This window comes from Mucilaginibacter sp. GW821-FHT07H05, from assembly GCF_059418485.1.
Genome location: NZ_JBWKPY010000006.1, coordinates 57,672 through 173,014 on the forward strand (window position 1 = coordinate 57,672; position 115,343 = coordinate 173,014).

Here is a 115,343-nt window from a genome sequence, read left to right on the forward strand (position 1 = left end):
GTTTGCTTGATTTTTTAATGGAAGAGCAGATTACGGTGATGTTTACCGCCCTTACATTAAATACCATTGTAAACGAGCAGACCGACGAGGGGGTGTCATCGCTGGTTGATGCCTGGCTGCTGGTGCGTGATATTGAGTTTAACGGCGAACGTAACCGGGGCATGTATGTCATGAAATCGCGCGGGATGAAGCACTCTAACCAGGTGCGGGAGTTTATTATCAGCGATACTGGCCTGAATCTTGTAGACGTGTACCTCGGTCCCGACGGGGTGCTAACCGGATCGGCCCGGGAAGCCGAACAATTACGCGAGCATACCGGTGAAGCGCTGCGCGATTTTGCTTTAAACCGAAAAGACCGCGAGATTATGCGCAAGCGGAAAGTGCTCGAATCAAAGATATCCAGCCTGCAAACCGAGTTTGAATCTGTTGAAGAGGAATTGAACAAGATTTACATGGAAGAAGAATTGAGAAAAGAAGTAATGGATAAAAACCGCCAGGAAATATTAAAACTGCGGCGCGAGGCGGAAGCGGGAAATGAAACAGAAACTGTAAAAAAACCAGGCAAAAAATGACCAAGCAAACAAAACCAAAAGCCTGGGAGCTACGATTGTATGTTGCAGGTAAAACAACCAAATCTGTAACCGCTTTAACAAACCTGCAACGGTATTGCGAGGAACATTTAAAGGGACAGTATATTATTGAAGTGATAGATCTGCTGGAAAAGCCGCAACTGGCCGAAGGCGATCAGATATTTGCCATACCAACGCTGGTACGTAAAGTGCCCGAGCCGATACGTAAGATCATCGGAGACCTGTCAAACGAAGAGAAAGTTTTAGTAGGGTTAAATATTCGTCCTGCAAATACGTAGCCGATGAAAGCAAAAAATTGGATAGCAGAGAACAGCAGCCGGGATACCGAAGTCCCGACGCATCAACTACGGTTGTTTATAACGGGGGCTTCGCCAAATTCCATCCGCGCGGTTGATAATATTAAGGCTTTTTGCGAAAAATATCTGAAAGATAACTATCAGCTTGAAATTATTGATGTATACCAGCAACCCGCGATTGCCGAAAAGGAACAAATTATTGCCCTGCCATTATTAATAAAAAGTGGCGGGGGGATAGACAGGCGCCTGATAGGCGACATGTCTGACACTAAAAAATTATTGGAGAGTTTCAAGATCACACAGTAACTGATATGGAGCATAAACCATCATATGATCAACTCCTTAACGAGAATACCGAGCTGCGCTGGCAGCTTCAGGAAGCCAATGATGCTATTGACGCTATCCGCAGCGGCCAGGTTGATGCCCTTATTGTAAAAAATGACGCGGGCCCGCAAATATTTACCCTAAACAGTGCCGACCAAAGCTACCGCGTATTTATTGAAAAAATGAACGAGGGCGCGGTATCGCTTAACCGTGATGGATTGATATTATACAGCAATTCGAAATTTGCCCGCCTGGTTGGCGAGCCGCTTGAAAAAGTAATAGGCCTGCATTTTAGCAGCTTTGTGCATGGGAACGATAAGCCCAAGTTTCTCCACATGATTAAAGGCGCCTGGGAAAAAGATTGCAAGGACGAGCTTTCCATTATCAGTAAAAACGGCGAGGTGACCCCCTGCCTGGTATCGTGCAATGTAATGGAGTTTGACGGCGGCCGGGCCCTAAGCCTGATCATTACCGACCTGACCATCCAGAAAGAGACCCAGCAGCAACTGGAATTGCAGTTTGACCAGCTGGAAGAGGCCCAGCAGCTCACCAAAAAACTGAACGACGAACTGGAACAAACCGTGAGGGACCGTACCCGCGACCTAACCATTAGCCGTGAATATTTAAAACTGCTGACGGATAACATCCCCCAAATGACCTGGACTAACTTGCCTAACGGCGAGGTGACTTTTTATAATCAGCGCTGGTATACTTATACGGGTTTGCCCGATGATGAAAACAAAGAATGGGGCTTCAGAGATATTTTGCATCCTGATGATGTGGGGCCTACCATGGAGCGTTTTAATGCCGCTTTAACAAGCGGTACCATATTTGAAATGGAGAACCGCTACAGGCGGGCCGATGGCGTTTATCGCTGGCACCTTAACCGGGGCATCCCGCTAAAGAACCAGGATGGCGAAGTGCTTTTTTGGGTAGGCACAGCTACCGATATTGAGCAGCAAAAGCAGGAAATGGATAAAAAGGACGAGTTTATCGGCATAGCCAGTCACGAGCTGAAAACACCTTTAACCAGTTTAAAAGGCTACCTGCAAATAATGGGCATGTATAAAAAGGAGGAAATCCCGCCGGCTATTAAGCAGTATATTACTAAAGCCAATAATGCCATTAACAAACTGCACCACCTGATTAATGATTTGCTTGATGTAAGCAAGATACAGGCCGGCCGCCTGGATTACCAGATGGCTGCCGTTAACCTGGCCGATATGATTAATGCCGGTGTTGAAAATGCCGCCCAGATCTATCCCGAATATACCATTGAGCATGAAATTGAACCCGTGCTGATGGTACACGGTAACCCCGAGCGGCTGGAGCAAATACTAATGAACCTGGTCAGCAACGCCGTAAAATACTCGAAAGATGACAACCGCATCATTGTTAAAGCGCAGGCGTTGGATGGGCATGTAAGGGTATCAGTAACCGATTTTGGCATCGGCCTCTCGCACGAGCAGCGGGATAAGATATTTGAACGCTTTTACCGTGTTGAAGATAAAACCTTCAGCACCAGCGGGCTGGGCATGGGCCTGTATATCTCTGCCGAGATCATTAAAAACCACCATGGCACCATTCATGTAGAAAGCCAGTTTGGAAAAGGCTCGACGTTTTATTTTGAGCTGCCGCTGATCTCATAATTTTTGTCATTGCGAGGAGCCGCGGAGGACAGTGGGCAATGGCGACGTGGCAATCTCGTCCTATTGCTCTGCTTGCTACGCTATCGCTCGCAATGACAAACCTTTTTAGGGAATCATATCAATCCTCAAATCCTTTAATCAAGGTCACTTTTCCCCCAGCAGATCATCCGTCAGTTTCTCAAACTCATTCACAAACTCAATATAATGCTCGCCGGTACCGGGGCCGCTGTAGCCAGTATGGATCTTGCGGACATCGCCTTTTTTATCAATAATAACCGTGGTAGGGAAAGCAAGGAAATTGGCCAACATCGGCAGGCTTTTAGCCGTCTCCTTTTTATCGTTGGTAAAGCCGGTGATAAGTAAAGGATAGGGGATGTTAAAGCGGTTTTTCAACTGCGTCAATGTTTTTTGCGAGCGGGAAAAATCGGGGCTGCGCTCATACGCCAGGCCTACTATCTCTACACCTTTGGGGTGATACTTTTTGTAGTAGTTAACCAGGTAGGCCGTTTCGTCCATGCAATTAGGGCACCACGATCCCATAAACTGAACAATAACCACCTTGTTTTTAAAGCGCTCGTCGGTAAGCGATACCTTGTTGCCATTGAGATCCTTAAAGGTAAAAGCCAGTTTTTTATAGCCCGGTTTTAACGCGGTGAGGGAATAAGCATCGGGCAGTTTGGCTTTATTGTTTTTTACAGCTTCCCAGGTATCGCTGCCAAATTTGCCATTGTTTAAGGTAACGTTATCCTTCACATCGGCCGTAAACAGGAAAGCATGCCCGCCATCAAAGCAGGATAGGTAAAATTTATCGCCGGTTACCTGTCCCTCCAGATAGCGGTAATCGCCGGTGGTGGTTAAAAAGGTGCCGGTTACTTTATTCCCGGTTTGTTTAAACTCGCCTACGGTTGTATCCCGCACGCCATCGCTGCTAAACACGGCCGACCATCGGCCGCTCACATCAGCAGCGGGTTTCTCAGGGGCTTCAAAAAAGCGGAAGGCCTGCCCGGGTGTTGCGGTAAACTCCAGTTCGTTATCCTTTTGGGCCAGGTGTTTTATCCACTTGCCCTCCAGCTTACCATCCTGTTGTTTCAGTTTAAATTCTGAATCGAACAAAGGCATTTTGATAAAAACCGAATCGCCATCCAACCGCACATCAGGTACCCTGAAATGCTCTGATCCATTAATAATGGCTATTTCCTGCTTTCCTGCAGTATCCTTTACCTCGAAGTTAAAAGGCAGCTCGGCGCCGGTTTTCATTTTTAATACGCCGCGCCAAATGCCGGGTTTTAATTTAGACGGGGCGCTGGTACAAGCGCTTGTGGCCGTTATGGCCAGCAGGAAAAAGATTCTTTTAAGCATACGATCAAAAATATACCCTACTAAATTAGTATTCTTTTTTTAGCAAGGTGTTTTTTGATTGTAACTATTTCAATATGTCGCGGGATATGACGATCTTCTGAATTTCGGATGTCCCTTCATAAATCTGTGTGATCTTGGCATCGCGCATCAGGCGCTCTACATGATATTCCTTTACAAAGCCGTAGCCGCCATGTATCTGCACGGCCTCCACAGTGGTTTTCATCGCCACTTCCGATGCAAATAGTTTGGCGGTAGCGCTGGCGCGGCCATAGGGCTGGCCATTATCCTTTAACCAGGCGGCCTTTAAACACAGCAGGCGCGCGGCTTCAATTTCGGTAGCCATATCGGCCAGTTTAAATTGAATGGATTGGTGTTCGGCAATAGGTTTGCCAAATGTTTTACGCTCTTTAGAGTAGGCCAAGGCCAGTTCATAAGCGCCCGAAGCAATGCCTAAAGCCTGCGCGGCAATACCAATGCGCCCGCCTTCCAGCGTGGCCATGGCAAATTTAAACCCGAAGCCGTCTTCGCCAATGCGGTTTTCCTTAGGCACTTTAACATCGGTAAACATCAGCGAGTGGGTGTCCGAGCCGCGGATGCCCAGCTTATTTTCTTTCGGGCCGATGGTAAAACCCGGCATGCCTTTTTCTACGATCAGGGCGTTAATGCCTTTGTGGCCTTTGGCAACATCGGTTTGGGCAATTACTAAGTAAGTAGAGGCGTTACCGCCATTGGTGATCCAGTTTTTGGTGCCGTTAAGCAGGTAATGGTCGCCCATATCAACAGCCGTAGTATGTTGTGATGTAGCATCGCTGCCGGCTTCGGGTTCCGAGAGGCAAAACGCGCCGATCACCTGCCCGCTGGCCAGTGGCACCAGGTACTTTTGTTTTTGTTCTTCGCTTCCGTATTTCTCTAAGCCGTAGCAAACCAATGAATTATTTACAGAGACCACAACCGATGCCGAGGCGTCAATTTTTGAAAGCTCTTCCATGGCCAGCACATAGCTAATGGCATCCATGCCGCTGCCGCCATATTCGGGCGATGTCATTAAGCCTAAAAAGCCCAGCTCGCCCAATTTCTTTATTTGTTCGGCCGGAAATTTTTGATGCTCATCGCGTTCTATCACACCCGGCTTTAATTCGGTTTGTGCAAAATCGCGCGCGGCCTGGCGTATCATTAACTGTTCTTCTGTAAATTCAAAATGCATGGGGTGTGGATTTATTTTACAAAAATAAGTATTATGCGTGCATAGTAAAATTTATTGCGAAATAAATATAACGAATGAGAATTTAACCACAAAGGGCGCAAAGAAAGGAATCACAAAGAACACCAAGCTAATTGATCAAAAATCCTGGTAGGAGTAGTAATAAAAACCTTTGTGCCCTTTGTGTTAGCCATTTTGATATTCTTTGTGAACTTTGTGGTTAAATCAAACGAAAAACAAGGCACAAAAAAAGAGAGCTCTTGCGAAGCTCCCTTTCCCCTAATTAATTTAAACTATTGATTAAACCCAAAACAAAGAACAAAAAAACCTCAGCTTGGGCGTCTGAGAATTCAAAATAAAGTTTTTCACTGGTAGATGTATTCCTTTATATCTTATTATCTTTTCACAGATATGGTAGAGCCGTGCAATTATAATAACAAATGTAAAGCCATAAATCTGCCGCTACAAATACTTATACGTCAGAATTTATAAAAAGGTTTTATTTTTATAGGCGAATAGTTAATAGATCTTTAAAATTTCTACATTTAACTTATTCAATACCCATTAAACACGCCCAAATATATGTTACTCACTGATTTTGAATATCTTAACAACTCGGAAGAGGCTTTTAAAAAGAAAGTATCCTTACAAATAAAGCGCCTGCGCAGGCAAAATCAGGTTACCCAGGAGAAGTTTTATAGCGAAACAAACATCAATATAGCCCGTTTAGAGTCGGGTAAAATAGATGTAAGATTAGACACTTTACGTAAGGTTTGCTATTATTTTGATGTTTCGCTCTCGGGTTTTTTCCAGGGTATCTATTAATTATTAATTAAACCCCTGTTTTTTGCTGTCTGAATATTGGGGCATATTTCTTTTATTGTATACAGCGGTGTACTGATATCCCGACAAAAATGTGCACAAATGGTGAATTAGGCCGCATCAGAATAATGTTACATGCCCGCAAAAAATAAATAAGCTGTTTTAATTAAGTTTGTTTAAACGATCAATCAACATGAATTTTAATAAAAAGTATGTGGCCGGTATTGCCGCGGTATCGGTATTTATTTTAACAGCCTATCAAAACAGCAGCCTGCCCGGTAAAACTACCGATCCGGTATTTGATAACCTTGACCAATCGGTTAAACCCGGCGATAATTTTTTCCTGTATGCCAACGGCGGCTGGATCAAACGTAACCCTATCCCGGCAGCTTACTCCAGTTGGGGCATTGGCAACATTGTTGGCGAGGATATCCGCGAGCGCCTGCGTAATATTAACGAAGCGGCCCTTAAAGCAAATGCTCCTAAAGGCACTGCCACTCAAAAAATTGGCGATTTTTATTATAGCGGACTGGATACTATCGGGATCGAACGGGAAGGCTTAAACACGATAAAAGCGCAATTGGAGATCATAGACCGTGCGCAGGATGTTAAAGGGATTTTAAACGCGACCGCTTACCTGGGCGCTTATGGCGTGCGCAGTATTATAGGCGCCGGCGTTGGGCAGGATGATAAAAACAGTGCGAAAATGATCGTTCAGTTCAGGCAGGCGGGTTTAGGCTTGCCCAACCGCGATTATTATTTTAAAACCGATGCCCGCACTACCCGGGTGCGTACCGACTATACCACCAACCACTTGCCCACCATGCTGAAACTTTCGGGCTGGGATGATGCTAAAGCGGCAAAAGGGGCCGAGAGTATATATAGAATAGAAAAGTTTTTAGCCGACAGCACCCGCAAGCTGGAGGAAATGCGCGACCCATACCGCAACTATAACAAAATGACTTTGGCTAAATTAAACAGCCTGACCCCCAATATTAACTGGGCCGAGCAGTTTAAAGCCATGGAGTATAAACCGGTTGATACGGTAATTGTGGGCCAGCCCGAGTATTACCGCGCAGTTAACAAGGCATTAACCACTTTTTCGGTTGATGACTGGAAGGCTTACCTACGCTTTAAAGTACTGTCAACTTATGCTTCCTTTTTACCAAAAGCTTTTGAAGAGGAAAGTTTCCGCTTTAGCGGGAAGATCATAGCCGGCCGTAAAGAGCAATTGCCCCGTATTAAACGTGTAACCGATACCGAAAACCAATTGATGGGCGAACTGTTGGGGCAGTTATTTGTGAAAGAGTATTTCCCGCAAACATCTAAATTGCGCTATAATCAAATGGTAGAGGCCATGCGCCAATCGTACCGCGAGCATATTGCCAAGCTGGATTGGATGAGCCCCGTTACCAAACAAAAAGCACTGGTAAAACTGAATGCTATCCATCCCAAAGTGGGATACCCCGATAAATGGAAAGATTTTTCGACTTTGGAGATCGATCGCGTATCCTACGCCGGCAACGTGATGCGCGCCAGGCATTGGGCATATCTGAATAATATTAACAAATTAGGCAAACCGGTTGACCATACCGAGTGGGGCATGACGCCACAGACTTATAATGCCAGCTACAGTCCGTCCAATAACGAGATTACCCTGCCGGCCGCGCAGTTTATGATACCGGGCGTTAAGGATGCCGATGTAGATGATGCCGTGGCTTATGGCTATGCAGCCGCATCAACCATCGGGCACGAAATTACCCATGGTTTTGATGATCAGGGCCGCCAGTACGATGCAAAAGGCAACCTGAAAAGCTGGTGGACCAAGCAGGATTCGGCCAGGTTTACCCAACGCGCCCAAATGCTGGTGAACCAGTTTAACGGTTATGTAGTGCTGGACAGTCTGCACATTAACGGCAAAGCCACCCTGGGCGAAAATATTGCCGACCTTGGCGGGATAGTTTTGGGTATCGACGCGTTTAAAAAGACCAAACAATATAAAGAAGGCAAGCGCATTAACGGTTTAACACCTATGCAAAGGTTCTTCCTCGGTTATTCGTTAGGTTGGCTGGGCCACACCCGCGACGAATCATTAGCCAACCAGATATTGACCGATGTACACTCGCCCGGGTTTTTAAGAGTGAACGGGCCGTTTACCGATGTGCCGGAGTTTTATACGGCCTTTGGGATTAAGAAGGGGGATAAGATGTGGTTAGACCCGGATAAACGCGTTAGAATCTGGTAATGCATATCATACAAGCGTTACAAGAATATTGGCATCAGTTGAGCTATCTGGAAATCGTAGCCGTAATCACGGGCTTACTATGCGTTTACCTGGCCGCCATCAATAACATCTGGAACTGGCCTATCGCTATCATTAGTACAGTGATTACCATTTATATCATGGCCGGCAAAGCCTTGTATGCCGATATGCTGCAATATACCTACCTCACCATCATTAATATTTATGGCTGGTATGTATGGAGCCGGAAAAAGACTGATGAAGAAAAACGGCCCGTAGTCCGCATCTCGCGCAAGCAAATTTTATGGACGGTGGCTGCCGTGATGGTCATCACCCCGGTTTTAGGGTTTACATTGATCACTTTTGCAGCACGGCTCAATTATCAACCACCTGCATTCCCATACCTGGATAGCTTTTGCACAGTAGTGAGCCTGGCCGCGCAGGTTTTGATGGCCCGCAAGGTTTTAGAGAACTGGCTGATATGGGTGTTTGTAGATATCATCTATGTAGTGATCTACACCGTGAAAGACCTGCAGGCCTTTGCCTTTATGTTTGTAGTGTATATTGTAATAGCCCTGGTGGGCTACTTTGACTGGCGTAAAGTATGGCGGGGGCAGGCCTCCACGTCATTGCGAGCGTAGCGTGGCAATCCCCGATATACAGAGCCGATCTGCAAGCCGGGGATAGCCACGTCGTTTCACTCCTCGCTATGACGCAATGGAGATCCTAACTCTTCTCCTCCCAAACCATACATAAATGCAAAATAGTGAGCACGGCCTTTTCCATATCCTGTACCGATACCCACTCCTGCCGGCCATGGAAAGCGTGTTCCCCGGCAAAGATGTTGGGGCAGGGCAAGCCCATAAACGATAAGCGCGAGCCATCTGTGCCGCCACGAATGCTTTGAAGGTGCGGTTCCATCCCGGCGCGCCGGATAGCCTCTATACCATAATCCACTATGTGCGGATGTTTATCCAGCACCTGTTTCATATTGCGGTACTGGGGTTTGGTAGTTAACTGGTACGATGAACCCGGGAACTGCTGCAGCACTTTTTCGGTAACAGCACAGATCGCATGGGCATGATCGGTCAGTTTAGCATCCTCAAAATCGCGGATGATGAAATCAATCTCGGCCTGCTCCACATGGCCTTTTATGCCAACGGGGTGCACAAAGCCCTGCATGCCTGATGTGCCTTCGGGCGATAGTTCAAAAGGCAGGGCGGCTACAATTTGCCCGGCAATTTTTATGGCGCTTTCCATATTCCCTTTAGCAAAACCGGGGTGGGCGCTTACGCCGTTAATCATCAGTTTGGCGCCATCGGCGCTAAAGGTTTCGTTTTCGATATGTCCGGCGCTTTCGCCATCCATGGTATAGCCGGCATAGGCACCCAGTTTGGCAATGTCAACTTTATCCACCCCGCGGCCAATCTCTTCGTCGGGGGTAAACAGTATCCTGATGGTACCGTGTTTTATTTCCGGGTGATTGATCAATTGCGCGCAGGCTTCCATAATTTCGGCTACGCCTGCTTTATTATCTGCACCCAAAAGCGTAGTGCCGCTGGCGGTAATGATATCGTTACCCAGCTGGTTTTTCAGATCGGGGTGTTCGGCCATGCGCAAAACCTGGGTGTTGTCGTCGGGTAAAACAATATCCTGGCCCTGGTAGTTGCGGTGCACAAGCGGCTTAACACCTGTGCCGCTGCAATCGGGCGCGGTATCCATATGCGAGCAGAAACAGATAACCGGCACCTCTTTATCCGTATTAGCGGGGATGGTGGCGTAAATATAGCCATGCTCGTCCAGGTGCGCGTCGGTAAGCCCTGTTTCCAGCAGTTCCTTAACCAGCAGGCGGCCCAGGTCTTTTTGCTTTTCGGTAGATGGGCAGGTGGGCGATTCGGGATCTGATTGGGTATCGATCACCACATAACGCAAAAACCGGGCTTCTACATCAAATGTTAAATCCAAATTCATCATAATATGTTACAACATTAACGATGTTATTTTATTTTTGAGCATATTTAAGCAATTCGGATTAATTATTAACCATTATCAACATTGAAAAAAATAACTCTCCTGATTAGCCTGTTAATTATCAGTGTTGCTGTAAAGGCGCAATACAATTATGCGGAATGGGGCGTGGGTGGCGGATTTGGTACAGTGAGACCATATTCGGACCTGAAGCAGAATGATACAAAAAACGGTATGTATTTTAACCTGGTTTATAATTACAGCCCTTACCTCCCCTTTGTTTTTGAGCTGCAGGCGGGTAAACTATCGGGCGGGAATAATGTTACAGATGCCTCCCACCGCTATTTTGTTAACGAATATTTTGCCTTTAACCTGCATGGCGACCTGCAATTAGGCGAAATAACAGAATATGAAGGCAATTTTTTATTACAACGGTTAAAGGGCCTCTATATCGGGACCGGCTTCGGGGCTATATTTAATAATATTACCGATATCAGGCGTTACGCGCTTGACGACCCTAATTATCTATTCCCCGGTCAGGCGCATAGCATCAATATATTGATACCCTTACGGTTTGGATATGAGTTTAAGATCTACAATTATAATGACGAGCCTTTTATGGGTATAAACCTTACCTATACCCATAATTTTACCTTTGCCGAAGGCCTTGATGGTTACGACGATTCCAGCAGCAAATTCAAGAATAATGCGCAGGATATGTTTAGCGCTATAACAGTTGGCGTAAAATTTAATTTTGGCACTACGGCGTCTTACATTAAATCTATAAAATAAAAAGCTGCAATGAACATTGAGGTACTCCGCGAATACTGTATCAGCAAACCCAGCGTTACCGAAGGTTTCCCTTTTGGCGAGGATATTTTGGTTTTTAAGGTGAGCGGTAAGGTATTTTTGCTGATAGGGCTTACCGAAGCTAACCGCTTTAATGTAAAATGCGATCCCGAACGGGCGGCCGAATTAAGGGAGCAATATCCCGAAGTACAACCAGGCTACCACATGAATAAAACCCATTGGAACACCGTTTACATGGATGGCAGCCTCACCGAAAAACAATTGCGCGAAATGATAGATCATTCGTACAGCCTGGTGTCGGCTAAGATCCCTAAAAACAAGGCAAAAAAATAGTGCGGCAGAATATGCGCACTTAAACACCGGTGAAATCCCTCCCCAAGACCGGTGAAATCACAAATAAAATCTGTGAAATCTTAAAAAACTAATTCAGTTTATACGATGCCAGCAAATAAAACTCGGGGATGGTAACATTAAACAGGGCGTTATCCATCAGGCGCAACATCTGGTATTCGCCTTTCATGCTGCCCATATCGGTTTTAAGGTTACAGCCCGATATATATTCGTGTGTTTGGCCAGGCTCAATAATAGGTTGTATGCCAACCACGCCTTCGCCTTCTACCTCGCGATGGGTACTGTTGCTATCAAAAATATGCCAGTGACGGCGTAAAAGCTGCACCGCGGTACTGCCCACGTTTTCGATACTGATACGGTAGGCAAACATAAAATGCTCATTAGCCGGGTTAGAATACTCAGGCTGATACTGGGTTTCTACCGTTATTTTTACACCCTCTGTTATAGCTGTTGTCATATTAAAACGAACCTCTTTTTTTCAAATATATAAATAGGTTGACAAATATCAAGCCATTTGCAAAATTGATGCATGTTAATGGTTGATTTATACTGTTTTAGTGGCAATTTAACCACAAAATGCGCAAAGAAATACCATTGCCGTTTCAAGCGTCCACGCTTGAAACCTATCCTGAAGCAAACGTCTACGCTTGCGAAACAAATTAAGCGTGGACGCTTAATCAGGAACTAAAGTCAAGCGAGGACGTTGACCGGGCTATTTTTTTAGAACCCTCTCCTTTGGAGAGGGCAGGGTGAGGTACATCAGGCCATTTCGGTACTGTAATGCTCGGCTACCTCATCCAGCAGTTCATTAACCTCTTCAAACGTTTGTACCGATACCAGCTTCATCCTGAACTCTTTAAAATGATCAACCCCTTTAAAGTAGTTACTATAGTGACGGCGCATTTCAAAGATCCCCGTTTTGGGGCCTTTCCACTGTACCGATTTTTCCAGGTGCGATCGGCATACTTCTACCCGTTCGGCAATGGTTGGCGGGGCCAGTATTTCGCCGGTTTTAAAATAGTGTTTGATCTCGCGGAAGATCCAGGGGTAACCAATAGCGGCGCGACCGATCATCATGCCGTCCACCTCGTATTCCATGCGCCATTCGGCCGCTTTTTGCGGGCTGTCGATATCGCCATTACCAAAAATAGGGATCTGGATGCGCGGATTTTTGCGGATCTCGCGGATCAGGCGCCAGTCGGCTTCACCTTTATACATCTGCGCACGGGTGCGGCCGTGTATGGTTAGGGCTTTAATGCCAACATCCTGCAGGCGTTCGGCCACTTCGTAAACGTTTTTGGTATTATCGTCCCAACCTAAGCGGGTTTTAACGGTAACGGGCAGGTGCGTAGCTTTCACTACGGCGCTGGTCATGGCCACCATTTTGTCAATATCCTGCAAAAGGCTGGCGCCGGCGCCACGGCAGGCTACCTGTTTAACGGGGCAGCCGTAGTTAATGTCCATCAGGTCGGGCTTGGCCAAAGTAGCAATCTCGGTAGCCTCGCGCATGTGGTCGATATCACTGCCGAAGATCTGGATGCCGATAGGGCGCTCGTACTCAAAAATATCCAGCTTGGCGCGGCTTTTTGCCGCATCGCGGATCAGGCCTTCGCTGCTGATAAATTCGGTATACATCATATCCGCCCCGTTCTGCTTGCACACATAACGGAAGGGCGGATCGCTCACATCTTCCATCGGTGCTAACAGTAGTGGAAAATCACCTAAATCAATATTTCCTATTTGTACAGACATCCTTATCTTTAACGCTGCAAAAATACTAATTTAATAGCAAAATATGACCGCACCCCATTACATGCGCACACCGCCCTGGCAGCATTTGCTGTTTTTGATATTAATTGCACTTGGGTGCATGATTGCAGGCGTAGTGCTATGTATGGCCCTGATTGCCATGATATACGACACCAATATGCTGGGCGAGATTATGGATACGGCAGGGGTGCACAGTAAGGACTATGTAAGCGCATTCAGGCTGTTTTTGGGCCTGGGCAATACCTTTTTAGGATACTTTGTACCGGCGCTCATCTTCGCTTTTTTTACGGTGAAAAAACCGGATGCCTACCTTAAATATCGCAGTCCTACGCCTGTAGTACTGCTATTGCTGGCCCTTGTTTTTATGGTGTTTTTTTTACCTGTAATAGACATTACATCGTTTTATAACCAGCGATTATCCCTGGATGGCCCGCTGAAAGGCCTTGAAAACTGGATGCGCGAATTAGAAAAACAGAACGAAGTGGTGATAAAACAGGTACTGGATATGAAAACCCGGACCGATCTGTATATCACCATCTTTATTGTCGGGTTTTTACCGGCTTTGTCAGAGGAGTTCCTTTTCCGCGGATGTATGCAAACCGTTTTTCTGCGGTGGACAAAAAACACCCATGCCGCCGTATGGATCACCGCCTTTATCTTCAGCTTTATCCATTTTGAATTTCTGGGCTTTGTGCCGCGCTTTTTATTAGGGGCCGGTTTGGGTTACCTTTGCGCCTGGAGCGGCAGTATATGGCCCTCGGTATTTGTGCATTTTTTAAATAACGCTTCGGCCGTATTGGGGATGTACCTTTACCAGCACCATGTGATAAAACTGAACCCCGATGGCACCGACCGTATGTTTAGTCAGCTATGGATCTACGTGCTGTGCTTGGCCGCATCGGTACTGGTACTGCTGCTTTACCACAAAATTACCATACAAAAACAGTTGGTTGCCGATGGAGAAGAACTGGATTAAGCTGTTTACATCAACCAATTTTTACCAGGCCGAAATGCTGAAACAGGCGCTGACTGAAAATGACATCAACGCCGTGCTGATGAACAGGCAGGATTCATCGCACAAAATATTTGGCCATATTGATGTTTATATTCACCAGGATAATTTTGGGCGGGCCATTGAAATTATGATTTTGAACGAGATAAATTTGTGAGTTATTTTAACCACAAAGATCACTAAGAGAGGATCCACAAAGGACACAAAGTGCTATTTGAAAATATAAACTGATAAAAAACAAAATATAGATAATACCCTTGGTGTCCTTAGTGAAAATCTCTGTGCATTCTGTGGTTAAATCATCCCCCAAATACCTATGAAAACACGCGCTATAACAGGTTTATTTTTTGTGATTGTGATGCTGGCCTCGCTGCTGACGGGGCATTATCCTTTCGGGGCATTTTACTTGCTGCTGGGCCTGTTTTGCCAGTTTGAGTTTTATGGATTGATCAAAAAAAGCGGGTTTCAGCCCAATTACTCAACCGGGTTAATTAACGGCGCGCTGATCTATATCAGCTTTGCCTACATCAGCTTTAACCATGCCGTGCAGCCGGTTTTGTTTGTTGTGCCGATTGCGTTAAGCGGTATTTTTATCCAGGAGCTGTTTAAAAAATCGGCCACGCCATTCCATAATATCGCCTTTACTTTTTTGGGGTTGCTGTTTACCATTATGCCTTTCACGTTTTTCCACGCCATGGCTTATGTAGGCGGCGATTTTAATTTCCACGTTCCCCTGGGCTTTTTTGTGATGCTTTGGGCTAACGATACCGGCGCCTATTTAACCGGCCGCGCTTTTGGCCGTACCAAACTGTTTGAGCGCCATTCGCCTAAAAAAACCTGGGAGGGTTTCTTCGGCGGTTTGGTAATTGCAGCAGTGGCAGGCTATGTGCTCGGTATTTACTATACCGAACTGGGGTGGAAACAATGGGTATCCATAGCGGTATTGATCTCCTGCTTCGGTACCCTGGGCGACCTGGTAGAATCGATGTTTAAACGCAGCATTAACGTGAAAGACTCGGGCGGGATACTGCCCGGGCACGGTGGTTTGCTGGACAGGTTTGACGGATTGCTGATTGCCGCGCCAATTGTTTACAGTTACTTGTACTTCGTTTCAAATTAGTAGCTTTGCATAAATTTAATTACCCCCAATATCTATGACTTTTCATAAAGAAGGCTATACATCAATGGCGCTGTGCATTCTGGTTATTTTTGTACTGAACGCGCTGGTGCAGTTTTATTTCCCCGAAGCAGCGGTGCTGAGGTGGTTCATTTATATCCTGTCGTTCCTGCTGTTTGTCATCATCCTGCAGTTTTTCCGCAGCCCTAAATTTGAACTCACCACCGACGAAAAAATGGTGGTATGCCCTGCCGATGGTAAAGTGGTGGTAATAGAAGAAGCGGACGAAACCGAATATTTGAAAGACCGCAGGATACAGCTATCGGTATTTATGTCGCCTGTAAATGTGCATGTAAACCGTAACCCAATAGCCGGCGTAGTTAAATATTTTAAATATCACCCCGGTAAATACCTGGTGGCCTGGCACCCAAAATCATCAACCGAGAACGAGCGTACAACTATAGTAACCGAGAACAGCGCGGGCGTACCCGTATTGTTCCGCCAGATAGCGGGTGCATTGGCCCGCCGTATTGTTTGGTATGTAAAAGAAGGCGATAGGGTTGCGCAGGGCGATCAGTTTGGCTTTATTAAGTTTGGTTCGCGGGTGGATCTTTTCCTGCCTTTGGGTTCAACTATTAAAGTAGAATTGGGGCAGGTAGTGAAAGGCGGCCGTACCATCCTGGCCGAGTTACCAACGCCAACTAATTCAAAATTGCAGGCGGCAGCCGAACATGTTACCGATGCTAAGCCTGAAAAAGAAGCGGAAGCACCAAAGGAAACACTGGTAATAGAACACCCCACCGCGCCAACGCCCGCGGCTAAAGCAGCCGCGAAAAAACGGGCGCCGGCCACCAAAGCAAAACCCAGGAAACCATGAGAAAAATAACGTTAATGATGATGGTAGCCTTATCGGTAGCCACAGTAAGCAGCAGTTTTGCAACCGACAAAACCAAGCCAAAAGCTAAAAAAGCCGAAAAATGCCACATGGGCGGCTCATGCTGTAAAAAAACCAGCAAAGCGGCTATGTTGAAAGCAATGCCTGTGAAGGCCGCGGTGAAGAAAGCTTAACAACCCACTACACCCAACTTGTCATTGCGAGGAGCGGCCGGGCACATGAGTGGTGGGGCGACGTGGCAATCTCGTAGTTTGCTCTGCATGCTACGAGATTGCCGCCCAGCAGGGTCCTCTTCGAGTTTAAGTTAACCCATAAAACCAAAACCTTTTATTTAGGCTAAAGGGGCATCGCCCCGGTTCATATTTAATCAACGGATTGAAATCCGTTGATTAATGGAATAGTTTATGGGAGAGAGCCGTAGGTTCGGGCCATATCTTTATCGTTTCTATATTCGACAGGATATTTGCCGTTCCGATGGAACTCATGTTGCTTTTATACATTAATCAACGGGTTAAAACCCGTTGCTACAAGATATTTCGTCCGCTATGCGGACTTGCTAACAGTATTTATAGCAAATTTTGTGGGGTAACTTAAATCTTCGAGAGACCCAGCGAAAACACAAGCTTGCTCTGCATGCTACGAGATTGCCACGTCGCCCCACTACCCAGTCTTCCCACTGCTCCTCGCAATGACAAGGGGTTACAACAACCCCACCAACCGTTCCAGCGCCATTCCGCGCGAACCTTTAATTAATATGGTTGAGTTTTTAATAGGATGATCGGTAATGCTCACCATTGCCTCCTCTGCCGTGCGGTAAAAGGTGGCTTTGTTATTCCCTTTTTGCTGATAAAAAACCTCGCCGATAAAGATCCGGTCGGCTACATCGGCTTGCATGGCCTTTTGTATCACGCCCAAATGCTCCGCCGGCGAATCATCCCCCAGTTCAAACATATCACCCAGTATCAATACTTTACGGGCGGCTGCCAGCTTGCTGATGTTATCTATAGCCACAGCCATGCTGCTGGGATTGGCGTTATAATAATCGCACACCAAAGTATTGGTGGCGGTTTGCATCAACTGCGAGCGGTTGTTTTTAGGCTGATAACCGGCAATACCGGCGTTGATCTCATCGACGCTAAGCTTAAAGTAGGTGCCGATACAGATAGCCGCTAACATATTGTCCAGATTATACTCACCTGTTAATTGCGATGTGACGTTGTGGCTTTCGCCCGATGTGTTATTGGTCCAGCTGAAAGATAAATAGGGCGCGTTAGCGATCAGCTTAGCGCTGATCAGGGCATTGTTCTCATCGCCATAAAACACCTTATTGCTTAAGGTGCGCGCCGCCTGCATTTCCATCAGCACCGGGTCATTGCTATTAATAAACGCTACACCCCCGGATTGCTGTAGGTAATCATACAATTCGCCCTTGCCTTTTTTAACACCTTCTACGCCGCCAAAACCCTCTAAATGGGCACGACCTACATTGGTGATGAGGCCATGACTCGGTTGCGCTATGCTGCACAATAGTTCAATTTCTTTTTGATGGTTGGCCCCCATTTCAATCACCGCCATTTGGTGGGTATTGTTAATACTTAAAATGGTTAAGGGAACGCCGATATGATTATTCAGGTTGCCCTGTGTGGCCAGTGTATTAAAGCGTTGCGATAGCACGGCATTGATCAATTCCTTAGTAGTGGTTTTACCATTGCTGCCCGTTAAGCCTATCACCGGGATGTTTAATTGTTGGCGATGGTGACGCGCCAAATCCTGCAAGGCAGTCAGCACATCATCCACCAAAATATATTGATCGCCTAACTGATAATCCGGGTTGTCAATGATCGCGAAAGCCGCACCCTGTTCAATGGCTTGCTGCGCAAAGGTATTGGCGTCAAACTTATCGCCCTTCAGGGCAAAAAATAAACTGCCCGGGGCTATCTTCCGCGTATCGGTACTGATAACCGGGTGCTGCAGATAGTGCTGGTATATTTGTTGGGTGGTAGACATGGTTTTGATTCCGTAAGTCGGTAAGACCGAAAGTCCGAAAGATTTTTTGAGTCCGCAAGTTAAAAATAACAATTACGATAATCCGGTATAACCACCTCGCGAGGTATTAAATCCCGGCGGGGCTTTGGGGGTATGGATGACGTTAAATCATGTTGTCATCGATAGAGCCGGGCTGGAATTGCGGGAGAGGGCGAAAGAGAACTATCTCTTGACCGGAGGGAAAAAATCTTATACGCGTAAACGGTCCTTTCGTATAAGATTTCTCCTCACCCCCTGCCTATACCCCCGCAAGTTCGTCGAAATGACAACACGGTTAAAGAACACGTCATGGGCAGCGCAAATATCAGATGCATTTGACTTGAAAAAAGCATCTTTTTAGGGTTAACACAGTAAAAGTATAATTGGCTAATAATCAAGCGTTTGTAAAAAATTATGCGTAAATTGTGTTAAGTTGTGTTAACCCTGTTTACGGGCGTGCAGATTACCTGTTTACCCCTCCCTGTTCATCCACGCAATCACCGCCTTTATCTCCACATAGCTGTAACCGTCACCCAAAACCTCCTTTAACGGCGATAGTTGTTGCTGCCCGTAACTCTCAACAACATCCTGTATGGCCGGCATCTTTTCGGGGGCCACAAATGTCGCTACATCCAGTTCACCGGTTTGCACAAAATGGCAAAGGTGACTTTGTATGGTGGTAGGGGATAGTTCGCGCAGGGCGGCAATCTCCTCAATTGTTTTACCTGATTGGTATAGGTTAAAGCTTTCCTGCTTCGTTCCCGCAGTTAAGGGCGACCGGGGTTTGCGCTCCTTACGCTCGCGTTTGGCGGGGCGGCTTTTTATTTTAGATGCCAGGCCCATTTCGCCGCAATAGTTGATGATCGCCCGTAAAAAAGCCTCGCCATACCGCGCCAGTTTCACCTCGCCAAAGCCAGAGATGTATTTTAACTCATCCATGCTTTGGGGCAGATAGGTAGCCAGTTCCAGCAGGGTAGCATCCGACAGGATGATATAGGCCGGTACGTTTTCGGCATTGGCAATCCCGGTACGGATCTCTTTCAGCTTACGCAACAGATCGGCCTCGTGCGGCGGTATTTCGTGCTGTACTTCCTCGGTAGTTTGCGATAGGGTTAACTCCACCATATGCTGGCCTTTTAAAACAGCCTCACTTTTACCGGTGAGCAGTAAAACCGGGTATTCGCCATTAGAAACCTGCAAATACCCCAGTGTAATCAGCTCGCGCAGGTAACGCTGCCAGTCGGCCTTGCTGATATCGGCACCGGCGCCGTAAGTTTTTAACTGTTTATGCTCCTCGCGCAGTTTGGCGTTGTTGGCGCCACGCAGCAGATCGATCACATAGCCGCTGCCAAAACGCTCCTTTAACCGCGCTACGGCAGATAGGGCTTTTTGCGCGATAAGTGTCCCATCAAACACCTGGCGTTCGGTCAGGCACACATCGCAGCTGCCGCAATGATCGGGGAAGGGTTCGTTAAAGTAATTGAGCAGGTATTTGCGGCGGCAGGTGGTCAGTTGGCAATACTTCACCATATCGTCCAGCTTTTTCAGCATAATGCGGCTTTGGTCTTCGTTGCCCTCAATGCGGGCAAAGTTTTGCAGCTTAAAGGCATCGCCCGGCGAATAGAATAGCAAGGCCTCCGACGGCAAACCATCACGCCCGGCACGACCGGTTTCCTGGTAATAACCCTCAATGTTTTTAGGCAGATCGATATGTACCACGTAGCGCACGTTTGATTTATTGATACCCATACCGAAGGCAATGGTAGCTACCATAATCCGCACTTCATCGCGCAGAAAAGCTTCCTGGTTGCGGGCTTTTACCTCGTGGTTCAGACCAGCGTGGTAGGCTTCGGCAAGGAAACCTTCTTTTTTTAACTGATTGGCCAAATCCTCGGTTGATTGCCGCGACAGGCAATAAATAATGCCCGAATCTTCTTGATGCTCATCCAAAAAAGCCAGCAATTGGTTCAGGCTGTTCTTTTTTGGGGATACGGTATAATTGATATTGGCCCGGTTAAAGGATGACACAAATTGCGCCGGGTTATGCAGCGCCAGCTTTTCTAAAATGTCCTTGCGGGTCAGCTGATCGGCGGTGGCGGTTAAGGCAATCACCGGGATCTCGGGGAAGGCATCCTTCAATCCCGCCAGCATCAGGTACTCCGGCCGGAAATCGTGGCCCCAGTGTGAGATACAGTGCGCCTCATCAATGGCAATCAACGATACCTTCAGCGATTGCAGGAACTCGGTTAAACGGTTCCCGGTTTTAAACAAGCGTTCGGGGGCCAGGTACAGCAGTTTAATACTGTTACTTTTTAGCCGGTTGATGATATCCTGCTGCTCGCCGCTGCTTTGGGTAGAGTTAAGGTAGGCCGCGGGGATGCCGGTAACGTTCAGCGCGTCTACCTGGTCTTTCATCAGGGCTATCAGTGGCGAGATAACGATGGTTAAACCCTCCAGCAATACCGCCGGTAACTGGTAACAAAGCGATTTACCGCCGCCGGTAGGCATCAGCACCATGGCATCGCCCTTGTTTAGGATATGCTGTATAATGGCCTCCTGCTGGTGGCGGAATTCACTGTAGCCGTAATATTTTTGGAGTGCCTGTGCGGGTGTCATGGGTTTAGATACGTGTATATGCAAAGGTGCTGAATTTGGAGGATTTTTAGGATTAAAATAGACAACGGCGTGCAAATTGTTTTTTTACGTTATTAACTGTAAATTTGAATATGGAAACATTTATTATACATCCGGAAAACGAAGCGCAGCAAAAAGCTTTACAAGTAATGTTGGATGGATTAAAAATTCCATACGATATAGAACCCGTTTCGGATACGACTGAAATGACGGATAATATAAAAGCTGGTTTAGATGAAGTGCGCTTGTTTAAACAAGGAAAACTCAAAACTACTTCGGCAAAAGATTTTTTGAATGAGTTATAATATTCAGCTTTCGGATAATTTTAAGAAGGAAGCGAAAAGACTGATCAAAAAATACCCATCACTTAAATCGGAATTAGCAGTTTTATTTGCCGCGCTTGAAGAGAACCCAAATCAGGGTACTCCACTCGGGAAAGGCATTTTTAAGATACGCCTGGCCATAGTTTCTAAAAACAAAGGGAAATCAGGGGGTGCAAGGGTATTGTCGTTTGTTAAAGTTGAAGAAACCTCTGTTCTTATCTTTTCCATTTATGATAAGAGCGAACGAAGCAGTATTTCCGAAAAAGAAATTAAAGCGCTGATTGAGGATTATTTATAAATAATTTTCCGCTCCTGGTTGCAATAATTTACACCCATATATACGTAATGATAAATTATAGTAAATTAGCCATTACTATATGATAAAAAAATTACTTCTACTGTTATTTTTTGTGGTTTGTTATGGTTGCGCTAACGCCCAATTGCAGTCCCCGTCTGATTATTTAGGCTATAAGCTGGGTACGCATTTTACAGTGCATTCGCGTATTGCCGAGTACTTCCGGTATGTGGCACAAAACTCAAAAAATGTAAAGCTGCTGCAATATGGCACCACTAACGAGGGCCGGCCGCTGATGACCATGTTCATAGGGTCGGAAGTCAATATTAACCGCCTGGAAGAGATCCGCAAATACAACATGTCGTTAGCCGGACTGGAAAAAAGCGCCGTTATTGCCAATCCACCGGTTATTGTGTGGTTAAGCTATAACGTGCATGGTAACGAACCTTCATCAAGCGAAGCGGCTATGCAAACTTTGTTCGACCTGGCCGACCCTACCAATACGCGTACACAAGCCTGGTTAAAAAATACCGTTATCGCTATAGATCCCTGCCTTAACCCGGATGGGCGCGACCGTTACGTAAACTACTACAACCAGGTAGGCGATATCAATCCCGATGCCAATGCCTCATCGCGCGAGCATACCGAACCATGGCCAGGCGGGCGTGTTAACCATTATTACTTTGATTTAAACCGCGATTGGGCCTGGCAGGTACAAAAGGAAACGCAGGCGCGCGTAGGCCTTTATAACCAATGGCTGCCGCAGATCCATGTTGATTTTCACGAGCAGGGATATAACAGCCCTTATTACTTTGCCCCGGCTGCAGAGCCTTTCCACAGGGTGATCACTAACTGGCAGCGCGAGTTTCAAACCACTATCGGGAAAAACAACGCCAAGTATTTCGACCAGAACAACTGGATGTATTTTACCCGCGAAGAATTTGATCTGCTATACCCATCGTACGGGGATACTTATCCTTTATACAACGGTTCTATCGGGATGACCTACGAGCAGGGCGGCATAGGCGGAGGCCTGGCGGTACTTACCAAAAGCGGCGATACGCTGACCCTGGCCGACAGGATAGCCCATCACCACTCCAACAGTTTAAGCACCGTTGAAATAGCATCTATGCATGCATCGCGCGTGTTAACCGAATTCAAAAAGTTTTTTGATGATAGCCGGATCAACCCATCGGGCGAGTACAAAACCTATGTGGTTAAAAACGAGAATAAAGATAAAGTAGCCGCCCTGGCCAAACTGCTGGACAGGAATAGTATACAATACGCTTTCGGCTTAAACAAAGCGGTGCTGAGCGGATATAATTATTTCACGGCTAAAAACGAAGCCTTTAACATTACGGGTGATGATATGGTGATCAATACCAGTCAGCCAAAATCGGTATTGCTGAATGTGCTGTTTGAGCCTAAAACTTTTGTGGCCGATTCAAACACCTATGATATTACGGCGTGGTCATTACCCTATGCTTATGGGTTAAAGGCCTATGGGTTAAAAGAATCGTTAAAAGGTACCGAAACCAGCTATACCCATACTACCGAGGCCCCCATGGATATTACTAAAGCCTATGCATATGTAGGCAGCTGGCAATCGGTAGATGACGTGAGGTTTTTAGCCGCGCTGCTGAAAAAGAACATCAGGGTGCGCTATGCCGAAAACGCGTTTGAAGCCGGCGGCAAAAAGTTCAGCGCCGGATCGCTCATCATTACCAAGGCGGGTAACGGGCGGCCCGACTTTGACCAGGTGGTGATCCAGACAGCCAATATGTTTGGCCGCAACCTGGTGCCGCTTAAATCGGGCTTTGTAGATAAGGGCGCGGATATCGGATCGAAGGAAGTGCATTTTGTAAGCAGGCCCCGGGTTATATTACTCAGTAACGAAGGCACCAATTCGGAAGCGATGGGGGAGATATGGCACTTTTTTGAACAACAGATAGGTTACCCGGTTGCATTGGTGCGCTACCAGGATATTAACCGCGTAAAGTTTTCGGATTTTGATGTGCTGATCGTCCCCGACGGTAACTACACCGATTTGCCTGCCGATAAACTGCAGGGCTGGGTGCGCGATGGCGGCAAAATGATTGTAATGGGCGATGCTATTAGTCAGCTGGTGGATAAAAAAGGGTTTGCTGTTAAACTAAAAGATAAAAAGGCCGATAAGGACGACGATAAAAACAAAAAAGTACAGGATGTAAAATTATACGGCGAACGCGAGCATGAAGCCCTCCGCTCAAGCGTGCCCGGCGCTATTTACCGGCTTAAGCTGGATAATACACATCCGCTGGGTTTTGGGCTGCCCAATTACTATTTTACCCTTAAGCTGGATGATAATATATACGAATACCTGGGCGATAACAGCTGGAACGTGGGCACCATTAAAAAGGATGGCTATGTAGCCGGTTTTGTAGGCCAGAAAAGCAAAGAAAAAATAGCCGACGGCATGCTGCTGGGTGTGCAGAACATTGGCCGCGGTTCTGTCATCTATATGGTTGACGATCCCCTGTTTCGCGAGTTTTGGGAGAACGGTAAGCTGCTGTTCAGCAACGCGGTGTTTATGGTGGGGAATTGAGTCCCCCGGCTTTCCTAAACAAGTATTGTCATTGCGAGCGATAGCGTGGCAATCTCGTTACACGCAGAGCAAACTACGAGATTGCCACGTCGCCCCCCCATGCACCGGCCCGGCCGCTCCTCGCAATAACAAGTTGGTAAAAGCAAAAAGGCATCATGATCATGATGCCTTTTTGCTTTTACTCCCCCTTCAGGGGGCTGGGGGGCTTAATTACTTTTCCCTGCCCTGCTGCTTTCATCGTCGGCGCCGGTTTGGTGCTGACGGGCTTTTATTTTGTTGTTACCAAAATTATAAGTAAACGTTAAACGCGTTACCCGGCTTTCGTTGCGCTGGTGTATATCGAGGTTAACCGATTGGTACATACTGATCACATTATTGCGGCGGGTATTAAACACATCGCTCATGGCCAATTTCAGATTAGCTTTTTTGTTGGCAAACGTATGGCTTATACCGGCATCAGCAGCATATTGCTCCTGGATCTTATAAATGCCCTGTGTTTGAGACGAGCGGTACACACTGGTAACCTCTATACGATAGCCTTTAATAAAGGTAAGGTTTTGAGTAGCCCTAACCTGGTAAGCTAATTGTCCGTCGTTTAAGTTGGCGCCTAATAAGTTGTTAGATTTAAACTTGTTGTAAAATATATTGAAGTTGCCGTTACCGGTCCACCATTTAGCAATGGTATAGGGCGAATTGATGTTTAAACTGTAAGAGTTTAGTACCTGCAAATTCATATTGGTTTGGTACGAAGCCTTTTTAACCGTATCGGTTAAAATAATCTGGTTCATTACATCGGTAGTGCGGCTATAGTTTAATGATGCGTTTATTGTTTTGTTCCAGGTATAATTAAATTCAAATGCATGTGTGTATTGCGGCCTTAAAAATGGGTTACCCTGGCTGTAAGTGTATTTATCCAGGTAAAATACAAATGGGTTCAGGTTGCCATAATCAGGGCGGTCAATACGCCGGCTGTACGATAAACCGATATCATTCTTTTTATCAAGGCTGTGGTTAATAAATATGCTCGGGAAAAAGTCAAGATAATGCCTTACAACGGCCGGGCTGTTCACCAGGTATCCGTTTGATGTGGTGTATTCGGCACGTAAGCCAAACTGCATTGATGTGTTTTTGTAGCTTTTACCTAAGTTAACGTACCCGGCATCAATTTTTTCCTGGTATATAAAATGGTTGGTGCGGGTAGGGTCGTTAACAAAGTTACCTGCCGAATTACGGATCTGCGCCAGCAGGTTATTATCAGTTTTTACACTGCTGAATTTAGCACCGGTTTCAAATTTCAAACTTTTTGAAATAGGGTAAGTATAATCGGCTTTAGCTGTGCGGATATTTATGGTTGATGGCGATTGGTTGCGCAGGATCTCGGCCTGTTTTAACGATCCATTGGCAAAGTATACGTTATTAACATACACACCGTCCGACTGGTTGTTAAACCGCGAGTAATCCAAATCAATGCTCAGCTCCTGGCCAAGGGTATCAATTTGCCAGCGATCGTTTAGGTTAGCGGCAAAATTGGTATAATGCTGCTTGTTGTTAGAGAAACTTTCTAAGGTCGAATCCTTAGCGGCAAATGTTTTACCTATGCGGGTATGGCTGCTGCTGCTGTCACTTTCGCCGTTTACATAACCGTTTACGATAAAGCCGATGGTGTTATTTTTAGACATATCATAATCGGCGCCAACCCTGTAATTATTATAATGGTTTGGCGATAATAATTTGGTGTCCTGGTCAAAATAGGTATTTGATGATGACGACTGTACCACCCTTTTTATGTTCAGGTTGTTTTCGCGCTTGTTATCATTATGGCTCAGGTTGCTGAAAATATTCAGCTTGCCTTGTTTGTGGTTTAATGACAAGCTCTCGTTATCCTTACCCCAGGCACCATAGCCGGCACCTAAGGTAACGGTACCGCTGGTACCTACCTGGCGGTTCTTTTTTAATTTGATATTGATAATGCCCGAATTGCCCGATGCGTCATATTTAGCCGATGGGTTAGTAATGATCTCTACCGACTGGATATTGTTGCCATCGGTTGACCGCAGCATGGTGGCCAACTGAGCGGCTGATAAATAAGTCAACTTATCGTTGATCATTACGGTAACGCCACCCTTGCCATTTAAACTGATGTTATCATCTTTATCAATGCTTACACCAGGGGCGCGTTCCAATATCTCTAAAGCAGTGTTACCGGCTGCCAGTACGCTGTTTTCTACGTTCATGACCAGGCGGTCGAGCTTGCGCTCAATTAACGGGCGCGATGATTGGATATTCACCGTCTTCAACGTTTTTGAAGATGACTGCATAACAATGGCGGGCACAGTAACATCAGTAGTTGTGGCGGTAATGGTTACCAGCTTACTTACACCCTTGTTGTATCCCACCATAGTGGTTTTAATAATGTAGTTACCTGCGGGCACACGGTCGAGTTTGTAAAGGCCAGCCTCGTTACCCAAGGCGCCTTTAACTACCGATGAATCTTTGGCGCGCAAAAGGCTTACGGTGGCAAATTCCACCGGTTTATTTTGCTCGTTAAGGATACTGCCCGATATTTTGGCAATGCCTTTTGGTGCCGGGGCGGTATTGGCAGGCCTGTTTTGCCCGTTTGCCGGGGCAGGCTTGGGCCCCTGCGCAAAGCTTGCTGCCGGGATAGCCAGCAGTAGTGCTATATATATAAGGTATAGTTTGTTAATGACAGATTTCATGATAATGGTATATATGTGTATAAAATTTTTGCAATAGTTATCCTGTTAAAGATTTTTTGTCTTTTTAAAAAATATTAATAAAAGCTAATTACCGGAGCTGATCAGGCCTTTGCCGGGCTGTTGTTAGTAAGATGCAAATAAGGGGGTATTGGTTACACTGTTATTTAAAAAAATTAATAACAGGTAGTATTTTTGCCGCTACATCATTGATAAATGAGAACGTAAATCCGTTGTTTACAGATGCATTAAGAGATACAGCGGGCAATGCAGTATATGCCATATTATTATAGCTGCAGAAAGGAATAATAACCCCGCTGACCAGCAGCAGGGTTATATATCTTAATACGGTTTTCATGGTTTAACTACAGCGGCAGTTGTGTCACGTTTAATAACCACGGTATCAACTTTACATTGCAGGCCATTATCCGTCATAATAAAGGTAGCAGGTATATTGTTGTCCAGTTTGTTAACTTGCTGGCAATCCCAAATGCTTACACCATTTAAATAACGGTCAAGGTCGCGTTCAATAACCAATTTGGTGTTCATAGGCACTTTAAGGGTAAGCCTTACCTCCTGGCCGCGCCATGATTTTTGGCCGGGGCGTTGTATATGGCGGTCAAATGTCAGTACCGAATCCTTTTGTGTAAATTGATAAACGGTGCTGCGGGCATTCATTAAAGCGGTAGGATAATCGCGGCCACGGGCATTAAATGTTTCAATCAATACAGGCTGGGTTACATCGCTGCGTTCAATGGTGATGTTAACATTGCGCACACCACTCTCGTGCATGTCGTTATAATCATCGTCGTCATCTAATATGATCTTGCCGGCAAAGTCATGCTCCAGGTTAAGTTTGGCGCTATCTTCTTTACTTAAATAACGCACATTGTTCAGCTTTAAATAATAAGTGTTGCTTGCATTAGGCTTAATATTAATAGTTTGGCTGATTGAACCACCCGAGCGGAACTCGGACGCCACCTGTATACTATAATAACCTACTATAAACAAGGATACTATCCAAACCACTAAAAAGGTATAACCAGTTGTACGGTTAATGGCATCACGCTTAAATACCAGGCGTGCAGCTACCAACATTATACCTAATAAAGGTATAGCCAGCACCAGGAACGAGCTCATGATAAATGGAAAGCTATACTCGTCGTTAATGATATTGAAGGGGAAAAAATGATGCAGGTTGTTTTGCCCGTAAGCAAAGTAGGTAAAAACAAATACAACCAGGGCTACGGTAAAGCCAAGGCAAGTAAGCATTACACCTATTCCAAGTAGTTTAACCAGTATACTGGCGGCTCCACCCAAAAAGCTGCGCAGGTGATCAAAAAAATCGCCGGCAAAATCGCGGGTTTTATATATTAATGGTTTGGCTTCCTTATGCAGGTTGCTCACGTGGCTTTGTACACCTTTTAGCTCATATTCAAAGTTGCGTTTAAAACCTTGCAGGTCCAGCTTCTCGCCTTTCATGGCCATACGGTCGGCGCGGCTTGCGGCTTTAGGGATTACTATCCATAATATAATATACAGAAACAAGCCGGTGCCGAAAAAGCAAAACGCGATGGCGAAGGCTAAACGCACCCAAACCGGTTGCATATCAAAGTAATTAGCAATGCCCGAGCATACGCCGGCTGCTAAATGGTCGTCCGGGTCGCGAAACAGCCTGCGGCTTTCTGTAGCATAAGCATAAGTGCTTTTGGCCGATGCTTTTTCATCCTCATCTGCCGAAGCAAAATCTTCAACTGTGCCCATTTGGCTAATTACAGTTTGCACATCCTGTTCAACAATTACCTGTTTGCTGTCGCGGGCAAGTATCTCGTTAAACATTTCGGCCAGGCGGTTTTCAATATCGGTGGTGATCTCCAGGCTGTCGGCCGAATCCATAAAATGCCGTTTCACATCGGTCATGTAGCTTTTAAGCACTTCGTAGGCATCCTCCTCGATATGGAAAACAATGCCGTTAATATTTATAATGATCGTTTTATTCATGATGTTGTAATGTTAAGCGTTAGGGTTATTTCGTTCGGCGATAGATGTTTGTACGGCAAAAGACAGCTCCTGCCAGGTGGTATCCAGCTGATGCAGCACGCTGCGGCCTTCGTCAGACAGGGTGTAATATTTGCGTGGCGGCCCCGAAACCGACTCTACCCAGTTATAGGTAAGCAGTCCGTTATTTTTTAAACGGGTAAGCAGAGGGTACAAAGTACCCTCAACTACAAGCAGTTGGGCTTTTTTTAGCTCAGCGATTATGTCTGATGCATATATTTCGCCCTTAGCTATGATGGAAAGGATGCAATACTCCAGTATCCCTTTCCGCATTTGGGTTTGTGTGTTTTCTACAATCATAATGCAAAGATATATGTAAAAGATTGTATTATGCAATACATAGTACTAAATATTTTTTATTTTTTTATTTATCCACATTTATTAGTCTGTTTTTTTAACATTTTTTAACAAATTATTTCAGATTCTAAAAAGTTAACACTACTTTTATGATTAATTAACTATTAACTGATCTTATTAATTAACGAAATGAAAAAACTTTTACTAGCAAGTTTGTGCTTCCTGATGCTATGTGCCAGCCAGGTTTTTGCGCAAAACAGAACAGTTACTGGTACGGTTACAGCAAAGGATGATGGGCTACCACTTCCGGGTGTAACTGTTAAGGTAACCGGAACTTCAACCGGTACGCAATCAAACGCAAGTGGTAAATTCACCTTAACGGTGCCATCCACTGCAAAATCGTTAACCTTCTCGTTTGTAGGTTTCGAATCACAATCCATTAACATACCATCGAGTGGCACTGTTAACGCGGTTTTAAGTTCGGATACCAAGCAGTTAACCGAGGTGGTTGTAACTGCGGGTGGTTTAAGTGTAACCAAGGGTGCGCAAGGTTATGCCACTACTTCTATCAAGCCGGAAGTGCTGACCGCGGGTAAAGCGGCCAATATTGGCTCGGCATTATCTGGTAAGGTTGCAGGTTTACAGATAAATACCATCAGTGCAGGTGTAAATCCAACTGTACGTGTGGTTTTACGTGGTAACCGTTCATTATTGGGTAACAACCAGGCTTTAATTGTGTTGGATAACGTTATTGTGCCAAACTCATTATTAGGTAACATCAACCCCGAAGATATCGACGATATTCAGGTGTTAAATGGTTCTGGTGGTGCTGCCCTTTACGGTTCAGACGCATCAAACGGCGCGATTATCGTTACAACTAAAAAAGGTAAAAAAGGAGCTGCTGTAGTTAGGGCGTCTCAAACAATCAGTGGTGAGCACGTAAGCTATTACCCTAAACTTCAAACTGGTTGGGGTTCGGGCACCGCGAGTGATGTTCAGGAGTATCTGGAAACAGAAAACCAGCAGTTTGGCCCGGCTTTTAACGGCCAACCGGTTATATTAGGTTTCCCGCTTGCCAATGGCGCCATACAAACAGTGCCTTACCAGTGGAACGACAGTAAAAATAAATTTTGGGAAACCGGTGTTAACAAACAATCAGATTTCTCTATTAGTGCAGGTGATGATAAATCTTCAAACTACATAGCAGGGCAGTACTATACTACAAAAGGTACTACCCCTGGCGATAAATACAACAGGGTATCTATCCGTGCCAACGGTACACGTGCACTGGTGAATAAAGTATCGATTACTTACACCGCTAACTATGTGCAAAACCACTATGATATTACAAGTGCTACCGGTACTTTATATGACCAGTTGCAGCAAACTCCGGGTCATGTTGTAGTGACTGATTATAAGGATTACAAAAACAACCCGTTTGCTGATATTAACGGTTATTATAACTTTTATTATGCTAACCCCTACTTTACAGCGGCTAACCAACGCCAGTTAACCAATAACAATTATTTTATTGGTAGCGCTGATGTGAAATGGGATCCGTTCAGCTTTTTAACCTTTACTTTCCGTAATGGTATTACCTCTACTAACCAAACAAACAGAAATACTGTTGGTAAATATACTTTAACCGCTTACACCAAATCGCTTGCAAGTTATGGCGAGGGTGCAGGTGGCGTTAAAACAAACGACCAGGTTGGTTCGGTTTCTGACGACGCTTCAAGTACTTCACGTATCACATCTGAGTTTTACGCAACATTTAAAAAACAGATCAGTGATTTTAATGTAAGCGCCACTGCTGGTGCAAGCTTAAGGCAAGATAAGGCAAATAGCGAAAATGTTAATACTACAGGTTTATTACAAGAAGGTTTGTATAACGTAGGTGCACGTACGCAGGCCAACCTTTTGGGTAGCCAAAGTTTGTCTATGACCCGTCAGCAAGCCGTGTATGGTGTTGTTAATATTGGTTACAAAGGCTATTTGAACTTACACGTTACCGGCCGTAACGACTGGTTGTCTATTCTGCCGGTTCAAAACAGGTCATTCTTCTACCCGGCTGCCGATATTTCCTTCATCCCAACAGAAGCTATCGACTTCCTGAAAAATAATAAAGTATTATCAAGCTTAAAATTACGTGCCGGCGTATCTAAAGTAGGTCAGGCTAACATTGGTGCTTATGATTTAGTACCTACTTTCGCCCCGGGTGCAGGTTATCCTTTCCCTACAGGCCCAGGTTACAACCAGGGAAACAGGCTGGTATCGCCTGACCTGAAACCGGAGATTACCAAAGGTTTTGAATTTGGTGCAGATGCCGATCTTTACAATGGCCGTATATCAGCCAGTATAACTTATTACAAAACAAGCACGAAAGATCAAACAGTACCTATTAACATTGCGGGTAGTAGCGGTTTTGGCACATATTTGCTAAACACCGGCCAGGTTGATAACCAAGGTATAGAGACTACGCTAAGTGTAGTGCCAATTAAAACAAGCACTGGCTGGCAGTTAAGTTTAGGAGCTAACTTTACCTGGACCGATAATAAGGTAATATCGTTAGCTGCAGGTTTACCTCAGTTAAGCATTGGTAATGGTATATATGCCGTTCCGGGGTTAGCTTATCCGGTGGTAGAAGGCTCTGATTATAACAGGGACCCACAAGGCCGTGTTATTGTTGACGCGCAAACTGGTTACCCTTCTTTATCTTCGGTAACTACTAACATTTTCGGCAATACTAACGCTACAAAACGTTTAGGCGCCAATTTTGAATTAAAATACAAAACATTACGTTTAAGCGCTGTTGCTGAATACCGTACCGGTTTTGTTGTATATAGCAACGTTGGTGGCAGCTACGATTTTTCGGGCTCGGGCGCACGTACCGGTTATTACAATCGCGAGCGTTTTGTGTTTCCTAATTCATCTTATAAAGACGCAAGCGGCAACTATGTGGCTAACACCAATATTGTTACAGCAGGTGGCGGTCCGGAGTTTTGGACATCTACTCAATATGAATACAATATAGCAAGTAACTATATTTATAATGGCGCTTCATGGAGATTAAGAGAAGCTTCTTTAAGCTGGGATGTGCCAAAATCGCTTATTGGCCGTCAAAAATATGTTAAAGGTGCAACCATTAGTGTACAGGGACGTAACCTATTATTATGGCTTCCAAAATCAAACGTTTATACCGATCCGGAATTTAACTCTACAGATAGCAATAATGGCAACGCAATTGGTGTAAACTCAATTTCGCAGACACCGCCTACACGTTACTATGGTGCCACATTATCGTTAACTTTTTAATAAGAAAGACATGAAAAAAATATTTAAAACATTCATAATTTTAGGTTTGGTAGCCTCATCTACTTCGTGTAAGAAGTATCTGGATGTAAATACCAACCCCAATGACGTTACGGCAGCGACACCAGACCTTATTATGCCACAAGCCCTTGCGGCAACAGGCGCGTTAAGCTATACTTTCAATGGCCCGGCTTACGGGATGGACCTTGGTGGTTATATTGCCAACGCGGGTGGTGTGGGTGGTTTCGGTAACTTTTGGACCTTTGTGTTCAACAGCGGCGATGCTACTGCTTTATGGGCTAACACGTTTGATAACCTGCAGGATTATCAGTACATATTAAACAATACATCAACAACCGGCGATTATAAAAATTATAATGCCGTGGCACGCCTGATGAAAGCCTTTGATTATTTAAGACTGGTAGACGCATATGGTGATGTGCCTTATACCCAGGCATTACAGGGGGCAGCCAACCTTACACCAGCTTACGATAAAGGCGCGGATGTTTATAAAGCCTGCATTACCGAAATAAATAATGCTATAACACAAATGAAAGTTGCCCCTACTGCAACAACAGTAAGCCTTGCTTCAAACCCTGCTGGTAAGGTAGACGTAACTGTTTACAGTACAAATACTACCAATCAAGTACTTAGTTATAACTCGACAGCGCTGTTAAACGGCAAGGATATGACTAACTGGATAAAATTTGCCAACACGGTTAAATTAAGGGCATTGATCCGTATTTCAGCAGCTTCAAACGCTCTATCAGCATTTTACAATACCGAAAAGGCGTCTATGGCGGCTCTGACCACTGCAGATTTCATTTCTTCAGATGTATTGATCAACCCGGGTTACGTACAGCAGAGTGGTAAGCAAAATCCATTATGGAATGGACTTGCATGGTCTTACACAGGTACCAACTCTACAGCAAGCTACCTGCCTTCAATATTCGCCGTTGCATTTTATGATGGTACAAAATTGTCAGATGATGGTCGTGGTAAAATTATTTACCGCCAACCAACTACCGGGGCCCTTGCTAACACTTATGCATACAAAAACCAGTTAGGTTTTCAATCAACCTCGCTTATTGCTAACCCAACAGGTGGCGCGTGGTATGTGGGTACCGGTGGTGGCGGCACGCCAGCAGGTCTTGCAGCAACCGGTTACGGTATTATGAAAGGCTTTGATATGGGCCAGCCGCTTATTACGGCAGCAGAAAGCTATTTTTTACAAGCTGAAGCAGCGATGATCGGTTTGATCTCAGGCACGCCTTCAACCTTGTTTGATAGTGGTGTATTAGCTTCTTTTACTTACCTGGATAAAGACCATCTGGATGTAGTTTCTGCATCGAGGAACCCTACAGCAGAAGTTGCTGCTTATAAAGCGGCTAATCCAACCTCTTACCTGGTGAATTTTAACCTGGCTACAACCAATGCTCAAAGGTTAGAGGCAATTATTACACAAAAATACATCGCACTTAACGCACTTAATAGCGATGAAGGTTGGAATGATTACAGAAGGACACAATACCCGTTATCTAACCCGGCTGGTACTGCTTCGCAAACTTTTGCGCCTAACTTTGCTACAAATACTTCACCTCGTGCAGATAAATTGGCTGGTCGCATACTTTACCCTGCGTCAGAGTATTCGTTAAATACCGCGAATGTGCCGGTGGTTAACGTTAATTCAACACTTGTGTTCTGGGATACAAGGCCAACTAATTAATATAAAAAATTAAAAGATATTAGATATGAAAAAATTAAATGTATTATTGTTTTTAGCGGCGATGACGATTTTGACATCCTGCTTGAAAGATGGTAAGGTTAACTTAGCGCCGGGCGCTTCGCCTATGACCGTTCAGTGGGGAACTGCGGCACTTGATGATGCGCCTACAAATTCGGCAGCAAATATTTACCGCACCTATGCGCGTGCCTATAGTATTGCAACTTCTGTTAAGATGGATATTATGGTAGATATTACCGGTAGTGACGCGGCTTCAGAAGATATGACCATTGGTGTAGGGATAAAACCACAAGCAATTACTGATTATAACACAAAATACGCGACAACATTCACCTTGTTGCCAGCTAACATGTATACAATGCCAACCTCGGTTACCATACCAAAAGGCGGCCGTTCGGCAATTGTTTCCATTGTGCTAAATACATCATTGTTTGATTTTACTAAAACCTATGTGCTGCCTGTAACAATTACTTCAACAACAGCAGGCGCTATTAGTGGTAACTACGGTACAGTACTTTATACAGTAGCTGCTAAAAATAAATATGATGGTATTTATACAGTAAATGGAACTATGACCGATTATGTAGCCGGATCTGGTATTACCGGTAAGTATCCCGTTAAGTATTATCTGGAAACCGTCGGGCCAAATTCTGTGGTAATGTTTGATTATGTTTTTGCCGGTACTTTCGCACATGAAATAACTAGTGGTACATCTACTTCAAGCTTCGGAACTTTTGCGCCAGTATTTACGTTTGATGCAAGTAATAACATTACTTCAGTTACTAATTACTACGGTCAACCGGCAGCGGCACCGAATTTGCGCTCAGCAGGTATAGACGCGACCGGGACAAACAAGTTTACTACCGGTACACCTGGTGCAGTGGGATCTGTTTTCCAGTGCAGCTACTTCCTGTTCCAGGGAGGCAACCTTGCTGCACCGGCAACTGGCCCGGGTGGGGCTCGTGATGCCTTTAATGAAACCTTTACTTACGCAGGGGCAAGGCCATAATGATTTGATTTAAATAAAGAAGCCTCGCGAATCTCGCGGGGCTTCTTTATTTAAATACGGTTGAAAGCATATATAGGGCGCATAGTTGCTTTGTCAATTTATACAGCCCCCGATTTATCGGGGGCTGTATTGTTTTATAGCCCCGGGGTAACCCCATAGGCCGTTAATTTGATGGATCCTATCAGCCGATGGGCTTCGACCTCGTCTTTGTTTTATCTAAAATATATGCGCCAAAATGCATTTTATAAATCAAAATATATGCATATAAGCCCAATGGTAGTCATTATTTAACATAATTTGTAAATACAATCATGATTGATGTGATAATAAAACTAACTTTTCAGGGTTTTTAAGCTTATTATATGTGATAAACATCATTTAAAAGTTCTTTATTGTAAAAAAGACTCAATAATTTGGTTATTTTGTGTAATAAATATATACAAATTGTATTTTAATTATCAAAATGACAATACTGTGCTTGTTTTTTGTTTCAATAATTTATAATTTAACAGAATTATTGATCAAACTATTAACGCATGAAAAAAAATTTACTACAATTTCTTTTTGTTTTGTTGTTATTAGGCTCAAAGGCTTATGCTCAATCAAAAACAGTTACCGGTACGGTTATCGGTAAGGACGACAATTCGCCCATACCGGGCGTAACCGTTACGGTGTTAGGTTCAAAAACCGGCACGGTAACCAATGCAGATGGTGTATACACCATTAAAGTACCAGAAGGGCAGCACTCCCTTGTTTTTTCTTCAATCGGTTATCTGAATAAAACAGTTCCGGTAACCGGGCTAAAGCTAAATGTAACGCTGGAGAGTAACCAGAAAGCGCTTAGCGAGGTATTGGTGGTAGGCTATGGTACCCAAACCCGGCGCGAGAGCGTGGGAAGTATTTCACAGGTAAAAGGCAGCGACCTGGCCGAGCAGCCCGTACAAAGCTTTGTGCAGGCGCTGGCGGGTAAAGCAGCCGGTGTGCAAATTACGGTGAACAACGGTGTTTTAAACTCGCCGCCTACTTTCCACATTCGTGGCACCAACTCCATTTCTCTGTCATCGCAACCATTAATTGTGGTGGATGGTGTAGTGAGTTACAGCGGCGATTTTAGCGGCGGCTCATCTGGCGGTAATGCCTTAGCCAACATCAATAACGAGGATATCGAAACCATCGACATTTTAAAGGATGCATCGGCAACAGCCATTTATGGTAGCCGTGGCGCAAACGGCGTGGTAGTTATTACCACTAAAAAAGGTAAAACGGGTACATCAACAGTTAGTATAGACAATTGGATGGGCGTTACCAACGTAATCAGGCTGCCTAAAGTATTGGATGCTTATCAATACGTAGCCTTAAAAAATGAGGCGCTGGTTAATGCAGGATCTTATAATACTACTATAACTACGCCGCAAACCATCCCATTGGCTTACACAGAAATTGCAAAAGACGCTTACGGAAATGATATCAATACCGACTGGACAAAGCAGGTATATCGCGAAGCGGTTTCTTATTATACCAATGTAAGTGTATCGGGCGGTACCGAAAAAACTAAGTATTACGCATCCGGCAACTATACCAAACAACAGGGTGTTATTAAAAAGAACGACTACATCAGTAAAAGTATGTTGTTTAACGTAGATCATAAGGCTAACAAGTATGTCTCTTATGGCGCTAAACTATCTTATGCCGATCAGTTTAACCTTGCTGCAACTTCATCGGGCTCACTAAATGGCGAGGCTTATGCCACTGCTGGTTTAGGGCGTATTGCCACATTGCTTCCGCCAAACTTACCGGTGTATTTAAATGATGGCAGCTATAACAGCTCAACATCGGGCATCGGTATCCTTAATAATAAAGGATACTCCATTAGCTATCCCAACCCGCAGGTTGCTTTAGATTTAGACCGGGCAAATAACGAGATTAATCACACTGCTGCAAATATGTACCTGATAGTTACCCCGCTGCCATGGATCACATTAAAAAGCCAATACGGTATAGATTATTTGTACACCAATAACGATAGCTTTAGTAACCCGGTTAATAATACATCGGCCAGTGTTGCAGATAATTACGCGCAAAACAAAAGATGGGATTGGGTAAATACCTTACAGTTAGATAAGAGTATTGAAAAACATTCGGCATCGTTATTATTAGGTAACGAGCAGCAACGCTCAACAAACTACGGCTTTGGGTTAAGCCGTTCGGTTTTGTCTGATCCGGCATTTAACCAGATACAAGCGGGTTTTATTAACAACGGTACAAGCGGCTTAAGCAACAGCGAAGATTACCTGGTATCCTTCTTCGCACGGTTAAACTATAATTTCGACAGGAAGTACTTTATTAGCGCAACCATACGCCGCGATGGATTCTCGGGCTTTGGTAAAGATCAAAAGTATGGTAACTTTCCGGGTGTAGGCCTTGGTTGGGAAGTTGCTAAAGAAAAGTTTTGGACAAACCTTAAGCTCGACGAGATCTTCAGCAGCTTTAAGTTAAAGGGCAGTTTCGGTAAAACGGGTAATAACAACGTCGGTGCCTTCCCGTCGCTTTCCTTCTATTCAAACAGTGTATATAATACTAATGCAACATTAGGGCCAAGCACAACAGGCAACACTAACCTGGGATGGGAAACCAGCCAGAAGTATGATGCTGGCTTTGATTTTGGTTTGTTTAACGATCGCATAACCGGCTCTATCGGCTGGTATAAAAATGATGTTACCGGTTTGTTATTTAACGTGCCTCCGGCTCCGTCGGCAGGTTTGGCCGGCAGCCCGCTTGTAAACATCGGGTCGTTATATAATAAAGGGTACGAGTTTAATTTTGATGCTGAGGTTATCAGAAAAGGGGCGTTTAAATGGAACGCTAACCTTAACTTTAGTTATAACGAAAACCGTATTACATCATTACCTGGTGGCCAGTCTATCACTTATACCACATCCAGTCTCGAAACTACCAACATTAACCGTGTAGGTGGCGCGGTTGGCGATTTGTATATCATTAAATCGGCCGGAGTTAACCCGGCAAACGGACGGCGCATATTTATTAATGGCAAGGGTGTGCCAATTGAATATACATTTTTAGGCACCCAGCATTATTACAATATGGACGGTACGCCTTACCTAAAGGCTGACGGTACCCCTAACACCATTAACCAGGGTGCCGATGCAATTGATTATGGCAATAGTGTACCAAAATGGGTTGGTGGCTTTAGCAATACTTTTAAATATAAAAGCTTTGATTTAAGCACAACATTTACCTTCCAGGCCGGATTTCATATTTACTACGGAACAGGTGCGAGTTTAACGGATCAGCGTTTCTGGAACAATACAACCGATATACTGGATCATTGGACTACACCAGGTCAGGTTGCTAAGTTCCCTAAGGTGATTTTTGGCGATAACGTTTCAAACGGTACGTCTTTCCCAACAGATTTCAATACCTACAGCGGCAATTTCCTGAAACTTAAAACGGTAAACTTTGGCTATACGCTGCCCAAAAGATTATTGAGCAAGGCAGGGATATCAAATGTACGTTTGTATGTAACCGGATATAACCTGTTAATATTTACTAAATACCCTGGTTCTGATCCTGAAGTTGGTTCAAACGGTACATCTAACAGCGGCGGCGGTGTCGATCGTAATACTGCTGCTAACGGCCGTGTACTTACTGCAGGTGTATCAGTTAAATTTTAATTTTTAAAACCGGAAAAGATGAAAAAGAAATATTTATATATCATTGGCATAGGTTTACTAAGTGTGTCCTCATGCCAGAAAGACAAATTATACCCAAGCTCGCAAACATCTATCGTATCTGACGAAAATTACCTGCCATTTACAACGGCCGACCGTATAAAAGCACAGGTATTTGGCTTGTACAATAACTTACGCAGCGGAAACCTTTATGGCGGGCGTTTCCAGGTTTATAACGAGGTAAAAGCCGAAAACTGGCTTAATGCTACGGCTAACTCGGTAACTGCTTATCAAACCTGGGGCGGTACGGCGCAAAGCACAAGCTCGGAAGTATTAAGTTTATGGTCGCAGGCTTATTTTGTTATTAATAATGCCAACCTGTTTATAGATGGTATGGCCGCAAAAGGGACAGCTGTAGTAGGTGCAACACTTTCTGCAAATTATATAGCCGAAGCTAAGTTTGCGCGTGCCATAGCTTACTATGCGCTGGTAGAGATGTATTGTAAACCTTATGGCCCCGATGCCGGCGCAAGCCCGGGTTTGCCATTGCGCTTAACAGGGAATAACTCCTATTCAAATTTTGATTTGGCACCAGTTTCGGTAGCAAAAATTTACGATCAGATACTGTTAGATTTGAATGATGCTGAGGCCAATTTACCTGCGGGCTATTTTATTGGCGCTGCGGCAGATGCTACATCAAACACTACCCGCGCCCATAAAAATACAGCGATAGCTTTTAAAACAAGGGTTTATTTAAGCATGCAGAAATATACCGAAACCATTACCGAGGCTAATAAAATTGTTAGTGGAACTACCAGTTTTACCGCGCCTACAGGGGTAGCATTTGCATTGCAGGCTAATATTGCCAACGTGTTTAAAACGCCATATACCACAACCGAGTCTATATTCTCCATGTCGTTCCTTTCAACCGAAACGGCAGGGAGCCAAAGTGCGCTTGGTAATTATTTTAACGGTATTGGTGCACTGGAGTTTTATTTAAGCACCGCGGGTGTTTTGGCCGACGCGGGCTGGAAAGCTACCGATGTTAGAAAAACATCCTTATTGGTTACCAGGTCATCGGGACGTACTTATGTCAATAAATTCCCGGTTACAACATATACAGACTGGGCGCCGGTAATGCGTTATTCGGAGGTGTTACTTAGCTTGGCCGAAGCCCGTGTGCGTACAACCAACCTGGTTGACCCGCAAGCCGTAGCCCTGTTAAACGCAGTGCGTAATCGGTCGGACGCTGCTACTACTTACACCGTAGCCAGCTTTGCCAGCCCTACAGCATTAATTACCGCGATATTACAGGAGCGCAACATTGAGTTTTTGGGCGAAGGTTTAAGATGGAACGATTTATGGCGCTTAAATTTACCTATCCCGGGCAAAACAGCCCCAACTGGTGTAGTGCCGCAAATTAACCCAACAGACGCGCCTTACATTTGGCCAATGTCAAACGCCGAACAACAGTATAATAAGTTAATAGGAAGATAATTCCCTGTTAATAACATTATGGGAAGTTTGCCCGAACTTTCCATGATTAATATAACATGAATGAAAACCGGGACGATTAAGGCCCGGGGGTAGTAAATTACCTCCGGGTTTTTTATGCATCTTACTTTTTATCAACACTATACTTGCCCGGGCCAATAAATAAAAGGCCGGCAAACATAATGGCATCTTCAACAGCATGGGCCGCGCCGCCCCAGCCATCGCCCTTGTGGAAGTGAAAAAGCGCGGCAATTACCAGGTTAATTACCAGCAGTAAACATACCGGACGGAAAGCTAATCCCAAAATAAGCAGTACCCCGCCCACGGTCTCGGTGGCGGCAGCCATAAAACCCCAAAATGCGGGTAAAAAGTGGATGCCCACGTTGCCCATGGCCAGGCCAATCTGCTCCCACATTTTTGGTCCGCCCTCTAACTTAGGCAGGCCGTGATAAACAAACATAATGCCTAAACCTACGCGGATAATGAGCAAACCGAAATTGCGGTAGTTGCCCAGTTTTTCAAATAATGCCATGGTGCGATGCCGTTTTTAAGTGTACGATGCAGTTACTTTATGATCTTCTACTAATAAATTTAAATTTTTTCCAAATATAATCGCATGGTTATCAGGAATATGACCAGCCGGGAAATCAAAGCAAACCGGGTAATTGAACTCGCTAACCAAACTCATTACCATATCGGCTACAGTAAACCCGAAAGGGATATCGTTATCCTTTAGCTCGGTAAAACCACCAACTATCAAACCTGCCAAATTGTTTAGTTTGCAGGCACGTTTCAAGGTATACAGCATACGGTCTACCGAGTAGAGGTATTCGCCCACATCTTCCAGGAAAAGGATCTTGCCGCTGTAGTCCATATCCGATACCGAGCCCAGCATCGCGATAAGCAAACTCAGGTTACCACCAATTACGGGCGCTGTTGCCTGGCCCGGCCGGTTTAAACTGTGCGATTTAAAGCTGTAAGTAACCGCCTCGCCAAACAGGGCCTTTTTAAGCGATATCAGCGAGGCTGAGGAGGCATCGGGTACATTTACCGGCATTTGCCCGTGGATGGTTTGCAGGCCGTAATTAGTATGCAGATGGCTGTGCAAAACGGTGATATCGCTAAAGCCTATTATCCATTTAGGGTGGGTAGCTAAACGGCTATAATCAACCATATCTACAATGCGGATGGTGCCATAGCCGCCGCGGGCGGCAATAATGGCTTTTATGCTGTCGTCATCAATAAAGCGCTGCAAATCTTTAGCCCGCAATTCGTCATCGCCGGCAAACTGGTGATAGCTGGCCTGCAGCGTATCGCCCTGTACTACTTCCAGCCCCCACGATTGCAGTACTTTAACAGCCGCGTCCATTGGGCGGGGTAGTTTTTTTGCCGGGCAGGTGATGGCAATTTTATCGCCTTTTTTCAGGTATGGGATCATTTAAGTCGGTAGTCTTAAGGTTATAGTCCTCAGTCTATGTAGAGGCTGAAGCCAAAATTCAAATATAAGAAAGTACACTACACACAAGTATAGGCTGCTAAATTTAAGTGTTTATTAAAAAAAGCCGTTTTCAGGGTTAACACATTAAAAAACTAAAACACTGACTATCAATAATATATGTCGAATAACGCCTGAATTGTGTTAAGTTGTGTTAACCCCCTTTTACCCCCGACCGCTCTAAAAGAGTGGCTATGGTATTTATGGAGATGTGTTTGCCCCGAGGCTTCGGACTTACGACTTCGGACTTAAAAGACTAATCCCTATCTTTGCAAACTATGTCGCAAATTGATCATTTTAAAAGATATACCATTACTTCGGCGCTGCCTTATGCCAACGGGCCCCTGCATATTGGCCACCTGGCCGGCGCTTATATACCTGCCGATATTTTTGTACGCTACCTGCGGTTGAAAAAGAAAGACGTAGTATACATCTGCGGATCGGACGAGCACGGCGCCGCTATTACCATCAAGGCTAAAAAGGAAGGTACCACGCCACAGGCTATTATTGATAAATACCACACGCAGATAAAAGACAGCTTTGAACAATTTGGCATCGGCTTTGATATTTACCACCGCACCTCATCACCCATACATCATGATCTGTCGCAGGAGTTTTTCCTGAACCTGTACGAGAAAGGTGAGTTTATAGAGAAATACTCCGAACAGTATTTTGACGAGGATTATCAGCAGTTTTTGGCCGACCGTTATATTACCGGTACCTGCCCCAATTGCAGTAACCCCAATGCGTACGGCGACCAATGCGAGCGTTGCGGCACATCCTTAAACCCTACAGACCTGATCAACCCGGTATCTACCCTGAGCGGAAAATCACCGATATTAAAGCCCACCAAACACTGGTACCTGCCGCTTGATAAATATCAGGCCTGGCTGGAAAGCTGGATAGATACCAAGGAGGGTGATTGGAAAGTGAACGTGTTTGGGCAATGCAAGTCCTGGTTAAAATCGGGCCTGCAGCCACGCAGTATGACCCGCGACCTGGATTGGGGGATTGACGTTCCGCTGGAAGAAGCCAAAGGTAAAAAACTGTACGTTTGGATGGATGCGCCGATAGGTTATATCTCGGCCACCAAACAATGGGCACAGGATAAAGGCAAAGACTGGCAACTGTACTGGAAAAAGCAGGAGAACGAAGCCGACAATGCCTGCCTGCTGCATTTTATCGGTAAGGATAATATTGTGTTCCACTGTATTATTTTCCCGGCCATATTGCATGCCCATGGCGAGTATATATTACCCGAAAACGTGCCGGCTAACGAATTTTTGAACCTGGAAGGCGATAAACTATCTACCAGCCGCAATCACGCTGTCTGGCTGCACGAATATCTGGAAGAGTTCCCCGGTAAGCAGGATGAACTGCGTTACGTACTCACATCTATCCTGCCCGAAACCAGCGACAGCGAGTTTACCTGGAAAGATTACCAGGCCCGCGTAAATAACGAACTGGTGGCCATATTGGGCAACTTTGTAAACCGGGTAATGATACTGATGCATAAATTCTTCGACGGTAAAATTGTTGGCGGCGCCGTTTTACAGGATGCTAATTTAGATACTGAAATAGGTAACCTGTACGATGAAATGGGCAGCAGCCTGGATGCTTACAAATTTCGCCAGGGGCTACAGGCCGTGATGGATATGGCCCGTTTAGGCAACCGCTATTTAACCGAAAGGGAACCATGGAAAAGCATTAAAACCGACGAAGCCGGCGCCCGCGAAGCCCTGCACAATTGCCTGGTGCTGATAGTTCATATTGCCTGTGGACTGCAACCCTTTTTGCCGGCAACGGCTAAAAAACTGTTAGCCATGCTGAACTGGCACAAGGATAGCATAGCTTTAGACGAGGAAGCTGTTTTTGCCGACGGACATCAGCTAAGCGCTGCATCGCTCCTGTTTGAAAAAGTAGAAGACGAAGCCATTGAAAAGCAAATTGCCAAACTACAGGCTAAAAAAGAAGCGGTAAGCGCCGCCGCCCCCGCCGCTGAAATAGCCCCGGCAAAAGAAGATATTAACTACGAAACCTTTGCCACCATGGATATCCGTGTGGGTACCATACTGACGGCCGAAAAGGTAGCCAAAACCAAAAAGCTGATGAAGCTGACCATTGATACCGGCATCGATCAGCGTACGGTAGTATCAGGCATTGCCGAACATTTTGAAGCCGAAGCGATAATCGGACAACAGGTAAGCATACTGGTAAACCTGGAACCGCGCGAAATAAAAGGGATCGTATCGCAAGGGATGATCCTGATGGCAGAGAACGCCGAAGGCAAGCTCACCTTTGTTGCCCCTGGCGAGGGTATGCCCAATGGCGCGGTGATACGGTAGTTTTAGTGTGCAGATGTGCAAATATGCGGATATGCAAATGTTTTTGCCTAAATCGCCAATAATTTGCACATTTGCAAACTAATTTGAATTTGCATATTTGCACATCCACGCATTTGCACATTTAACAAGGTCCCGTAGTTCAACGGATAGAATAGGAGTTTCCTAAACTCTAGATATGAGTTCGATTCTCGTCGGGACCACTAAATGACCCAAGGTATGACAAGCATGGGAATAAAATTGAAAAAGCCTTCAGAGGAAATCTGAAGGCTTTTTTGTGAGTATTCTTTTTTAATTTAGCATTATGCTTAAATCCTTAACCACCCTATTACTTTCAACGATCATATTTATCTCTCAGTTCGGATGTAAATTCGGAAGAGAATCTAAAAAGAGTACAGGCGTTAAAGAGTTTGAAGGAGTAATTACTTTTCATGAAATATCAAAAACTAATGATGGCTTTATTAATTTAGATGACACTATACAGCTATTTTACGCTAATGGAAATTATGTGAGTGTACATTCGGAAGCGTCTCAAAAAAGCCACATAGTCAAAGATTATTATTTCGGAGAGAAGCCCTTACGCTTATTTATGCTTAATACTTCGGATACCTTATATCAAGTTAATCTGAATTTTCCAGATGAAAAATTGGACAGCTTTAAAGTAAAAAAAATTAACGATCAAATATTGTCGAAAAAGTGTGAAAGCATCGAATTAAGCTCCAGCTATCCCGGAAAAGACTCCACCACCTATACAGATTTTGTCTTTGTATTTTCAAGAGGATATTTAAATATTGATAAGGAACACTTTAAAAACTGGAATCTGGGATTCTTTAACAAAGTCACAGAAGAGTCTGGTGCTTTTTATTTGAAATTCAAAGCAGTTCATTATGGCAGTTCGCACAAAAATATTTTATCAATTAAAACGTATGACGTTATAGCTGTCAAAGAACAATCTGTCGATCCTGCAATATTTGAAATTGATACTTCAAGAATTAAACAGCATAAATATATTTATCAAAAAAAGAAGTACTAAAAACTGCGGGTAATTATTCCTCCAAACCCGCCGCAAAATGCAAATCAGCCATAAAAGAGTTCGAGTTTTGTAGTCTAAGGACCACATTTACACCCATCCATGGGAACGGCATGGGAAAGATTGTTTAAAGCCTTTAGATGAAAGTCTAAAGGCTTTTTTGTTGAATCTCTTATCTGCTTAAATATCCTTGCAAGGGACTTAATAATTTAGTATGGCAAAATTTATTGATTTAGAAAACGCATAAGGAAAGATACAGGAAATGCTAACGTTAAGAAATAAGATGAAAGTCTAAATGCTTTATTATAAAGTCGTAAACAGATATATCAGTCCGGAGTTGTAAATTTTGGACTGATACAGTAAGCCACGGAGAGTTGGGTACTAGTTAGAACGTACAGCTATTAAATCGATTTCTATCAACGCACCCACGCTGGCTGCCGGTAGAACTACCTGGACGGTTGTTCGGGCAGGCTTATTCGGGTTTTCCTTGGTGCCGAAGAATTGGGTATAACCAGCCATCATTCCGCGAAAGTCCATCCTACCGTCCCTGGCGGGATCACCACCAAGGTATACGTGCATCATTGCCACATCTCTCAACGTTAATCCTTGCGATTCCAGAAGTTCCTTAAGATATTTTATTAGCCCAACAGTTTGTAGCTCGGTAGTCGGATGAGACTTTATGTCGGGGTCGAGCGTCCCACTCACATATAATGTATTGCCTGCCCATTTAAAAGTCGAGGTTCCTGTAGGGAGTGGAACCGTCGAAGAGTTTTGTGCAGCTGTTAAAAAGGGGCAAGTTAGTATACATAGAAAGAACAAAAAGGTAATTTTAGCCATATCTTATTATCATAATGCTATAAAATTAAAAAATAATTCCCATAAAAGATAAGAGCTGTTTCCGCATTTTTTAAATTCAAATATTTCCATAGTTTGGTCGTTTTCGAAACGATGGTATCCGCCACATTATCTATAAACGACCTTAACGGTCACCTTCGGATTGAATTATCTTCCAAACCCGCCGCACAATGCAAATCAACCATAAAAGAGTTCGAGTTTTTGTAGTCTACGGACCACTAAATGACCCACCTTGGGAACAGGGAAAGATTATTGAAAGCCTTTGGATGAAAATCTGAAGGCTTTTTTATGTTGAGGGCTTTTGAGTAACTTCGTAGAAAAGCGACCGGAAACCCCAATGAATCTTAAAAGCCTATATGCTGAATATCAGAAACTGGATCCAAACGTCCAGTTTCGATTTTACACTATCCGGCATAAGTAACCCTACTTTTTCTATCGGGATCTTCAGTCATTGTAGCTACTTCATATTTGCAATTCCATTCTTTGATGCTTTCTAAAATCGGCAGAAAAGCTAAGCCTTTTTCAGATAATTTATATTCTACCCTGGGCGGTAGTTCCTTATAGGCCAGTCTTTCCAATAGCCCGTCTTCTTCCAGCTCTTTTAACTGTTCGGCCAGTACTTTCCTTGAAATGTGTGGTACGATGGAATCCAGTTGGCCAAAACGAATGGTGCGGGTGCCAATCACATTGATGATGATCGGTTTCCATTTATTACCAATAGTGCCGATCGCTCGCGTAAAGGGGCAATTCGAAGCGCAAAATCTCTCGTCTCTCATATTTTCAAATTTGTAGTTACCCAGCGGTAACCAGAATAAACCATGTTAGTTACAAATATAAACTATTGATAGTAACTTTGTGAAACAAATTGAAAATATTTAAAAATGAGCAGATTAACAAATAAAGTAGCCGTAATCACCGGCGGTAATAGCGGTATTGGATTGGGCATTGCCCTGGAATTCAAGCATGAAGGCGCAAAGGGTGTTATAGTCGGTAGAAATCCGGAGACATTAGCAAGTGCTGTGGCTCAGCTTGGCGATAATTTTATCGCCATCAACGCCGATGTGACCAACCTGGCCGACCTGGAAAGAGTCTTTAAAGCCACCGCCGAAAGATTTGGTAAAATAGACGTGATCGTAGCCAATGCGGGTGCCGGAGCAGTAGGAACGGTGGCGACTTTTGACGAAGACGCGTTTGACCAGGCCATTGACCTGAACCTGAAAAGTGTTTACTTCACTGTACAAAAAGCATTGCCCTATATGAATGATGGTGGTTCTATTATTCTGATCGGGTCAAATGCGGCACACCGGGCCTATGCTAATTTTACGCTTTATGGTGCCGCCAAAGCGGCCGTGATCTATTTAGCCAAAGGGTTTTCAAGCGACCTTTTAGAGAGAAAGATCAGGGCAAATGTGATCACACCAGGCACCACAGATACACCGGCATTTGACAAGTTTGTTCCCGCAGAACAAATGGACGCGGTAAAAAAACATTTTGCTGATCAAATGCCGATAGGCAGGATCGGGCAACCTTCCGACATTGGTAAAACAGCCGTTTTCCTGGCCTCTGATGATTCTTCGTTTATGTTGGGTGCCGAACTCCTGGTGGATGGCGGCATGACCTATTTGTCTAAATAATCAAAATAATTTCAAAATGAATAATTCACAAAATAACGTAGCAAAAAGCTACGCCATTATCGGCTTTGGCAAAATCGGCAAAGCCCTGGCGAAGGCGTTCGCCCGTAAAGGCATCGAAGTATCCGTTGCCACCACGCGCGACCCGGAAAGTTTTGCGCCCGAGGCGGCCAGGATCGGCCCCGGAGTTATTGCCACAACATTGGCTGAAGCCGTCAAAGCGGACGTCATCTTTTTAGCGGTGCGTTTCGAGTCGCACCCGGATGTCGCGAAGGCGCTGTCCGACTGGCAGGGGAAGACCATCGTTGATGTGACCAACGCCTACGGCGTGTCGCCCGAAAAGCTGGGAGGGCTGCCGTCTGCCAAATTTGTAGCGCAGGCTTTCACCGGTGGGAAACTCGTTAAGGGCTTTAACCATTTGGGGGCTGCCATCCTTGAACAGGATCCGGCCGTACATAGCGGCAATAGAGTCGTGTTTCTGGCGAGCGATGATGAAGGCGCAGCAGCGGAGATCAGTACGCTTGCGGAAGATCTTGGTTTCGCGGCAGTCAAACTTGGTGGGCTTTCGGAAGGCGGACTGCTGGTGCAGGCGCAGGGAAATACCTGGGGTAAACTGATCTTTCAGGACTTAATCAAGTTCGACTAATAAATCAAAAATTAAATAATAGAAACAATGAGTAAATTAAAAAACAAAGTAGCGGTCGTTACCGGTGCTTCAAAAGGAATAGGCGCAGCTATTGCCAAACATTTCGCGGCAGCAGGCGCAAAGGTTGTGGTGAATTATGCCTCAAGCAAAGAAGGCGCAGATAAAGTGGTTAAGGAAATAACCGGCAGTGGCGGCATTGCCATTGCCGTACAGGCCGACGTGTCGAACGAAGCGGATGTAACCCGGCTGTTTGAAGAAACAAAAAAAGCCTTCGGAGGGCTGAATATATTGGTCAACAACGCGGTTTATCAGGGATATGCACCTATTGAAGGGATATCAGCAGAAACTTTTCATAATAGTTTTAATGTCAATGTGCTTGGTCCCATATTAACTATCCAGGCAGCCTTGAAACTGTTTGGCGACAACGGCGGGAATGTCATCAACATCAGTTCGGGTGCCAGCAAAATGCCGCTGCCGGGGGCCTCTTTGTATTCGGCAACTAAAGCGGCATTAGATGCCATCACGATTTCTTTATCAAAAGAGTTAGGTGCACAGAACATTCGTATCAATTCTATTTTGCCGGGCGCTACAGAAACAGAAGGTGCAACCGCGGCTGGCGTTACCGCCGGCAGTGAATATGAAAAAATGTTTATTGCCAACACACCGCTGGGCCGCAGAGGCCAGCCCGAGGATATTGCCAAAGCTGCCGTATTCCTGGCTTCCGATGATGCCGCGTGGATTACAGGTGAGCAAATTTCCGTTTCGGGTGGTATGTATGGTTTTTAAAATAGTTTGAAATACTTCTGGTCGCCATTTGTAAAATCGGTCTTTATTATGCCGTCAGGTTAATGAATAACGATAAATCGGAGCCTTTGAGACCACCAGATATGGCAATAAAATTGGAAAGCCTTCAGATGAAAATCTGAAGGCTTTTTATTATTTACTATCCTGTGTTTAACCTGTAAACTGCCTGTTTGCATAAATTTTAGCTCAAAATCAGGTTTAATTTATATTTTACAGCCATAACAAAAAATAAAACATGGCATCAGGTTTTTTTGCGATTTTGGACGATATAGGCGCTTTGATGGATGATGTAGCGGTGACCGCTAAAGTAGCGGCACGTAAAACAACAGGGATATTGGGCGACGATTTAGCGGTGAATGCAGAAAAAGCTACCGGTTTTTTATCGTCGCGCGAATTGCCGGTACTATGGGCTATTACAAAAGGATCGTTAGTTAATAAGCTCATTATTGTCCCCATTGCTTTATTATTAAGTGTGTTTTTCCCGCTGGCTGTTAAAATCGCCCTGGTTTTAGGGGGCTTTTACCTGGCTTACGAGGGCGTTGAAAAAATAATTGAATACCTTTTTCATCGTTCAAAAACAGCACACCAGGTAATTAAAGAAAGCGGGCAGAATGATACTGATGCCGAAAAAGCAAAAATTAAATCGGCTGTAACAACCGACTTCATTTTGTCTATCGAGATCGTAATTATTGCGCTGGGGTCTGTAACAGAAAGGAGCATGGCCATACAGGTAATAACCGTTTCGGTTGTGGCATTTCTGGCAACAATAGGCGTTTATGGCATAGTTGCAATTATTGTCAGGATGGATGATGCCGGCTATCAGCTGATCAAGCGCTCCAATAACAAAGGTTTCTTTTCGGCCGTGGGGGTTTTGCTGGTTAAATCGTTACCGGTTATTATTAAGCTGCTAAGCGTTGTTGGAACCATTGCTTTGATCTTGGTTTCAGGTGGAATTTTTGCTCACAATATCGAATATTTACATCATTTATTGCCAAACCTGCCATCAATGATCAGGGAACTTACGATAGGATTGGTTGCCGGCTTAATGATGGTAGCTTTGATAACAGGAGGTAAAAAGATACTGTCATTTTTTAAGAAATAATCTACCCGCCACACCATACAAAGCAGTTTTAATGCACTATTTGATCAATAGAAAGCGAGCTTAAATCCGTGACTGAATAATTTATAAATTTAGCGCATTGGCATATGATTAACCGAAAAGTACCACTCGACAGACAACAAAATGATCCTGTTAATATTCCTGCCACACCGGGGCATTGGTTAAAACATTGATGTTCCCGTCTGCGCTGAAAGTTGTCAGCAATTTTAGCGTTTTATTAAAATCAGCAAAATAAATAGGGCTGCCTATAGGAATTTTATTCAAAATATTGCCGGATTGATCGATCACCTGGACATTGCCAAGATAGTCGCTGCAATAAATATTGTTATCTGGTCCGAAAAAGGTACTGCTAACTCCGGTCCCAACATTAATTGCCCGGACTAAGTTACCATTAGTATTCCATATCTTTAATTGATCCGACGTGGCATCGTAGCTGCTGCTGGTGATTAAACCAGCATCGGCATTAAGGTCTATTGTTCCGATATGCCCGGACGTGCCGGCGAGTGTTTTTTCGAGCTGCAGTGTGCCCAGGTTCCAGAATTGTATTTTGTCATTGTTGCCGCAGGAGATCAGCCGGGTGTCATTCTCATAAAATAGCAGATCGCGCACATTGCTGTTGTCGGTTGCCAGGGTATATTTAAGCGTCATGGATGGAAAGTTGTAAACTAATATTTTACTCGTTCCCGTGCCGCCTACTGCTAATAAATTGCCAGCACTATTAAAAGCCAGGGCAAAAGTGGCTTCCATGCCTGTAGCTGCCGTTTTATAAAGTGTTTGTGCTGTTACGTTCCATATCTCCAGGTTACCATCTCCCGCACTGGTGATTGCCAGGTATTGATTATCTGGCGAAAATCTAAGTGCGAAAGTGCCCTTGATATGCCCGGTGGAAAGGATGCTGGTGGAATGAATCGAACGGTTGGCAATAACTACATTTCTGGAGTAATACCCGGAGGCCGCAATCAGATTGGCTGACGGGGATAAAGCTACCTGGCCCTCTACAGCCTGCTGGGCTGGGTAGCTTTCGGTAACAATATATCTGCTGTGATTATAATAAACTTTTTTCAGGATAGAGTAGGCACTGGTGTTTTTTGCTGAATAAGCCTTTACCCTGAATGCGTATTTTTTTGAGATATCTAAGTTTTCAATCTTATAAGTAAGCAGAGGCGTGGCAACCGTGGCAATTGCTGTAAAGGCACCATCATTAAACGCCTGTTCTATGATATAGCCCTGCTCAAACTGTGAGTTATTGCTCCATGTCAGGATAACGGTGTTTCCGCCGGGAAGAGAGCAATTAAGTCCTGGTGCATTAAACTGTATTTTTGTAGTAACAATATTAGAATAGTCTGTTTCGGTAAGGATGTTTTTAGCCTTTATCCTGTACCGATAATCTACATTTACCTGAATCGTATTATCTGCATAGGATTGTACATTTTTTGCAGGCGTTGCAATCGTGACAAAAGGTTGCCCGTTGGTGCTTCGCTCCAAAACAAAACCCGATTCAAGTGCTGAATTATCTGTCCAGGACAATTTGATACTGGAATCGTCAATAGCAGTGGAGCTTAATACCGGTATGGGAAGACTGAGCTTTATAGAGGCTTCATCTGAAAAAGAAGTTTCTATACTTTTATTTTCCGCGCGGACTCTGTAAGTATAAAGCAAATTCGGGGCTACATCTGAATCAATGAACACGGTGTCATTGGCCGGAACTTCTTTTATAAGCCGATATTGGCCGGAACCATCTTTACGCTGAACTTGAAAAGAGGTTTCGATGTTACTATTGTCTTTCCAGCTTATTTTAATGGTAGAATCACTGAAAACAATTGCTTTTAATCCGGATGGTGAAAAGAATTTTGGCTCTTCTGGTGTTTCCTTTTCTTCCTTTTTACAACTGTAGATGAATTGACAAAAAAAGATGAGGAAAAATAATAAGGTTATATTGGATTTAAATGAATTCATGATCCGGTGACGGTGGTTTAAGAAATATAAAATCAGCTTATAAAGCTATGTTGTGTTAGCTGGCGGCCTTTACCGGCGTTTGATGACACCGATGCCAAGGTTACGACTGCTATTGGTAAGATAAACATTGGTACCATCGTCAGTTCATTGCGCATAGGAAAAGTTGGATGCGATGACCATTGCGAAAAGGAATAAAACTTTTTTCATGATAAGATGATTGTGGGTTGTTGTTGGCGCAAGATAGATAATTATTTAAACTAATAAAGGCTGATGTTAAAAAGCAATTAAAACGGTCTTTAGATTAAGCCCCGAAGGCTTTTGTGTTCAGCTTAATAAGGTGCATTAATAATGATATATTAGTCCTTAACTATTTTACAATAGGATCAAAGCTCATTAGGAGTAAGGGATAGTGTTGGTAAATCATTTGGTCTGCTTGTGTTTGGAGTGCGCTCATCGCGTTTTTTTGAAAAATCACTCGAAAGTATGACTTAAAATACAAGCCATTAATTCAATTTTGACGAGATTTAAACTTAAAACAATAGAAAAAATGAAAAAGGTAATTTGGATTAACGGAATAATAGCCGGTATTGTAAGTGTATCGTGGGGTGTGTTGAGCGAAGGGGTATTGAGCGATAGTTTAAGCCTGAACACCCGGATGATATTGGGTTATACAACGATGATACTGGCATTTTCGCTCATTTTTGTAGGCATTAAAAATTACCGGGATACTTACAGCAACGGCCAAATTACTTTTGGTAAAGCGCTGGGTGTTGGCCTTTTGATAACGCTTATCGCATCGACGGTATATGTGGTGGTTTGGCTGATCGACTTTAATTATTTCGTACCCGATTTTGGCGAAAAATACCAGGCCCAGGCTATAGCCGAAATGAAGGCAAGCGGGATAAGCGCCGCGGAAATACAAAAACAGTCGGCTGAAATGGCAGTTATGATGGAAAAATACAAAACAAGCTTCACCTTTAGGGCGATGTTCACCTATTTGGAAATTGCGCCGGTTGGCATCGTGATATCGTTGATAGCGGCACTTATACTTAAAAATAAAGCTAAACCAATTGCAGCAAGCGTATAAATTAAAACAGAACTGATTAAACATGAAAAAAGTAACGGGCCTGGGTGGTGTGTTTTTTAAATGCAATGACCCAAAAAGTATGAACGATTGGTATGCCAAAAACCTGGGATTGGTTACCAGTGCATACGGAACTACATTTGAGTGGCGGGAAGCCGATGATCCGTCAAAAAAGGGATCGACATCCTGGTGTGCATTTCCGAAGGATACCAAATATTTCAATCCGTCGGAAAAACCTTTTATGATCAATTACCGGGTAGAAAACCTGGTTGCGCTGGTTGAAGAACTAAAAAAGGATAACGTAACCATTGTTGACGAAATTGCCGAATATGATTATGGCAAATTCGTCCATGTGCTGGATCCCGAAGGTAATATCATTGAGCTTTGGGAACCGAAAGATGAGTCGGACAGCGAGGCAGAATAAGCAGTATTATTTTTAGCATATATTGCCTGCTCAACACAGGCGTGTTATTCAAAAGCCTTTAGATAAAAAATCTAAAGGCTTTTTTATCTTTATATAGTTTACCGAAAGATGCTTAAGTTCATATGCTCATTCCCTTAAAGATTGCCACATGCTAAAAAAACATGCCATCCTGTTCGGAATAATTATCTCCATATCCCTGCTGCTGATAGCCACGTGGCATTATCCCGGCGGATCGCAAGTTGATAAAAACGCTATTGGGTACGATTGGAAAAACAACTATATCAGCAATCTTTTCGGTAAAAATGCGGTGAATGGGGCAGCTAATGCAGCGCGGTTTTGGGCTGTTGGCGGAATGGTTTTCTTTTCCGCCAGTTTTGCCTTGTTCTTTATCGAATTTTCAAAGAGGATACCGGCACAGGGTGCGGCTAAAGTTATCAAATACATTGGGGCCGGCGGTATGGTATTTGCTTTTTTAATAGCTACTCCGTTGCACGATATTATGGTTTCTATCGCAAGCACTATGTTTTTGATAGGGATGTTTTACATCACAGTTTTCGTTCTGAAATCAAGGCTGCGGCTATTCAAATTTTGCTGTGTTATTTGTCTCCTTGTTTTTTATTATACGCTATACTTGTATGGCTCGGGTCATTTTAAGTTTTTGCCCATCATGCAGAAGATCACGTTTGCCACTACCATAGCGCTGATTTTAGGGCTGCAATACTTTACCCAAAGGGAGGATTTCAATCAGATTAAAGCGGGCAAAACATCCCGCTAATTGTAAGGATAACGTTCCTGCTTTCATCATATTGCGCAAAAAAAAATATAGTTGAAAAACGGGGTTTTGATGCGGTATACCTTATATTTTTGGCTTTGCACAGCTCAAAAAAACCACCGGTATGATACTTAAAAACAAAAGGTCAGGGAAAAATAGCAACACCTATGTGCTTGGTTTTCAGGATATCGACAGGTCTATGCTGATGCTTGCAGGCGGTAAGGGGGCTAACCTGGGCGAGCTATCCCGGATCAAGGGGATCCGTGTGCCGGAAGGTTTTTGCATTACTACCGAAGCATATAAAAGAATAACCGAAAACAACCCGGAGTTTAACAGCTTGCTTAATGAATTAGCGCGTTTGAAGGCAGAAGAACGGGAGAATATCAGCCAGATCAGCGCAAAAATCCGTATGGTCATCGAAAGCGCACCCATCGCTGAGGATCTGGCAGAAGAGATCGTGGGGTATCTCACCAGGTTTGGTGAAAAAGATGCTTTTGCTGTGCGGTCAAGCGCTACGGCGGAAGACCTGCCGACGGCCTCCTTCGCAGGCCAGCAGGATACATATTTGAACGTTATCGGGAAGGAGGCCATCCTAAAGCATATCAGCAGGTGCTGGGCATCGCTATTTACCGACAGGGCGGTAATCTACCGTCTTCAAAACGGTTTCGATCACCGTAAGGTCCAACTGGCTGTGGTTGTTCAGCAAATGGTATTCCCGCAGGCGGCAGGAATTTTGTTTACTGCCGATCCTGTAACTGGTAACAGGAAAACGTTATCTATTGATGCGAGCTTCGGGCTTGGCGAGGCCATGGTTTCCGGCCGGGTAAATCCCGACAACTATAAAGTGCGCGACGGCGGGATTATCAATAAGCAAATACCCATCAAAGAACGGGTTATTGTTGCTTTAAAGGACGGCGGTACCGAAGAACAGGAGGTTGAGTCTGAAATGCAGAATAAACAGGCGCTGACGGATGAGCAGATTTTGCAACTTGCCCTTATTGGCAGAGAGATAGAAGAATATTTTGACTGCCCGCAGGACATTGAATGGTGTTGGGCCGGCGATACATTTTATATTGTCCAGAGCCGGCCAATTACTACTTTGTTCCCTATCCCTGAAGCGGATGACCATGAAAATCATGTTTATGTATCTGTCGGTCATCAACAAATGATGACCGACCCCATGAAACCTTTGGGATTGTCTGTTTGGCTTTTAACCACCCGGGCACCCATGCGTACTGCCGGTGGAAGATTATTTATTGATATTACAGCTATGCTGGCTTCACCTGCCGGCAGAGAAACTTTACTAAACGTCACTTTAGGAAAGTCCGACCCGCTCATAAAAGACGCACTTACAACTATCATAGAGCGGGAAGATTTTATTAAATTGTTACCGGATGATAAAAAAGAATCCGGCCCGGGTGAAAACAATAAACCTGCGTCGCCTGCCAATTATCAAACACTAAACGATTACGATCCATCAATCGTTGCTGATTTGATCAGGAATAGTCAAACATCAATAGAAGCGTTAAAACAGAATATCCAAACCAAATCAGGCCCGGATCTGTTTGATTTTATCCTGGAAGATCTTCAGCAATTAAAGAAGGTCGCATTTGACCCGCAAAGTTTTGGTGTGCTGATGACGGGTATAAATGCTTCATTCTGGATCAATGAAAAAATGAACGAATGGCTGGGTGAGAAAAACGCTGCAGACATTCTTTCTCAATCCGTACCTAACAATATTACTTCGGAAATGGGTTTGGCGCTGTTGAATGTCGCTGATGTGATTCGCCCTTACCCGGACGTAATCGATTATTTGCAACACGTAAAAAATGATAACTTTTTGAGTGGACTTGTTCAATTTGAAGGTGGACAGGAAACCCGGGACGCTATCAATGATTATCTCGATAAATACGGGATGCGGTGTGCCGGTGAGATAGATATTACCAGAACCCGCTGGAGTGAAAAACCATTAACGCTTGTTCCCGTGATTCTGAGCAACATCAAAAACTTTGAGCCTAATGAAGGCAACCGGAAATTTGAACAGGGGCGACAGGAAGCTTTGAAAAAGGAACAGGAGTTACTGGATAGATTGAAGCAATTGCCGGATGGCGAACAAAAAGCCAAAGAAACAAAACGGATGATCAGCCTGCTCCGAAACTTCGCCGGTTATCGTGAGTACCCTAAATACGGGTTTATTAGTCGCTACTTCGTTTATAAGCAGGCTTTACTGAAAGAAGCTGAACAGCTGGTACAGGCCAATATTATTCATGAAAAAGAAGATATTTACTACCTCAGTTTTGAAGAACTTAGCGAAATGGTTTGCACACATAAACCGCATCACCCAATCATCAGCAAACGAAAAGAGGAGTACAAATTATATGAAAAACTAACGCCCCCGCGTGTTATCACGTCTGATGGCGAGATTATTACGGGAAAATATAAACGGGAAGATCTCCCTGCCGGGTCTATTGCGGGAATGGCAGTATCGTCCGGAGTTATAGAAGGACGGGCACGTGTTATTTTAAACATGGAAGATGCGGAGATAGAAGACGGAGATATATTGGTTACCACCTTTACCGACCCCAGCTGGACAGCATTGTTTGTTTCCATAAAAGGCCTGGTTACCGAAGTTGGCGGACTGATGACCCATGGAGCAGTTATTGCGCGTGAATATGGCTTACCGGCAGTGGTTGGTGTGGAGTATGCCACCAAACTGATCAAAGACGGACAGCGCATCCGGGTGAACGGTACGGACGGGTATATAGAAATACTGTAGCAAGCTGAAGAAAGTACAGCGCCATCTTATTTTCGGCGATCAAAATAGTCGGCAAGTGAATACATTTGCTTGTTTAGTTCGCTCATTTTATCCAGCAACGGTTTATAAGGCTCATAGTTTACATTGAAAATGCCCTTATTGGCATCAATATTTGATGGTTCGGCCCCTTTTTGCTGCGGATCGTTGTCCTGATATTTAAACCAGTGCCAGCCAACACAGGTTTTGGATTCGATGAGGCCCAGTACAAAGTTTTGATAAAACAGCCCCCGGTCGGCCTGGGTTTTCACTAAAAAGCCGGCCCCCGATGTATTTGCCAAACCGGCGTCTTCGCCTTTAACATACCATTCGGTTGCCATAAACGGCCTCCCGCTCCACTTTTCCCAGTTTTGCATATCTTCCAATTTTGGAGTCCAGTAGTTATAGTAATTAATGGATATCACATCCACATAATTACCGGCGCTTTTTATCACTTCCGGAAAAAAGCGCTGTGTGGCATAAAAGCGACAACCGATATACATGTGGTTAGGGTCGTATTTTTTAATGGCAGCGCTTACGGTTTTGAAATAGGTATCACATACGTATTTCAAAAAATCTTTTTTATTGGCATCCGTAAGTTTGGCGGAATCTGCATGGTTTTCCTCTAACCAGCGCTTAGCCGCCTGATAACCCGGTTCGGTATGGGGCAGGGCCAGATAGCCAGCCAGGTTGGTGCGCGCAAGCGGCATTTCATTATCAGAGAAATAGCCCATCAGGTTTTTATCATCCTTGTAATTGGTCAGTTCCCTGGCCCGTTCCTCGCAATAGGTTGCAAAGCCGGGGTCAAACACAAAAATAACATTGTTTAAATAACCCTGGTGCCCGGGCAGGCGGTGCGTGCCTCCCCGTTGCTGCCCATAACCACTCATAAAATTAATGATGATATTATAAGCCAGGGGATGTGCCGCGTTCTTGTTGGCGCTTCGGATAGCTGTGATATCGCTCCACGCAGCTGCGCCATTAAACCCGTTGTCGGTTAGCAGTTCCAGGGTTTTGGCTGCCCAGGTCTCTGTATTCCCGAACTTGCTTTTCAGTGCCGCTTTATTCTGTTCGCTGCCGCCCGGGGTTACGCTGCTTACGGCATTATGCAAAAATAAATTCCCTTCGGGGTCTACCACCCACCAGCGGCCTTTAATTTTTTGTACGTGGTAAAAACCGGTTTTGCTGCCTTGCCTGTCCAGCCTTCCTCCGTACAGGTCAGTTTCAATATGAACCGGTTTATAGTTGGTTAGCTGAGCGATATTTCGGGTTCGGTAATCAACCGGCGCACCAAAGCTGCTGTTTGGTTTAGAACTGTTCAGCGTTTTACGGGCAGATACAGTAAGGCTATAATCAAGGCTATCGGTATTTGCCGTGCTTTTTACATCGCCGCTTTGGCTAAAAGCTGAGATGGTTGAATAGAGAATAAATGAAGGTATAAAAAAAGCTATTTTTTTAATGCTCATCATATTTCGTCTTAAAAATTTCATGTCGTTGGTTCCCTGTTGTAAAGATACTGGTTAAACCGATTCCCCCGCGTGTTATCGGCGCCAAATTTAAACCGGCTGAAGATATGAGGCCACTACGCCAAAAGAATATGCAGCTGAATTATACACCGGTATAGGGTACACGATGGTTCGGTTTTAATTAAATTTTGGTTAGCAGGGTAGGCGGTAATATCTGCTATTGCTGTTCGGCTTTCTTTTTGGCAAACTCAAATGTGGTAGCGTCAATATGGCCATCCTGTATCAGGGTAACCAGGTGATCGCTATAATAGATCTTTTTAAGCTTAGCCAGGTCTTCGTAAATAATGGTGGCAAGCGCCTCCAGTTTTTCGGCAGGGAATACCGCTTTGCCGGTCTCGATCTTGCTTAGTTTTGCCCTTTCCATGTTTAAATGTTTGGCAAAAGCTTCCTGGGTAAATTGAAAGGAAAGGCGCTGGTTTTTAAGATACGACCCGAAGTTTAATTGTGGTTCCGTATCGTGTTCCTTAACGGCAGGCTGAACGGGCAAGCTATTGTTCATATCGCGCATGCTTGCAAACAACAGGCTAAACTTTTCAGACATTTGCCCAAAAAATGCTTTATTGGTACTGTAAGTAGTTTTGCCTTTTTCTGTTCTGGTTTGTAATATGCCCAGGTTTTTAAGTTGGGCAATATGTTTATGAACTAATTCGGGTTTAAACAGCGGGCTTTCAAAGTGGTTTTTTGAGGCCGCGTTATGCTGTTCAACTATGGTGCGTATAATAAAGATCCTTACGGGCAATCCAAACGCCAGGGCAAATTTAGACAAGGCGACATCATCGTCGTTATAACTGATCGGAGCTTTATTCACGTAGAAGGTATAATAAGCCGCAAACATAAGCGGTCTGTATTTCCTTTGAGTAATGCTAAGGTTAACAGTGTGTTACTTTATTGTTATAGCGATGGGATCCCCGGACTGTTGTTCACAAAATCTAAAAATTGCGCTAAGGACGCGGTATAGCTGTCCCAGTTTTTCCAATTAATTTCATAAAGGGATTTTTTGCCCTCGAACGATACACTGATCAAACCGGCTTCCTGCAATTCTTTTAAATGATGCGATACGGTGGCCTGGGCAAGCGGCAGCACCTCCACAATTTCGCCGCAGGTATATTTAGGATGGGCGGTCAGGATCCGCATAATGGTGATGCGGGCAGGGTGAGACATTGCCTTTGCCATTTGGGAAATGTGCTGATCGCCCTGTGTAAATTCTTCCTTTTTGTGATTTGCCATTTTTATTAACAGATATCCAAAGGTAATATCTATCATCTACGATATACAATAATCGTCTCTTTTACAGCGCTAACTTCATTAAATCTTCATTTTTTGACTGTGAACAATATATTAAATCTATTATCTAAGATATTCGATTTGATAATCCTGGGTTAACATATGCTTAATAAGTGGCGGGTACTTTTGACCTGTTGTTAAATCATATGATAAAGAAACTTACTCCCCTTATCCTATTACTGGCATTAATTTTTAATTGCACGGTTATACAGGCCCAAACTCCCGGAAAGATCTCTGGCAAAATAACTGATAAAAAAAGCGGCGAAACATTGATAGGCGCTACCATACTGATTGACGGTACTAATAAAGGATCGGCTGCCAATATTGATGGATTGTATATTATTAACGCCGTACCTCCCGGCAAATACACTTTAACTGTAAAATACATTGGCTACAATACCAAGCAGATCAGCGAAGTTGAAGTTAAAGCCGGTGCAGTAACCACCCTTAATGTGGTTTTGGATGCCAGCACCAGCAAAACCCTGGATGTGGTAGTAGTGAAAGGTACCTACCGCCAGGAATCGGTAAATTCATTATACGCGGCACAAAAAAATAATGCGGGCATTACCGATGGTATCACATCCGAAACCATTAAACGCTCGCCCGATAGAAACACCTCGGATGTTTTAAAGCGTGTAAGCGGCGCTACCATACAGGAAAACAAATTTGTGGTAGTACGCGGCCTGGGCGACAGGTATAATACCGCGTCGCTTGATGGATCTACCCTGCCCAGTACCGAGCCTAACCGTAAGGCTTTCTCGTTCGATATCGTACCGGCAAACCTGATCGATAACCTGGTGATCAGCAAAACGGCAACGCCAAACCTGCCCGGCGATTTTGCCGGCGGCGCCATCCAGATCGTCACTAAAGATATCCCCGATAATAACTTTTTAACCGTGAGCGCCGGTTTAGGCTATAATACCAACACCACATTTAAGGATTTTAAAAGTGGCTACCGCAATATTTCCGATTACTTCGGTTTTGACGACGGATCGCGCAAGCTGCCTTCAAACTTTCCATCAAACGCCGCTATAAACTCCGGGTCGCTTAGCGCGCAAAGGCAAACCGCAGCTTTAGCTTCGCTTAACCCTAATTTTAAGATCTATAACTGCAGTGCCTTTGCGAACCAAAACTACCAGATCAGTTTAGGTAGGGTGAAGGATATCGGTAAAAATGGTAACCGTTTTGGCGCAATTGTGGCCTTAACCTATCGTAACAGTTTCCAAACTACGCCAAACGTTGGCATTCAGTATTTTGTATATAATTTTAACGATAATAAATACAAGTTCTCGACCAATATTGGTGCCCTGGCCAATTTTGCCTATACCTACGGTAAAAATAAGATCACCTTTAAAAACATCTACAACAGGGTGTTTGATGACCAGTTTCTGTCGCGTACCGGTACTACCGACCAAACCGGTAACCCGGATAACCATTTTACCGCTTTCGATTTGATCCAGAAGAGCTTGCTAAAATCAACCGTACAGGGCGATCATGGTTTTGCCAACAATTCAAAATTTACCTGGATTGCCAGCTACAGCAATGTGGGGAACAATCAGCCCGATCAGCGTAAAACCAACTATGCCTTAATTAACGGCGTTTACCTGGCCGATGTGGACGCGGTGGGTAAACAAAACGCCCGCTACTTTGCCAACCTGAACGAGAATACTTACTCGGGCCAGTTAGATTATAGCCTGCCGGTAAATTTGTTTAAAAGCAAAGCTATCTTAAAAGCAGGCGTGTCATCGCAATACCGCGACAGGGTGTTTGATGCCCGTTTCATCGGTGCCGATCTGAATGTCGGCCCTTCATCACCTGTAGATGCCGATGCTATTAAAAGATTACCGTTAAGCCAGATTTTTAGCCGCAGCATTATTAACCAGGGCGTGTACGGCCTGCAGGATATCGCCACACCATCTGACCCATACACCGCCAACACGTTAGTTAATGCCGCTTATGCCATGCTGGATAATAAGTTTGGCAGCAAATTCAGGTTGGTTTGGGGCCTGCGTGTAGAAAAATTTGACCTGAAGCTAAACGACAAATCGCCTACCACAGGCGAAGTAAAGCTGGACGACCTTGACTTTTTGCCATCAGCTAACTTAACGTATGCCGTTACGCCTAAGGCCAACTTAAGGTTCTCGTTCTCGCGTACTATTGGCCGCCCCGAGTTAAGGGAGCTTGCCCCGTTTGGTTATTATGATTTTGAGCTGCTGGCAACAGTATCGGGTAACCCGCTGCTGATCACATCGCACATTAACAACTTCGATTTGCGCTACGAGTTTTACCCGGCTGCCGGTCAGATCATCTCGGTATCGGGATTTTACAAACATTTCCAGGACCCGATTGAGACCGGTGTGTACGACGTAAACTCTACGCCCGACTACCGTTACTTTAACTCGAAAAAAGCGACCAATTACGGCGTTGAATTTGAGATCCGCAAAACGCTTGATTTTATATCACCTCAGCTAAAAAATACCACCTTTTATACCAACGTAGCGCTCATTAAATCTGAAACTACCGATAGCCGTTTCAGCGCTTCCGAAAATGCCAACAAACGATCGATGGTAGGGCAGGCCCCATACGTAATCAATACCGGCTTGCTGCAAACCGCTTTTGATAATAAGCTAAGCATTAACGCATTGTACAACCGCGTAGGCGAAAGGATTTTTAAAGCCAGGGGCAGCCAGTTCCCGGCCGTATACGAGAAGCCGCGCGATGTAATAGACGTGCAATTGGGCTACCGGGTATTTAAAGGCAAAGGAGAATTTAAGCTAAGCGGCAACGATTTGCTTAACCAGCAAAGCTATTTCTTTTACAAGGGCGATACCGAGGTTTATAAGATCAACAGCGGCAAATCACGCGGCGAAGTGATTAATCGTTTTAAAACAGGCGTAAACTACACGCTGGCCTACACTCACAATTTTTAAAAACCATTTATAAAGAATTAAAAAAAGTAAGAATTATTAAAAAACAGACCATGAAAAAAAACGCACTTTTATTATTACTGCTTGCTGTATTCCTATTTTCGGCATGTAGTAAAAACAGTCCCGACGACGAGGTTATCATTCCCGGAAATGTAGTAGCCGTTAGCGGTGACATATCGGCCAGTACCACCTGGACAGCCGACAAAATATATTATTTAACAGGCTTTGTGTATGTAACCAACGGTGCTACTTTAACTATTGAACCAGGTACGATCATTAAAGGCGATAAATCAACCAAAGGTACCCTGGTTATCACCCGCGGTTCAAAGATCAGCGCTATTGGTACGGCTGATAAACCTATTGTATTTACATCAAACGTAGCAGCAGGCGGCCGTTCAAGCGGCGATTGGGGCGGCATTATCCTGTTGGGTAAAGCGCCTATTAACCCTACAGGCGGTGTAGCTACTATTGAAGGTGGATTAACCCCAACCGGTGGCGGCGCTGTTGATAAATACATCCAGTACGGTGGTACTGATGCAGCCGATAACTCTGGTACATTAAAATATGTACGTATTGAGTATGCCGGTATTCCGTTTTCACCGGATAACGAGATCAATGGTTTAACCATGGGTGGCGTAGGTTCGGGCACTACTTTAGATTATATTGAAGTTTACCGTTCGGGCGATGACTCTTATGAGTGGTTTGGCGGTACCGTTACGGCTAAGCACTTATTATCTATAGGCGCTACCGATGATGATTTTGATACCGACTTTGGTTTCTCGGGTAAAGTACAGTTTGGCCTGGCACAGCGTGCACAGGTTGTAGCCGACTTCTCGGGCTCAAACGGTTTCGAATCGGATAATGATGCTACCGGTTCAAACAATACGCCGCAAACCGGCGCCGTGTTCTCTAACATGACAATTGTTGGTCCGTTGCTGACCGTTGCAAACGGAACCAATGCGACTCCTTCAGGTATCAATGCTAACTTTCAGCATGCCGCGCAGATCCGTCGTAACTCGGCTATCAGCGTTGCCAACTCGCTGTTAACTAACTATACCGAAGGTGTTTATATTGATGACGGAACTGTTGCTACAGCAGGCGCTACTTCAACCAACTACACTGCCGGACGTATTGTGTTTACCGATAACATCCTGTACAACACCAACAACAAAAGCAACGAAGTTAAAGGACAAAACAAAACCTTGTTTGAAGTTGCTATCCGCGCAGCAAACACTTTTGATGCTACCAAATCGGTACTTGATCTGTTAACCGATCCATTGAAATACGGTCTTGACTTTAAAGCAACCGGTAACGCTAACGCTGGCAAACCCGACTTTACTGTAAAAGCCGGTTCGGCAGCAGCTGCAGGCGCGGTATTTACCAACGCTAAATTAACCGACGCGTTTTTTGATAAAGTGGCTTACCGTGGCGCTTTCGGCACTACCGATTGGTCATCAGGCTGGGCTTCATACGATCCTCAAAACCTACCTTATACTACTCCGGGCGCTGTTAAATAAGCGTTTAGAGCTATACAAGATAAAAGGCCCGCCGGTTTACCGGCGGGCCTTTTTGTGTGTGGGGGTGTGGGCCTGCCTGTTCGCGATTGCTTCGTACCTCGCAATGACGCGATTATAAAGATGCAATCAACTGGTCGAAGTTTAGCGCAGCGTAACTTCGACCTAAAATGTTTTAAGCTTCCAGCTTCTGTCAGCAAATAGTCTCTGCTTGCCGATGATTGCTTCGTACCTCGCAATGACGCGGTAGTGAGGCATTGCAACAACGTTCGGCCGAAGGCCGATTAAAAGAGGGCAGGCCTGTCAAAAAAGCGGGCCCGCGTTGGCGGGAATGTCCGGGCAACCGCCTCCGGCGAGAAGTTGCAACGGCAGGGAGCGGGGAAGCATTTTTTTGACTTGGGTTTTTGGATACTTTTGGGCCCAAGCCAAAAGTAACTTGGCCCCTGCGGCTAAGAGCAGACTAACGTTAATTTACAGCACAAGCGCATAATTGTGTTACCCGCTCTGCTGACTACGAGATTGCCACGCTACGCTCGCAATGACAAAAGTGACGAAACCCCTCCCTTCTAACACACAGTCCACCGCACCCCTCCCAGGGGAGGGAACTGGATTGTTGCTCTGCCGGTTCGCGATTGCTTCGTACTTGGCAATGACAAAATGGATAAACCCCTCCCCGCCACTACACCGTCTATCGCACCCCTCCCCGTGGGAGGGAACTGGATTGTGGCAGCATTTTAGAAAGGGCAGGGTGAGGATCCTAATAAACGTGCTCTATAATTTTACCATCTTTTTAGCGCCGTTATAAGTTACAGCTTTATCAGCAGCGGTTATTTCTAAACCGGTGCCATGGTTTGGCTTAACCAGTACGATATTAAATGTTCGTTTCCTGATCATACCCGGGAAACTGCCCTGCTGATCATTAATGGTCAATGTCCGGTCTTTGTCGTTCCAAACAAAATCTATGGTAGCATATAGGCCCTTTTCATAATTGTAACTGTCGTTTTGGTCTTCATACAAAGTAAAAGTACCATTGGCGCCGGGATAAACGCGGACGGTTAAGTTATCCCATTTTTTCTCGGCCGCGTATTGCACTTTAGGCCCCCATGGGATGATAGATCCCGCTTGTACATAAAGCGGCAATATGTCTATCGGCGTTGCCCTTTCTATGCTTTTACCGCCATCGGTAATTTCCCCTGTCCAGAAATCGTACCATTGGGTACCTGCGGGCAGGTAAACACTTTGGCTTTTAATTCCCTTGTCGGTCACCGGCATTACCAGGAATGATTTGCCAAACAAAAATTCCGTATTGTTTTCATAGCCTTGTTTATCCTGTCCAAATCCGGCATATAAAGACCGGATAATAGAACCCGAATTGTGCGTAACATTCCAGGCCGTTGCGTAGGTATAAGGCAGCAAGTGGTAACGCAGGTTAATAAATTTTTCCAATACGTCAAATATTTTGTCGCCGCGCTTACCAAACTGGTAAATTTCCCTTGGGATATCCGTACCGTGCGACCGCATCATGGGGTAAAGGCAGCAAACTGTGTCCAGCGCGTATACAATTCCTGAAACTCGGGGTTATTGATGCCGCCGCCTTTGTTGAAGTGACCAGCAAAGAAACCGCCGATATCAGCGTTCCAGTACGGCAACCCGGTCATTGAAAAGTTAAGTGCATTAGGGATCTGCCTTTTGAAAGTAGGCCAGTCCGACCGGACGTCGCCGCTCCAGGTATTGGCGCTATACCGCTGCTGCCCGGCAAATGCCGAACGGGTAAGCAGGATAACCCGTTTATCTTCCGAAGTTTGGCGCTGGTGTTCATAAACACCTTTAGTATGTTGCAGTGGGAACGCGTTATGCACACTGCGGTAAGTACCTAAATAGGTAGGCTGGTCAAAATCTTTTTCCTGGAGATTGATATGGTCAGGCTCTGTCGAATCCAGCCACCAGGCATCTGGCCCTAATGCGAAAATTCCTTTGTTAAGGTAACCCCAGTAAATATCCCGGGCAACCGGATTATATACATCATAAGGTTTGGTATTGGCTTTTGGGGGCCAGGTATCAAAATTAATCAGCATATTTTTTTGCTTAAACTCCTGGTATTGTTTGGTTTTAGGGGCAAAACCAGGCCAGGCTACAATAAACAGGTGCGCGTTAAGGCTGTGGATGCTGTCGATCATTGCTTTAGGCCTTGGGTAAATAACCGGGGCAAAGCTCATGGCGTTCCAGTTACTGTCGGGGCCCCAGTATTGCCAGTCCTGCACTATGCCATCCAGCGGCACCTTAAGGGCACGATATTTTTTCACTACGTCCAGTAACTCAAATTGTGTTTTGTACCGCTCGCGCGATTGGCTGAAGCCGTATACCCACAGCGGCATCATGGGGGCCTGACCGGTTAAATCGCGCATCTGAGATACTACGCCATCGGCACCCGGGCCATACATCAGGTAATAGTCGGCACAGTTGCCTACTTCCGAGTCGAACGAGGTTTCCTGTACATTATCGGTAAAGGTAGTAGGGGCATAATTATCCCAATAAACACCATATCCTTTTACCGACTGGAAGAAGGGGATACAAACCCGGGTGTTTTCGTTGCGGAGATATACTTTTTGCCCGCGTTGGTTCAGTCTGCCATTTGGTTGTTGCCCAATCCCGTAAATCACCTCGTCCTTATCCAATAAATAGGCCTGCCTAACGTTAAAGGTAGCATTCCCTGCATCTTTTATGGGTGTAAACTGCGTACCGTAATCTTTCTCGGTAAACAAAGGCGCCCCGCTAAGGGTAGCAAAACTTACGCTGCCTGTTTTTAAGTTAAGCTTTACCAGCACCGAACTGCTTTTTAAAGTAACAACCCCATTTTGTTCGCTTACATCCAGACCGGTTTCCTGCGGCTTTTTAATCACCGAAAGGCTCTCCTTTTTCAATATAGTTCCTTCAGGTTGTTTTAGTACACGTACAATCTGGGGCGAATAAAACTGCACCTCGATATCCATAGATTGGATATTGGCCTTTACTCCCGTCCCGGTACGCTGGTACGATTGGGCAAGTGAGTTACTGATAAACGTTACGGGAAAGATCAGCAAGAGCAATAATTGTCTTTTCATAATTGACGGTTGGTATAATTAAGATGAACTTACGGTATAATTGGTTTAACTATTTAAGGCTTAGCAAGCCGGGTGTAATAAATGTATTAAATACATTTATTACACGAACGTAAATAATCAATATGACAATTACAAGCAAATCGGGATAAAAAAACAATCGATTGCTTTTATCTGATATGAGGGAGGTCACGCAATACATACGCACAAAAGAGGACCGGCGTTGCGGCTCTGCCTGCCGATGGTTGCTTCGTAGCTACCCATGTCGTATTTTTTTTAGTTTTCCGACAGCAAAGGAGCTTCCGGGCGAAAACGGGCAGAACAATGGTGGCTTGTGCTGTAGGAGGGCATTAGCGTTTTGCAGAAGCGAGGGTAAGTGGGTGCGACAGCGGGGCAAATAAGCGTAGCCGTGGTTCTGCCCGTTTGCAGGGCAAAGGCCACGTGCGGCAAAGGAAGCATTTTTGCTGTCTTGAATTTTTGTTACTTTTTTTTCAAGAAAAAAGTAAATAGGCCCCTGCGGCCTTTGAGCAGACGGGCTTTCATAACGCACGCTTACTTGCCTATGGGATTGCCACGCTATCGCTCGCAATGACAATCTTTTTAACGTCATTTCACCTTCAAGGCCCCACCGGGATTTGATAACGCGCAATGACGTTGTGGTAACCAAAACCAATGTTCCCCGGTAATTCGTGTCGTGTTTTTGGAGCTGCTTGTCGCTTTATACCCGGCAATGGTCTACTTCATTTTTTTATGCCTGTTTCAACCTCTTTATTTGAATAGTGGCCCGTTGCATTGCAACAGGTATGCAATATGAATTACTCCCTAAAATTTAGATAAAATGAAAAAAACCTCGTTATTACTGATCTTGCTATTCCCTGTTGCCTTGCCCTTGCTGGCGCAGGACGCGAAATTACCCAACGTACAAACCGGCACCGGTGTTGTATCGCCGGCCGTTAAGGTAGACGGTAACCTGAAAGAATGGAACGATAGTTTCCAGGCCTATAATAAACAAACCAAGCTTTTTTATTCCGTCAGTAATGATGATCAGTTGCTGTACCTGGTAGTAAAATCAACTGATATGCAAAACAGCAATAAGATAGCTGCCGGTGGGATCTCCTTTATCCTGAACACCGATGGGAAAAAGAAAGCTAAAGACGCGGTTAGCTTTACCTATCCCGTAATTGTAAGGGCCGCCCGCCCGGATGGCGAGCGCGGTGCAGAGCGTGGTAGTTTTGGCGGCGGAGGTTTCGGTGGTGGAGAGCGCGGCGGCTTTGGCGGCCGTAATGCAGCCCCGGATTCGGCAACCCTTGCTGCAAGGCATAAACAAACCATCGATGCGGCTAAAGAGATTAAGGTACTGGGCTTTAAGGATATTGCCGATTCGCTGCTATCTGTTTATAACGAGTACGGCATTAAATCAGCCATTGGCTATGATGCAAAAGGCAATTACACCTATGAACTGGCTATCCCGTTAAAGCTGCTGAATCTTACCCCGGGCGATAATAAAGAGATCGCTTATGCCATTAAAGTAAACGGTATAACCATGCCGGCCTTTATGCAGCGTAATGATGGTGGCGGCAATGCGGGCTTTGGCGGCGGTGGCGCAGGCGGCGGCGGCGGTTTCGGGGGTGATGGCGGTCGCGGTGGCCAGGGTGGCGGAAACGCGCCTGGGGGTATGGGCGGCCCGGGTGGGCCCGGCGCCGCTGACATGTTTTCGCCAACAGATGTTTGGGGCAAGTATATCTTAGCTAAAAAGTAAGCAGCTACATTTGAGTCAGATATTAGGCCGGCATGGCACGGTACGGCCCTGCTTTCGCACAAAAAAGCCTTCAGATTTCCGTCTGAAGGCTTTTTTGCATACTGGTTATCCTGCTTATTTCACCAGAATATTATCAATACCGTGGATAACACCTTTCGGATCTTTCATATCAAAAGCCAAAAAGTGGGCCGGGGTTATGTTGTTACCGGTAATCAGCAGTTTATTATCCTTAGTGTGGGTGAGTTTTAAAGGTTGGCCTAACAGGTTGGTCAGTGTAGTTTTGCCTTTGCCCAAGTCCAGCTTTTTGCTGATCTCTGCTGTGGTAAATTTACCTTTAACAATATGCGCTTTCAGGAAAGCCGCCATTTTAGCCGGGTCGCCGGTTAAGCTATCCAGTTTGGTTGACCCCATCTCCCTGAATAATAAATTATCAGGCGCAAATACGGTATAGGTACCTAAGGCTGCCAGGGTAGCATCCATATTGGCCGAACGTACCATGCTGGCAAACTTGTAATAATCAGATTCGTCGCCGATGCTGCTTAATGCTTTACTTTGGGCATAACTACGCGAATTTAAACCAGCCGACGCCGTAGCCAGCAGTAATAAAATGAAGAGTTTTTTCATAGGTGTTAGAACAATAATATGGCTTTAAAGATAGGGATTATCCTTTCAAGCCTTGCTGACTTACACGTATGTAGCAGAACATTTACAGTAAAATAAAAGCCTTTAGACAGGAATGATCTAAAGGCTTTTATCTTGATGGCTGTTTTTTAATTAAGATGGATACTGCCGATACCTTTCTCTAAAGCGGTATCCTGTACGCCCGGGATTGCCGAGCCTTCTACCCTGAATACGGTGATATCGGTTAAGCCAATGAAGCCCAATACGGCCCTTAAATAAGGCTCAATAAACTCCATCTCTTTCATTGGCCCATCCGAATAGATCCCGCCGGAGGCTAAGGCGACATAAACCTTTTTACCTTTAATCAATCCTTCGCGGCCGGTTGCATCATATTTAAAAGTACGGCCTACCCTAACAATATGATCTATCCAGGCTTTTAATGCCGATGGGATGCCGAAATTATAAAGCGGTGCGCCAATCACCAGGATATCCGCATCTTCTATTTCATTAATCGCATTTTCCGAATGCTCAATGGCCGCTATATTTTCAGGCGTCCTGTTTTCGGCAGGCGTAAAAAACGAGGTGAGCTGGGCTTCTTCCAAATGCGGAAAATGGTTGGTTGCCAGGTTACGTTCGGTCACGGTACTTCCGGGGTAAGCGGCCTGTATCTTTTCAATAATCGCGTTTCCTAATTTAATGCTCAGGGAGGCACCGCCCCTCGGGCTCGAAATAATATGCAGTATGTTTTTCATTTTATTTGATTTTATACGGCCAAATCTATTTACATTTGGTTATTAAATATTAGTAGTATACAAAAGGTTAGTGCTAACCTTTTGTATACTACTCTGTAAATCAATTTATTATGAACAATGCAGACAGGCCGTCTTCCGGCGAGTGCAGCAGCCGCCTAACAGCAATTGGTGACGCCCTTTATGTAATTGGCGGTAAATGGAAGTTGCGGGTTATCCTGTCCTTAAGTGAAGGCAATAAACGTTTTAACGAGATCCAGCGCACCATAGATGGCATATCCGCGCGGGTATTATCAAGCGAGTTAAAAGAGTTGGAGCTTAACGGTTTTATAACCCGGGTTGTGCATGCCACCACACCCGTAGTGGTTGAATATCAAATTACGCCTTACGCGGATACCTTACGCGATGTGCTGCTCTCCTTATCAGAGTGGGGGGCTATGCATCGTGATAAGTTGAGGAAAGAGAGATAGTTTACAGCCGGGTCTGAATTTGAATGTTAAACGCGGTTCCCCTGCGTATAAAATAACTTATCCGCATTTGTAATTAAGAATGCCGACCTTTGCAAAAGTTTACGATAACAAATATGCCAGCAGCCCCCAAACAAGCACCTGTAGAAAAAGATAGCTTACATCCGCGCAACTCGCACCGTAAAGGGTACGATTTTAAGTTGCTGATAAAAGGCACGCCCGAATTACAGCGCTTTGTGAAGATGAACGATTACGATACCGAGTCGATCAACTTTAGCGACCCGGCGGCGGTAATGGCGCTGAACAAGGCTTTGCTTAAACAATACTATGGGGTAAACGACTGGGCTATCCCCGAGGGATACCTTTGCCCGCCCATCCCCGGCCGGGCCGATTACCTGCATTATGCCGCCGATCTGTTAGCCGAAGTGAACGGCGGTACTGTGCCAAGGGGCAAAAAGATAAATGTGTTGGATATAGGGATGGGGGCTAATTGCGTATATCCCTTAATTGGCAGCAGTGTATATGGCTGGCGCTTCATTGGGACCGATATTGATCCGCTGGCTATCCGGTCGGCAAAGGATATTTTAGAGCATAACCGCAGTTTCCAGGATAAAATTATGCTGCGCCTGCAAACCAATAAGGCCAATATTTTTAAGGGCATTATTAAATCGGGCGAGGGTTTTGATATCACTATTTGCAACCCGCCATTCCACGCATCGTTGCAGGAGGCGCAAAACTCAACAGCCAGCAAGTGGAAAAAATTAGGTTTGGATACACCTGCTACCGTACTAAATTTCGGCGGGCAAAAAACCGAATTATGGTGCCATGGCGGTGAAGCTGGCTTTGTGCGCCGCATGGTGGAGCAAAGCGCCCTGGCAGGCAAGCAATGTCTGTGGTTCAGCACCCTGATATCTAAAAAAGAAACGTTACCGGTTATCCAAAGGGCCCTAAAGGCGGTTAATGCTTTAGATGTAAGGACCATTAACATGGTTCACGGACAAAAAACCAGCCGCATAGTAGCTTGGACTTTTTTAGATGAAGCCGAAAAAGCCCAATGGAAAAAAGAGTTTTGGGAAGGTTTGTAGATGTGCAGGTGTGCATATAGGAGAATTTAACCACAAAGTTCACAAAGATGGGAAGCACAAAGGGCACAAGGCCTTTGTGTCTAAATAAAAAAAACTTTGTGGCCTTTGTGTTAATCAACGTGCTGTTTCTTTGTGAACTTTGTGGTTAAATCACCACTATCACAAAAATACTTATTTACCCATAGGCCGAACCTACATCACCATCTTCACCTTGATCTGTCCCTTTGATAAAGTACGGACGATCAGCTTTTCGCTGGTTGGGAAAATAGCCTGGATATCCAAATCTTTTATGCTCACATCCGACCGGATATTGTTGCCGTAATCGCGGCTTAACTCCTTTTGCAAACGGGTTTTGCTATCGGCCAAAAACTTAGTAAAGTTATAGGTAGCTTTCTGGCGGATCATATCTGTGATCCTTCCGTTAAACATCCATTTGGCCGCTTTCAACATCCAGGCTTTGGTTTGCAGGTCAAAGCTCATGTCAGGGAAAGATAACTCGTGCGTTGCCGGGTTATAGGTGGGTGTGCCTACCAGGTAAATGGTACCGGTGTTTGATCCTTTAAAATCAACCTGCATCACTATTTGTTTGCCCGATCCATAAATTCTGGTATTATCTACAATGAAAGTTTTGCCGGCAACTTCGGCCTTTTGGCCCGCTACCTGCTGGTTTACCATGCTGGTTAAGTGATCGTAATTTTCCAGCAGGTCCAGGTAAATATTAAAGCCGTTTGCCGGGGTGTAGGTAGTTAAATTAGGCAGGGGCTTAACCGGCTCGGCGGTGCTTACCGTGGTTACAATTGGCCGGGCCGATAATCCCACCGAAAAGTTTAATAAAGAGCCGTTTAAGTTAAAACTACTTAGCCGTACCGATTGCGGGTTGATGGACAGGTAACCCATATCGCCTACCTTGTATTCGCTCGCCAGGTTTTTCCATAGCTGTTCTACCATCGGCCTCACATTGTAGGCGGCAATTTTAACATCAACCTGTTTGCCCAGGTCGTTTAACGGCGCGGTAATGTATTGAATCAGCCGGTCGGTTACATCAATATTGCCCATCATTACGTTGCACCTGTCAATAGGATTAGGAGCAGGGAATAATATGGTTTTGGAGCTTAGGCGGTAATCGGGCAGTACGTTAATGGTAGACCGGTAGGCTATCTCCATCCGGCGCAGTGGTTCGCCCACGCCACATTGGGCAGATAAGACGGGCACCAGGCATTGTGGCCCTCTGCCAAGGATATCCGAACATTTGGCGCAGTAGGATGCGGTAAAGCCATAGCTGCCCATAAATTTCAGGTTTACCACATTATTGCTGCCAGTAATAGTAAAGGGCGAACGGGTAAAAGTATAGGCATAACGCAAACCCTGGCAAGGCTGCTGGTTATCAGAATATTTATTGGGTACCGAATTTTCGGCCTGGGTAAAATAATTTTTCAGGTCCACGGTAATAGGCACTTCCACGTTGGATATGGGCTGGATCAGTTTGGGGATATCGGCATCAACTGTAGCCGGGGCCAGTGGCTTAAGCGTTGAACAGGAATTGCATATAAACGACAGTATAACAACCGCAAGTAATGGTACAAGTTTAAGTTTCATTGTTCAAGAAAATTGTGACAGGCCCGGTAAATAGCATTGGCCTTATGGCCGTAAAAATAATAAAGGTTTATTAAGTATTTGTACCGGCAAAACTAATTTTATAATTTAACCCATTCATAAATTTAAGTAATGGACGAACCACAAGCATTAAACCAGGTAGCCGAATTTCACCGCACATTTAAACACCCCATACAGGAAAAACCAATTATCCCCGCCAGGGAGAGGGCCAACTTACGCGTTTCCCTGCTGGCCGAAGAATTGAAGGAACTGCAACAAGCCATTGAAGATAATGATTTGGTAGAAGTTGCCGACGCCCTGTGCGATCTGCAATACGTGCTGGCCGGCGCCATACTGGAATTTGGCTTAGCCGATAGGTTTAAGTCCCTGTTTGACGAAGTGCACCGGTCTAACATGAGCAAAGCCTGCAAAACCATAGACGAAGCCGAGCAAACCATTGCCCATTATTTAGCCAAGGATAATACCGAGGCGCATTATAAAGAAATGGATGGCTTGTTTTTGGTTTACCGCACGGCTGATAATAAAACGCTGAAATCCATAGCCTATTCGCCGGCGGCTATAAACGAGGTGATGACGAAGTAAATTAGCGGGGACTAACCGTTGAATTTAATACATAAAGCAGTTTCCAAACCCGGGAACTGCTTTTATTTTATGGGGATTTTGGCATTCATCGACACATTTAGCCCATTCATCGATACATTAAAACAATAGAATAATAAACGCAAAGTATTGCTGTTAAGTTGTTGATACACAAACCTCAACACGATGATGCACTGCGTTTACGTTAACTGTAAGGATCCCCTGCCGCGATCCGCTTATTATCATCCATACCTTGTTCCCTGCCGGGACCTCCCGCAACAAACTATCCAAAGCGCCCCCGAAAAATCATTTAACGGGTTTATTTCAGGCCTTTTCAACCTTTTTCCTATTAACAGTTTCTTAAAACACACCGGTATTAAATGAAGCGATTTTTACTCTCCCTGTTCTTCTTTGCTTTTGTTTTCTGTGGCACATCGTCGGCACAGTACACCAAAAAAATATTAAAAAAGACGATCATAGATCACTTTTATACTTGCACGCTCGACCTCATGCTCGATTCGTTAGCAACGCAATATCATCTGCCCATCTATTTTGAACGCGAACAGCTAAGCAAAATGAATGTGGCCAATCATTTTTTCAGCGAAAGCTTAATGGATATTTTTAAATATGTATGCAAGGCCAACGATCTGCAATACTGGATAGAGAATGACGGTACCATTTACATTCTGCAAAACCCCGACGATCTGCAGCGTTTAAAAAAGCTGAAATCGTTGCGTAATACTACTATGGTGGTTAAGCCCCTGGTGATGGAACCGCCCAAAATGCCCCCTATGAATTTTGGCTTCCCGATAACGGGCAAGGTTACCGATATGAATACGGGTGAATCGCTGCCCGGCGCTACGGTTAAAGTGCGCCATACCGATTTAAGTACCGTTACCAATGTAACCGGAAGCTTTACCATACTTAAAGTACCATCGGATACCGTTGTGGTAGAAGTATCTTTTACGGGCTATCAGCCCGATGCTTTCAGGCTGGATAGCAAAAGCATTAACAGCAACCTGGTGTTTTCACTTTATCCGTCAATGAATGCGCTGAACGAGGTAACCATCACCGGCAAAAAAAATGGCGTATTAAATACCGACAGTAAAAAAATAAGCGTGCTGCAGCTTAGTCCGGCCGCGCTGGATAAGCTGCCTAATATCGGCGAGCGTGATGTGATGCGGGCCTTCCAGCTGATGCCGGGCGTAAGTGCCACTAACGAATCCTCGTCTGGCGCTTATGTGCGCGGCGGTACGCCCGATCAAAACCTGGTGACATTTGATGGTTTCACGATATATCAGGTAGATCATCTTTACGGCTTTTTCAGCGCTTTTAACAGCAACGCCGTGCGCGATGTGCAATTGCTGAAAGGTGGTTTCTCGGCCAAATACGGCGGCCGGTTATCCAGCGTTACCGAAATTATTGGGAAGGACGGCAATAAAAACGAAACCAATATAGGCGGCGATGTCAGCCTGCTCAGCACCAATGTATATGCCGAAACCCCCGTGGGTAACAACTCATCGGCGCTGGTGGCGTTCAGGCGCTCGTACCAGGGGCCATTGTACGATAAGATATTTGGCAAGTTCAATACCAGCCTGTCGCAAACCGGGGCTGGTTTTAGCGGTGGCCCCGGTGGTGGCCCGGGCGGGCGGGGTGGCTTTGGAGCCCAAACCACGCCATCATCGTATTTTTATGATATTAATGCCAAATACGTATATACGCTGTCGCCGGGCAATAGCGTAGCGCTGAGTTTTTATAAAGGCAGCGATTATTTAGATAACAGTCGCGATATGAACCTGCCATCGTTTACCACCGGCAGCAGTACCAGCTTAAAGATAAACGATAACCAGCAATCGGGCAATACGGGCGCCGGGATCAAATGGAATACCGTAATAGGGCGTAAGCTGTTTGCCAATACTACGCTAAGCTACTCGGGCTTTAACAGCAACCGTATAAATGAAACTACCGGAAGCAGCACCGATAGCGGTATTACCAAAGCCATTAACACGGGGACTACAGAATATAACCGGCTGAGGGACTACAGCCTGAGATCGGACTGGGAGTGGCGTTCGGCATCAAAGTTTAAATGGCTGTTTGGCGGCTTTAGTTCATCGGTAGGGATTGATTACACCTATAATCAGAATGACACCACCCAACTGATCGGTCAGCATAACAGGGCCCTGATTGGGGGCGGCTATGCCGAACTGGAAATAGACCCGGATAACAAATGGCATATCCAACCGGGCCTGCGCACCACCTATTATGGCCCCACGGGCAAGCTATACCCCGAACCCAGGCTCTCATTTAGTTATCATATCAACGATAGCTGGAACCTGAAAGGCGCTACCGGCCGCTTTTATCAGTTCACCAACCAGGTGATCAGGGAGGATATTGCCGGCGGCGACCGCAACTTTTGGGTAATGGCCAATAACAGCAATATCCCGGTAAGCTCGGCCGACCATTTTATAGCCGGCTTTAACTACGAAACCGATCAGTTTTTATTTGATGTGGAGGGCTATTACAAAACGCTGAATGGCCTAACCGAATACTCTATACGCCAGGAAGGTGGTGGTGGCGGGCCTTTTGGCGGCAGTAACCAAACCGCAACCGTAACCGAGAATTTTTACCGTGGATCGGGCTATGCAAAAGGAATAGAGTTTTTACTGCAAAAAAAATCGGGAATGTATACCGGCTGGATCAGCTATACCCTGGCACAGGCTAAAAGCAAGTTCCCGATATATGGCGATAATTATTTTTCATCGCCGCAGGATATTACCCACGAGCTGAAATCCATCAATATGTACCATTGGCAACGCTGGAGTTTTGCTGCCACCTTTATCTTCAGTACCGGGCACCCTTATACGTCACCTTTGGGTACTTATACCATACAAACGCTTGATGGTAATAAAACCACCTATTTGACCATCAGCGGTAAAAACGGTCAGCGCCTGCCCGATTATCACCGGTTAGACCTTTCTGCCACCTACGATCTGCTGAAGATAGACGGCATTAAAGTAGGCAGCATCGGCTTGTCGCTATTTAACGTATACAATCACATCAATTCGTGGTATAACCAATACTACATCCGTAATGGTATAGTTTATACCACCGCTGTAAAATATTTAGGCTTTACACCCAACCTTACCCTCAGTTTAAAATGGAAATAACCCGTAAAATACTCATATTATTTGTGCTGTTTATAACACTGGTATCGGCCTCCTGCAAAAAGGCGGGAACGGATATAACAGATAAACCTGTAGTAATTGCCTACCTGGTACCCGGCCGGGCAGTTAGTATTGGGGTATACCAGCAAAAAGGGCTTGCCGATACGGCTACCTATGGCGCGGCAATTACCGGTTTAAAACTTTCGATATCCGACGGAAGCCAAACCGTAAATTTAACCGAAACTCTTGCCGGCACCTATTCCTACGCCAATACTTCGTTCCTGGTATCGGGCAAAACATATACGTTAAAGTTCAGCTATTTAAATGCAGAAATAACAGCTTCGGCACTGATACCGGCAAAACCGGCTTCATACACGGCATCGCGCACTACTATCAATATTCCATCGACTGCCACAACCAAGCCCGGTACAACCGATTCAATAGCGGTTAAACTGAAATGGAGCAACCCGGATTCCTTATATCATATCATCGTTTTTAAGAATGATGATAACAGCCCGTTTAATCTGCACCCGCAAATGAACAGCCTGGTTAATTTTACGCTCAATGCCAAACAGGCCGCTTATTACGATGTTTATTTCCGTACGTTTAACTACTTAGGTAGCTATAATGCTATTTTATACAGTGTCGATAAAGCTTATACGGAGATCTTGGTCAGCAATGCCAATACTACATCGCAACGATTGTCCGATCCGCCGGGGAATATCACCAATGGTTACGGCATTTTCACCGGTATGCAGGCCGATACCATTAAACTAACCATCACACAGTACTGATGTTTACACATTATAACAGGATTATTACCAGCAGATAAGGAGCAGTTGAGGGATATAACCAGGGCGCGCGTTTGTAAATCACCACGCTTTTTTGTTTATTGCCCGCATGTATGATATCTGCTGTATAGGCCACATCACATCGGATAAAGTGGTTAATGCCCAATCGGTGCGGTATATGCCTGGGGGGACGGCTTATTATTTTTCCTGCGCGCTAAGCCGGTTACCGGTAAGCTATTTGCTGGCAACTGCTTTGGCTGCGCCTGAAATGAAATATGTAACCGCGCTGAGGGAAAAAGGAATTGAAGTTATGGTGCAGCCAAGTGCGCACACGGTATTTTTTGAAAACATCTATGCTGAAAACCAGGACCAGCGTACGCAAAATGTGCTGGCAACAGCCGATACCTTTAATGTAGAACAATTCGAATTAATCGAAGCGAAGATCTTTCACCTTGGGCCTTTGCTGGCTAATGATATCACTACCGGTTTAATTAAGGTGCTGGCCGGTAAAGGCCGCGTAAGCCTGGATGTGCAGGGCTACCTGCGCCGGGTTGAAAACCAAAAAGTTTATACAGCCGATTGGGCAGAAAAAAAGGAAGCCCTGCAATACATAGAAATTGTAAAAGCCGACATTGCCGAGTTGCAGGCTTTAACTGGTTGCGATGATATTAAAGATGGCGCCAGGATGCTTGCCGGCTGGGGCGTTAAGGAGGTAGTGATCACCAACGGCAGCCATGGTTCGCAAATTTACCACGATGGCGTTTTTTATACCATCCCGGCATACGAACCGGCTATTATGGTAGATGCTACCGGATGTGGTGATACTTATATAGCAGGTTATTTATATCAACGGATACAAGGGGCGGGGATACAACATTCAGGGGAATTTGCGGCCGCCATGGCCGGGTTAAAAACCGCCGCCCCGGGCGCGTTTATAGGTACTGTGGAAGACGTGGAGCAGTTTATAGCCGGGTTTACGGGTAATTAACCCTATAGTACAGGATGGTTTAGTGTAACATCCCTGTGTGATAAACAAGCGTGATTTGGTTTTTATTTTAGCTTTGGGTATAAACTTAATTACGCCCACCCTTTATGAGATCGCGCTTAACCTTACTGGCTTTCCTGTGTTTGATTGTCCCGGCAATAAGTAGTGCCCAACGCATTGACCGTTACGCGCTGGTGAACCGGCATAATGTACAGATCGTCGAAATCGATCCGCTGGCGCCATTATCGGTAGGCAATGGCGATTTTGCCTATACGGCCGATGTGACCGGGATGCAATCGTTCGAAGATTATTACTGGAAGAACGGGATCTCGCTGGAAACGCTGTCTACCTGGGTTTGGCATTCGTTCCCTAATACACAAAACCTGAAATTGCAGGATGCCATGAAAGAGATCGATTTTCATGGACGTAAAATTATGTATGCCAGCCAGGAGAAAACCCCCGCCGGCGAATACTTCCGCCAAAACCCGCACCCGCTGCCGCTGGGACAGATCAGCCTGGTACAAGGCGACGGCAAACCGCTGGACATGGCATCTATCAGTCACATCAACCAAAAGCTGGACTTATGGAAAGGCCTCATTACCAGTAATTATCAAATTAACGGCATCCCGGTAACGGTAGAAACGGTTAGCCATCCCAGCCAAAGCACCGTAGCTTTCAAAATCAGATCGGCATTGCTAAAAGGCGGATTAAAAACAGCTTTCCGCTTTCCGTATTCCTATGATTTTGCGATTAAGAATAAACCCCCTTTCGATTGGACTAAAGCCGACCGCCATCAAACCACCATCATTAGCCAAAGCCCAAACAAGGTGCTGTTAAAAAGAAGTAATGAGGGTACAGTTTATTACGTAACTGTGAGTTGGGTAGGCAAAGCGCAATTTAAAAAAGATAGCGCTCATCGCTTTTTACTGCAAGGCACGGGCGCCGATAGCCTGCAGATTACCTGCGCCTTTTCGCAGGAATTGCCTAAACAAATTACGCCGGCATTTACAGCCGTAAAAGCCGCCAGCACGGCATCATATAAAGACTTCTGGACTAAAGGCGGCGCTGTAGATTTTACCGGCAGCACCGATCCGCGCGCGCCGGAACTGAAACGGCGCATGGTATTATCGCAATACCTGCTGCATGTTAATTATTCGGGTTCGTTCCCGCCGCAGGAGACCGGGCTGACACATATTAGCTGGTACGGCAAGCATAACTCTGAAGTATACTGGTGGCATGCCGCCCAGTTTTATCAGTGGGGGCATACCGAATCGTTGGAACATAGCTTTGCCTGGTATAAAAAGGTATTGCCTATTGCGGTAGCGCAGGCAAAAAGCGAGGGCTTTGAAGGCGCGCGCTGGCCCAAAATGTCGGGTATTGATGCGCGGCCAAGTCCGGGCAGTATTAACCCCTTTATCATCTGGAATCAGTGCAACCCTATTTACCTGGCCGAACTGATCTATCGGGCACATCCTGATAAAGCTACGCTGAACAAATACAGCGATGTGGTTTTTGAATCGGCAAAGTTCCTGTCGTCTTACGCCTTTTTCGATGTGAAGACCGGGCGCTATATCCTTGGCCCGCCAATTAAAGGCGTAGCCGAGCATAATGCCGAAAATGAGACCCAAAACCCCACATTTGAATTAACCCAATGGTATTACGGCCTAAAGGTAGCGCAAGATTGGCGTGAGCGATTGGGTATGCCGCGGGATAAACATTGGGACGATATATTGGCTAAACTGGCCCGCCCAACTATCCGTAATGGCCGTTACGCCGAGCTGGAGACAGACCCCGGCAATGGCGGTTCCGACCAGATTATGGCGCTGGGCTACCTGCCTAAAACGCCCATGATAGATGAAAAGGTGATGGCACAAACATTTGATGCGATATACGACCGTGGCGGCTTGCGTAGCTTCATCAGCTGGAGCCTGGGCAAAGGCGCTTTAACCGCCGCCCGTTTAGGCGAACAGCAAAAAGCCGTGAATATTTTAGCTAACGATACCTTTGGCGCTAAATTTCTGAAGAACGGGCATGTGCAGCGGGCTAAGGAGCCATTGGCCTGCCCGGCTTACCTGCCCGCCAACGCCGCCTTTATGGCCGCTGCCGCTTTGATGGCTGGTGGCTGGGATGGTGCACCCAATATCAATGCCCCCGGTTTCCCGCAGGATGGTACCTGGAAAGTTAGGGCCGAGGGGTTGAATAAGTTGCCATAAGAGAAGTCCGAAAGTCCGCATAAGTCAGGAAGTCCGAAAGCAGGAATGCTAAGTAAATATCTTTCGGACTTCCGGTCTTTCCGACTTCCGGACTATAACATCATGCTACCGCAGGTTTAGCGTAGCGTAACCTGTGGTAAGCCCATGCCAGAAGTTCAAACTTCCGGCATTTTAGGCACAAGTTAAGCCAGCACACAGACCCTCCCTTAAACTTGCGCCAGCACTACTATATCTTCTGACTATAATTTCCTCTTTTCGTACTTTTTCGGGTCAAAGATCCGCTCATCCAGATCAGGCTCTTCTTTATAATCCGAATAGGTTTCTACCTGTAATAGTTTACCGCCAAAATAGAACGCGGCCTTTGTCTCGCTCCAGCCGCCGCCAATTTTAACGTGGTCATCAAAAATGCATTCCTCTTTGGTGCCTTTGGTTTGCTCAATCATACGCACCAGGTACAGCTCTTTTTTATCAACCCATAGTTGGTTGCTGGTCAGGTCGTCTTTGTTGTTGGATCCTATTACGTACACCGGCTTATCTTTCCAGGTGGTTTCGTAGGATTTGCTGAGATCATACCCGCCGCTTTTCAGTTTGGCAACAACGGCATCCCAGGGGTAAAAATAAAGTCCGCCTAACAAAAAGATCAGGTCGTTCTCATCTTTATTAGCCGAACGCAACTGTCCGTTACGGAAATTATAGGTAGAGTCGCCACGGAAAATGATGGTGTTGCCGTTTGCCAGCGGTTCAATATCAATGCGCAGCTTATCCGGCGCCAGCATAGCTTCGTGCCAGGTTTGCGTGCTCTTCAGCGAGTCGTTGCGGTAGCGTTCGGTTTTTTGCGTGAAGGTAAGTGTACGATGCCACTTGCCCGCATAGCGGTTATACATCATTTTAACAATATCCTCGCCGGTTTTAGGCGGGGCGAATGACAGGAGAGTAGATATAGTCAATACTGATAGGATAAGTTTTATCTTCATGGGGATGGGATTGATCATTAAAGATAAGGGATTTAAAATTTGACAGACACCCATATGAGAAAATCACCCTAAAAGGGTGATGTCACAAAAAAGCGGATTGAATTTATCATCCAATCCGTTTATATCATTTTAATGTATTAGACCTTACACATTCTCCATCCCATACTGCTTCAAAACATCCTCGGGTACGCCTGTCCATTTGGTGGGTTGGTTGCCCATGTAGCCAATATCGGCCAGGCCCATTTTACTGGTAAAAAAGCCGGAGGCTGTTAAATCGCGCATGCGGTTAAAAAAGGCTACTCCCTGTTGCATTTCGGGTTTGGCTTTTGCCGGGTAGGCAATTTCGGTTACCATTTCTATTTGCTGGCTGGGGCTGCTATCCACAAAGCTTTTGTTAAAGCGGTTAAAGCATTGCATATCCAGCCATTTCAGGCCGCCGCGCAGGGGCAGCTGGTGCTCGGGGATATCTTTGGTGATAAACTCAATAAACTCCGGCACTTTGGCATCAGATGCGCTGCCCGATTTTTCATCCTTGGGGATAATGATATCGCACAGCACAGTAATGGTAGCCATTTCATGGTCAGTAAAGTATTTATCGGCCATCAGTTTTTTGTCGCGTTCCACCTCAAACGGCTGCCGCCCGTCAACCGGGGCCGATGGGGTTTCGGCAACTTCTTCGCCGGTTTTGGGTTTGCAGGCATCCAGTAATACTGCGCCCGATAATGTGGTTAAGCCAAGGGCTTTAAGCGAGTCACGTCTGTTCATAATAATTTGAATTAAACGTTCAGTTTTTGACGTTGTGATAAAATATATTCGGCCGTACGCATGCTCAGCGCCAGGATGGTCCAGGTAGCGTTTTTATCGCCCTGCTGTACAAACGGAGCAGCATCTACCACAAACAGGTTTTTACAATCGTGTGCCTGGCACCATTTGTTTAAGGCCGATTTTTTAGGATCGTCGCCCATGCGGATAGTACCTACCTCGTGGATGATACGTCCCGGCGCTTCCAGTCCGTAATTGGTTTCAGGCCCCTCAATTTTTGAGGTAATAATAGCGCCCATTTCATGCATCATAGATTGGAAGGTATCCTGCATGTGCTTGGCCTGTTTAACCTCGGCATCGGTCCATTTGTAATGGAACTTTAATACCGGGATGCCGTATTTGTCCACCACTTTGTCGTCTATTTCGCAATAATTATCCTCGCGGGCTATGGCGGTACCACGGCCGGCCATGCCTACCGCTGTGCCATAAAAGCGGCGGTAATCATTTTTTAAATCGGCGCCAAAGCCGCCTGCTTCCTTCATTTTACCATCTTTGCCCGGTACCAGTCCGTTTTTGGTGTGAATGCCATTGGCAAAGCCATAGCTTGGCATGCGCATACCGGCGCCATATTCAATGTGGTAACCCCGCGGGAAATCCAGTTTTTTATTATCCAGCCACCAGGGCGAGTAAATGTGCACACTGCCCACGCCGTCTTCGTTATAGCGTTTGCGGTCCATCAACTGCGGCAAAAAGCCGCCCAGGCTTGCCCCGGTACTATCGTGCAGGTACTTACCTACAATGCCGCTGCTGTTGGCTAAACCACCCGGGTGCTGGGCCGATTTTGAATTTAACAGTAAACGTGCCGACTCGCAGGCGCTGGCGCCCAGGATCACTATTTTGGCGTTTACCTGGTATTCCTGCAAATCATCCTTACTTACGTAGCTTACGCCGGTGGCCAGGCCTTCCTTATTGGTCAGTACCTCGCGCACCATGGCGTTAGGGATTACCTTCAGGTTTCCTGTTTTCATGGCCGGTATCACCAGGCAGGACGAAGCCGAGAAATCGCCATAAACTTTACAGCCACGGCCGCATTGCCCGCAAAAAAAGCAAGCACCGCGGTCTTTATTACCCGGCAAAGCCTCGGTTAAAACCGAACCGCGGCCGGCTATTACTTTAACGCCCGCTTTAGCGGCCGCTTTTTTAATAAACAATTCGTTTAAGCGCGGTTTTGGCGGCGGCAGGAATATACCATCCGGCTCGTTCTCCAAATTCTCTTTAGTGCCGTATACGCCTATCATGCGGTCAACTTTATCGTAGTAAGGCTTTACCTCGTCGTAGGTGATTGGCCAGTCGTCGGTCAGGCCATCTATATGGTGACTTTTAAAATCGTTTGGCCCCATGCGCAGCGAGATACGCCCCCAGTGGTTAGTACGCCCGCCCAGCATGCGCGAGCGGAACCAGTAAAACTCGGTTTTATCTTTTGTAGTATAAGGTTCGCCGTCCAGGTCCCAGCCGCCATAAGCCGCGTCAAAATCGCCGAAGGCACGGGTACTGCCGGCACCACGGCGCGGCGACTCGTACGGGAATTTTAATTGCAGGGAATCCTTTTGCGGGTCCCACCAGGGGCCGGCTTCCAGCATTAATACCTTTAAGCCGCCATGTGCCAACACATAACCGGCCATACCACCGCCCGCACCCGATCCCACAACGATGGCATCGTAAACGGTCGACGATTTTTTGATCTGCATATCGCTCATAAAATATAAGGGAATTTAGAGTTGTTTAATTTTAATATTGCGCCACGCGCTCGATCCGGGATGTTCCTGCAAGGCTATTTTGCCTTTAGCCACTTTGCCAAAATCGGCAAAATACTTATCGCGGAACTTGCTGTTGGCTATCATTTTATTCCATTCATCGCTGCCCATCTGGCCCTCAAAGGTTTTGATGCCGTTGAGGTAAAAAGTAAGGTGGCCTTTGTTTTGGATCAGGCGTACCTTGTTCCATTGGCCAACGGGAACCGGCTTTGAAACCGTTGAATCGCCGGCCATATCATATAAGCAACCGGCTAAATGGTTCTGCTTTTTATTGTCGGATGCGCTGATATTATCCAGTACCTGCATCTCCGGACCGGTTTGATAGGTGGCTTCGTATTTAGGCGATTCCTGGATATCGAAGATAATGCCGCTGTTGCTGCCCTTTGCAACTTTCCATTCCAGGTTTAATTCGTAATTCTCATATTCATTGTTAGTGACAATATCGCCGCCGCCGTTTTTGGGTTTAGATGGGTCAAAAACGATGGCCCCGTCTTTTACCTGCCATTTTGAACCGACGGTGTCCCGGTTATAGGTATGCCAGCCTTTAGTGGTTTTACCATCAAACAGTAATTTCCAGCCTTCTTTTTTTTCTTTTTTGGTTAAGGTGTTGGGGGTTTGCGCTATGGCCGATTGTGCTGTGAACGCAAATGCCAGTAAGTATATGACGGATATTTTCATAAGATATGTTTTTGGGAATTTTTATGTGCCCCGGAATTGAAATTGGTTACAAACAAATATTCTGAAATTAGTTGGTTATTGCAATAGACAATATTAGGCCTGCGATGGATTATATTAATATGTACATACATGGCCGGGTGGGTTTGTGTATTGTTTTAAGGGCTAAATAAGCGGCTAAGTGTACCAGAGCGTAAAACAGGCAGAGCAGCAAAATAATCGTAAAATTTTCGTTCGTTTTGTATATTTACTATACCATCAGCAAATAGGCATGTCTGCAAAACCCAATATTACCCAAACCATACCCTTTTTCGGGGTGGCTGATATGGCGGCATCGCTCCATTTTTATGTGGATGGCTTAGGGTTTAACGTGATAAACCAATGGGTGCCGCGCGATAAAATTGAATGGTGCTGCCTGCAACGCGGTGCGGGTACCCTAATGCTGCAGGAACCACACGGGGATGTCCCTAAAGCGAAATTAGCCCGAAGTACAGTGGGCCATGGCGTATCCATCTGTTTTATTTGTGAAGATGCTTTGGTCCTGTATCATGAATTTACCGGCAAAGGATTAACCGTACGCGAACCTTTTGTAGGGAATAACATGTGGGTGGTAACGGTTAGCGACCCTGACGGATATATTTTAGAATTTGAAAGCCCTACCGATGTGCCGGAAGAAACCCGGTATTCGGAATGGAAACAATAAGTAAGCTAATGATGAAAGTATCCACTGTTTTTTTGATGATCATTTTCAATAGCTTTTGGAATGCCATCACCAGCAAAACATCGTTAACAGCATTTAAAAGCTGGCGGCACGCATGGCTGATCAGCACAAGCTGCTGCCCGAATAAAATGAATTGAAATGAAAACCGCTGATATTACCGATCCTTTATTTCTGCAAGCCGTAAACGCGCTTGATGCCGGCCATGTAAGCGAGTTGGAGAAACTGGTAACCGAAAACCCGCGACTGGTAAAGGAACGAACAAAAACAGCAGAGGAGGGATATTTTAAAGACCCTTACCTGCTATGGTTTGTGGCCGATAACCCTATCCGTAACTTTAAGCTGCCGCCCAATATTGTTGATGTTACCCGCTTGCTGATTGGGGCGGTAAAACGCGAATCGCCGGATACCTGGCAGCAACAACTCGATTATACGCTGGGATTGGTAACCACCGGCCGTATCCCGCGCGAAAGCGGTGTACAGATTGAATTAATAGACCTGCTGATTGACGCCGGTGCCACACCCGGCGGCGGCGTAGGCGCGATAGCGCACGGTAATTTAGCAGCAGCCAGCCATTTGATAGCGCGGGGCGGGAAACTAACCCTGCCCGTTGCGGTTTGCCTTGACCGTAAAAATGATATCAACCGTTTGATTGCCGAAGCCGGCGAAGATGGAAAACGCCTGGCGCTTGCTGCCGCCGCTTTCTACGGGAAAACGGATATGGTGAAGCACTTGCTGGATATGGGCGCCGATCCTAACGGCTATCCGCCGGGCAGTACCGGCTTCCACTCGCATGCTACGGCTTTGCATCAGGCCGTGTTTTCGGGCTCGTTAGCGGCGGTTAAAATGCTTGTAGAGGCCGGGGCGAAACTGGATGCCCCCGACAAGGTTTACCAAGGCACACCGCTGGGCTGGGCCATTTACATGCAAACCGAAACGAATGACGAAAAGCTAAAAGCAAATTACGCTGAAATAGAAAAATATTTACGAACGTTATGAGGATTTAACCACAGAGGCCACAAAGAAAAGAACCACAGAGTTCACGGAGGTTTTTTGAATCGCTTTTAATAATCGCTCAGTGAACTCTGTGTAAACCTCCGCGTTCTCTGTGGTTAAATCATCACCAAAACATCGCAACCATGAAATTTGAAAAAGCCGTACCCATACTCTATTCCGCTAACGTGCGGAATAGCCTGAATTATTATACCGAAAAACTGGGCTTTACCGAAAAGTGGGAATGGGGCGACCCGCCTGATTTTGGCGGTGTAGTAAGAGATGAAGTACAGATCTTTTTCTGCGAGACCGGCCAGGGCAACCCCGGTACGTGGTTATCGGTTTTTATGGAGGATGTAGACGCGTACTACGAGGATATTAAAGCCCGCGGCGCGAAGATCCTGTCAGTTCCGGATGATAAGCCCTGGTTTGTGCGCGAAATGCTGGTGCAGGATCCCGACGGCCACATCATTAGATTTGGGCATGGCATCGAATGTGATTAATGTGTAAAAGGTCTGCCAACAAAATGTCGCCGGTATTTTTTGTTAGCGACTAAAACCGGTACCCAATCTTCACTCTTATCCCGGGAATAGAAATATCATTACGGGTTAACTCGGCGGCGCCCCAAAAATGTTTAATCTGCATAAAATAGCTGGCGGTAAAATAAAGAGGAAGATTGTTTACCTCTACATCACTGGTGGCGTTTTTCAGGTAATCGTAATTTCCAAAAGTTTTACCCAGAAAAAACCGGAAAGCAAATTGGTTATCGGTTGATTTTAGTGAATGCCATAATATTTCGCTGGTAGCCCCAACCGTAAACATTTCTGTACGGGGAGTGGCCTGGTAATTGGGCTGGTTTTGCACTGCGCGGCGTAAGGCGGCAAAGTCGCCGTATTCTTTGCTATAGGTAGCTTCCACACCGATATACCTGAAATTGACATTTTCTTCAATTGCCTTAAACATATTGAAAGATGCCCTGCCGCCAATACCGGCAAAGCTTTTTGATTTAAAGCTATATGGGTCTGCCAACTCGTTCTGATAATTTTCGTTGTCTATGGCGCCAATAAAACCAAAAGCCCCGTATGATATATTGCTGTTTTTGAAAACATGCCCGCGGGAAATATCCAACTCGCCGAATGAGATCGTATTGTTCAGGTTTACCGCCTGGTTAAGGCCCTCGCCTATGGAAACATAAGTGGCGCTTTTAGCGCTATCGAACGAAGCTGGTTTAGGCTGGTAGGAAATATCATTGTTGTATAATGCAGGAGAGTAAAAGTGCTTGTTACAAGCGCTGCAAAGCAATAGGATTAATACTGCCGGGATAATTAGTTTTCTCATTTTTAAGGATTAAGGCTGGTTAAAGATAAATTATTCCCCGTCAATACCAAACGGTACCACAACAAGATAGCTGTGATATCACTTATACGATGGTTGGGGGTTTATTGCTACATACTTTAACTTATTTTATGACAGTGCAATTTGCAAAGAATACCTAATCTGTTATATTTGAATAAACTAAGAAATCACGACTATGAAAAAATATCTTTTTATCCTGCTGTTCGCTGCCGTAGCGGTTAGCGCCAGGGCACAAGTTAAAGACAGTGTAAAGCTTTATAACCCCGCTGCCGATGCTAAGGCCGATATTAAAGAAGCGGTTAAGAAAGCCGCCAAAGAACATAAAAACGTATTGCTGCAAATTGGCGGTAACTGGTGCATTTGGTGCCTGCGCTTTAACAGCCTGGTAACTACTGATGCCGACCTGAATAAATATATGAATGCTAACTATGTGGTGCTGCATGTAAACTGGAGCCCCGAAAATAAAAACGAAGCCGTTTTAGCCAGCCTGGGTTACCCGCAGCGTTTTGGTTTCCCGGTATTTATTATCCTGGATGATAAGGGTAATCGCCTGCACACCCAAAACTCGGCTTACCTGGAAGAGGGGAAGGGCCATAGTAAAGCCAAGGTAATGGAGTTTTTCAAAAACTGGTCGCCAACTGCTATCGATCCTAAGACATATCATACTACAAAGGCAGATTAAGCGTTAAACCATAGTAGCTATAAAAAGTCATATATATAATTATTGTACCTGATCTTTTAAAACCATGAAAATAGTAAGCATTTACTGGGATTATTATTTTGGCAGCAAAACCAAGCTTTGCAAAAAAGCTTGCAGCGCCAGGGTATATTAATTAAGCCGGAGGCTTAAACGCTGAAAGTCTAAAGATGAAGCAGATTGCTTTAACTTTAGACTTTTTTATTTTTTAAGCTTTGGTCTTTCTGCCCTTAGCTTATTGATTAATAAACGTATAAGGCATATTGGTAAATATACCGCTTGAAATAACGTTGTTGCTGATAGAAATAATGTTACCGCTGCTATCGTAATTAAACTTTTTTGTGGTAAAGCTGAACGAGCCTGTAATTATCCCTTTGGCGGCGTCTACCCCCGATACGGCTACCAGGCCGTCACCAGTTCCGGCCGTGGCTACAGGCACAAATACATAGGTACCGCTATTATCTTTTTGCTGCAGGCTATAGGTCATTAGCGGGTTGCCCGTAGCATCAACCGTATAACTACCTATGGTGAAATCATTTGTATTGGTAGCATTGTTAAGCGTTATCGCGCAGGTTAGCCGGCGTTGGTTATAAGTACCGGTAAAATTAAGCACTTTGGTTTTTGCGGCCGCGTTATAAGTAATATTGGCGCTCAGGGTGTCGGGTGTCCAGGCGGTACCGTTGATACTGGCCTGCAATACGGTAGTGGTTGTTGCGGTGGTGTCGTCGCTGCTTTTTTTGCAATTTTGGAATAGCAGCACTATAAAAAGCGCTAAAAAGGATAAGGAGAGCTGTTTCATTATTGATCGTTAATTTTTTCACGTTAACGCAGCTAATCTCCCTTTAATATCGGCCCAGGCCGTATTTCACATCTTTTAACATGGAGTTGTAATTTTTTGTTAAATGTATATTAAAATGTCATGCTGAATTATCAAAATCCAGGGGGGCTTTGAAGGTGTACATGACGTTGGGAAGCGGGGTTTGTGCGATTCCCCTCTTGAGAGGGGTGGAGGGGTGTGTCCTTTCGGCGATATGCAATTTGGTTAGGACACACCCCTGCCACTACACTTTCCAACGCGCCCCCTCCCAAGAGGGGAATTAAAAACAAACAAGTTCGGCATGACGGGGGTAAAACAGAAAAGGGGAGCTATTGCTCCCCTTTTATATCGATAGATCGATAGCCTTAGTCGATTACCGTAACCTTTAACATATTAGTTTTACCTTGTTTGGCAATTGGCACCGCGGCAGTGTTAATTACCACATCGCCAACCTCTATCAGGTTTTCATTTTTCAGGATGTTGTTTACATCGCTGATAGTTTTATCGGTACTTTCCAGTTTATCGTAGTAAAACGCTTTTACACCCCATACCAAACTTAAGGCGTTCAGCAGGTTTTTGTTGGATGTAAAAATGTAAGTATTTGCCTTAGGGCGATAGCTGGAGATCTCAAAAGCGGTATAGCCCGAGAAAGTCATGGAGATAATACCAACCGCGTCGGTATGGCCGGCTAAGTGAACAGCCGATTCGCAAACCGCGTTGCTTACTATATTGGCAGCAGGTATTTTATCGTAAGCTTCTTTTACCGAGTTGAACGGATAGCCGCGCTCTTCCACGTTACGCACAATTTTGGCCATGGTTTCAATAACGATCAGCGGAAACTCACCTACCGATGTTTCGCCGCTCAGCATCACCGCGTCGGCGCCATCCAGAACAGAGTTGGCTACGTCGTTCACCTCGGCACGTGTTGGGCGTGGGGTAGTGATCATGCTTTCCAGCATCTGCGTAGCAATAATAACCGGTTTTGAAGCCGCGCGGCATTTGCGGGCAATCATTTTTTGCAGCAATGGCACTTCTTCCAAAGGCATTTCCACACCCAGGTCGCCACGGGCCACCATTACACCGTCGGTAGCTTCAATAATGCCGTCTATATTATCTATCGCTTCGGGTTTCTCAATTTTAGCGATCACGCGCGATGCTTTACCGCTGCGGCTGATGATGCGTTTCAGTTCGACAATATCTTCGGCGGTACGCACAAACGAAAGACCGATCCACTCCACATCATTGGCCAGGGCAAAATCAAGGTTAATCAAATCCTCTTCGGTTAAGCTGGGGATAGATACTTTAGTGTTGGGCAGGTTAACACCCTTGCGCGATGTCAGGATACCGCCGTGTACTACTTCGCAAACTACCAGGTCCTTACGGTTGGTCTCAATCACCTTCATCTGGATCTTGCCGTCATCCAGCAAAATAATCTCGCCGGCCTTTACATCCTGCGGGAAGGTATCATAAGTAATATAAATCTGGTTATCATCGCCAATACACTCGGTAGTGGTCATGTTAATGCGTTTACCGTTGGCCAGGTGGATGCCGCCGTCCTTTACCAGGCCTATACGGATCTTAGGGCCCTGTAAATCGGCCAGGATGCCTACGTTTACTTTATACTTATCGTTGATCTCGCGGATAATATCAATCGTTTTCTGATGATCTTCGGGGCGGCCATGCGAAAAATTAAGGCGGCAAACATTTACGCCAGCCTTTATCATAGACATTAAAACGTCTTTTTTAGCCGACGCCGGGCCCATTGTGGCAACTATTTTAGTTCTGTTGTAAGATAATTTCATATTTATGAGGTTTATATGGCCTTGGGAGGCCGCAATATAGTGTATTTTTAACACCTTGTAAAAACTGCGCTAAAATAACAGATTTTCCCGTGATTTTATCTTTTTCGGATCAATCTTTATCGCAGCCACCACTTCGGGTATTTTATTAAGGCCGTTAACCAGGTAGTTCAGGTCTTCGTCGTCTATATAATTTTTGATCATTAAAAAGTAATCGGCTTCGCGCATTTCGGGGATCAGCAGGCCGTCAGTCCCGCGGTTTGCGATCAGGTAAAACGATGTTTCGCTGGCTTCCCAATAATATTCGTACATAGAAAAAGGGACGGCCCGGGCCGAATTGGGATAGATATTTACCTCCAGGTCATCAACCCGCGCAAAGTTCATCCCCAGGTATTTATTCACCAGGTAACACATGCGGTAGTCTTTTTGTGCTGATGTTATAGCTATCAGCACAAAATCTAAATCAATTTCAAACTTTAAAAGCTTTTTATTCAAAGTAATATACTTAAGTTCGTAAAATTACAAACAGAAACATTAGCGCTAAAATAATGTTATATTTAATGCAAAGATTTTAGGTTTGATATTTGATTTAATTTATTTTTCTTTGCACAGAATTTATTAATCATTAAAATCATAAAGACTATGTCTGATATCGCTTCAAGAGTTAAAGCTATTATCGTAGAAAAATTAGGTGTTGACGAAAGTGAAGTTACACCTGAAGCAAGTTTCACCAACGACTTAGGTGCAGACTCTTTAGACACCGTGGAATTGATCATGGAGTTTGAAAAAGAATTTAACGTGGCCATTCCTGATGATCAGGCAGAAACCATTGGTACCGTTGGCCAAGCCATCGCTTACCTTGAAAAGAACGTTAAATAGGCTCCCTTTTCACAATTAGATGGAGTTTAAGAGAGTTGTCGTAACCGGGCTTGGTGCTCTTACTCCTATTGGTAATACCGTTTCGGAATACTGGAATAGTTTGATCAATGGAGTAAGTGGCGCAGCTTTGATTAAAAGTTTTGATACCACCAAATTCAAAACGCAGTTTGCCTGTGAAGTAAAAAACTTTGACGCGGATGCTTTTTTGGGCAGGAAAGACGCACGTAAACTGGACCCCTTTGTTCAGTACGCGCTTTATTCTACCGAAGAAGCGGTAAATGATTCGGGCGTGGATTTTTCCAAACTCGATACCAGCCGCATCGGGGTGATCTGGGGATCGGGCATTGGCGGTTTAAAAACGTTTTTGGATGAAGTTACCGCCTTTGCAAAAGGCGATGGCACCCCACGCTTTAACCCCTTCTTTATTCCTAAAATGATAGCGGATATCGCCCCGGGCCATATCTCTATTAAATACGGGCTGCGCGGGCCAAACTTCACTACCGTTTCGGCTTGCGCGTCATCAAACAATTCGCTGATTGATGCTTTCAATTATATTCGTTTAGGCAAAGCCAATATGTTTATCAGCGGCGGGTCTGAAGCGATTATTAACGAAGCCGGTATCGGTGGTTTTAATGCCATGCACGCCCTTTCAACCCGTAACGATGACCCTGCAACCGCATCGAGGCCGTTTGACCTTGACCGTGACGGCTTTGTAGCCGGCGAAGGCGCAGGTACCATTATACTGGAAGAACTGGAGCACGCTAAAGCGCGCGGCGCTAAAATTTATGCCGAAATGATGGGCGGCGGCATGAGTGCCGATGCCTACCACATGACAGCCCCGCACCCCGAAGGTTTAGGCGCTGCCCTGGTAATGAAAGCCGCGCTGGAAGATGCCGGAATGACATCGGCCGATATTGATTACGTAAACGTACACGGTACATCAACCCCTATTGGTGACCCGCAGGAAGTAAAAGCCATTACCGAAGCGTATGGTGATGATATTTACCGGATAAACATCAGCTCAACCAAATCAATGACGGGCCACCTGTTAGGTGCTGCCGGCGCGGTTGAGGCTATTGCAGCTATTATGGCTGTTAAGCACGATATTATCCCGCCAACTATCAATCACTTTACCGATGATCCGGCTTTTGATCCTAAAATAAATTTTACCTTTAACCAATCTCAAAAAAGGATTGTAAGGGCGGCACAGAGCAATGGATTTGGGTTTGGCGGGCACAATGCTTCCGTTATTTTCAAAAAGTACGAAGATTAAAGCCTACAAATGCCAATAGCCGGTTTTTACAAGCTTTATTTGTCCCCTGAAAGGAAATATGTTAAAAAATTAAAGAATTTGCTCGGTTTTATACCGGGCAATTTGTCTTTATACCGTATGGCATTCCGCCATAAATCTATAGCCACCAACGTAAAAAAAGGGGTAAAGAACAGTAACGAGCGCCTAGAGTTTTTGGGCGATGCCGTATTAGGCAGCGTTGTGGCCGAAGTGCTGTTTAAGCTATACCCCTATAAAGACGAGGGCTTCCTGACCGAATTACGTTCAAAAATTGTAAGCCGGGTTAACCTGAACCAGCTGGCCCGCAAGCTGGGTTTTGAGCAATTGGTAGAGTATGATAACCGCATGGTAAGCAATACCCGCCAGGGCTCGCTTTTGGGCGATGCCTTTGAGGCGCTCATCGGCGCGGTGTACCTGGATCAGGGGTATGATTTTACAAAAAATTTCCTGATCAACCATATCATCAAATCGCATATTGATATCCATACGCTGGAGCAAACCGAAACTAACTTTAAAAGCAAACTGATTGAGTGGTGCCAGCGCCATGGTAAGGATATCAGCTTTGATTTGGTAGAGAACCAGGAGGGCGAAAGCGCCAAGCTATTCAGCGTACACGCGGTTATTGATGGCGAGGTGATGGGCCTGGGCAAAGAGTTCAGCAAAAAGAACGCGGAAAAACTATCGGCCGAGAAGGCTTGCGAAGCATTGGGGATTTAGCCCCCCGGCCCCCTGAAGGGGGAGTAGTGCGAAATTCGGAGTTTCAATTGCGAAATTTCCTTAAAGGAAGCAATGAAAAGCCATGATTTCCGTTTTGAAGCAGGTAGCTAAAACATAAACTTTATTAAAAAAGGTTTTTTGCTTTTATTTGTTGTACGATGTTAAAAACAGTATCCAAATTACTTTTTGTTGCCTGCTTATACTTCACTATCCCTGCCGCTGCCCAAAAAACCGACAGCCTGAAACGGGCCGACAGCTTAAAGATTGATACTAACCTGCTGAACCGGTACCGCATTGAACCGCGCCGCAACGGCATCCCTATCCGCGTAAAGCCTGCCATTATCCGCGAGGAGCAGCTGCCTGTATCCATGATGGATTATAAGATCAATTACTGGCGCAAATGGATCACTTTTGGCATTAACCTTAACCAATCGGCCTTTAGCAATAACTGGAGCGCGGGTGGTGTAAGCTCGCTGGCCATTGGCGGTAACTTTAACTATAAAACCGAGTATAATAAAGCGCCGTTTAACTATGTTGGCGAACTAAATGCGCTTTACGGCCGGGTAACCAATAAAGGGCAAATTGCCCGCAAAACCAACGACCGCCTGTTTTTTGATAATAAGGTAGCTACCCAACTTTCTAAAACGTGGTTCTTTTTCGGGTCGCTTACGTTCGAGTCGCAGTTTGATAAGGGCTACCAATATCCGGCTAATGCCGCGCCTATATTGATATCCAGCCTGATGTCGCCGGGTTACCTGACCGAATCGGTAGGTATTGAGTATAAGCCAAACAAGGTCTTCGATTTACGTATCGGCACGGGTACGGCCCGCCAAACCTTTGTGCTGGATACTACTATGTATCATCGCGTTTCAAATAATTATGGTGTAACGCCCGGCCGTACTTTTAAAAACGAACTGGCTTTCCAGGTGGTATCAACCTATGATAAGGACATTATGCAAAACATGCATTTCAGCGCGCGTTATGCTGGCTTTATCCCTTACGGCCGCGGTTTAACCAATATCGATCACCGTTTGGATGCGGTACTGATAGCCAAGGTGAATAAGCTGTTCAATGTAAATATTACCGGCACCGTATTGTTTGATCATGATACCTCTACCAAACCACAAGCTACCGAAGGTTTCGCGCTGGGGGTTATTTATAAATTCCCCTGATCGGTATAAAGCACCATTATCCTGAGTTTTCGGCGCGTTTTTTCAACCTTAAATCCAATATCATCAATAGATTTCAGGATGCCTTCCTTTGTCCGCATTTCTACATTGGTTTTAATATCGTACCGGCCATCAACCCCGGTTTCATCAATCACCGGCAGGTTGAATTCATTACTTAGGTATATGTTGCAAAAATCGTTGAGGGTAGCGCCCTGTCCGTCAAATCCCCGGCCGCTAAAGCCATAGGTAAGCGCTGTTAACTTAGATGCCGGGATGATTACCTTGCCCTCTTCCTTCAGCTTTAATACATAAACATCGGTATCGCGCATTTCCATCCGGGCTTTTACCGGCAGGGATTGCTGCAGTTTTTGTTGCATGATCAAAAGCAAACTATCCTTTTGGCTTGGCTTAACCAGCAGGTCGAAACAATAAAGCAGGCTTTTATTTTTGAAATCATCGTACTTTTTAGCATCGCCTTCAAACACTACCTGTTTCATTGATGTGATCTTATACGCGGCCTTATACAAGGTGAGCAGCCCAATATTATAGTAAGAAACCCTGCGACCGGCAAATATCCCCATAGTAGGTGCTTTACCCATTGCTTGCTGATCTTTCATATAACCTCGGATAGTAAAATTATTCTCCAGTAAGCTATCTACCCCAAAAGCATCCTTATCTGTACGGCTGAGGGCGTTCTGCACTTCACCATTCGATTTTACTTTTTCACCTTTCAGCAGCCGGTCTATCACCTTCGCGTTGATGGAATCTGTTTTTAAAAAGGCTACTATGCGGTGTTTGCTGTCTACCACTATGCTTTGCCCTACATAGGCCAGGTTAAGCATTTGGTAAAGCAGTTCGGTAGTATCGGTAGCCAACCAAATGCCCGATGGCTTTTTGGCCAGGTATTTTTGCAGGCGGGCTATAGGCTCGTTAGATAAACCGATAACCTGTACCTGTTGCTTGTATCTGGTCTGCAGTTTAGCCAGTTCGTCCATTTCGGGGATGCAGGGGCTGCACCAGGTGCCCCAAAAGTTAATGATGAATAGTTTTTTTGATGGATAACGGTTCAGGTTTACCTCTTTCATGGGCGCGTTGATCATCGGGGCGATGGTAAGGTCGGGGAAATGGTCGCCGGTTTTAAGAATGAAATTTTGGGCAGGGGCCTTGATCGCCAAAAGGATCAGGGCGGCTATCAATAGTTTTTTCATAACGTTGCGATATTGTTTTTTGATGATACAAAACTGCGCATCGTAAAAATAGGACTGTGTTATCGGCCGGGTTAATTTAGGTTATATTATGTTAACGGCAGGGCTTAAGCCGGTACAACCGTTTATATTTGATCGGGATGAAAAAAAGCACGCGCTACTTATTGGCCTTATGTATAACGGCAGTTGCCGGGGTATTTGCTTTGCAGGTGTATTGGATAATTAATTATTACCAGGTAAACAAAGCCACTTTCCAAAAAGAAGTGAACCTGGCTATGGAGGATGCCATAAAAAAGGAGTTTTCGGTACGTTGCGATACCATACAGGAACATTTAGCACGGTTGCTGATGGATACCTCGGAATATTACTTAGCCGTAAAGTACGATGAAAAGAAAAAGGCCAATGTATTTACGGTAGCCAACGCGCAAAACCGCAAAGAAGGCAACTCTTTCTCATCAGATAGTATTGATGTGCAAAAGGGAGAAAGCGATCGGGTTTTCAGGGAGAAGCTGGCCCGGTATTTTGCCTGGGATGTCCGCATCAGCGAATTAGAAGGACATTTTGTGTTGTATCACACCCAAAAAATGGGTGCTTTTGTATTAGGACAAACCAAGAAATATGATTTCGATACCGCCCGCCTTCGCCCGATTTTAAAACGCCTGCTGGCCGAACGTGATATTCATGTACCCTTTACCTTCTACCTGCGCACAAAAGACAGCACGGTTAACCGCAGCAAGTTCGACCCTAAGCTGCTGGCTATGCACCCGGTCATCAGCAAAGCATTTATCACTTACAAAAAAAGCCCTAACGACCATTATGTACGGGCTATGTTCAGCAACCCTTTCCCTTATATTGTTACACGGATGGGCTTGTTGTTTGCCGGATCGCTGCTGCTGATAGCCGGTGTGGCCTTTAGCCTGTTTTACCTGCTGCGGTCGCTATTCAGGGAAAAGAAAGTATCGGCTATTAAAAATGATTTCATCAGCAATATCACTCACGAGTTTAAAACGCCTATAGCCACGGTATCTGCCGCTATAGAAGCTTTAACCAGCTTTGATGTATTAGATGACCCTGAGAAAACCAAACGCTATCTCAGACATTCTAAAAACGAATTGGCCCGGCTCACCGCACTGGTAGATAAGGTGCTGAACATATCGTTGTACGAGAACCAGCAGTTCGATATTAAGCCCGAACAAATTAATGTAGATGAAACGATCAAAGCTATTTTAAACGAGTGTACCCTCACCAGTCAAAAGCAGATCAGCATCGGGTATGTTAACCACTCGGGTTTAAAAAGCATTTATGCCGATAAGCTTTACTTTCAGCATACCATGATCAATGTGATAGATAACGCCATTAAATATTCGGATAAGGAGATCGATATCCAGGTAGCATGCACCATGCGGCAGGGGTATTTGGTAATTGCGGTTAAAGATAACGGCACCGGCATTAAAGCCGATAATTTGCCGCATGTTTTCGAGAAGTTTTACCGGGTGCCATCCAGTCATCACCATATTAAAGGGCACGGCCTGGGGCTAAGTTATGTGAAGAGTATTATAGAAAAACACAGGGGCTGGTGCAAAATGGAAAGCGAATATGGCAAAGGCAGCACCCTATATTTAGCATGGCCGGTATGATAAAGCAACATGTTTTACTGGTAGAGGATGAGCTGGTACTGGCCGAGATCGTCCGCGAAAGCCTGCAAACGCGCGGGTTTGTAGTTACGCATACAGCATCCGCTAAAGAAGCCATGGTTTTATATGCAAAGCAACCGTATGATATCATCATCCTGGATGTAATGCTGCCCGACGGCGATGGGTTTGCTATTGCCAAACAGATCAGAAACACGGATGTGGATACGCCTGTTATTTTCCTTACCTCGCGCTCGCTGCCTAAGGATGTGGTAGAGGGCTTTGAAAGCGGGGGGAACGATTACCTGAAAAAACCTTTTAGTTTGGAAGAGCTGATCATCCGCATGAAAGCGCTGATGAGTAAAAACCGGTTGGCTATCAGCGTGAATACCGGCACAAAAAATACCCGCCTGGGCGATTATACCTTTCAATATCCCAAAGGTATATTAAGTTTTGCGGGCAGCCACCGGGTATTAACCACCCGTGAGTGCGAAATATTGCAAATGCTGATTGTTAACCGTAACCAAATACTCAGCCGCCAGGTACTTTTAATGACCTTCTGGGATAATGACGATTACTTTAGCGGCCGCAGCCTGGATGTGTTTATTACCAAGCTGCGCAGGTACTTAAAGAATGACCCATCGGTAAGTATCCTTAATATCCGCGGGCAGGGGTATAAGTTGATTTGTGAAGTGCAGGAATAGTCTGAGCCATGATGAAAGCACAACTTGTCATTGCGAATTATCAAATCCAGCTGCTACGTTAAGGGTATGGATGACGTTAAAACCGCCATGTCATTTCGATAGAGCAAGGGCCGGGATTGCGGGGAGGGCGAAAGAGAAATCTTATACGCGCGATAGGTAAATCGTATAAGATTTCTCCTCACCCCAACCCATTGCCTCCGCAGGTTCGTTCGAAATGACATGGTGTTTAAAACAGATGCGGCATGGGTAAGAGAGGAGCGACGTGGCAATCCCGTAGTTGGTTTGCATGCGACGAGATTGCCACGCTATCGCTCGCAATGACAAGTTTTTATCAGGCCTTCTTCTTTTTCAAATTCTGATAATCGATATAATAAAGGATCTTAATAGAGTAGTTATTGTTTTTAGGCTGGCTAAAGGTATTATCAAAATTGTTAAAATAGCCGTACTTAGCAATGTTGGTATTGGTAAGCGCCGAGCTTTTCCAGGCCAGGCTTAGGATGCTGCCGGGGGCAAACTGCCACTCGTATATCATATCAATATTCCATACGTTGTAATTTTGATCTACAGCATGATCGAAATTGGTTGATGTAAGATGAGTTAAGCCGCCATCCTGATCAAGATCAAAAAACTCCTTATTGTTTAGTTTAGACCAATAGTGCCGCAACCTGAACGACAAACCAGCCACATTGTTGAACGTGTATTTCACGTTAAAAATATTCTCGACCGTTTGCATGTCCCTGCGGGCAAAAATGGGGTTGTTGCTCACCGTATCCATGGTACTGAAACCAACATAATTGCTGCGGGGCGTATAGGAGATATCGCCACCTATACCAAATTTGTTGGTGATGCGCAGGTTGTAACCCGCTTCGGCATCGTAACCCTTGCCGGCAAATTTATTACGTTTTCTCAATGCCACAAATATGTAGCCGTTAAGCCGGGTAGATCGGCTGCTGTTAATATTGAAGTTAAGATTATTTTCTTCGGGCCGGCGAAACACGCGGCCTGCTACCCGCGGTTCGTAAAAATCATTACTCTCACGGTTGTTGTTCAGGTTCAAATTGCCTTGCCAGTTGTTTTTAAAGCGAAAGAAGCTGCCCAAATTCAACTCCAGCTTTTGATAGGCCGCCGGCTTGTACCTGCGCGAATAATAAATGTTTGAGTAAATGCCCCAATTGGTAAACAGATTGCCTTTGGGTTTATAGTTGGCGTATTGCAGGTTGATGTTATGATCGAAATAGTTGTTGTTGAATAATATGCCCAGATCGTTAGAGTTGTAGTTATCGTTCACCAAATCCTGCGTAACCGAGGCGGTAAAGTTACCCTGGGTTTTCCCGGCCGAAACCTCGTAACTGTAGCCGGTAGTGGTATGGTCGGCGTAAAACAGATTACTCATCAGGCCATAACCGCTTAGTGCGTACGAGTTGGCTTTGTTCTTCAGGTTAAACACCAGGCCGCCTACGTCCGAATTATAATCCTTACCGAAGCGCGTGACATTAGTATTGATGAGGGTAACTGCCGAATTATTTTTCAGGTTTTGATCAAGCACCAAAATATTGTAATTGGTTAACGGCGATGTTTCCACCTCCCGGCGGTTGCCATTTGCATCTTCAATCACTGCATCGGCCGAATTGGTGATGGCGTTAAAAAAGCCGATACCCAGCCCGTTTGATAAGCGTCCGGATATTTTGGTAGCATTTAACAGACGCGTTTCGGACGGGTTGCTGATCACCTCTTCGCCGGGTTTAAGGCCATCATAAGCCCTGCCATAATCAATAGGCGACCCGCCGATCCGCCGGCTGTAAAACAGGTTGCCTTTATTAAAAAGCTCGGTGCCCTCGGTAAAAAAGGGCCGGTTCTCGGAGTATTTTACTTCAAACGGGGTCAGGTTTAAAACCTTATTGTCTGATTGTACCTGTCCAAAATCGGGGATCAGGGTAACATCCAGCGTAAAGCTTTGGTTAATGCCGTATTTTACGTCCATACCGCCATTTACCGATCCGCTGGTATTTTTTACACCCGGTGTATTATACGGGTAATGGTTTAAATAGGTAGAAAAGTAAGGGTAAAAAGCCAAACGCAGCGGAGGCGTAATATCTTTTAAACCGGTTAGCTGGCCTTCCTGGTTCATCAGGCCGTTCTTTTTAGGGTCAAGCTCGTTCCAAAACAGCTGCGCCTGGGTGCTCTGCCGCCTGCGTACCATATTCATGCCCCAGGTTTGTACATCCTTTTTACCAAAACGCAAAGCCGAATAAGGGATCTTAAACTCGGCTGTCCAGCCGTGGTCGTCCACTTTTACCTTACTTTCCCACACGCCGTTCCAGCTGTCGTCTTCGTTGCCGCCGTTGCTGTATTTGGCATCGTATTGTACGCCTGCTGCGGTAGTATAAAAGCCGGTACCGTTCAACCCGTCAAGATAGGTATCAAATATGATCCCGATGAAATCGTCGTTGGCAATCTGGTCGCGGGTGGTTAGTTCGCGCGCTACTTTATCGGCCGATGTTTCATACATACGGGCCGATACATAAATGGCGGTATTATCGTAAACCACCTTTATTTCGGTACGTTCCTCGGGTTTTTCGCGGCGGCCGGCTACGGGGTTATTTTCAATAAAATCGGTAGCGATGGGCGCGGTTTTCCAGATCTCGTCGTCGAGGATACCGTCAATTTTAGGTGGGGTGCTCACCTTAATGGCTTCCAGTTTTTTAACCGGTGGTTGTGAAAAGGCAGGTATTGCCAGGCAGAAGAAAAAAAAGCTTAATAAAACTTTCATTACAGATAATAATAGTAGTTGGTGATAAGACTACTAAAGTACCCTAATCGTTACAAAGATTTTGTTAAGCGATAGTTAAAAAGTGGTTAAAAGTGTTAAAACCGGGCTGATTGCCGGTTTTTCTATCCCGGAGAGAGAGACAGCTTTCCCGCTACCGGATAAAATCCCGGTAGCGGTTTTATAGCTGACGATATTTTTAATTGATACTGAGCAGATCGACCCTGAATACCAGTACCGAATTTGCCGGTATAGCGCCGGTTGCCGTATTACCATAACCCAGGGCCGAAGGAATATACAGGTTAATTGTGCCGCCGGTTTGCACATGCGGTACACCAATTGTCCAGCCGCGTATTACACTGCCTAATGATGTTTTGAAACCAGTGCCGGCATCAAACTGGGTACCGTTTAACAGTTTGCCCACATAGTTTACCGTAACGGTTGAACCCGAAGTTGGGTATGTGCCTGTGCCCGGGGTAGTAACCTGGTAATACAAACCCGATACATCTTTTACCGCGGTAATATTATTGGCTTTCAGGTAGGCCTGTATAGCGGCATCATCTGTCGCGGCCTGCGCTGTGGCATCAAAATCATCATCTTTTTTACATGCTGAAAGGCCTGCAACCAGCACAAATAATATTAAAAAGTACTTTTTCATCAATCTATTAACTCTGTTTTAAGGTGAAAATTATAAGCTTGTTTATATTTAACTATTCACTAATCAACCAATCACTGATTAACTAAACAGTCGTCTTTATTTTTAATTCATTCATTTGCGCATCGGCAATGGTGGATGGCGAATCGATCATGACATCGCGGCCCGAGTTGTTTTTAGGGAAGGCGATAACATCGCGGATAGAATCCAGTCCGGCAAAAATAGAACTTAGCCTATCAAACCCGAAAGCGATACCACCATGCGGAGGCGCGCCAAATTCAAAAGCATCCATTAAAAAGCCAAATTGCTTTTGCGCTTCTTCGGGCGAAAAGCCCAGGTGCTTAAACATCAGCGATTGCAATTTTTTATCGTGGATACGGATAGATCCACCGCCAATTTCGGTACCGTTGATCACCAGATCGTAAGCATTGGCGCGTACAGCCCCGGGATTGGTATCCAGCAGGGCAATATCCTCGGGTTTAGGCGAAGTGAAGGGGTGGTGCATCGCATGGTAACGGCTGGTTTCCTCGTCCCACTCCAACAGCGGGAAATCAACCACCCACAGCGGGGCGAATTTGTTTTTATCGCGTAAGCCTAAACGGCCGCCAATCTCCAGGCGTAGCTCGTTCATTTGCTTGCGTACTTTATCGGTTTGGCCCGCTAATATTAATATCAGGTCGCCCGGTTCGGCGTTAAAGGCGGCGGCCCAGTTGGTCAGGTCGTCTTCGCCGTAAAATTTATCTACGGACGATTTAAGCGTACCATCTGCCTGGTAGCGGCAGTATATCAGGCCTGTAGCGCCAATTTGCGGGCGTTTCAGCCAGTCGGTCAGTTCATCTAATTGCTTGCGGGTGTATTCGGCGCAGCCTTTGGCGTTAATGCCAATTACCAGCTCCGCGTTATCAAACACGCCGAAGTTTTTGCCTTTCACCAAATCGTTCATCTCCACAAACTCCATCCCAAAGCGCAGATCGGGTTTGTCCGAACCATACAAACGCATGGCATCGGCATAATCCATCCGCGGGAAATCATTCAGTTCAATACCCTTTACATGGTTAAACAGGTGGCGGGTCATGCCTTCAAACACATTCAGGATATCCTCTTGTGTAATAAACGACATTTCGCAGTCAATCTGGGTAAACTCCGGTTGCCTGTCGGCGCGCAGATCCTCATCACGGAAACATTTAACGATCTGGAAATACCGGTCGAAACCACTCACCATCAGCAATTGCTTAAAGGTTTGCGGCGATTGCGGCAGGGCGTAAAACTCACCGGGGTTCATACGGCTGGGCACCACAAAATCGCGGGCGCCTTCGGGTGTCGATTTGATCAGCACCGGGGTTTCCACCTCAATAAAGTCCAAATCGCTCAGGTAACGGCGTACTTCCTGGGCCAGTTTATGGCGCATCACCAGGTTATTACGTATCGGGTTGCGGCGCAGGTCCAGGTAGCGGTATTTAGCCCGCAGTTCCTCGCCGCCATCAGTTTCGTCTTCAATTAAAAACGGCGGGATCTTCGATTCGTTCAATATCTCGATAGCTTCAACGCTGATCTCGATATCGCCGGTAGCCATTTTCGCATTTTTGCTGGTACGTTCCAACACCGTGCCTGTTACTTTGATCACGTACTCGCGGGTTAAGCCGCGGGCCGTTTCGCGCAGGGTAGCATCGGTATCGCTGTGCAAAACCAGTTGGGTTAAACCATAGCGGTCGCGCATATCAATAAAAGTGGTACCGCCCAGATCGCGCGATTTTTGCACCCATCCGCATAAGGTAACGGTTTGGCCTAAGTTGCTGATATTTAATTCGCCGCAAGTATGTGTACGTAGCATAGCTTATTGTTGTAAAAGCGCAAAAGTACGTTTTTGAGCCGAAAGCTGAAAGGTGATTACACTAAAAGGTAAAACCTGATAAAATACCTGCCTGCTACTTCGACGTAATGATATATACCGGCTTGGTATCATCGCCCATGCCGCGCTTATTATAGGCAATGGTGATGCTGTAAAAACCGCTTTTATCTAACATCCTTAAATATTTGGCCGAAATTAATTTGGCCTGCTGCCCTTCCTTCCGGTAAACGATCTGGTATTGCTTGTTTTCTTTTGTGGCTAACAGGTGAGCCAGCGAATCCACACTTTTTTTATCGTTAAAAACAATGGTACGCTTACTGTCAAAATTCTGATCGTTATTATAAAGCACATAGGTAACGGTATCGCTTATTGAGGATCCGGAACGTACCTGGGCCTGCGTTTTAAAATTCAACAAGCCAAATATAATGGTTAGTATCAGCAGTGTTCTTTTTTGCCCAATTGGGATTAAATGAAATGTTTTCATATCGGTTTTATTAGGTTAATGTATTTTAGATAACCGTTAAACGCGGTTTATGTTGTGATTTTATCTCTGTACCCTCTGTTAATTTTAACTCAGTACGCTCTATGGTTAACAGAAAACTAATCGCCCAAAAGTGCCATTCGCATATTTAACATCTTAATTTTTAATACCTTTAGTGCAACAAAAACTGATCAAACATGAAAAAGACCTGTATTCAATTATTCGCCGTGGTGTTATTATTTGCCGCAACCAGCAGCTTTGCACAGCTAACCCCGGCGCCGAGTTCAACCCAAATTATTACGCAAAACTTTGGTTTGGGTAAAATCACATTAACGTATGCCCGCCCCAATGTTAAAGGCCGGAAAATTTTTGGAGGGATGGAGCCCTACAACGTAGTTTGGCGCACGGGTGCTAATAGCGCCACCGTAATAAAATTTACCAACGAGGTAATTATTGATGGCAAAAAAGTGCCTGCCGGCGAGTATGGCTTATTCAGTATCCCCGGCACCGAAGAGTGGACCATTATATTAAACAAAACCGCTAAGCAATGGGGCGCTTATACTTATAAGGAGGCCGACGACTTTTTACGCTTTAAAGTAAAAACGGATAAGCTGAAAGACCTGACCGAAACCATGACCCTGAATTTTATAAACGTAAGCCCAACCACCTGCGATTTGCAGATGAAATGGGAACATTCGGGTTTTGCCTTCCATATTGTTGCCGATATTGACGCTACGGTAATGGCCCGGATAGATTCGGCCATGGCAACTGCTAAAAAGCCGTATTTTGAAGCGGTTATGTATTACTACAGCAACAATAAAGACCTGGATAAGGCATTAACATGGGTAACTGAACTTGAAAAAGCACCAGGCTTCCCGCCCTATCTGGTAAAACTTTGGAAAGCCCGTGTATTGTTAAAGAAAGGTGATAAAGCCGGCGCTATTACCGCTGCCCAGGCCGGTGTTGATGCCGCCACCACCGGTAAAAACGATGAATATCTGCGCTTGAATAAGGAAGTGATTGCGCTGGCGAAGAAGTAAGCATATAACCTAATTGTCATTGCGAGGAGCGATAGCGACGTGGCAATCCCATAGGCAGGTCCTACTTGCTTGTCCTATGGGATTGCCACGCTATCGCTCGCAATGACAAATTATTATATTAAACAAGGAAGGAGGCATTCGCCTCCTTCCTTGTTTTTACTTAACAGCAACATCCCACACTTTTGATCGCCGCGATTTGCCGGCCGGGCCTTCAATATCAAGGATCACCACGTATTTACCGGCGTTTTTATATTGATGGTAGGGGTATTGCTCCGTAGATGAGGTGCCATCCCCAAAGTCCCACTTCCAGGAGGTTACCTTCCCCTGCGATTCATCGATAAAGGCCACCACCCTGCGGCTCATATCCACTACTTTGAACGACCAGTCGGCCTCGATCGGTTTTTTATAGCGGTCATCCAGCGGCATCAGTTTAAAGGGCAGCAGATAATCGGCATTGCCATACATTTTGTGCTGGCGCGATAGGTTCCAAAAGCCCTGCTTGCTTTTATCGTTCACATCATCATAATCCAGCACGGCCCAGCTCATGCTGATGATCTTGTTATCGTACAGGTTAGATTGCACTGCCCGCACCGGGCCTTCTGTGCCCGCATAATCAAAAGGGGTAATAAAAAACTCCAGGATCAGTTTGCCGCTTTCGCCGGGTTTAAATTTGTAATTATAAGCGGCATTGGCATAAGGTAATTTTTTTATCCAGGGCTGGCTGCCCCATACCAGTGTCCAGTCTTTACCCACGGCAGGGGTAAAGATGTGATAGTTTTGAGCGTGCACACCATGAAAGGCAAAGTAGGCATCCCACTTTTCCATGTCCTTATTGGGGTGCATATCATCAATAAATGTCCCGCCCGATCGGTCGGCATCTACCACAACCTCAAAAATATCGTTATGCAGGTCGGGCAGCGAAAAGTCCCAGTAGTTATCATAGGCCTCGTACAAAAAATACAGGCGGTTCTCGCCTTTCACCCAGCCCACTTTTACTTTTACATCCAGGTTTTTAGGATCGGCCTTCAGGAAATGTTTGTTATCATCCCTTAGCTGATCTATCCCCACGGTAAAGCTATCGGGCACCATGGACCAATCATCGGTATTGCCATCAATACGCGGGATCTTATCTGCCGGGAACTGGAAGATCTTAAAGCTGCGTTTATCTTTTTCGGGTTCCTGGGCATGCAGGGTTAACGCAAAGGGCAATAGCAGGGCAACAATGCAGATGAGTTTTTTATTCATGATAACCGGGTATTAAACTTTAAGCTCAAAGTACCGCTATATTTTAAATAAATGCACGAAATTTTTATAAAGCGGCCAGCTATCAGGATGGTGTGTCCGCCAGGTCTTCTTCCAATCGCCAGTTATAATAACCGTTGATAATATAGGCGTCTTTCCCTTTATACCTTAGTTTGGTAACCTGTTTATCTGCTTTAAAAATGGATATATACGGGTTTACCACTTGTGTGATTTTTGTTTGGGCCTGCTCAAACTTCAATTCTGCCGATTCTTTTTTAAACCAGAAAGGGCCGCCAAACGCAGCGGTTTTCATATAAATATAGCCGTCTGTCACGCTAACTTCAACTGCCGACTTATTGATAAAATTACCTTTGCCTGCAATTAGTTTATACTGGACAAAACCTAATAACAGCACTATGCCCACCTCCCAGTAAATAAAGGTTTGTATATCGTTAGCGTATTTGTTATATAAAAACGCGGTATAAACCAGCAATACTATATCGCAAAAATAGCAATCGCGCTTTAGTCGCCGTACTGCCCGGATAACGCTGTATAACATTTGTGGATCGGCTTGGTAAATAGGGTTGTTGTCGGGTGAATTCAATGGGGGCTTGTTTTGTAACCAAATATAGTCAACAGAACTTAACTACTATTCAGGCAAAAAAAAAACGTGTAGAAACAAAAATTTGCATCTCTACACGAGTTTATTAAAAAAAATATTTTAAATTATATAGTGTTGCTATTTAGCAAATTCAATATATGCTTTTACTGTGGCCCCTCCCCGGCAAGATCTTTTTCTATCCGGAAAACCTCCTCTGCTTGTACTGCACTTCGCTGATCCGCCTGCATGCCCATATCTAACAAATTTCAGTTCTTTATGCGCAAATAATTGGTCTTTAGCCCATTTATTGAAGGCTTTGGTTATCTCTTTGTCTGGAGTACCGCCGGTACAACATCCCGATACACCACTCCATCTTGCGCTTACATCTGCTTCAATACGCAATATTTGCGAACTGGAAAGTGTGGTGAGATGAGTGTTGTCGGTTGTAATAACGGATGCTTTAATGTCTTGCGAGAACGCAGGTGCGGTAAAACATAGCGCACAAAAGAAAAGTAGTAGTCTCATAATATTAGGTTGGTTATGGTTAAAATTGTAATAAATGTAATAATAATATTATTAATAAAATATCATATGTTTTTTTACCACTCAGAGCCCAATACAGCGTTCTATCAGAATTGAAAAATACCTTTACCTTTGCACCCTGATGAGAAGGAAAACCCCCAATGAGGTATTTGAAGACGTAAGCATTATTGATATTGCCGAAGAAGGCCGTGGTATAGGCAAACCCGGCGATATGGTACTGTTTGTAGATAAAGCCGTGCCCGGCGATGTGGTTGATGTAGAACTTTACCGCAAAAAGAAAAAATTTGGTGAAGGGAAGATCATCGCGCTGAAACAGGCCTCACAACACCGTACCACCCCTTTTTGCGAACATTTTGGCACCTGCGGGGGCTGTAAATGGCAACATATGACCTACGCTGCCCAACTGCAATTTAAGCAGAAGGCCGTTTATGATGCTTTAACCCGCCTGGCTAAGATAGATGTGGGCGATATGCTGCCCATCGTACCATCGCCGCAGGACCGGTATTATCGTAATAAACTGGAATTTACCTTTTCGGATAAACGCTGGCTGTATGATGGCGAGAACCGCGAGGATGAGCAGTTGAATATGAATGCCCTGGGTTTCCATATTCCCGGCCGTTTTGATAAGATCCTGGACGTAAATCACTGCTACCTGCAGGCCGATCCATCAAACCAGTTGCGTAACAGTATTAATAGTTTTGCCAAACAGCATGGCATTAGTTATTATGGCATAAAAGCGCATACGGGCGCTTTACGTAACCTGATTATCCGCACATCAACCACGGGCGAACTGATGGTAATCGTTGTTTTCGCTTTCGCGACGGAGGAGGAAGTAAACCTGCTGATGAACTTTATAGACAAGGATTTCCCGCAGATCACCTCATTACTATATATCCTGAACGAGAAAAAGAACGATACCATATTTGACCAGGAGGTACTGGTTTGGCGCGGCCCGGAATATATTCACGAGGAAATGAACGGCATAAAATTCCGCATCGGGCCGAAATCGTTTTATCAAACTAATTCGGTACAGGCCCTGCGCTTATACGAGATAGCCCGCGATTTTGCCGGGTTTAAAGGCGACGAATTGGTTTACGATTTATATACCGGCGCGGGCACCATTGCCAATTTTGTGGCCGGCAACGTGCGCGAGGTGGTTGGGGTGGAGTATGTGCCATCGGCTATTGAGGATGCTAAGATCAACTCGGCTATTAACAACATCGGCAATACCAAGTTTTATGCCGGCGATATGAAGGAGGTATTGAACGCCGGATTTGTAGCCGAACATGGCAAACCGGATGTGATTATTACCGACCCGCCGCGGGCAGGCATGCACGCTGATGTAGTGGACCGGCTGATGGAAATAGAAGCGCAAAAAATAGTGTACGTAAGCTGCAACGCCGCCACACAGGCCAGGGATTTGCTGGTATTGAAAGAGAAATATAAGGTTACTAAAATACAACCGGTAGATATGTTCCCGCATACACAGCATGTGGAGAATGTGGTGCTGCTGGAGTTGAGGGACAGTGATCAGAGATTAGTTAATTAGAGATTAGGAAAAGGGTGTCATCCTGAGCACGTCGAAGGATGGCGCGAGGGGCATTGCCGACAAATGGTTCGACAAGCTCACCATGACAAAAGAAAGAGAATAAAAAATGGATCCGGAAGAATTATTATACGACCAGAACGGGCCGAAAAAGGAAAGTCCGCTGAAGAGCCTGGAGATAGATTTGCGCTTGTACAGCGAATCGCTGCGCGAGATAGCGGTAGAGATTATGGTGGAAGGCATTTCCCGCCACCCCATATTTGTGGCCCACCAGCACGAGGTAAGCCTGGGCGAACCCGTAATGGAAAAAGAAGACCTGAACACCGACTGGAACATTAACGCCAGTACACTGGACGAGTTTATGGAGCGCGGCATCATTAAAAAAGAACTAAAGCAACGCTTTTTAGATACCTATAAAGATCCGCACGATTTTATGTGCGTGTTTGTGATTGTACCCGAGGGGGCTAATTTTATATTCTTCCCGTATTCGGAGGAGTAATAACCGGTTAATGGTAAAAAATGGGCTTTGGTTTTAATATTTTTGTGGCTTTTATCATTTTCCCAATAACCATTATAATGGTTATTGTGTGGTTGTTTAACCGGTCTAAGCTATTACTTAAAATATTGGGGGTGACATGGGGTTGCTTGTTTTGCCTTATGTTGCTATCGTGCATTGTGCAATTTTTTACAGGTAAAAAGAACGTTAAACGCGATGATATTTACGGCGAATATATCATTGACCGTACGAAGTTTAAGGGCATGCAGGCAGACTGGCAATACAATCACTATAGCTTTGAAATTACCAAACAAAATAAATTCCTGTTTCACATTCTTCAAAACGGAGATGTCATTCATACCGATAGCGGTTCTGTGCGTTTTTTAGAATCATATGCAAGTCCCCGAATTATTATAACTGTCCCGACGCCCCGCAATCATATTATTAATGACACCCCTACACTTTACCGCGCACCATTTTCCTTTTATTATGTATTCCGCTCGCCAAAATTTGGGAGTGTCTTTTTTGTGAAGGACAAATGGAAGCCGTTAGATAAATAAATGCATTAATAAAACGTTCCAAATTGTAACTTTACAACATACAACAACAGGAGCCATGCCCGAGAAACGCATACCGATACTTAACCATCAGCAAATTCAGCAAAAGCTGGACCGTATTGCTTACCAGATATTAGAGGATAATTACGGTGAAACGGAACTGGTGATAGCCGGTATTTTGCCCCGTGGCAATTTCCTGGCGGCAAGGTTGAAGACGATACTGGAAGAGATCTCGCACTTTACCATCACCCTGATCACCATCGAAATAGAAAAGCAAAGCACCAGCCTGATTGCCAAAACGGATACAGGTTTGCAAATTTGCAGTAATAAAGTAGTGATATTGGTTGACGATGTTTTGAACAGCGGCAAAACCCTGTCTTACGGCTTCGGTGTTTTCCTGGATGTGCCTCTTAAAAAACTGCGTACGGTAGTACTGGTCGATCGTAATCACAAAAGCTTCCCCGTTACTACCGATTATGCCGGTATTGCGCTCTCTACCGTATTAAAGGAACATGTAGAGGTAGTACTAAGCGAAGATGGCGGCGAGGATGAGGTTTATTTGAGGTAGAACTTACCCCTTTGTCATTGCGAGGTACGAAGCAATCGCACACCCAAAGAGCCGCTCTGTATAGTTCGCGATTGCTTCGTACCTCGCAATGACAAGTTTTCTAATAAAAAGCGAAATCATGTGGGAATGCCCAAACTGCCACCAGCATTTTTACAATACTAACCAGTCCCACTCCTGCGGGGTATATTCGGTTGAGCAATTCCTGGCGGGCAAGACAGAACAATCGCAGGCCTTATTCCATGCTTTTCTTGTCGCTTATCAATCCATAGGTGATTATGAATTACATCCGGTAAAAACGCGGGTGGCCCTATTGGTGAAAATGCGGTTTGCATCTATCAATAAATTAGGCGCGGATTATTTGGACGGTCACCTGGTATTGGTTGAAGCGCATCCCGATGAGGCTGCATTTTATAAGATCGACAATTTGAATAACCGGTTTTTTGTGCACCATTTCAGGCTGTATCAAGCTGTTGATATCAGCACCGAGTTTAAAAAGTATATGGCTTTGGCTTATCGGGTTGGTTTGCGCGAGCATGTGAAATAACGGTATCTAAACATATCCATCAATACCGGGTTAAATAATAGTAAATCTGTATTTTTGCCCGTATATGACACGCTTATCCGTCAATATCAATAAAATAGCTACCCTGCGTAACTCGCGCGGTGGCAATAACCCCGATCTGGTACAGGTTGCCAGGGATTGCGAACGCTTTGGCGCGCAGGGGATTACCGTACACCCCCGGCCCGATGAACGGCATATCCGTTACCAGGATGTGTTCGACCTGAAAAAGATCGTCACCACCGAGTTTAATATTGAGGGCAATTGCCAGGAGCAAAAGTTTATTGATTTGGTGCTGGCCAATAAACCCGAACAGGTTACCCTGGTGCCCGATGTGCTGGGGCAGATCACCAGTAACCACGGCTGGGATACCATCGCCAATAAAAACTACCTGACGGATATGATCGGTGTGTTTAAAAAAGCCGGTATCCGTGTATCCATATTTGTTGACCCCGATATAAAAATGGTAGAAGGCGCCGCCGAAACAGGTACCGACCGTATTGAGCTATATACCGAAGGCTATGCCAGCCATTACCACCAGGGCAGGGAACTGGCTATTGCCCCCTACATTCATGCTGCCGAAGCTGCTCAGAAATTGGGATTAGGTTTAAACGCAGGGCACGACCTCGACCTGCATAACCTGCAATATTTTGCGCAGAACATTCCTGGTTTAATGGAAGTAAGCATTGGTCACGCTTTAATTAGCGATGCTTTGTATTATGGGTTAGAGAATACCATACAAATGTATTTGCACCAATTAACTTAACGGATAATAGTTATACTGCCTGATAGCAGGCCGCAACCCGAATTAAGGTTGATAATATAAAAATAAGTACCAACCGGCAGGTTTTTACCTTCATATCTGCCATCAAATGGCTGGGCGTAACCTGTCGATTCAAAAACCTTTTGCCCGGCGCGGGTAAACACCTGCACATTGGCTGCAGGGTAACTTTCAACCCCGGGGATTTTCCAGGTATCGTTGATGCCATCACCATTGGGCGAAAAAGCGTTGGGCATTTTTATGCCCGATAAACCACCCAGCACTATTTTAATTTCAGATCGGCTGCTTTCGCAGGTGCCAATATATTGGCTAACATAATAACTTGTTGCTGCCGTAACGTTAACTTTAAATTTGCCCGATTGCTCATCGCCAATTGGGCTAAGACTGTTTGCGCTATCATACAGGCGATAACCCCGCCCGGGCATCACATTGTTTATTGTCAGCAAAGCTTCGCCAGCACTGCATAATTGCAGGTCGGTTACCGCCGGGCCCGATAAAAGCAGGGGGGTATCATCAACAATGTATTGCCCCGTAAACAATCCGCAATCCGTTTGGTCGGTTACACTTAAAGTATAGGTCCCGGCACTTAAATTATCTATATCCGCGGTGGTAGCAATTGTGGCCCCGGCACTGTTTTTCCACGAAAAAATAAATGGGGGGCGGCCTCCTGTTAATCTTGTAATATGGATACTGCCTTTATTTTGCCCGCATCTATCGGCCGTGATATTTGTTGAAACTACATTTAAAGCAGGCACACGTATCAGGTTGGTAGTGAGTATTTGTTTTTCACATCCAAATTCATCTGCACCATATAAGGTATAGGTATTAACAGGCAAATTTTTAATGTTGAGAGTCGCGCCTACAGTTGCGCCCTGGGCGTTGGCCCACCTGTAGCTTACCGGCTGATCGTTTGCGGCGCTCATTACTACTTCAATATGCCCGTTGTCTAAATCGCAGGTAGCGTAGGTAGTTATGCTGCTGGTAAGCCTGTAAACTTTATTGTTAATATGTTTAACAATGCTGTATACCTGGCTCTGTTTTGAACAGGTATTATTAGATGCTACTAAACGATAATCGCCGGTTATAGCGGTTGTCAGATCGGCAGATATGCCAACTTCAACATTGGCAGCGTTAAACCATTGGTATTTTGTGGCCCCTGTTACCTTGATCCCTTTAACCGAGCCGGTACCATTGGCATCGCAGGCAACCGGCGATAATATAGCTGCAGATTCATCTATGGTTATTCCATTAACTTCGGGAATAGTAATGGCCGATGTATATACCGGGCCGCAGTTGGTGTCATCGGTAACCTGCAAGGTATAATTCCCTGCCGGCTGGTTAAATAAATCCTTTGTATTGCCTACCTGCGCCTGGGCGGCATTCTTCCATACATATTTTAAGGTGCCGGTACCCGTGGCGGTGATATTGGTGATACTGCCCTTGCTTTCGCCGCAATTGGTAGGGGTTATGACGAATGTGGATTGATCGATATTAGGACCGGTGGTATTGGTGAGGGTTACGGGGCCGTAGGTTTGTGTGCATTGATT

General features: G+C 45.1%; 99 protein-coding genes, 1 tRNA gene and 2 pseudogenes (2 of these 102 cut by a window edge). 61 read left to right on the forward strand and 41 right to left on the reverse strand.

Translation table 11 applies throughout. The features are described 5' to 3' along the window. The 4 genes in view from kaiC to AC07M6_RS16720 are tightly spaced (at most 5 nt apart) and all read left to right on the forward strand, a layout consistent with a single transcriptional unit that may run on beyond the window. On the forward strand, window positions 1-572 hold the 3' end of the coding sequence (gene kaiC, locus AC07M6_RS16705) for a circadian clock protein KaiC (RefSeq protein ID WP_494891353.1). 1,183 nt of this gene lie to the left of the window's left edge; 572 of the gene's 1,755 nt are visible here — the last part of the coding sequence; its start codon lies beyond the left edge, outside the window; it ends in the stop codon at window positions 570-572. Further along, window positions 569-868, forward strand: coding sequence for a circadian clock KaiB family protein (locus AC07M6_RS16710; RefSeq protein ID WP_494891355.1), 300 nt, complete (start codon window positions 569-571; stop codon window positions 866-868). Before kaiC ends, AC07M6_RS16710 begins: the two co-directional genes overlap by 4 nt. Before the next feature lie 3 nt (window positions 869-871). Continuing rightward, window positions 872-1,192 carry a circadian clock KaiB family protein gene (locus AC07M6_RS16715; RefSeq protein ID WP_494891357.1) on the forward strand — a complete coding sequence of 107 codons (321 nt, stop codon included), beginning with the start codon at window positions 872-874 and terminating at the stop codon, window positions 1,190-1,192. A 5-nt stretch (window positions 1,193-1,197) separates the two neighbouring features. Next, window positions 1,198-2,859: a PAS domain-containing sensor histidine kinase gene (locus tag AC07M6_RS16720; protein ID WP_494891359.1), complete on the forward strand. Its 1,662-nt coding sequence runs from the start codon at window positions 1,198-1,200 to the stop codon at window positions 2,857-2,859. 144 nt (window positions 2,860-3,003) lie between these two features. Here AC07M6_RS16720 and AC07M6_RS16725 read toward each other — a convergent pair whose 3' ends face one another. Both AC07M6_RS16725 and AC07M6_RS16730 read right to left on the reverse strand, forming a co-directional pair. After that, on the reverse strand, window positions 3,004-4,218 hold the full coding sequence (locus AC07M6_RS16725; protein ID WP_494891361.1) for a peroxiredoxin family protein: 1,215 nt from the start codon (window positions 4,216-4,218) through the stop codon (window positions 3,004-3,006). Window positions 4,219-4,282: 64 nt separating this feature from the next. Continuing rightward, complete coding sequence (locus tag AC07M6_RS16730; RefSeq protein WP_494891363.1) at window positions 4,283-5,422, reverse strand: acyl-CoA dehydrogenase; 1,140 nt, start codon at window positions 5,420-5,422, stop codon at window positions 4,283-4,285. Window positions 5,423-6,001: 579 nt separating this feature from the next. Here AC07M6_RS16730 and AC07M6_RS16735 point away from each other — a divergent pair. The 3 genes from AC07M6_RS16735 (at window position 6,002) to pnuC (ending at window position 9,124) form a co-directional block, all read left to right on the forward strand. Further along, on the forward strand, window positions 6,002-6,244 hold the full coding sequence (locus tag AC07M6_RS16735; RefSeq protein ID WP_194110261.1) for a helix-turn-helix domain-containing protein: 243 nt from the start codon (window positions 6,002-6,004) through the stop codon (window positions 6,242-6,244). A gap of 190 nt (window positions 6,245-6,434) precedes the next feature. Next, complete coding sequence (locus AC07M6_RS16740; protein WP_494891365.1) at window positions 6,435-8,486, forward strand: M13 family metallopeptidase; 2,052 nt, start codon at window positions 6,435-6,437, stop codon at window positions 8,484-8,486. Further along, the gene (pnuC, locus tag AC07M6_RS16745) at window positions 8,486-9,124 is read left to right on the forward strand and encodes a nicotinamide riboside transporter PnuC (protein ID WP_494891367.1); all 639 of its coding nucleotides are present in this window, start codon (window positions 8,486-8,488) and stop codon (window positions 9,122-9,124) included. The genes AC07M6_RS16740 and pnuC overlap by 1 nt, the downstream gene beginning before the upstream one ends. An 85-nt stretch (window positions 9,125-9,209) precedes the next feature. Here pnuC and pepT read toward each other — a convergent pair whose 3' ends face one another. Beyond that, on the reverse strand, window positions 9,210-10,457 hold the full coding sequence (pepT, locus tag AC07M6_RS16750) for a peptidase T (RefSeq protein WP_494891369.1): 1,248 nt from the start codon (window positions 10,455-10,457) through the stop codon (window positions 9,210-9,212). A gap of 81 nt (window positions 10,458-10,538) precedes the next feature. Here pepT and AC07M6_RS16755 point away from each other — a divergent pair, with 81 nt between their 5' ends. Next, a complete protein-coding gene (locus AC07M6_RS16755) occupies window positions 10,539-11,243 on the forward strand; it encodes a hypothetical protein (RefSeq protein WP_494891371.1) in 705 nt (234 codons plus the stop codon). 9 nt (window positions 11,244-11,252) lie between these two features. Beyond that, window positions 11,253-11,594, forward strand: coding sequence for an MmcQ/YjbR family DNA-binding protein (locus tag AC07M6_RS16760; RefSeq protein ID WP_494891372.1), 342 nt, complete (start codon window positions 11,253-11,255; stop codon window positions 11,592-11,594). Window positions 11,595-11,682: 88 nt separating this feature from the next. Here AC07M6_RS16760 and apaG read toward each other — a convergent pair whose 3' ends face one another. After that, the gene (apaG, locus tag AC07M6_RS16765; protein WP_494891374.1) at window positions 11,683-12,069 is read right to left on the reverse strand and encodes a Co2+/Mg2+ efflux facilitator ApaG/CorD; all 387 of its coding nucleotides are present in this window, start codon (window positions 12,067-12,069) and stop codon (window positions 11,683-11,685) included. Between the two features lie 302 nt (window positions 12,070-12,371). Beyond that, window positions 12,372-13,364: a tRNA dihydrouridine synthase DusB gene (gene dusB, locus AC07M6_RS16770; protein WP_494891376.1), complete on the reverse strand. Its 993-nt coding sequence runs from the start codon at window positions 13,362-13,364 to the stop codon at window positions 12,372-12,374. Window positions 13,365-13,407: 43 nt separating this feature from the next. On the opposite strand from dusB, the gene AC07M6_RS16775 reads away from it, so the two are divergent. The 5 genes and pseudogenes from AC07M6_RS16775 to AC07M6_RS16795 all read left to right on the forward strand — a co-directional run bounded on the left by AC07M6_RS16775 (window position 13,408) and on the right by AC07M6_RS16795 (window position 16,579). Beyond that, entirely contained in the window at window positions 13,408-14,358 is a 951-nt protein-coding gene (locus AC07M6_RS16775) for a CPBP family intramembrane glutamic endopeptidase (RefSeq protein WP_494891377.1), read from the forward strand. Continuing rightward, window positions 14,339-14,551, forward strand: a complete 213-nt coding sequence (locus tag AC07M6_RS16780; protein WP_494891378.1) for a putative signal transducing protein — start codon at window positions 14,339-14,341, stop codon at window positions 14,549-14,551. Before AC07M6_RS16775 ends, AC07M6_RS16780 begins: the two co-directional genes overlap by 20 nt. Window positions 14,552-14,710: 159 nt before the next feature. After that, on the forward strand, window positions 14,711-15,514 hold the full coding sequence (locus AC07M6_RS16785) for a phosphatidate cytidylyltransferase (protein WP_494891379.1): 804 nt from the start codon (window positions 14,711-14,713) through the stop codon (window positions 15,512-15,514). A 34-nt stretch (window positions 15,515-15,548) separates the two neighbouring features. After that, a pseudogene (locus AC07M6_RS16790) lies at window positions 15,549-16,202 on the forward strand (phosphatidylserine decarboxylase family protein); the annotation flags it as partial. A gap of 182 nt (window positions 16,203-16,384) precedes the next feature. After that, entirely contained in the window at window positions 16,385-16,579 is a 195-nt protein-coding gene (locus AC07M6_RS16795; protein ID WP_494891381.1) for a hypothetical protein, read from the forward strand. Window positions 16,580-17,105: 526 nt separating this feature from the next. On the opposite strand, the gene AC07M6_RS16800 is transcribed toward AC07M6_RS16795, so the two are convergent. Together AC07M6_RS16800 and recQ are read right to left on the reverse strand one after the other, a co-directional pair. Further along, window positions 17,106-18,413: a UDP-N-acetylmuramoyl-tripeptide--D-alanyl-D-alanine ligase gene (locus AC07M6_RS16800; protein WP_494891383.1), complete on the reverse strand. Its 1,308-nt coding sequence runs from the start codon at window positions 18,411-18,413 to the stop codon at window positions 17,106-17,108. 489 nt (window positions 18,414-18,902) lie between these two features. Beyond that, window positions 18,903-21,047, reverse strand: a complete 2,145-nt coding sequence (gene recQ, locus AC07M6_RS16805; RefSeq protein ID WP_494891385.1) for a DNA helicase RecQ — start codon at window positions 21,045-21,047, stop codon at window positions 18,903-18,905. Between the two features lie 110 nt (window positions 21,048-21,157). Here recQ and AC07M6_RS16810 point away from each other — a divergent pair, with 110 nt between their 5' ends. The 3 genes from AC07M6_RS16810 to AC07M6_RS16820 all read left to right on the forward strand — a co-directional run bounded on the left by AC07M6_RS16810 (window position 21,158) and on the right by AC07M6_RS16820 (window position 24,267). Further along, on the forward strand, window positions 21,158-21,370 hold the full coding sequence (locus AC07M6_RS16810) for a hypothetical protein (protein ID WP_494891387.1): 213 nt from the start codon (window positions 21,158-21,160) through the stop codon (window positions 21,368-21,370). Beyond that, complete coding sequence (locus tag AC07M6_RS16815; RefSeq protein ID WP_494891389.1) at window positions 21,360-21,686, forward strand: type II toxin-antitoxin system RelE/ParE family toxin; 327 nt, start codon at window positions 21,360-21,362, stop codon at window positions 21,684-21,686. The genes AC07M6_RS16810 and AC07M6_RS16815 overlap by 11 nt, the downstream gene beginning before the upstream one ends. 79 nt (window positions 21,687-21,765) lie before the next feature. Then, entirely contained in the window at window positions 21,766-24,267 is a 2,502-nt protein-coding gene (locus AC07M6_RS16820) for a M14 family metallopeptidase (RefSeq protein WP_494891391.1), read from the forward strand. 206 nt (window positions 24,268-24,473) lie between these two features. Here the strand turns inward: AC07M6_RS16820 and AC07M6_RS16825 are convergent, their stop codons facing one another. From AC07M6_RS16825 to AC07M6_RS16840, 4 genes are all read right to left on the reverse strand, one after another. Then, window positions 24,474-26,984 (reverse strand): outer membrane beta-barrel protein, encoded by a 2,511-nt coding sequence (locus AC07M6_RS16825; protein ID WP_494891392.1) that lies wholly within the window; start codon window positions 26,982-26,984, stop codon window positions 24,474-24,476. A 160-nt stretch (window positions 26,985-27,144) separates the two neighbouring features. Next, the gene (locus AC07M6_RS16830) at window positions 27,145-27,339 is read right to left on the reverse strand and encodes a hypothetical protein (protein WP_494891393.1); all 195 of its coding nucleotides are present in this window, start codon (window positions 27,337-27,339) and stop codon (window positions 27,145-27,147) included. After that, complete coding sequence (locus AC07M6_RS16835) at window positions 27,336-28,982, reverse strand: PspC domain-containing protein (protein WP_494891395.1); 1,647 nt, start codon at window positions 28,980-28,982, stop codon at window positions 27,336-27,338. The genes AC07M6_RS16830 and AC07M6_RS16835 overlap by 4 nt, the downstream gene beginning before the upstream one ends. A 12-nt stretch (window positions 28,983-28,994) precedes the next feature. Next, on the reverse strand, window positions 28,995-29,339 hold the full coding sequence (locus AC07M6_RS16840) for a PadR family transcriptional regulator (protein ID WP_494891396.1): 345 nt from the start codon (window positions 29,337-29,339) through the stop codon (window positions 28,995-28,997). A 186-nt stretch (window positions 29,340-29,525) separates the two neighbouring features. Between AC07M6_RS16840 and AC07M6_RS16845 the strand changes: the two genes are divergently transcribed. From AC07M6_RS16845 to AC07M6_RS16865, 5 genes are all read left to right on the forward strand, one after another. Then, entirely contained in the window at window positions 29,526-32,651 is a 3,126-nt protein-coding gene (locus AC07M6_RS16845; protein WP_494891397.1) for a SusC/RagA family TonB-linked outer membrane protein, read from the forward strand. A 10-nt stretch (window positions 32,652-32,661) separates the two neighbouring features. Further along, window positions 32,662-34,374 (forward strand): SusD/RagB family nutrient-binding outer membrane lipoprotein, encoded by a 1,713-nt coding sequence (locus AC07M6_RS16850; protein ID WP_494891398.1) that lies wholly within the window; start codon window positions 32,662-32,664, stop codon window positions 34,372-34,374. Window positions 34,375-34,399: 25 nt separating this feature from the next. After that, complete coding sequence (locus AC07M6_RS16855; RefSeq protein WP_494891400.1) at window positions 34,400-35,401, forward strand: DUF1735 domain-containing protein; 1,002 nt, start codon at window positions 34,400-34,402, stop codon at window positions 35,399-35,401. 536 nt (window positions 35,402-35,937) lie between these two features. After that, entirely contained in the window at window positions 35,938-39,093 is a 3,156-nt protein-coding gene (locus AC07M6_RS16860) for a SusC/RagA family TonB-linked outer membrane protein (protein ID WP_494891402.1), read from the forward strand. 18 nt (window positions 39,094-39,111) lie between these two features. Beyond that, entirely contained in the window at window positions 39,112-40,587 is a 1,476-nt protein-coding gene (locus AC07M6_RS16865) for a RagB/SusD family nutrient uptake outer membrane protein (RefSeq protein WP_494891404.1), read from the forward strand. Between the two features lie 121 nt (window positions 40,588-40,708). On the opposite strand, the gene AC07M6_RS16870 is transcribed toward AC07M6_RS16865, so the two are convergent. Both AC07M6_RS16870 and AC07M6_RS16875 read right to left on the reverse strand, forming a co-directional pair. Further along, window positions 40,709-41,116 (reverse strand): DoxX family protein, encoded by a 408-nt coding sequence (locus AC07M6_RS16870; RefSeq protein WP_494891406.1) that lies wholly within the window; start codon window positions 41,114-41,116, stop codon window positions 40,709-40,711. A 15-nt stretch (window positions 41,117-41,131) separates the two neighbouring features. Further along, window positions 41,132-42,022 (reverse strand): S66 peptidase family protein, encoded by an 891-nt coding sequence (locus AC07M6_RS16875; RefSeq protein WP_494891408.1) that lies wholly within the window; start codon window positions 42,020-42,022, stop codon window positions 41,132-41,134. 335 nt (window positions 42,023-42,357) lie between these two features. Between AC07M6_RS16875 and metG the strand changes: the two genes are divergently transcribed. The 3 genes from metG (at window position 42,358) to AC07M6_RS16890 (ending at window position 45,454) form a co-directional block, all read left to right on the forward strand. Continuing rightward, window positions 42,358-44,424 carry a methionine--tRNA ligase gene (metG, locus tag AC07M6_RS16880; protein WP_494891410.1) on the forward strand — a complete coding sequence of 689 codons (2,067 nt, stop codon included), beginning with the start codon at window positions 42,358-42,360 and terminating at the stop codon, window positions 44,422-44,424. Window positions 44,425-44,552: 128 nt separating this feature from the next. Continuing rightward, a tRNA-Arg gene (locus AC07M6_RS16885) sits at window positions 44,553-44,624 on the forward strand. A gap of 101 nt (window positions 44,625-44,725) precedes the next feature. Beyond that, a complete protein-coding gene (locus AC07M6_RS16890; protein WP_494891412.1) occupies window positions 44,726-45,454 on the forward strand; it encodes a hypothetical protein in 729 nt (242 codons plus the stop codon). Between the two features lie 378 nt (window positions 45,455-45,832). Here AC07M6_RS16890 and AC07M6_RS16895 read toward each other — a convergent pair whose 3' ends face one another. Further along, window positions 45,833-46,288 carry a Rid family hydrolase gene (locus tag AC07M6_RS16895; protein ID WP_494891414.1) on the reverse strand — a complete coding sequence of 152 codons (456 nt, stop codon included), beginning with the start codon at window positions 46,286-46,288 and terminating at the stop codon, window positions 45,833-45,835. 422 nt (window positions 46,289-46,710) lie between these two features. Then, window positions 46,711-47,082: a winged helix-turn-helix transcriptional regulator gene (locus tag AC07M6_RS16900; protein WP_494891416.1), complete on the reverse strand. Its 372-nt coding sequence runs from the start codon at window positions 47,080-47,082 to the stop codon at window positions 46,711-46,713. Window positions 47,083-47,187: 105 nt separating this feature from the next. On the opposite strand from AC07M6_RS16900, the gene AC07M6_RS16905 reads away from it, so the two are divergent. From AC07M6_RS16905 to AC07M6_RS16920, 4 genes are all read left to right on the forward strand, one after another. Continuing rightward, window positions 47,188-47,940, forward strand: coding sequence for an SDR family NAD(P)-dependent oxidoreductase (locus AC07M6_RS16905; RefSeq protein WP_494891417.1), 753 nt, complete (start codon window positions 47,188-47,190; stop codon window positions 47,938-47,940). A 16-nt stretch (window positions 47,941-47,956) separates the two neighbouring features. Further along, window positions 47,957-48,583: an NADPH-dependent F420 reductase gene (locus AC07M6_RS16910; protein WP_494891418.1), complete on the forward strand. Its 627-nt coding sequence runs from the start codon at window positions 47,957-47,959 to the stop codon at window positions 48,581-48,583. A 27-nt stretch (window positions 48,584-48,610) separates the two neighbouring features. Further along, on the forward strand, window positions 48,611-49,369 hold the full coding sequence (locus AC07M6_RS16915) for an SDR family NAD(P)-dependent oxidoreductase (RefSeq protein ID WP_494891419.1): 759 nt from the start codon (window positions 48,611-48,613) through the stop codon (window positions 49,367-49,369). Window positions 49,370-49,622: 253 nt separating this feature from the next. Beyond that, on the forward strand, window positions 49,623-50,489 hold the full coding sequence (locus AC07M6_RS16920) for a DUF808 domain-containing protein (protein WP_494891420.1): 867 nt from the start codon (window positions 49,623-49,625) through the stop codon (window positions 50,487-50,489). Window positions 50,490-50,639: 150 nt separating this feature from the next. Here the strand turns inward: AC07M6_RS16920 and AC07M6_RS16925 are convergent, their stop codons facing one another. Continuing rightward, window positions 50,640-52,463, reverse strand: a complete 1,824-nt coding sequence (locus tag AC07M6_RS16925) for a hypothetical protein (RefSeq protein ID WP_494891422.1) — start codon at window positions 52,461-52,463, stop codon at window positions 50,640-50,642. Window positions 52,464-52,977: 514 nt separating this feature from the next. On the opposite strand from AC07M6_RS16925, the gene AC07M6_RS16930 reads away from it, so the two are divergent. The 4 genes from AC07M6_RS16930 to ppsA all read left to right on the forward strand — a co-directional run bounded on the left by AC07M6_RS16930 (window position 52,978) and on the right by ppsA (window position 57,519). Beyond that, window positions 52,978-53,550 (forward strand): DUF4199 domain-containing protein, encoded by a 573-nt coding sequence (locus tag AC07M6_RS16930; protein ID WP_494891423.1) that lies wholly within the window; start codon window positions 52,978-52,980, stop codon window positions 53,548-53,550. A 22-nt stretch (window positions 53,551-53,572) separates the two neighbouring features. Next, on the forward strand, window positions 53,573-53,971 hold the full coding sequence (locus tag AC07M6_RS16935) for a VOC family protein (protein ID WP_494891425.1): 399 nt from the start codon (window positions 53,573-53,575) through the stop codon (window positions 53,969-53,971). Between the two features lie 148 nt (window positions 53,972-54,119). Next, entirely contained in the window at window positions 54,120-54,746 is a 627-nt protein-coding gene (locus AC07M6_RS16940; protein ID WP_494891427.1) for a hypothetical protein, read from the forward strand. Between the two features lie 121 nt (window positions 54,747-54,867). Then, window positions 54,868-57,519, forward strand: coding sequence for a phosphoenolpyruvate synthase (gene ppsA, locus AC07M6_RS16945; RefSeq protein WP_494891429.1), 2,652 nt, complete (start codon window positions 54,868-54,870; stop codon window positions 57,517-57,519). A gap of 26 nt (window positions 57,520-57,545) precedes the next feature. On the opposite strand, the gene AC07M6_RS16950 is transcribed toward ppsA, so the two are convergent. The 3 genes from AC07M6_RS16950 to AC07M6_RS16960 form a co-directional block, all read right to left on the reverse strand. Beyond that, window positions 57,546-59,024: a hypothetical protein gene (locus tag AC07M6_RS16950; RefSeq protein WP_494891431.1), complete on the reverse strand. Its 1,479-nt coding sequence runs from the start codon at window positions 59,022-59,024 to the stop codon at window positions 57,546-57,548. Between the two features lie 193 nt (window positions 59,025-59,217). After that, window positions 59,218-59,868 carry a helix-turn-helix domain-containing protein gene (locus AC07M6_RS16955; protein ID WP_494891433.1) on the reverse strand — a complete coding sequence of 217 codons (651 nt, stop codon included), beginning with the start codon at window positions 59,866-59,868 and terminating at the stop codon, window positions 59,218-59,220. Between the two features lie 83 nt (window positions 59,869-59,951). Further along, complete coding sequence (locus AC07M6_RS16960; protein WP_494891435.1) at window positions 59,952-60,287, reverse strand: ArsR/SmtB family transcription factor; 336 nt, start codon at window positions 60,285-60,287, stop codon at window positions 59,952-59,954. 203 nt (window positions 60,288-60,490) lie between these two features. On the opposite strand from AC07M6_RS16960, the gene AC07M6_RS16965 reads away from it, so the two are divergent. Next, a complete protein-coding gene (locus AC07M6_RS16965; RefSeq protein WP_494891437.1) occupies window positions 60,491-63,274 on the forward strand; it encodes a TonB-dependent receptor in 2,784 nt (927 codons plus the stop codon). Window positions 63,275-63,324: 50 nt separating this feature from the next. Continuing rightward, the gene (locus tag AC07M6_RS16970) at window positions 63,325-64,788 is read left to right on the forward strand and encodes a beta-helix domain-containing protein (RefSeq protein WP_494891439.1); all 1,464 of its coding nucleotides are present in this window, start codon (window positions 63,325-63,327) and stop codon (window positions 64,786-64,788) included. 768 nt (window positions 64,789-65,556) lie between these two features. Here the strand turns inward: AC07M6_RS16970 and AC07M6_RS16975 are convergent. Both AC07M6_RS16975 and AC07M6_RS16980 read right to left on the reverse strand, forming a co-directional pair. Then, window positions 65,557-65,877, reverse strand: coding sequence for a DUF5110 domain-containing protein (locus AC07M6_RS16975; RefSeq protein ID WP_494891967.1), 321 nt, complete (start codon window positions 65,875-65,877; stop codon window positions 65,557-65,559). Window positions 65,878-65,951: 74 nt separating this feature from the next. Beyond that, window positions 65,952-67,886, reverse strand: a pseudogene (locus AC07M6_RS16980) (TIM-barrel domain-containing protein); the annotation flags it as partial. A gap of 835 nt (window positions 67,887-68,721) precedes the next feature. Between AC07M6_RS16980 and AC07M6_RS16985 the strand changes: the two are divergent. Further along, on the forward strand, window positions 68,722-69,642 hold the full coding sequence (locus AC07M6_RS16985) for a hypothetical protein (RefSeq protein ID WP_494891441.1): 921 nt from the start codon (window positions 68,722-68,724) through the stop codon (window positions 69,640-69,642). 114 nt (window positions 69,643-69,756) lie between these two features. Here AC07M6_RS16985 and AC07M6_RS16990 read toward each other — a convergent pair whose 3' ends face one another. Next, window positions 69,757-70,266, reverse strand: a complete 510-nt coding sequence (locus AC07M6_RS16990) for a fasciclin domain-containing protein (RefSeq protein WP_494891443.1) — start codon at window positions 70,264-70,266, stop codon at window positions 69,757-69,759. 146 nt (window positions 70,267-70,412) lie between these two features. After that, complete coding sequence (locus tag AC07M6_RS16995; RefSeq protein WP_494891445.1) at window positions 70,413-71,015, reverse strand: FMN-dependent NADH-azoreductase; 603 nt, start codon at window positions 71,013-71,015, stop codon at window positions 70,413-70,415. A 110-nt stretch (window positions 71,016-71,125) separates the two neighbouring features. On the opposite strand from AC07M6_RS16995, the gene AC07M6_RS17000 reads away from it, so the two are divergent. Next, a complete protein-coding gene (locus AC07M6_RS17000; protein WP_494891447.1) occupies window positions 71,126-71,482 on the forward strand; it encodes a winged helix-turn-helix transcriptional regulator in 357 nt (118 codons plus the stop codon). 113 nt (window positions 71,483-71,595) lie between these two features. After that, on the forward strand, window positions 71,596-72,564 hold the full coding sequence (gene rlmF, locus AC07M6_RS17005; protein WP_494891449.1) for a 23S rRNA (adenine(1618)-N(6))-methyltransferase RlmF: 969 nt from the start codon (window positions 71,596-71,598) through the stop codon (window positions 72,562-72,564). Window positions 72,565-72,756: 192 nt separating this feature from the next. Here rlmF and AC07M6_RS17010 read toward each other — a convergent pair whose 3' ends face one another. Then, window positions 72,757-74,160: a DUF4403 family protein gene (locus AC07M6_RS17010; RefSeq protein WP_494891451.1), complete on the reverse strand. Its 1,404-nt coding sequence runs from the start codon at window positions 74,158-74,160 to the stop codon at window positions 72,757-72,759. Between the two features lie 129 nt (window positions 74,161-74,289). Here AC07M6_RS17010 and AC07M6_RS17015 point away from each other — a divergent pair, with 129 nt between their 5' ends. The 5 genes from AC07M6_RS17015 (at window position 74,290) to AC07M6_RS17035 (ending at window position 81,910) form a co-directional block, all read left to right on the forward strand. Next, window positions 74,290-74,760, forward strand: coding sequence for a pyrophosphohydrolase domain-containing protein (locus AC07M6_RS17015; RefSeq protein WP_494891453.1), 471 nt, complete (start codon window positions 74,290-74,292; stop codon window positions 74,758-74,760). A gap of 377 nt (window positions 74,761-75,137) precedes the next feature. Further along, complete coding sequence (locus AC07M6_RS17020) at window positions 75,138-77,924, forward strand: TonB-dependent receptor (protein ID WP_494891455.1); 2,787 nt, start codon at window positions 75,138-75,140, stop codon at window positions 77,922-77,924. Next, window positions 77,915-78,715, forward strand: coding sequence for a DUF4249 domain-containing protein (locus tag AC07M6_RS17025; protein WP_494891457.1), 801 nt, complete (start codon window positions 77,915-77,917; stop codon window positions 78,713-78,715). Before AC07M6_RS17020 ends, AC07M6_RS17025 begins: the two co-directional genes overlap by 10 nt. Before the next feature lie 106 nt (window positions 78,716-78,821). Further along, window positions 78,822-79,700 (forward strand): PfkB family carbohydrate kinase, encoded by an 879-nt coding sequence (locus AC07M6_RS17030; RefSeq protein ID WP_494891459.1) that lies wholly within the window; start codon window positions 78,822-78,824, stop codon window positions 79,698-79,700. A gap of 104 nt (window positions 79,701-79,804) precedes the next feature. Further along, entirely contained in the window at window positions 79,805-81,910 is a 2,106-nt protein-coding gene (locus tag AC07M6_RS17035; protein WP_494891461.1) for a hypothetical protein, read from the forward strand. A 239-nt stretch (window positions 81,911-82,149) separates the two neighbouring features. On the opposite strand, the gene AC07M6_RS17040 is transcribed toward AC07M6_RS17035, so the two are convergent. From AC07M6_RS17040 to AC07M6_RS17055, 4 genes are all read right to left on the reverse strand, one after another. Beyond that, window positions 82,150-82,884 (reverse strand): LolA family protein, encoded by a 735-nt coding sequence (locus AC07M6_RS17040; protein WP_494891463.1) that lies wholly within the window; start codon window positions 82,882-82,884, stop codon window positions 82,150-82,152. A gap of 144 nt (window positions 82,885-83,028) precedes the next feature. Then, window positions 83,029-83,649, reverse strand: a complete 621-nt coding sequence (locus tag AC07M6_RS17045) for a gluconate 2-dehydrogenase subunit 3 family protein (protein ID WP_494891465.1) — start codon at window positions 83,647-83,649, stop codon at window positions 83,029-83,031. A gap of 11 nt (window positions 83,650-83,660) precedes the next feature. Beyond that, entirely contained in the window at window positions 83,661-85,394 is a 1,734-nt protein-coding gene (locus AC07M6_RS17050; RefSeq protein ID WP_494891467.1) for a GMC family oxidoreductase, read from the reverse strand. A 24-nt stretch (window positions 85,395-85,418) separates the two neighbouring features. Then, window positions 85,419-86,138 carry a 3-keto-disaccharide hydrolase gene (locus AC07M6_RS17055; protein ID WP_494891469.1) on the reverse strand — a complete coding sequence of 240 codons (720 nt, stop codon included), beginning with the start codon at window positions 86,136-86,138 and terminating at the stop codon, window positions 85,419-85,421. Between the two features lie 268 nt (window positions 86,139-86,406). On the opposite strand from AC07M6_RS17055, the gene AC07M6_RS17060 reads away from it, so the two are divergent. From AC07M6_RS17060 to AC07M6_RS17075, 4 genes are all read left to right on the forward strand, one after another. Beyond that, a complete protein-coding gene (locus tag AC07M6_RS17060; protein WP_494891471.1) occupies window positions 86,407-86,838 on the forward strand; it encodes a VOC family protein in 432 nt (143 codons plus the stop codon). Window positions 86,839-86,846: 8 nt separating this feature from the next. Continuing rightward, window positions 86,847-86,993, forward strand: a complete 147-nt coding sequence (locus AC07M6_RS17065; RefSeq protein ID WP_494891473.1) for a hypothetical protein — start codon at window positions 86,847-86,849, stop codon at window positions 86,991-86,993. Between the two features lies 1 nt (window position 86,994). Then, the gene (locus AC07M6_RS17070; protein ID WP_494891475.1) at window positions 86,995-87,852 is read left to right on the forward strand and encodes an ankyrin repeat domain-containing protein; all 858 of its coding nucleotides are present in this window, start codon (window positions 86,995-86,997) and stop codon (window positions 87,850-87,852) included. A 131-nt stretch (window positions 87,853-87,983) separates the two neighbouring features. Continuing rightward, entirely contained in the window at window positions 87,984-88,349 is a 366-nt protein-coding gene (locus tag AC07M6_RS17075) for a glyoxalase superfamily protein (RefSeq protein ID WP_494891969.1), read from the forward strand. Between the two features lie 49 nt (window positions 88,350-88,398). Here the strand turns inward: AC07M6_RS17075 and AC07M6_RS17080 are convergent, their stop codons facing one another. After that, window positions 88,399-89,184 carry a hypothetical protein gene (locus AC07M6_RS17080; RefSeq protein ID WP_494891477.1) on the reverse strand — a complete coding sequence of 262 codons (786 nt, stop codon included), beginning with the start codon at window positions 89,182-89,184 and terminating at the stop codon, window positions 88,399-88,401. Window positions 89,185-89,377: 193 nt separating this feature from the next. On the opposite strand from AC07M6_RS17080, the gene AC07M6_RS17085 reads away from it, so the two are divergent. Continuing rightward, complete coding sequence (locus AC07M6_RS17085; RefSeq protein WP_494891479.1) at window positions 89,378-89,884, forward strand: thioredoxin family protein; 507 nt, start codon at window positions 89,378-89,380, stop codon at window positions 89,882-89,884. A 250-nt stretch (window positions 89,885-90,134) separates the two neighbouring features. On the opposite strand, the gene AC07M6_RS17090 is transcribed toward AC07M6_RS17085, so the two are convergent. The 3 genes from AC07M6_RS17090 to AC07M6_RS17100 form a co-directional block, all read right to left on the reverse strand. Beyond that, window positions 90,135-90,698, reverse strand: coding sequence for a hypothetical protein (locus tag AC07M6_RS17090; protein ID WP_494891481.1), 564 nt, complete (start codon window positions 90,696-90,698; stop codon window positions 90,135-90,137). A 383-nt stretch (window positions 90,699-91,081) separates the two neighbouring features. Further along, window positions 91,082-92,518: a pyruvate kinase gene (gene pyk / locus AC07M6_RS17095; protein WP_494891483.1), complete on the reverse strand. Its 1,437-nt coding sequence runs from the start codon at window positions 92,516-92,518 to the stop codon at window positions 91,082-91,084. A 69-nt stretch (window positions 92,519-92,587) separates the two neighbouring features. After that, window positions 92,588-93,010 (reverse strand): IPExxxVDY family protein, encoded by a 423-nt coding sequence (locus AC07M6_RS17100; protein ID WP_494891485.1) that lies wholly within the window; start codon window positions 93,008-93,010, stop codon window positions 92,588-92,590. A 147-nt stretch (window positions 93,011-93,157) separates the two neighbouring features. On the opposite strand from AC07M6_RS17100, the gene AC07M6_RS17105 reads away from it, so the two are divergent. The 4 genes from AC07M6_RS17105 (at window position 93,158) to AC07M6_RS17120 (ending at window position 96,574) form a co-directional block, all read left to right on the forward strand. Beyond that, window positions 93,158-93,394 carry an acyl carrier protein gene (locus AC07M6_RS17105; protein WP_008508386.1) on the forward strand — a complete coding sequence of 79 codons (237 nt, stop codon included), beginning with the start codon at window positions 93,158-93,160 and terminating at the stop codon, window positions 93,392-93,394. Window positions 93,395-93,413: 19 nt separating this feature from the next. Continuing rightward, window positions 93,414-94,667, forward strand: a complete 1,254-nt coding sequence (fabF, locus tag AC07M6_RS17110; protein ID WP_494891487.1) for a beta-ketoacyl-ACP synthase II — start codon at window positions 93,414-93,416, stop codon at window positions 94,665-94,667. A gap of 9 nt (window positions 94,668-94,676) precedes the next feature. Continuing rightward, window positions 94,677-95,402 carry a ribonuclease III gene (gene rnc / locus AC07M6_RS17115; RefSeq protein ID WP_494891488.1) on the forward strand — a complete coding sequence of 242 codons (726 nt, stop codon included), beginning with the start codon at window positions 94,677-94,679 and terminating at the stop codon, window positions 95,400-95,402. A gap of 158 nt (window positions 95,403-95,560) precedes the next feature. After that, window positions 95,561-96,574: a DUF3078 domain-containing protein gene (locus tag AC07M6_RS17120; RefSeq protein WP_494891490.1), complete on the forward strand. Its 1,014-nt coding sequence runs from the start codon at window positions 95,561-95,563 to the stop codon at window positions 96,572-96,574. Here AC07M6_RS17120 and AC07M6_RS17125 read toward each other — a convergent pair. Then, window positions 96,559-97,779 carry a redoxin domain-containing protein gene (locus tag AC07M6_RS17125; protein WP_494891492.1) on the reverse strand — a complete coding sequence of 407 codons (1,221 nt, stop codon included), beginning with the start codon at window positions 97,777-97,779 and terminating at the stop codon, window positions 96,559-96,561. The genes AC07M6_RS17120 and AC07M6_RS17125 overlap by 16 nt on opposite strands. Before the next feature lie 137 nt (window positions 97,780-97,916). Here AC07M6_RS17125 and AC07M6_RS17130 point away from each other — a divergent pair, with 137 nt between their 5' ends. Both AC07M6_RS17130 and AC07M6_RS17135 read left to right on the forward strand, forming a co-directional pair. Further along, the gene (locus AC07M6_RS17130) at window positions 97,917-99,413 is read left to right on the forward strand and encodes a sensor histidine kinase (protein WP_494891494.1); all 1,497 of its coding nucleotides are present in this window, start codon (window positions 97,917-97,919) and stop codon (window positions 99,411-99,413) included. Next, window positions 99,410-100,111 (forward strand): response regulator transcription factor, encoded by a 702-nt coding sequence (locus AC07M6_RS17135; protein WP_494891496.1) that lies wholly within the window; start codon window positions 99,410-99,412, stop codon window positions 100,109-100,111. The genes AC07M6_RS17130 and AC07M6_RS17135 overlap by 4 nt, the downstream gene beginning before the upstream one ends. 331 nt (window positions 100,112-100,442) lie before the next feature. Here the strand turns inward: AC07M6_RS17135 and AC07M6_RS17140 are convergent, their stop codons facing one another. The 4 genes from AC07M6_RS17140 to AC07M6_RS17155 all read right to left on the reverse strand — a co-directional run bounded on the left by AC07M6_RS17140 (window position 100,443) and on the right by AC07M6_RS17155 (window position 105,866). Further along, entirely contained in the window at window positions 100,443-102,881 is a 2,439-nt protein-coding gene (locus tag AC07M6_RS17140; protein WP_494891498.1) for a DUF5916 domain-containing protein, read from the reverse strand. Between the two features lie 196 nt (window positions 102,882-103,077). Then, window positions 103,078-103,536: an FKBP-type peptidyl-prolyl cis-trans isomerase gene (locus AC07M6_RS17145; RefSeq protein ID WP_494891500.1), complete on the reverse strand. Its 459-nt coding sequence runs from the start codon at window positions 103,534-103,536 to the stop codon at window positions 103,078-103,080. A gap of 82 nt (window positions 103,537-103,618) precedes the next feature. Next, entirely contained in the window at window positions 103,619-105,364 is a 1,746-nt protein-coding gene (gene aspS / locus AC07M6_RS17150) for an aspartate--tRNA ligase (RefSeq protein WP_494891502.1), read from the reverse strand. A gap of 94 nt (window positions 105,365-105,458) precedes the next feature. Next, entirely contained in the window at window positions 105,459-105,866 is a 408-nt protein-coding gene (locus tag AC07M6_RS17155) for a hypothetical protein (RefSeq protein ID WP_494891504.1), read from the reverse strand. Between the two features lie 194 nt (window positions 105,867-106,060). Here AC07M6_RS17155 and AC07M6_RS17160 point away from each other — a divergent pair, with 194 nt between their 5' ends. Then, window positions 106,061-106,903, forward strand: coding sequence for a DUF2911 domain-containing protein (locus AC07M6_RS17160; RefSeq protein ID WP_494891506.1), 843 nt, complete (start codon window positions 106,061-106,063; stop codon window positions 106,901-106,903). A 156-nt stretch (window positions 106,904-107,059) separates the two neighbouring features. Here AC07M6_RS17160 and AC07M6_RS17165 read toward each other — a convergent pair whose 3' ends face one another. The 3 genes from AC07M6_RS17165 to AC07M6_RS17175 form a co-directional block, all read right to left on the reverse strand. Further along, complete coding sequence (locus AC07M6_RS17165) at window positions 107,060-108,148, reverse strand: PKD domain-containing protein (protein ID WP_494891508.1); 1,089 nt, start codon at window positions 108,146-108,148, stop codon at window positions 107,060-107,062. Between the two features lie 82 nt (window positions 108,149-108,230). Continuing rightward, window positions 108,231-108,704 carry a hypothetical protein gene (locus AC07M6_RS17170; protein WP_494891510.1) on the reverse strand — a complete coding sequence of 158 codons (474 nt, stop codon included), beginning with the start codon at window positions 108,702-108,704 and terminating at the stop codon, window positions 108,231-108,233. 180 nt (window positions 108,705-108,884) lie between these two features. Next, on the reverse strand, window positions 108,885-109,271 hold the full coding sequence (locus AC07M6_RS17175; RefSeq protein ID WP_494891512.1) for a hypothetical protein: 387 nt from the start codon (window positions 109,269-109,271) through the stop codon (window positions 108,885-108,887). Between the two features lie 139 nt (window positions 109,272-109,410). Here AC07M6_RS17175 and rlmD point away from each other — a divergent pair, with 139 nt between their 5' ends. The 6 genes from rlmD to AC07M6_RS17205 all read left to right on the forward strand — a co-directional run bounded on the left by rlmD (window position 109,411) and on the right by AC07M6_RS17205 (window position 113,781). Then, a complete protein-coding gene (gene rlmD, locus AC07M6_RS17180; RefSeq protein ID WP_494891514.1) occupies window positions 109,411-110,838 on the forward strand; it encodes a 23S rRNA (uracil(1939)-C(5))-methyltransferase RlmD in 1,428 nt (475 codons plus the stop codon). A gap of 106 nt (window positions 110,839-110,944) precedes the next feature. Beyond that, entirely contained in the window at window positions 110,945-111,334 is a 390-nt protein-coding gene (locus AC07M6_RS17185; protein ID WP_494891516.1) for a hypothetical protein, read from the forward strand. Between the two features lie 158 nt (window positions 111,335-111,492). Continuing rightward, a complete protein-coding gene (locus tag AC07M6_RS17190) occupies window positions 111,493-111,891 on the forward strand; it encodes a hypothetical protein (protein ID WP_494891518.1) in 399 nt (132 codons plus the stop codon). A 55-nt stretch (window positions 111,892-111,946) separates the two neighbouring features. Continuing rightward, window positions 111,947-112,456, forward strand: coding sequence for a phosphoribosyltransferase family protein (locus AC07M6_RS17195; protein WP_494891520.1), 510 nt, complete (start codon window positions 111,947-111,949; stop codon window positions 112,454-112,456). Window positions 112,457-112,544: 88 nt separating this feature from the next. Beyond that, the gene (locus tag AC07M6_RS17200; RefSeq protein ID WP_494891522.1) at window positions 112,545-113,000 is read left to right on the forward strand and encodes a hypothetical protein; all 456 of its coding nucleotides are present in this window, start codon (window positions 112,545-112,547) and stop codon (window positions 112,998-113,000) included. Between the two features lie 64 nt (window positions 113,001-113,064). After that, window positions 113,065-113,781, forward strand: a complete 717-nt coding sequence (locus AC07M6_RS17205; RefSeq protein WP_494891524.1) for a pyridoxine 5'-phosphate synthase — start codon at window positions 113,065-113,067, stop codon at window positions 113,779-113,781. Here AC07M6_RS17205 and AC07M6_RS17210 read toward each other — a convergent pair. Then, window positions 113,778-115,343, reverse strand: the 3' end of a protein-coding gene (locus tag AC07M6_RS17210; protein WP_494891526.1) for a T9SS type B sorting domain-containing protein. The gene runs 1,926 nt beyond the window's last position; 1,566 of the gene's 3,492 nt are visible here — the last part of the coding sequence; its start codon lies off the right edge, out of view — the gene reads right to left on this strand; its stop codon occupies window positions 113,778-113,780. The genes AC07M6_RS17205 and AC07M6_RS17210 overlap by 4 nt on opposite strands.

Excerpts from the sequence above, each read along its gene's own strand:
- AC07M6_RS16710 (WP_494891355.1), top strand. The coding sequence starts at position 569 with ATGACCAAGCAAACAAAACCAAAAGCCTGGGAGCTACGATTGTATGTT.
- AC07M6_RS16715 (WP_494891357.1), top strand. The coding sequence starts at position 872 with ATGAAAGCAAAAAATTGGATAGCAGAGAACAGCAGCCGGGATACCGAA.
- AC07M6_RS16720 (WP_494891359.1), top strand. The coding sequence starts at position 1,198 with ATGGAGCATAAACCATCATATGATCAACTCCTTAACGAGAATACCGAG.
- AC07M6_RS16725 (WP_494891361.1), bottom strand. The coding sequence starts at position 4,218 with ATGCTTAAAAGAATCTTTTTCCTGCTGGCCATAACGGCCACAAGCGCT.
- AC07M6_RS16730 (WP_494891363.1), bottom strand. The coding sequence starts at position 5,422 with ATGCATTTTGAATTTACAGAAGAACAGTTAATGATACGCCAGGCCGCG.
- AC07M6_RS16735 (WP_194110261.1), top strand. The coding sequence starts at position 6,002 with ATGTTACTCACTGATTTTGAATATCTTAACAACTCGGAAGAGGCTTTT.
- AC07M6_RS16740 (WP_494891365.1), top strand. The coding sequence starts at position 6,435 with ATGAATTTTAATAAAAAGTATGTGGCCGGTATTGCCGCGGTATCGGTA.
- pnuC (WP_494891367.1), top strand. The coding sequence starts at position 8,486 with ATGCATATCATACAAGCGTTACAAGAATATTGGCATCAGTTGAGCTAT.
- pepT (WP_494891369.1), bottom strand. The coding sequence starts at position 10,457 with ATGATGAATTTGGATTTAACATTTGATGTAGAAGCCCGGTTTTTGCGT.
- AC07M6_RS16760 (WP_494891372.1), top strand. The coding sequence starts at position 11,253 with ATGAACATTGAGGTACTCCGCGAATACTGTATCAGCAAACCCAGCGTT.
- apaG (WP_494891374.1), bottom strand. The coding sequence starts at position 12,069 with ATGACAACAGCTATAACAGAGGGTGTAAAAATAACGGTAGAAACCCAG.
- dusB (WP_494891376.1), bottom strand. The coding sequence starts at position 13,364 with ATGTCTGTACAAATAGGAAATATTGATTTAGGTGATTTTCCACTACTG.
- AC07M6_RS16775 (WP_494891377.1), top strand. The coding sequence starts at position 13,408 with ATGACCGCACCCCATTACATGCGCACACCGCCCTGGCAGCATTTGCTG.
- AC07M6_RS16780 (WP_494891378.1), top strand. The coding sequence starts at position 14,339 with ATGGAGAAGAACTGGATTAAGCTGTTTACATCAACCAATTTTTACCAG.
- AC07M6_RS16785 (WP_494891379.1), top strand. The coding sequence starts at position 14,711 with ATGAAAACACGCGCTATAACAGGTTTATTTTTTGTGATTGTGATGCTG.
- AC07M6_RS16795 (WP_494891381.1), top strand. The coding sequence starts at position 16,385 with ATGAGAAAAATAACGTTAATGATGATGGTAGCCTTATCGGTAGCCACA.
- AC07M6_RS16800 (WP_494891383.1), bottom strand. The coding sequence starts at position 18,413 with ATGTCTACCACCCAACAAATATACCAGCACTATCTGCAGCACCCGGTT.
- recQ (WP_494891385.1), bottom strand. The coding sequence starts at position 21,047 with ATGACACCCGCACAGGCACTCCAAAAATATTACGGCTACAGTGAATTC.
- AC07M6_RS16810 (WP_494891387.1), top strand. The coding sequence starts at position 21,158 with ATGGAAACATTTATTATACATCCGGAAAACGAAGCGCAGCAAAAAGCT.
- AC07M6_RS16815 (WP_494891389.1), top strand. The coding sequence starts at position 21,360 with ATGAGTTATAATATTCAGCTTTCGGATAATTTTAAGAAGGAAGCGAAA.
- AC07M6_RS16820 (WP_494891391.1), top strand. The coding sequence starts at position 21,766 with ATGATAAAAAAATTACTTCTACTGTTATTTTTTGTGGTTTGTTATGGT.
- AC07M6_RS16825 (WP_494891392.1), bottom strand. The coding sequence starts at position 26,984 with ATGAAATCTGTCATTAACAAACTATACCTTATATATATAGCACTACTG.
- AC07M6_RS16830 (WP_494891393.1), bottom strand. The coding sequence starts at position 27,339 with ATGAAAACCGTATTAAGATATATAACCCTGCTGCTGGTCAGCGGGGTT.
- AC07M6_RS16835 (WP_494891395.1), bottom strand. The coding sequence starts at position 28,982 with ATGAATAAAACGATCATTATAAATATTAACGGCATTGTTTTCCATATC.
- AC07M6_RS16840 (WP_494891396.1), bottom strand. The coding sequence starts at position 29,339 with ATGATTGTAGAAAACACACAAACCCAAATGCGGAAAGGGATACTGGAG.
- AC07M6_RS16845 (WP_494891397.1), top strand. The coding sequence starts at position 29,526 with ATGAAAAAACTTTTACTAGCAAGTTTGTGCTTCCTGATGCTATGTGCC.
- AC07M6_RS16850 (WP_494891398.1), top strand. The coding sequence starts at position 32,662 with ATGAAAAAAATATTTAAAACATTCATAATTTTAGGTTTGGTAGCCTCA.
- AC07M6_RS16855 (WP_494891400.1), top strand. The coding sequence starts at position 34,400 with ATGAAAAAATTAAATGTATTATTGTTTTTAGCGGCGATGACGATTTTG.
- AC07M6_RS16860 (WP_494891402.1), top strand. The coding sequence starts at position 35,938 with ATGAAAAAAAATTTACTACAATTTCTTTTTGTTTTGTTGTTATTAGGC.
- AC07M6_RS16865 (WP_494891404.1), top strand. The coding sequence starts at position 39,112 with ATGAAAAAGAAATATTTATATATCATTGGCATAGGTTTACTAAGTGTG.
- AC07M6_RS16870 (WP_494891406.1), bottom strand. The coding sequence starts at position 41,116 with ATGGCATTATTTGAAAAACTGGGCAACTACCGCAATTTCGGTTTGCTC.
- AC07M6_RS16875 (WP_494891408.1), bottom strand. The coding sequence starts at position 42,022 with ATGATCCCATACCTGAAAAAAGGCGATAAAATTGCCATCACCTGCCCG.
- metG (WP_494891410.1), top strand. The coding sequence starts at position 42,358 with ATGTCGCAAATTGATCATTTTAAAAGATATACCATTACTTCGGCGCTG.
- AC07M6_RS16890 (WP_494891412.1), top strand. The coding sequence starts at position 44,726 with ATGCTTAAATCCTTAACCACCCTATTACTTTCAACGATCATATTTATC.
- AC07M6_RS16895 (WP_494891414.1), bottom strand. The coding sequence starts at position 46,288 with ATGGCTAAAATTACCTTTTTGTTCTTTCTATGTATACTAACTTGCCCC.
- AC07M6_RS16900 (WP_494891416.1), bottom strand. The coding sequence starts at position 47,082 with ATGAGAGACGAGAGATTTTGCGCTTCGAATTGCCCCTTTACGCGAGCG.
- AC07M6_RS16905 (WP_494891417.1), top strand. The coding sequence starts at position 47,188 with ATGAGCAGATTAACAAATAAAGTAGCCGTAATCACCGGCGGTAATAGC.
- AC07M6_RS16910 (WP_494891418.1), top strand. The coding sequence starts at position 47,957 with ATGAATAATTCACAAAATAACGTAGCAAAAAGCTACGCCATTATCGGC.
- AC07M6_RS16915 (WP_494891419.1), top strand. The coding sequence starts at position 48,611 with ATGAGTAAATTAAAAAACAAAGTAGCGGTCGTTACCGGTGCTTCAAAA.
- AC07M6_RS16920 (WP_494891420.1), top strand. The coding sequence starts at position 49,623 with ATGGCATCAGGTTTTTTTGCGATTTTGGACGATATAGGCGCTTTGATG.
- AC07M6_RS16925 (WP_494891422.1), bottom strand. The coding sequence starts at position 52,463 with ATGAATTCATTTAAATCCAATATAACCTTATTATTTTTCCTCATCTTT.
- AC07M6_RS16935 (WP_494891425.1), top strand. The coding sequence starts at position 53,573 with ATGAAAAAAGTAACGGGCCTGGGTGGTGTGTTTTTTAAATGCAATGAC.
- AC07M6_RS16940 (WP_494891427.1), top strand. The coding sequence starts at position 54,120 with ATGCTAAAAAAACATGCCATCCTGTTCGGAATAATTATCTCCATATCC.
- ppsA (WP_494891429.1), top strand. The coding sequence starts at position 54,868 with ATGATACTTAAAAACAAAAGGTCAGGGAAAAATAGCAACACCTATGTG.
- AC07M6_RS16950 (WP_494891431.1), bottom strand. The coding sequence starts at position 59,024 with ATGAAATTTTTAAGACGAAATATGATGAGCATTAAAAAAATAGCTTTT.
- AC07M6_RS16960 (WP_494891435.1), bottom strand. The coding sequence starts at position 60,287 with ATGGCAAATCACAAAAAGGAAGAATTTACACAGGGCGATCAGCACATT.
- AC07M6_RS16965 (WP_494891437.1), top strand. The coding sequence starts at position 60,491 with ATGATAAAGAAACTTACTCCCCTTATCCTATTACTGGCATTAATTTTT.
- AC07M6_RS16970 (WP_494891439.1), top strand. The coding sequence starts at position 63,325 with ATGAAAAAAAACGCACTTTTATTATTACTGCTTGCTGTATTCCTATTT.
- AC07M6_RS16985 (WP_494891441.1), top strand. The coding sequence starts at position 68,722 with ATGAAAAAAACCTCGTTATTACTGATCTTGCTATTCCCTGTTGCCTTG.
- AC07M6_RS16990 (WP_494891443.1), bottom strand. The coding sequence starts at position 70,266 with ATGAAAAAACTCTTCATTTTATTACTGCTGGCTACGGCGTCGGCTGGT.
- AC07M6_RS16995 (WP_494891445.1), bottom strand. The coding sequence starts at position 71,015 with ATGAAAAACATACTGCATATTATTTCGAGCCCGAGGGGCGGTGCCTCC.
- AC07M6_RS17000 (WP_494891447.1), top strand. The coding sequence starts at position 71,126 with ATGAACAATGCAGACAGGCCGTCTTCCGGCGAGTGCAGCAGCCGCCTA.
- rlmF (WP_494891449.1), top strand. The coding sequence starts at position 71,596 with ATGCCAGCAGCCCCCAAACAAGCACCTGTAGAAAAAGATAGCTTACAT.
- AC07M6_RS17010 (WP_494891451.1), bottom strand. The coding sequence starts at position 74,160 with ATGAAACTTAAACTTGTACCATTACTTGCGGTTGTTATACTGTCGTTT.
- AC07M6_RS17015 (WP_494891453.1), top strand. The coding sequence starts at position 74,290 with ATGGACGAACCACAAGCATTAAACCAGGTAGCCGAATTTCACCGCACA.
- AC07M6_RS17020 (WP_494891455.1), top strand. The coding sequence starts at position 75,138 with ATGAAGCGATTTTTACTCTCCCTGTTCTTCTTTGCTTTTGTTTTCTGT.
- AC07M6_RS17025 (WP_494891457.1), top strand. The coding sequence starts at position 77,915 with ATGGAAATAACCCGTAAAATACTCATATTATTTGTGCTGTTTATAACA.
- AC07M6_RS17030 (WP_494891459.1), top strand. The coding sequence starts at position 78,822 with ATGTATGATATCTGCTGTATAGGCCACATCACATCGGATAAAGTGGTT.
- AC07M6_RS17035 (WP_494891461.1), top strand. The coding sequence starts at position 79,805 with ATGAGATCGCGCTTAACCTTACTGGCTTTCCTGTGTTTGATTGTCCCG.
- AC07M6_RS17040 (WP_494891463.1), bottom strand. The coding sequence starts at position 82,884 with ATGAAGATAAAACTTATCCTATCAGTATTGACTATATCTACTCTCCTG.
- AC07M6_RS17045 (WP_494891465.1), bottom strand. The coding sequence starts at position 83,649 with ATGAACAGACGTGACTCGCTTAAAGCCCTTGGCTTAACCACATTATCG.
- AC07M6_RS17050 (WP_494891467.1), bottom strand. The coding sequence starts at position 85,394 with ATGCAGATCAAAAAATCGTCGACCGTTTACGATGCCATCGTTGTGGGA.
- AC07M6_RS17055 (WP_494891469.1), bottom strand. The coding sequence starts at position 86,138 with ATGAAAATATCCGTCATATACTTACTGGCATTTGCGTTCACAGCACAA.
- AC07M6_RS17060 (WP_494891471.1), top strand. The coding sequence starts at position 86,407 with ATGTCTGCAAAACCCAATATTACCCAAACCATACCCTTTTTCGGGGTG.
- AC07M6_RS17065 (WP_494891473.1), top strand. The coding sequence starts at position 86,847 with ATGATGAAAGTATCCACTGTTTTTTTGATGATCATTTTCAATAGCTTT.
- AC07M6_RS17070 (WP_494891475.1), top strand. The coding sequence starts at position 86,995 with ATGAAAACCGCTGATATTACCGATCCTTTATTTCTGCAAGCCGTAAAC.
- AC07M6_RS17080 (WP_494891477.1), bottom strand. The coding sequence starts at position 89,184 with ATGAGAAAACTAATTATCCCGGCAGTATTAATCCTATTGCTTTGCAGC.
- AC07M6_RS17085 (WP_494891479.1), top strand. The coding sequence starts at position 89,378 with ATGAAAAAATATCTTTTTATCCTGCTGTTCGCTGCCGTAGCGGTTAGC.
- AC07M6_RS17090 (WP_494891481.1), bottom strand. The coding sequence starts at position 90,698 with ATGAAACAGCTCTCCTTATCCTTTTTAGCGCTTTTTATAGTGCTGCTA.
- pyk (WP_494891483.1), bottom strand. The coding sequence starts at position 92,518 with ATGAAATTATCTTACAACAGAACTAAAATAGTTGCCACAATGGGCCCG.
- AC07M6_RS17105 (WP_008508386.1), top strand. The coding sequence starts at position 93,158 with ATGTCTGATATCGCTTCAAGAGTTAAAGCTATTATCGTAGAAAAATTA.
- fabF (WP_494891487.1), top strand. The coding sequence starts at position 93,414 with ATGGAGTTTAAGAGAGTTGTCGTAACCGGGCTTGGTGCTCTTACTCCT.
- rnc (WP_494891488.1), top strand. The coding sequence starts at position 94,677 with ATGCCAATAGCCGGTTTTTACAAGCTTTATTTGTCCCCTGAAAGGAAA.
- AC07M6_RS17120 (WP_494891490.1), top strand. The coding sequence starts at position 95,561 with ATGTTAAAAACAGTATCCAAATTACTTTTTGTTGCCTGCTTATACTTC.
- AC07M6_RS17125 (WP_494891492.1), bottom strand. The coding sequence starts at position 97,779 with ATGAAAAAACTATTGATAGCCGCCCTGATCCTTTTGGCGATCAAGGCC.
- AC07M6_RS17130 (WP_494891494.1), top strand. The coding sequence starts at position 97,917 with ATGAAAAAAAGCACGCGCTACTTATTGGCCTTATGTATAACGGCAGTT.
- AC07M6_RS17135 (WP_494891496.1), top strand. The coding sequence starts at position 99,410 with ATGATAAAGCAACATGTTTTACTGGTAGAGGATGAGCTGGTACTGGCC.
- AC07M6_RS17140 (WP_494891498.1), bottom strand. The coding sequence starts at position 102,881 with ATGAAAGTTTTATTAAGCTTTTTTTTCTTCTGCCTGGCAATACCTGCC.
- AC07M6_RS17145 (WP_494891500.1), bottom strand. The coding sequence starts at position 103,536 with ATGAAAAAGTACTTTTTAATATTATTTGTGCTGGTTGCAGGCCTTTCA.
- aspS (WP_494891502.1), bottom strand. The coding sequence starts at position 105,364 with ATGCTACGTACACATACTTGCGGCGAATTAAATATCAGCAACTTAGGC.
- AC07M6_RS17155 (WP_494891504.1), bottom strand. The coding sequence starts at position 105,866 with ATGAAAACATTTCATTTAATCCCAATTGGGCAAAAAAGAACACTGCTG.
- AC07M6_RS17160 (WP_494891506.1), top strand. The coding sequence starts at position 106,061 with ATGAAAAAGACCTGTATTCAATTATTCGCCGTGGTGTTATTATTTGCC.
- AC07M6_RS17165 (WP_494891508.1), bottom strand. The coding sequence starts at position 108,148 with ATGAATAAAAAACTCATCTGCATTGTTGCCCTGCTATTGCCCTTTGCG.
- AC07M6_RS17170 (WP_494891510.1), bottom strand. The coding sequence starts at position 108,704 with ATGTTATACAGCGTTATCCGGGCAGTACGGCGACTAAAGCGCGATTGC.
- AC07M6_RS17175 (WP_494891512.1), bottom strand. The coding sequence starts at position 109,271 with ATGAGACTACTACTTTTCTTTTGTGCGCTATGTTTTACCGCACCTGCG.
- rlmD (WP_494891514.1), top strand. The coding sequence starts at position 109,411 with ATGAGAAGGAAAACCCCCAATGAGGTATTTGAAGACGTAAGCATTATT.
- AC07M6_RS17185 (WP_494891516.1), top strand. The coding sequence starts at position 110,945 with ATGGATCCGGAAGAATTATTATACGACCAGAACGGGCCGAAAAAGGAA.
- AC07M6_RS17190 (WP_494891518.1), top strand. The coding sequence starts at position 111,493 with ATGTTGCTATCGTGCATTGTGCAATTTTTTACAGGTAAAAAGAACGTT.
- AC07M6_RS17195 (WP_494891520.1), top strand. The coding sequence starts at position 111,947 with ATGCCCGAGAAACGCATACCGATACTTAACCATCAGCAAATTCAGCAA.
- AC07M6_RS17200 (WP_494891522.1), top strand. The coding sequence starts at position 112,545 with ATGACAAGTTTTCTAATAAAAAGCGAAATCATGTGGGAATGCCCAAAC.
- AC07M6_RS17205 (WP_494891524.1), top strand. The coding sequence starts at position 113,065 with ATGACACGCTTATCCGTCAATATCAATAAAATAGCTACCCTGCGTAAC.